84 protein-coding genes, 1 tRNA gene and 1 pseudogene are annotated in these 104,261 nt (G+C 61.4%); 49 read left to right on the forward strand and 37 right to left on the reverse strand.

Annotated elements, in window-relative coordinates; translation table 11 throughout:
• Positions 1 to 278: 278 nt before the first annotated feature.
• Positions 279 to 1,898 carry a DUF2334 domain-containing protein gene (locus GX444_02120; protein ID NLH47378.1) on the forward strand — a complete coding sequence of 540 codons (1,620 nt, stop codon included), beginning with the start codon at positions 279 to 281 and terminating at the stop codon, positions 1,896 to 1,898.
• A gap of 21 nt (positions 1,899 to 1,919) precedes the next feature.
• On the opposite strand, the gene carB is transcribed toward GX444_02120, so the two are convergent.
• The 8 genes and pseudogenes from carB to GX444_02160 form a co-directional block, all read right to left on the reverse strand.
• Entirely contained in the window at positions 1,920 to 5,168 is a 3,249-nt protein-coding gene (gene carB / locus GX444_02125) for a carbamoyl-phosphate synthase large subunit (protein NLH47379.1), read from the reverse strand.
• A gap of 40 nt (positions 5,169 to 5,208) precedes the next feature.
• Positions 5,209 to 6,354, reverse strand: coding sequence for a glutamine-hydrolyzing carbamoyl-phosphate synthase small subunit (gene carA, locus GX444_02130; GenBank protein ID NLH47380.1), 1,146 nt, complete (start codon positions 6,352 to 6,354; stop codon positions 5,209 to 5,211).
• Positions 6,355 to 6,363: 9 nt separating this feature from the next.
• Entirely contained in the window at positions 6,364 to 8,052 is a 1,689-nt protein-coding gene (pyrG, locus tag GX444_02135) for a CTP synthase (glutamine hydrolyzing) (protein NLH47381.1), read from the reverse strand.
• 39 nt (positions 8,053 to 8,091) lie between these two features.
• A pseudogene (locus tag GX444_02140) lies at positions 8,092 to 8,259 on the reverse strand (helix-turn-helix domain-containing protein).
• A gap of 156 nt (positions 8,260 to 8,415) precedes the next feature.
• Complete coding sequence (gene murA, locus GX444_02145) at positions 8,416 to 9,681, reverse strand: UDP-N-acetylglucosamine 1-carboxyvinyltransferase (GenBank protein NLH47382.1); 1,266 nt, start codon at positions 9,679 to 9,681, stop codon at positions 8,416 to 8,418.
• Entirely contained in the window at positions 9,682 to 10,542 is an 861-nt protein-coding gene (gene prmC, locus GX444_02150) for a peptide chain release factor N(5)-glutamine methyltransferase (GenBank protein ID NLH47383.1), read from the reverse strand.
• A gap of 30 nt (positions 10,543 to 10,572) precedes the next feature.
• Positions 10,573 to 10,645: transfer RNA gene (locus GX444_02155), tRNA-Pro, on the reverse strand.
• A gap of 186 nt (positions 10,646 to 10,831) precedes the next feature.
• Positions 10,832 to 12,613, reverse strand: a complete 1,782-nt coding sequence (locus GX444_02160) for a hypothetical protein (protein NLH47384.1) — start codon at positions 12,611 to 12,613, stop codon at positions 10,832 to 10,834.
• A 282-nt stretch (positions 12,614 to 12,895) separates the two neighbouring features.
• Here GX444_02160 and asnB point away from each other — a divergent pair, with 282 nt between their 5' ends.
• From asnB to GX444_02175, 3 genes are all read left to right on the forward strand, one after another.
• On the forward strand, positions 12,896 to 14,869 hold the full coding sequence (gene asnB, locus GX444_02165; GenBank protein NLH47385.1) for an asparagine synthase (glutamine-hydrolyzing): 1,974 nt from the start codon (positions 12,896 to 12,898) through the stop codon (positions 14,867 to 14,869).
• A gap of 9 nt (positions 14,870 to 14,878) precedes the next feature.
• Positions 14,879 to 16,498, forward strand: a complete 1,620-nt coding sequence (locus GX444_02170; protein NLH47386.1) for a hypothetical protein — start codon at positions 14,879 to 14,881, stop codon at positions 16,496 to 16,498.
• 78 nt (positions 16,499 to 16,576) lie between these two features.
• Positions 16,577 to 18,220, forward strand: a complete 1,644-nt coding sequence (locus GX444_02175; protein NLH47387.1) for a DUF2339 domain-containing protein — start codon at positions 16,577 to 16,579, stop codon at positions 18,218 to 18,220.
• A gap of 18 nt (positions 18,221 to 18,238) precedes the next feature.
• On the opposite strand, the gene GX444_02180 is transcribed toward GX444_02175, so the two are convergent.
• From GX444_02180 to ltaE, 4 genes are all read right to left on the reverse strand, one after another.
• Positions 18,239 to 19,123, reverse strand: coding sequence for a hypothetical protein (locus tag GX444_02180; GenBank protein ID NLH47388.1), 885 nt, complete (start codon positions 19,121 to 19,123; stop codon positions 18,239 to 18,241).
• Positions 19,124 to 19,181: 58 nt separating this feature from the next.
• Positions 19,182 to 20,513: a hypothetical protein gene (locus GX444_02185; protein ID NLH47389.1), complete on the reverse strand. Its 1,332-nt coding sequence runs from the start codon at positions 20,511 to 20,513 to the stop codon at positions 19,182 to 19,184.
• Between the two features lie 72 nt (positions 20,514 to 20,585).
• The gene (locus GX444_02190) at positions 20,586 to 21,452 is read right to left on the reverse strand and encodes an alpha/beta hydrolase (protein ID NLH47390.1); all 867 of its coding nucleotides are present in this window, start codon (positions 21,450 to 21,452) and stop codon (positions 20,586 to 20,588) included.
• Between the two features lie 276 nt (positions 21,453 to 21,728).
• On the reverse strand, positions 21,729 to 22,766 hold the full coding sequence (gene ltaE / locus GX444_02195) for a low-specificity L-threonine aldolase (GenBank protein NLH47391.1): 1,038 nt from the start codon (positions 22,764 to 22,766) through the stop codon (positions 21,729 to 21,731).
• Positions 22,767 to 22,886: 120 nt separating this feature from the next.
• Between ltaE and GX444_02200 the strand changes: the two genes are divergently transcribed.
• Positions 22,887 to 23,435, forward strand: coding sequence for a hypothetical protein (locus tag GX444_02200; protein NLH47392.1), 549 nt, complete (start codon positions 22,887 to 22,889; stop codon positions 23,433 to 23,435).
• 23 nt (positions 23,436 to 23,458) lie between these two features.
• On the opposite strand, the gene GX444_02205 is transcribed toward GX444_02200, so the two are convergent.
• From GX444_02205 to GX444_02240, 8 genes are all read right to left on the reverse strand, one after another.
• Complete coding sequence (locus GX444_02205; GenBank protein NLH47393.1) at positions 23,459 to 25,786, reverse strand: hypothetical protein; 2,328 nt, start codon at positions 25,784 to 25,786, stop codon at positions 23,459 to 23,461.
• A gap of 235 nt (positions 25,787 to 26,021) precedes the next feature.
• Entirely contained in the window at positions 26,022 to 27,590 is a 1,569-nt protein-coding gene (locus GX444_02210) for a sigma 54-dependent Fis family transcriptional regulator (protein NLH47394.1), read from the reverse strand.
• A gap of 78 nt (positions 27,591 to 27,668) precedes the next feature.
• Positions 27,669 to 28,421 carry a CPBP family intramembrane metalloprotease gene (locus GX444_02215; protein NLH47395.1) on the reverse strand — a complete coding sequence of 251 codons (753 nt, stop codon included), beginning with the start codon at positions 28,419 to 28,421 and terminating at the stop codon, positions 27,669 to 27,671.
• Positions 28,408 to 29,703: a hypothetical protein gene (locus GX444_02220; GenBank protein ID NLH47396.1), complete on the reverse strand. Its 1,296-nt coding sequence runs from the start codon at positions 29,701 to 29,703 to the stop codon at positions 28,408 to 28,410. Before GX444_02220 ends, GX444_02215 begins: the two co-directional genes overlap by 14 nt.
• 256 nt (positions 29,704 to 29,959) lie before the next feature.
• Positions 29,960 to 30,376 carry a DUF2184 domain-containing protein gene (locus tag GX444_02225; GenBank protein NLH47397.1) on the reverse strand — a complete coding sequence of 139 codons (417 nt, stop codon included), beginning with the start codon at positions 30,374 to 30,376 and terminating at the stop codon, positions 29,960 to 29,962.
• Between the two features lie 193 nt (positions 30,377 to 30,569).
• Positions 30,570 to 33,299 (reverse strand): hypothetical protein, encoded by a 2,730-nt coding sequence (locus tag GX444_02230; GenBank protein ID NLH47398.1) that lies wholly within the window; start codon positions 33,297 to 33,299, stop codon positions 30,570 to 30,572.
• The gene (locus tag GX444_02235) at positions 33,296 to 33,967 is read right to left on the reverse strand and encodes a hypothetical protein (GenBank protein NLH47399.1); all 672 of its coding nucleotides are present in this window, start codon (positions 33,965 to 33,967) and stop codon (positions 33,296 to 33,298) included. The genes GX444_02230 and GX444_02235 overlap by 4 nt, the downstream gene beginning before the upstream one ends.
• Positions 33,960 to 35,273 (reverse strand): hypothetical protein, encoded by a 1,314-nt coding sequence (locus tag GX444_02240; GenBank protein ID NLH47400.1) that lies wholly within the window; start codon positions 35,271 to 35,273, stop codon positions 33,960 to 33,962. The genes GX444_02235 and GX444_02240 overlap by 8 nt, the downstream gene beginning before the upstream one ends.
• 241 nt (positions 35,274 to 35,514) lie before the next feature.
• Here GX444_02240 and GX444_02245 point away from each other — a divergent pair, with 241 nt between their 5' ends.
• The 8 genes from GX444_02245 to GX444_02280 are packed head-to-tail and all read left to right on the forward strand — an operon-like array spanning position 35,515 to position 41,556.
• The gene (locus GX444_02245) at positions 35,515 to 36,000 is read left to right on the forward strand and encodes a DUF177 domain-containing protein (protein ID NLH47401.1); all 486 of its coding nucleotides are present in this window, start codon (positions 35,515 to 35,517) and stop codon (positions 35,998 to 36,000) included.
• Positions 35,997 to 36,188, forward strand: a complete 192-nt coding sequence (gene rpmF / locus GX444_02250) for a 50S ribosomal protein L32 (protein ID NLH47402.1) — start codon at positions 35,997 to 35,999, stop codon at positions 36,186 to 36,188. Before GX444_02245 ends, rpmF begins: the two co-directional genes overlap by 4 nt.
• 27 nt (positions 36,189 to 36,215) lie before the next feature.
• Positions 36,216 to 37,139 carry an ACP S-malonyltransferase gene (fabD, locus tag GX444_02255; protein NLH47403.1) on the forward strand — a complete coding sequence of 308 codons (924 nt, stop codon included), beginning with the start codon at positions 36,216 to 36,218 and terminating at the stop codon, positions 37,137 to 37,139.
• Positions 37,136 to 37,876, forward strand: a complete 741-nt coding sequence (locus GX444_02260; protein NLH47404.1) for an SDR family oxidoreductase — start codon at positions 37,136 to 37,138, stop codon at positions 37,874 to 37,876. Before fabD ends, GX444_02260 begins: the two co-directional genes overlap by 4 nt.
• A gap of 34 nt (positions 37,877 to 37,910) precedes the next feature.
• The gene (acpP, locus tag GX444_02265; protein NLH47405.1) at positions 37,911 to 38,156 is read left to right on the forward strand and encodes an acyl carrier protein; all 246 of its coding nucleotides are present in this window, start codon (positions 37,911 to 37,913) and stop codon (positions 38,154 to 38,156) included.
• A gap of 9 nt (positions 38,157 to 38,165) precedes the next feature.
• On the forward strand, positions 38,166 to 38,405 hold the full coding sequence (locus GX444_02270) for an acyl carrier protein (GenBank protein ID NLH47406.1): 240 nt from the start codon (positions 38,166 to 38,168) through the stop codon (positions 38,403 to 38,405).
• Positions 38,398 to 40,032, forward strand: a complete 1,635-nt coding sequence (locus tag GX444_02275; protein NLH47407.1) for a hypothetical protein — start codon at positions 38,398 to 38,400, stop codon at positions 40,030 to 40,032. Before GX444_02270 ends, GX444_02275 begins: the two co-directional genes overlap by 8 nt.
• 42 nt (positions 40,033 to 40,074) lie before the next feature.
• Positions 40,075 to 41,556: a tetratricopeptide repeat protein gene (locus GX444_02280; protein ID NLH47408.1), complete on the forward strand. Its 1,482-nt coding sequence runs from the start codon at positions 40,075 to 40,077 to the stop codon at positions 41,554 to 41,556.
• A gap of 126 nt (positions 41,557 to 41,682) precedes the next feature.
• Here GX444_02280 and GX444_02285 read toward each other — a convergent pair whose 3' ends face one another.
• Complete coding sequence (locus GX444_02285; GenBank protein ID NLH47409.1) at positions 41,683 to 44,082, reverse strand: VWA domain-containing protein; 2,400 nt, start codon at positions 44,080 to 44,082, stop codon at positions 41,683 to 41,685.
• Positions 44,083 to 44,362: 280 nt separating this feature from the next.
• On the opposite strand from GX444_02285, the gene GX444_02290 reads away from it, so the two are divergent.
• Both GX444_02290 and GX444_02295 read left to right on the forward strand, forming a co-directional pair.
• Positions 44,363 to 45,544 carry a Fic family protein gene (locus GX444_02290; protein NLH47410.1) on the forward strand — a complete coding sequence of 394 codons (1,182 nt, stop codon included), beginning with the start codon at positions 44,363 to 44,365 and terminating at the stop codon, positions 45,542 to 45,544.
• Positions 45,545 to 45,703: 159 nt separating this feature from the next.
• Positions 45,704 to 47,329 carry a hypothetical protein gene (locus GX444_02295; GenBank protein ID NLH47411.1) on the forward strand — a complete coding sequence of 542 codons (1,626 nt, stop codon included), beginning with the start codon at positions 45,704 to 45,706 and terminating at the stop codon, positions 47,327 to 47,329.
• A 63-nt stretch (positions 47,330 to 47,392) separates the two neighbouring features.
• Here the strand turns inward: GX444_02295 and GX444_02300 are convergent, their stop codons facing one another.
• Both GX444_02300 and GX444_02305 read right to left on the reverse strand, forming a co-directional pair.
• Positions 47,393 to 48,010, reverse strand: a complete 618-nt coding sequence (locus tag GX444_02300) for a hypothetical protein (GenBank protein ID NLH47412.1) — start codon at positions 48,008 to 48,010, stop codon at positions 47,393 to 47,395.
• The gene (locus GX444_02305) at positions 48,007 to 49,008 is read right to left on the reverse strand and encodes a hypothetical protein (protein NLH47413.1); all 1,002 of its coding nucleotides are present in this window, start codon (positions 49,006 to 49,008) and stop codon (positions 48,007 to 48,009) included. Before GX444_02305 ends, GX444_02300 begins: the two co-directional genes overlap by 4 nt.
• Before the next feature lie 282 nt (positions 49,009 to 49,290).
• Between GX444_02305 and GX444_02310 the strand changes: the two genes are divergently transcribed.
• The 6 genes from GX444_02310 (at position 49,291) to GX444_02335 (ending at position 54,781) form a co-directional block, all read left to right on the forward strand.
• Positions 49,291 to 50,565 carry a hypothetical protein gene (locus GX444_02310; GenBank protein NLH47414.1) on the forward strand — a complete coding sequence of 425 codons (1,275 nt, stop codon included), beginning with the start codon at positions 49,291 to 49,293 and terminating at the stop codon, positions 50,563 to 50,565.
• 323 nt (positions 50,566 to 50,888) lie between these two features.
• Positions 50,889 to 51,587, forward strand: a complete 699-nt coding sequence (locus tag GX444_02315) for a hypothetical protein (protein ID NLH47415.1) — start codon at positions 50,889 to 50,891, stop codon at positions 51,585 to 51,587.
• Positions 51,588 to 51,622: 35 nt separating this feature from the next.
• On the forward strand, positions 51,623 to 52,825 hold the full coding sequence (locus GX444_02320) for a hypothetical protein (GenBank protein NLH47416.1): 1,203 nt from the start codon (positions 51,623 to 51,625) through the stop codon (positions 52,823 to 52,825).
• 27 nt (positions 52,826 to 52,852) lie between these two features.
• Positions 52,853 to 53,488, forward strand: a complete 636-nt coding sequence (locus GX444_02325) for a DUF1566 domain-containing protein (GenBank protein NLH47417.1) — start codon at positions 52,853 to 52,855, stop codon at positions 53,486 to 53,488.
• Positions 53,488 to 54,138 (forward strand): DUF1566 domain-containing protein, encoded by a 651-nt coding sequence (locus tag GX444_02330; protein ID NLH47418.1) that lies wholly within the window; start codon positions 53,488 to 53,490, stop codon positions 54,136 to 54,138. Before GX444_02325 ends, GX444_02330 begins: the two co-directional genes overlap by 1 nt.
• Before the next feature lie 22 nt (positions 54,139 to 54,160).
• Complete coding sequence (locus GX444_02335) at positions 54,161 to 54,781, forward strand: DUF1566 domain-containing protein (protein ID NLH47419.1); 621 nt, start codon at positions 54,161 to 54,163, stop codon at positions 54,779 to 54,781.
• Positions 54,782 to 54,814: 33 nt separating this feature from the next.
• Here GX444_02335 and GX444_02340 read toward each other — a convergent pair whose 3' ends face one another.
• Positions 54,815 to 56,581 (reverse strand): sulfatase-like hydrolase/transferase, encoded by a 1,767-nt coding sequence (locus tag GX444_02340; GenBank protein ID NLH47420.1) that lies wholly within the window; start codon positions 56,579 to 56,581, stop codon positions 54,815 to 54,817.
• Positions 56,582 to 56,771: 190 nt separating this feature from the next.
• Here GX444_02340 and GX444_02345 point away from each other — a divergent pair, with 190 nt between their 5' ends.
• The 3 genes from GX444_02345 to GX444_02355 all read left to right on the forward strand — a co-directional run bounded on the left by GX444_02345 (position 56,772) and on the right by GX444_02355 (position 60,656).
• On the forward strand, positions 56,772 to 57,902 hold the full coding sequence (locus GX444_02345; GenBank protein NLH47421.1) for an aspartate--ammonia ligase: 1,131 nt from the start codon (positions 56,772 to 56,774) through the stop codon (positions 57,900 to 57,902).
• 80 nt (positions 57,903 to 57,982) lie between these two features.
• Positions 57,983 to 59,578, forward strand: a complete 1,596-nt coding sequence (locus tag GX444_02350; GenBank protein NLH47422.1) for a hypothetical protein — start codon at positions 57,983 to 57,985, stop codon at positions 59,576 to 59,578.
• 25 nt (positions 59,579 to 59,603) lie between these two features.
• Entirely contained in the window at positions 59,604 to 60,656 is a 1,053-nt protein-coding gene (locus GX444_02355; protein NLH47423.1) for a hypothetical protein, read from the forward strand.
• 1 nt (position 60,657) lies between these two features.
• On the opposite strand, the gene GX444_02360 is transcribed toward GX444_02355, so the two are convergent.
• The 6 genes from GX444_02360 to GX444_02385 form a co-directional block, all read right to left on the reverse strand.
• On the reverse strand, positions 60,658 to 62,436 hold the full coding sequence (locus tag GX444_02360) for a sulfatase (GenBank protein NLH47424.1): 1,779 nt from the start codon (positions 62,434 to 62,436) through the stop codon (positions 60,658 to 60,660).
• 92 nt (positions 62,437 to 62,528) lie between these two features.
• Positions 62,529 to 63,218, reverse strand: a complete 690-nt coding sequence (locus tag GX444_02365; protein NLH47425.1) for an S-adenosylmethionine-binding protein — start codon at positions 63,216 to 63,218, stop codon at positions 62,529 to 62,531.
• 17 nt (positions 63,219 to 63,235) lie between these two features.
• On the reverse strand, positions 63,236 to 63,961 hold the full coding sequence (locus tag GX444_02370) for a restriction endonuclease (GenBank protein ID NLH47426.1): 726 nt from the start codon (positions 63,959 to 63,961) through the stop codon (positions 63,236 to 63,238).
• A gap of 117 nt (positions 63,962 to 64,078) precedes the next feature.
• A complete protein-coding gene (locus GX444_02375; protein NLH47427.1) occupies positions 64,079 to 65,836 on the reverse strand; it encodes a glycosyltransferase family 39 protein in 1,758 nt (585 codons plus the stop codon).
• A 25-nt stretch (positions 65,837 to 65,861) separates the two neighbouring features.
• Complete coding sequence (locus GX444_02380; protein NLH47428.1) at positions 65,862 to 66,992, reverse strand: hypothetical protein; 1,131 nt, start codon at positions 66,990 to 66,992, stop codon at positions 65,862 to 65,864.
• Entirely contained in the window at positions 66,961 to 67,350 is a 390-nt protein-coding gene (locus GX444_02385; protein ID NLH47429.1) for a hypothetical protein, read from the reverse strand. The genes GX444_02380 and GX444_02385 overlap by 32 nt, the downstream gene beginning before the upstream one ends.
• Before the next feature lie 96 nt (positions 67,351 to 67,446).
• Here GX444_02385 and GX444_02390 point away from each other — a divergent pair, with 96 nt between their 5' ends.
• Positions 67,447 to 69,204, forward strand: coding sequence for a hypothetical protein (locus tag GX444_02390; protein NLH47430.1), 1,758 nt, complete (start codon positions 67,447 to 67,449; stop codon positions 69,202 to 69,204).
• Between the two features lie 33 nt (positions 69,205 to 69,237).
• Here GX444_02390 and GX444_02395 read toward each other — a convergent pair whose 3' ends face one another.
• A complete protein-coding gene (locus tag GX444_02395; protein NLH47431.1) occupies positions 69,238 to 69,933 on the reverse strand; it encodes a protein-L-isoaspartate(D-aspartate) O-methyltransferase in 696 nt (231 codons plus the stop codon).
• Positions 69,934 to 70,081: 148 nt separating this feature from the next.
• On the opposite strand from GX444_02395, the gene pckA reads away from it, so the two are divergent.
• Positions 70,082 to 71,653, forward strand: coding sequence for a phosphoenolpyruvate carboxykinase (ATP) (gene pckA, locus GX444_02400; protein NLH47432.1), 1,572 nt, complete (start codon positions 70,082 to 70,084; stop codon positions 71,651 to 71,653).
• A 111-nt stretch (positions 71,654 to 71,764) separates the two neighbouring features.
• On the opposite strand, the gene GX444_02405 is transcribed toward pckA, so the two are convergent.
• Entirely contained in the window at positions 71,765 to 72,616 is an 852-nt protein-coding gene (locus GX444_02405) for a hypothetical protein (protein ID NLH47433.1), read from the reverse strand.
• Positions 72,617 to 72,755: 139 nt separating this feature from the next.
• Here GX444_02405 and GX444_02410 point away from each other — a divergent pair, with 139 nt between their 5' ends.
• The 4 genes from GX444_02410 (at position 72,756) to GX444_02425 (ending at position 77,625) form a co-directional block, all read left to right on the forward strand.
• Positions 72,756 to 73,847 carry a Gfo/Idh/MocA family oxidoreductase gene (locus tag GX444_02410; GenBank protein ID NLH47434.1) on the forward strand — a complete coding sequence of 364 codons (1,092 nt, stop codon included), beginning with the start codon at positions 72,756 to 72,758 and terminating at the stop codon, positions 73,845 to 73,847.
• Entirely contained in the window at positions 73,840 to 75,138 is a 1,299-nt protein-coding gene (locus GX444_02415; GenBank protein ID NLH47435.1) for a hypothetical protein, read from the forward strand. Before GX444_02410 ends, GX444_02415 begins: the two co-directional genes overlap by 8 nt.
• 168 nt (positions 75,139 to 75,306) lie before the next feature.
• The gene (locus GX444_02420) at positions 75,307 to 75,717 is read left to right on the forward strand and encodes a gamma-glutamylcyclotransferase (GenBank protein ID NLH47436.1); all 411 of its coding nucleotides are present in this window, start codon (positions 75,307 to 75,309) and stop codon (positions 75,715 to 75,717) included.
• A gap of 87 nt (positions 75,718 to 75,804) precedes the next feature.
• Positions 75,805 to 77,625, forward strand: a complete 1,821-nt coding sequence (locus GX444_02425) for a formylglycine-generating enzyme family protein (protein NLH47437.1) — start codon at positions 75,805 to 75,807, stop codon at positions 77,623 to 77,625.
• A gap of 58 nt (positions 77,626 to 77,683) precedes the next feature.
• Here GX444_02425 and fusA read toward each other — a convergent pair whose 3' ends face one another.
• Entirely contained in the window at positions 77,684 to 79,747 is a 2,064-nt protein-coding gene (gene fusA, locus GX444_02430; GenBank protein NLH47438.1) for an elongation factor G, read from the reverse strand.
• 226 nt (positions 79,748 to 79,973) lie between these two features.
• On the opposite strand from fusA, the gene GX444_02435 reads away from it, so the two are divergent.
• The 16 genes from GX444_02435 to GX444_02510 all read left to right on the forward strand — a co-directional run bounded on the left by GX444_02435 (position 79,974) and on the right by GX444_02510 (position 96,511).
• Positions 79,974 to 80,504 (forward strand): methylated-DNA--[protein]-cysteine S-methyltransferase, encoded by a 531-nt coding sequence (locus GX444_02435; protein NLH47439.1) that lies wholly within the window; start codon positions 79,974 to 79,976, stop codon positions 80,502 to 80,504.
• 47 nt (positions 80,505 to 80,551) lie between these two features.
• Entirely contained in the window at positions 80,552 to 81,394 is an 843-nt protein-coding gene (locus GX444_02440; protein NLH47440.1) for a sugar phosphate isomerase/epimerase, read from the forward strand.
• Positions 81,391 to 82,455, forward strand: coding sequence for a phosphotransferase (locus GX444_02445; protein ID NLH47441.1), 1,065 nt, complete (start codon positions 81,391 to 81,393; stop codon positions 82,453 to 82,455). The genes GX444_02440 and GX444_02445 overlap by 4 nt, the downstream gene beginning before the upstream one ends.
• Positions 82,452 to 83,417, forward strand: a complete 966-nt coding sequence (locus GX444_02450) for an NDP-sugar synthase (GenBank protein ID NLH47442.1) — start codon at positions 82,452 to 82,454, stop codon at positions 83,415 to 83,417. Before GX444_02445 ends, GX444_02450 begins: the two co-directional genes overlap by 4 nt.
• Before the next feature lie 108 nt (positions 83,418 to 83,525).
• Entirely contained in the window at positions 83,526 to 84,089 is a 564-nt protein-coding gene (locus GX444_02455) for a hypothetical protein (GenBank protein ID NLH47443.1), read from the forward strand.
• Between the two features lie 3 nt (positions 84,090 to 84,092).
• Entirely contained in the window at positions 84,093 to 84,878 is a 786-nt protein-coding gene (locus GX444_02460; GenBank protein ID NLH47444.1) for an ABC transporter permease, read from the forward strand.
• A gap of 8 nt (positions 84,879 to 84,886) precedes the next feature.
• Positions 84,887 to 85,639 (forward strand): ATP-binding cassette domain-containing protein, encoded by a 753-nt coding sequence (locus GX444_02465; GenBank protein ID NLH47445.1) that lies wholly within the window; start codon positions 84,887 to 84,889, stop codon positions 85,637 to 85,639.
• A 9-nt stretch (positions 85,640 to 85,648) separates the two neighbouring features.
• Complete coding sequence (locus GX444_02470; GenBank protein ID NLH47446.1) at positions 85,649 to 86,782, forward strand: MCE family protein; 1,134 nt, start codon at positions 85,649 to 85,651, stop codon at positions 86,780 to 86,782.
• A 1-nt stretch (position 86,783) separates the two neighbouring features.
• Positions 86,784 to 88,499, forward strand: a complete 1,716-nt coding sequence (locus tag GX444_02475) for a hypothetical protein (GenBank protein NLH47447.1) — start codon at positions 86,784 to 86,786, stop codon at positions 88,497 to 88,499.
• Positions 88,500 to 88,545: 46 nt separating this feature from the next.
• A complete protein-coding gene (locus tag GX444_02480) occupies positions 88,546 to 89,724 on the forward strand; it encodes a hypothetical protein (GenBank protein ID NLH47448.1) in 1,179 nt (392 codons plus the stop codon).
• A gap of 151 nt (positions 89,725 to 89,875) precedes the next feature.
• A complete protein-coding gene (locus tag GX444_02485) occupies positions 89,876 to 90,415 on the forward strand; it encodes a hypothetical protein (protein ID NLH47449.1) in 540 nt (179 codons plus the stop codon).
• Positions 90,412 to 91,188, forward strand: coding sequence for an alpha/beta fold hydrolase (locus GX444_02490; protein ID NLH47450.1), 777 nt, complete (start codon positions 90,412 to 90,414; stop codon positions 91,186 to 91,188). The genes GX444_02485 and GX444_02490 overlap by 4 nt, the downstream gene beginning before the upstream one ends.
• Positions 91,188 to 91,643: a dTDP-4-dehydrorhamnose 3,5-epimerase gene (locus tag GX444_02495; protein NLH47451.1), complete on the forward strand. Its 456-nt coding sequence runs from the start codon at positions 91,188 to 91,190 to the stop codon at positions 91,641 to 91,643. The genes GX444_02490 and GX444_02495 overlap by 1 nt, the downstream gene beginning before the upstream one ends.
• A 39-nt stretch (positions 91,644 to 91,682) precedes the next feature.
• Positions 91,683 to 92,723 carry a hypothetical protein gene (locus GX444_02500; protein ID NLH47452.1) on the forward strand — a complete coding sequence of 347 codons (1,041 nt, stop codon included), beginning with the start codon at positions 91,683 to 91,685 and terminating at the stop codon, positions 92,721 to 92,723.
• Positions 92,724 to 94,889, forward strand: a complete 2,166-nt coding sequence (locus GX444_02505; protein NLH47453.1) for a hypothetical protein — start codon at positions 92,724 to 92,726, stop codon at positions 94,887 to 94,889.
• 2 nt (positions 94,890 to 94,891) lie between these two features.
• Positions 94,892 to 96,511 (forward strand): GAF domain-containing protein, encoded by a 1,620-nt coding sequence (locus GX444_02510; GenBank protein ID NLH47454.1) that lies wholly within the window; start codon positions 94,892 to 94,894, stop codon positions 96,509 to 96,511.
• Positions 96,512 to 96,523: 12 nt separating this feature from the next.
• On the opposite strand, the gene GX444_02515 is transcribed toward GX444_02510, so the two are convergent.
• Positions 96,524 to 96,931: a DUF2752 domain-containing protein gene (locus tag GX444_02515; protein ID NLH47455.1), complete on the reverse strand. Its 408-nt coding sequence runs from the start codon at positions 96,929 to 96,931 to the stop codon at positions 96,524 to 96,526.
• A 10-nt stretch (positions 96,932 to 96,941) separates the two neighbouring features.
• The gene (locus tag GX444_02520; GenBank protein NLH47456.1) at positions 96,942 to 97,256 is read right to left on the reverse strand and encodes a CD225/dispanin family protein; all 315 of its coding nucleotides are present in this window, start codon (positions 97,254 to 97,256) and stop codon (positions 96,942 to 96,944) included.
• Positions 97,257 to 97,557: 301 nt separating this feature from the next.
• On the opposite strand from GX444_02520, the gene GX444_02525 reads away from it, so the two are divergent.
• Complete coding sequence (locus GX444_02525; GenBank protein ID NLH47457.1) at positions 97,558 to 98,205, forward strand: adenylate kinase; 648 nt, start codon at positions 97,558 to 97,560, stop codon at positions 98,203 to 98,205.
• Positions 98,206 to 98,767: 562 nt separating this feature from the next.
• The gene (locus GX444_02530; protein ID NLH47458.1) at positions 98,768 to 100,261 is read left to right on the forward strand and encodes an ABC-F family ATP-binding cassette domain-containing protein; all 1,494 of its coding nucleotides are present in this window, start codon (positions 98,768 to 98,770) and stop codon (positions 100,259 to 100,261) included.
• A 13-nt stretch (positions 100,262 to 100,274) separates the two neighbouring features.
• Here the strand turns inward: GX444_02530 and GX444_02535 are convergent, their stop codons facing one another.
• Positions 100,275 to 101,234, reverse strand: coding sequence for a hypothetical protein (locus GX444_02535; protein ID NLH47459.1), 960 nt, complete (start codon positions 101,232 to 101,234; stop codon positions 100,275 to 100,277).
• Positions 101,235 to 101,334: 100 nt separating this feature from the next.
• Complete coding sequence (locus GX444_02540) at positions 101,335 to 102,816, reverse strand: DegQ family serine endoprotease (GenBank protein NLH47460.1); 1,482 nt, start codon at positions 102,814 to 102,816, stop codon at positions 101,335 to 101,337.
• Between the two features lie 298 nt (positions 102,817 to 103,114).
• Here GX444_02540 and GX444_02545 point away from each other — a divergent pair, with 298 nt between their 5' ends.
• Positions 103,115 to 103,939 (forward strand): class I SAM-dependent methyltransferase, encoded by an 825-nt coding sequence (locus GX444_02545; protein NLH47461.1) that lies wholly within the window; start codon positions 103,115 to 103,117, stop codon positions 103,937 to 103,939.
• Positions 103,940 to 104,261: the final 322 nt, after the last annotated feature.

Here is a 104,261-nt window from a genome sequence, read left to right on the forward strand (position 1 = left end):
CAAAGCCCGATGCAAAACGGAAAATCGAAAGGGAACAACCAACTGGACGTGGGTCTATCAGGCCTCGGCTCCGAACTCTACGTAACCAAGGGGACATTTTTGCTGCACAGTTGAGGGGACATATTGCCTAAGTATAAACATGGCCGCCGGGCGACGGGGGGCAAGGCGTCGTTCGCGAGCGGTTGCTTTTCGTTTCGGGAGGAATATCATTGGACCCAGGGTTTGTAAAAATAATTATCTGCTGAACGCTGGCGGTCGTTTCTTGTGGGGAGACGGGAATGAAGGCCAAGCGGGTTTCGCTTCTTTTTCCCATCCTGCTCGGGATACTCGCTTTTTCTGCAACCAGCCGGGCGGCGACGGTCATTTACTACGATCGGCAAACCAACGGCATGGGCGTCACCCTGGCCAACATGATCTACAACCTGGCCGGGCATTTCGACACGGATTTGACCGAGCGCGACGTGGCCGGTTATCAAGCGGGCGATCTGTCGGCGTTCGACCGGGCGATCTACCTCGGCACCGTTTATCGGCCGTTGCCGCCGGCGTTTCTGGCCGCCGTGGCCCAGGGCGAGCGGCCGGTTTTCTGGATCGGCGGCAGCATCGATCAACTAACCGATTTGCCCGGCGTGGCCGATCAACTGGGTTTTCGCTACCGGGATTACACGCTGGGCGCCGGCTTCGACCGCATCCGATACAAGGATCGCTGGCTGATCCGCCGGCAGCTTTTCGATTTCTATCAACTGGAGTTCACGGACGACGCGGAAGTGTACGCGGTGGTGGCCGACGACGGCGTGCCGCCGGCGACTTACCCGTATTTCCTGCGCGGCGCGAACGTCTGGTATTGGGCCGACATCCCGTTTTTCTCGCAACTGGCCGACGACCGCTATTTCGTCTTCGCCGACGCGCTGCACGAGTTTTTCGGTCCCGGCGTTCCGGTCCGGCGGACCGCGCTGCTGCGCCTGGAGGACCTGGCGCCCGGAGCGACGCACTGCGACGAGTTGTACTCGCTGATCGAATCCCTCGCCGCCGAGGGGATTCCATTCGCGTTCGATCTGACGCCCTTTTTCGTGGACCCGATCGGTGTGTTGTATCCGCCGGGCACCGTGAAGCGCTTTCCGGACGATCCGGAGTTGGTCGATCTGGTCAACGCCATGCTGAAGAACGGCGGCACGATGGTCATGCACGGCGTTACGCACCAGCACGACAACGGCGTGTCGTTGAACGATTGGGAATTCGTGCAGGGCGCCGGCAACGAGCCGTTGCCCGGCGATTCGGCGGCGTGGGCGCGGGGGCGGGTCGAAAGCGGGCTGGCCGAGTTCGCCGCACAGGGTTGGCGGCCGCTGATCTGGGAAACGCCGCATTACGGCGCCTCGCACGGCGATTACCGCGTTTTCGCCGAATACTTCGCCTGGGATTTCGAGCAGCCGCTGATCTTTCCGCTGTCGGTCGATGCGCCCGCGAGTTTCGGCGTCGCCTACTCGCCGCCGAGCCAGGTGTTTCCCTACGTTTCCCCGGTCGGTTCCAACGGCATGGGCTTCATTCCCGAGAATCTGGGCTACATCAATCCGGCCGTGCCGGGCCAGCGCCCCGCCGACCTGCTGGAAAGAGCGCGCCGGCTGACGATCGTGCGCGACGCCACGGCGTGCTTTTACGCGCACAACGGCCTGGTGAATCCGGACGACGTCTGGGAGGTCATCGACGGGCTGCGCGAGCAGGGCTACGAATTTGTGAGCATCGCGGAATTGATCGGCGACGATGACGACGACGACAATAACGACAATGACAACGACGATAACGACAATAACGACAACGACAATGATGACAACGATGATGTCAGCCCGACGCCGGCGCCCGGTGACGATGACGACGACGGCGGCGGTTCGGGCGGGTGCTTTTAATTAATTCACGGCGCTTCCGGCCTACTTCATGTCCCCGTGATATTCCTGGAGGCTGCGCACCCCGAGGGTCTTGCTCTTCACCGCCATGATGCCGCGCACGGCGGCCGACGCGCCGGAGAGAGTGGTGATGTACGGCACGTTGTGCTGGATGGCGACGCGGCCGATCTCGTACTCGTGGCTGCGCGATTCCTTGCCCAGCGGCGTGTTGATCACCATGACGATCTGCTTCTTGATGATCAGGCTCAGCGAGTTGGGCTCGCCGCGGCCGACCTTGTGCACGCTCTCGGCGCGGATGCCGCAGGCCAGCAGCGCCCGGTAGGTGCCCTCGGTGGCGTAAATGCCGAAGCCCAGTTCGAGCAGATCGCGGGCGATCGGGATGACGCGCAGCTTGTCGTAGTCGTTGACGCTGATGAAGACGTTGCCCTCGGTCGGCAGGCTGCCGCCGGCGGCGATCTGCGACTTGGCGAAGGCGTTGCCGAAACTGTGTGAAATGCCCATCACCTCGCCGGTCGAGCGCATCTCCGGCCCGAGGAACACGCTGGCGTTGGCGAATTTGTTGAACGGCAGCACCGCTTCCTTCACCGAAATGTGTTTCGGCGCGCGGGTCTTGGTCAGGCCCAGCTCGGCCAGGGTGCGGCCGATCATCACCTTGGCGGCCACCTTCGCCAGGGGCACGCCGGTGGCCTTGGAGACGAAGGGCACGGTGCGGCTGGCCCGCGGGTTGACCTCGAGCACGTAGACGATGCCGTCCTTCATCGCGAACTGGATGTTGAGCAATCCCTTGACCTTCAGCTCGCGGGCGAGGGTGCGCGTGTAGTCCTCGATGCGTTCGAGGTGGTCGGGGGCGATCAGGTAGGGCGGCAGCACGCAGGCGCTGTCGCCGGAATGGATGCCCGCTTCCTCGATGTGCTGCATGACCGCGCCGATGTAGAGCTGGCGGCCGTCGTAGATCGCGTCGACGTCGAACTCGAAAGCGTCCTCGAGAAACTTGTCGATCAGCACCGGGTGGTCGGGCGAAACCTCGACCGCCTTGCGCATGTACTCGGCCAGGCCGCGGTCGTCGTAGACGATCTGCATCGCCCGCCCGCCCAGCACGTAGGACGGCCGCACCAACACCGGGTAGCCGATGCCGCGCGCGACCTCGCGGGCCTCGGCGATCGACACCGCCGTGCCGTACGCCGGGTGGACGATGCCCAGGCGGCGCAGCAGCGCGCCGAAGCGCTTGCGGTCCTCGGCCAGGTCGATGCAGTCGGGCGAGGTGCCCAGGACGCGCACGCCGGCCCGTTCGAGCGGCAGCGCCAGCTTGAGCGGCGTCTGGCCGCCGAACTGCACGATCACGCCCAGCGGTTTTTCGTTTTCGACGATCCGGATGACGTCCTCGAAGGTCAGCGGCTCGAAAAACAGCCGGTCGGTGATGTCGTAGTCGGTGCTGACAGTCTCGGGGTTGCAGTTGATCATCTGCACTTCGTAGCCCTCTTCCTTGAGGGCGAAGACGCCGTGCACGCAGCAGTAGTCGAACTCGATGCCCTGGCCGATGCGGTTGGGCCCGCCGCCGAGGATGATCACTTTTTTGTTGCGGCTGGGAACGGCCTCGTTTTCCGGCTCGTAGGTCGAGTAGTAGTACGGCGTCTCGGCCGCGAATTCCGCCGCGCAGGTGTCGACCGTTTTAAAGGCGGCCTGCACCTTGAACTGTTTGCGCAGGCGGCGCACCGCGGCCTCGTCGGTTTTGCACAGGTGGGCGAGCTGGCGGTCGGAGAAGCCCAGGCGCTTGGCCGCGAGCAATTCGTCGCGGTCGAAGGTCGCCAGGTCGCGGCCCTTCAGGGCCTGTTCGGCGCGCGCGATCTTCTCGATCTCGCGGATGAACCACGGATCGATGCCGGTCAGGCGCGACAGTTCCGCCGCGGGCAGGCCGAGCTGCAGGCCGTATTTCACGTAATAGAGGGTGTCGCGGTGCGGCTTGGCCAGCTTGGCCTTGACGGTCTTTTTCAGCGCGGCGACGTCGGCCTGCGGATCGTACACGTCCAGCGGATCCTTGCCGTCGCCGCCCAGGCCGTAGCGGCCGATTTCCAGGCTGCGCAGGGCCTTCTGGAACGACTCGGGGAAGGTGCGCCCGATGGCCATCGCCTCGCCGACCGATTTCATCTGGACGCCGAGCGTGTCCTCGGCGCCGGGAAATTTTTCGAAGTCCCAGCGCGGGATCTTGGTCACGATATAGTCGATCGACGGTTCGAAGCAGGCCGGCGTTTTCTTGGTGATGTCGTTGGGGATCTCGTCGAGGGTGAAGCCGACGGCCAGCATCGCGGCGATCTTGGCGATCGGGAAGCCGGTGGCCTTCGAAGCCAAAGCCGACGAACGCGAGACGCGCGGGTTCATCTCGATGACCACCAACCGCCCGTCCTTCGGGTTGACGGCGAATTGCACGTTCGAGCCGCCCGTTTCAACGCCGATCTCGGTCATCACGCGGCGCGCGGCGTCGCGCATGATCTGGTATTCCTTGTCGGTCAGGGTCTGGGCGGGGGCGACGGTGATCGAGTCGCCGGTGTGCACGCCCATCGGGTCGAGGTTTTCGATCGAGCAGACGACGACGAAGTTGTCCTTGAAGTCGCGCATCACCTCGAGCTCGAATTCCTTCCAGCCGATGACCGATTCCTCGACCAGCACCTCGTGCACCGGGCTGAGCGTCAGGGCGTTTTCGATCATCGCCTTGTACTGGCTCTTGCGGAACGCGGTGCCGGCGCCGGTGCCGCCCAGGGTGAAGGCGGGGCGCAAGATGACCGGAAAGTCGATCTCCTCGACCAGTTTCAGCGCCTCGTCGAGGCTGCGCACGAACCGGCCGCGCGGCACTTCCAGGCCGATGCGCCGCATCGCCGCGGCGAACAGCTCACGGCTCTCGGCCTTCTGGATCGCCTCGAACTTGGCGCCGATCAGCTCGACGTTGTTCTGCCGCAACACGCCGCGCTGGTGCAGCTCGAAGGCCAGGTTCAGCGCGGTCTGGCCGCCCATCGTCGGCAACAGCGCGTCGGGCTTTTCGCGTTCGATGATGCGGGCCACGACGCCCGGCGTCAGCGGCTCGACGTACGTCCGGTCGGCCAGTTCCGGGTCGGTCATGATCGTCGCCGGGTTCGAGTTGATCAGCACGATCCGGTAGCCCAGTTTTTTCAGCACCCGGCACGATTGGGTGCCGGAGTAATCGAATTCGCACGCCTGGCCGATGACGATCGGCCCGCTGCCCAGGATCAGGATGCTCTTGAGGTCGGTGCGTTGCGGCACGCTTTCGCTCCTTTCGGTCGCCGGCGCCGGGGCGGCGCGGTTACGACCGCTTCCGTTGGTGTTGCTTCATCAGATCGACGAAACGCCCGAACAGGTAGCGCGCGTCGTGCGGTCCCGGCGACGCTTCCGGGTGGTACTGCACGGCGAAAACCGGCAGCTTCCGGTGGGCCATGCCCTCCACGGTCCGGTCGTTCAGATTCAGGTGGGTGCAGGCCACGTGACCGCCCAGCGAATCGATGTCCACCGCGAAACCGTGGTTCTGCGCCGTGATTTCCACCTTGCCGGTCGTCAGATCCATCACCGGCTGGTTGCCGCCGTGGTGGCCGTACTTGAGCTTGTAGGTGCGCCCGCCGAGCGCCAGGCAGAGAATCTGGTGACCGAGGCAAATGCCGAAAATCGGCTTTTTGCCCAGCAGGCCTTTCGCCGCCTCGACGGCGTAAGTCACCGCCGCCGGGTCGCCCGGCCCGTTGGAGAGGAAAACGCCGTCGGGATGATAGGCCAGCACTTCCGCCGCCGTGGTGGTCGCGGGTACAATTTCCACCCGGCAGCCGGCCGCGATCAGGTTGCGCAGGATGTTGCGCTTGATGCCGAAGTCGAAGGCGACGACGTGAAACGCGCCTTCCTGGGCCAGCGCGTTGGTGTAGCCGCGCCGCGGCGACCAGATGCTTTCGTTCCACTGATAAGGCCGCGCGCAGGTCACCTCGCGCACCAGGTCGCGCCCTTCCAGCGGCGGCGCCGCGGCGGCGATCGCGGCCAGCGCCTTGGGCTGCAGACGTTCGGTGGAGATGACGCCCATTTGCGCGCCCGCCTCGCGCAGGTGCCGGGTCAGCGCGCGCGTGTCGACTCCGGCGATGCCGACGATGTGGTGTTTCGCCAGGTACTCGTGCAGCGTCAGCTCGCTGCGCCAGTTGCTGGGATGCTCGGCGGCCTCGCGCACGACGAACCCCTGCAGATAGGGCCGGCCGGCCTCGACGTCCTCGGCGTTGACGCCGTAGTTGCCGATGAGCGGATAGGTCATCGTGACGATCTGGCCGGCGTAGGACGGGTCGGTGAGGATTTCCTGGTACCCCATCATCGAGGTATTGAAAACGACCTCGCCGATCGCTTCGCCGCGCGCGCCGACCGACCAGCCGGGAAAGGCCCGGCCGTCGGCCAGCACCAGCATTGCTTTTTGTTTTTCGTTCATCCGGTTCCCCTAGCAGCCGCCGTTGGCGGACGGATTCTTACGCTGGAAAGCGGTGCGGATCAAGTCGCGGAACAGCGGCGCCGGCGCCTCGAGCTTGGAGGTCAGTTCGGGGTGGAACTGGCACCCCATAAAATACGGGTGGTCCGGCAGTTCCATGATCTGTTTGATGCGGCCGTCCTTGTTGTGGCCGGAGAACACCAGGCCGGCCGCCTCGAGCCGCGGCACGTATTCCGGATTGACCTCGAAGCGGTGGCGGAAACGTTCGCGGATCAGGGCCTTGCCGTCGTAGATCTGCTGGGCGCGGCTGCCGGGAACGACGATCACGTCGTGGCCGCCCAGGCGCATGGTGCCGCCCTTCTGGGTCACGTTGATCTGCTCGGGCAGGATGCAGACCACCGGGTGCTCGACCGTGTAGCCCTCGGCGGCGGCCTCCATGGTGTGGGCGCCATTCAGGCCGAGCATGTGGCGCGAGTATTCGACCACGGCGAGTTGCATCCCGTAGCAGATGCCGAGGAACGGAATGCCGTTTTCGCGGCAGCACTGGATGACCTTGATCTTGCCCTCGATGCCGCGCGTGCCGAAGCCGCCGGGCACGATCACCGCGTCGATGCCCTGCAGCAGCGGCAACGGGTCGGCGCCGGAGCGCTCCAGCTCGGAGGTTTCCAGCCAGTCGATCCGCACCCGCCCGTCGATGTGCGCGCCGCTGTGGCGAATCGCCTCGATGATGCTGGCGTAGGAATCGTGCAGGTCGGTGTACTTGCCGCAGATCGCCACGCGCACCAGCGGGCCGTCGGCGCGGGTCAGCGCGCCGACCAGCGACCGCCATTGGGCCAGGTCGGGCGGCGAATAGATTTTCAGTTTCTTGTGCAGGATTTCGGTCAGCCCTTCCTCCTCGAACCCCAGCGGAATGCGGTAGACCGTGTCGACGTCGACGCCGGAGATCACGGCGCGCTGGTCGATGTTGCAGAACAGGGCGATCTTCTTTTTGATCTTGTCGGTGAGGCGCCGCGGGCTGCGGCCGATGATCACGTCGGGTTGCAGGCCGCGCTCGTTGAGCAGCTTCACCGCCTGCTGCGTCGGCTTCGATTTCTGTTCCTCGATGCCCGCCGGAATGGGAACGTAGGTCAACAGGACGATCAGCGTGTTGTCCTCGCCGACTTCCTGGCGCAGTTGGCGCACCGCCTCGATGTACAGTTCGTTCTCCATGTCGCCGATGGTGCCGCCGATCTCGATCAGGCCGATGTCGGCCTTGGTGCGGCCGGGGATGTTGTAGAACCAATCCTTGATGCAGTCGGTGACGTGGGGAATGAGCTGCACGGTCTGCCCCAGGTAGTCGCCCCGGCGCTCGCGCTCCATGATCATCTTGTAGACCTTGCCCATCGTCAGATTCCATTCGAACTGGCAGGTGACGCCGAGGTAGCGCTCGTAGTGGCCGAAATCCATGTCCACTTCGCCGCCGTCGTCCAGAACGAAAACCTCGCCGTGCTCGATCGGGTTCATCGTGCCGGGGTCGGTGTTGAGGTAGCCGTCGCATTTGATCGGCACGATTGACAGGCGCGAGGCCAGCAGTTTGCCGATCGAGGCCGCCGCGATGCCCTTGCCTAGGCCCGACAGCACGCCGCCGATAACGATGATGTATTTGGTGTTGCGCCGGCCGTATTCGACCGATTTGTCCCAATCGGCGTCATGGACGAGCATCCCGCGCTCGTGAACCTCGGGCGCTTTGCCGGTTTCTTCGGCCAGAAATGCGTCTAAATCATCGGGATTGATGCGGTATTGGCCACGATTGCCGACCTTGATCGCCTTTAATTCATCGGATTTTACCCAGCGCCTGACAGTGCTGATTGAAATCTTCAGTCGTTCGGCCACGTCTTCAAGGCTCAGAAAATTACTGAGGTCTTTCATTGATAACTAGTCTCCAGTGATTGTCAGTGGTGGTCATTTAGGCCGGGAGATATGTATAACAGATTTCAACCGAATGGTCAAGAAAAGGCTGACAAAGCGCTGATTTTTTCTTGGTCGAATTGCTTAGTAGATTCTAACTATTCGATATAAATAAAATTACGGCTTATCCTGGTCGACGCGGGTGATCTTCGCGCCCAGCGAGTTGAGCTTGACGTCCAGGCCTTCGTAGCCGCGATCCAGGTGGTAGATGCGTTGCACCTCGGTGGTCCCTTCGGCGGCCAGGCCGGCGAGCACCAGGCTGGCCGACGCCCGCAGATCGGTGGCCATGACCGGCGCGCCGGTCAGCAGCGGGATGCCGCGCACCAGGGCGCTGTGCCCCTCGATGGTGATCCGGGCGCCCATGCGTTGCAGTTCCAGCACGTGCATGAAGCGATTTTCGAAAATGGTTTCGGAGATGACCGAAAGCCCGTCGGCGAGGCACATCAGCGCCATCACCTGGGCCTGCATGTCGGTCGGGAAGCCGGGATAGGGCGAGGTCTTCACATCGGTCGGCGTCGGGCGGTGCGGGCCGATGACGCGCACGCCGCCGTTTTCCGGCTCGATGGTCAGGCTGGCCTGACGCAGTTTTTCAACCACCCGGTTCAGGTGATCCAGGCGCGCCCCGCGCAGGAGCACGTTGCCCTTGGTGATGCCGGCCGCCACGATCAGGGTGCCGGTTTCGATGCGGTCGGGAATGAGCCGCTGATCGACGCCGCCCAGTTCCTTGACGCCGCGAATGCGGATCGTTTCGGTGCCGTCGCCGTCGATTTTCGCGCCCATGCCGCGCAGCCACTCGGCCAGGGCGACGATTTCCGGCTCGCGGGCGGCGTTCTGCAAAACCGTTTCACCCTCGGCCAGCGCCGCGGCCATCATCAGATTTTCGGTGCCGCCGACGGTCACGGTGTCGAAAGCGATGGCCTCTCCCCGCAGGCCGTGCGGGGCTTCGGCCTCGATGTAGCCGTGTTCGATCTGAATCGTCGCGCCCATTTTTTCAAGGCCCTTGAGGTGTTGATCCACGGGGCGGGCGCCGATGGCGCAGCCGCCGGGCAGAGAGACGCGGGCGCGGCCGAGGCGGGCCAGCAGCGGGCCGAGCGCCAAAACGCCGGCGCGCATCGTCTTGACGATTTCGTAAGGCGCTTCGTGGCTGATCACCTGGCGCGGATCGAGGCGGACGTCGCCGTTTTCGTGGGCGATCTTGAGCCCCAGGCCGGTCAGCAGTTGATTGATCGTGCGAATGTCGCGCAGCGCCGGCACACCGCGCAGGACGCACGGCGCCTCGGTCAGCAAGGTCGCGCACAGCATCGGCAGCGCGGCGTTCTTGGCCCCGCTGATGTTCACTTCACCCAACAGGCGTTGCCCGCCTTGAATCACCATTTTCTGCATCTAATTTTCCCTTCGCCGGGCGGTCAACACCCGTTCGGTTCCCGCCAGGTCGCGCCACGCGGCCATCGTCGTAAAGGCGCCGGATTCCCGCAACAGCGCCAGCACCGCCGGCGACTGCCCGGCACCGCATTCCAGCGCCAGCAACCCCCCGGGCCGCAGCCGTTCCGGCGCCGCGGCGATGAGCCGCCGAATCACCGCCAGACCGTCGTCGCCGCCGTCCAGGGCCGTCGCCGGTTCGTATTGCGCCACTTCCGGCATGGCGGCGCCGCATTCGGCGGTGGTCAGGTACGGCGGATTGCTGAGGACCGCGTCATACGGCTCCGGGTCCGCGGCGAACAAGTCGGCCTCGTAAAGCGTCACTCGATCCGCCACGCCGTGCCGCCGCAAATTTTCCGCCGCCACGCCGAGCGCCGCCGCCGAAATGTCGGTGGCCGTGAATCGCCAGAGCGGCCGTTGGGTCGCCAGGGCGATCGTCACGCAACCGCTGCCGACACCGATCTCGCACAGGCGTTGTGGCGCGTCGGCGGCGAGAGCTTCCAGGGTTTTGTCCACGAGCAATTCGGTTTCCGGCCGCGGCGTCAGCACGCGACCGTCCGACAGAAACGACAAGCTGTAGAATTCTTTTGTTCCCAACAAATGCGCCAGGGGTTCGCGCCGGCCGCGCCGGGCCACCAGTTCGTGCAGGGTTTGCAATTCGGCGGCTTCGAGCGGCTGATCGTAACGCAGATAAAGGCCCAGGCGGTCGGTGCCCAGCACGTGGGCGAGCAGCAGTTCGGCGTCGAGGCGGGCGGTGGCGATGCCTTTGCCGGCGAAAAAATCCCGGCACCAATTCAGCAGGCTGAGGACCGTCCACCGTTCCATCTTGACCCATTGTTCGGCCGGAGAATCAAATCGGGGCGGCCGGATTTGAACCGGCGACCCCCGGCTCCCAAAACCGGTGCGCTACCAGCTGCGCCACGCCCCGACGAGCGGCCCGCAAAATAGCATGACGACCCGCCGAGCGGCAAGGCGGAAAACGGCGTTGAAAAAAAAGCGGACCGGACCCTCGAAAGCCGCTCGTCGAGGTCGCCCAACGCTTAAATGCGAGGCGGCCCCGGAAAGGGGCCGCCTCCGATCAACCATTGTCTGCGGCTAGCAGTCTAAAGCCAGATCAACATCCGCAAGAACCGCTGTCGTCGTCATCGTCGTCGTTGTCGTCGTCGCCGTTGTCGTCGTCGGCATTGTCGTCGTCGGCCGCGTCGTCGTCGACCACGTCGTCGTCGGCCGCGTCATCGTCGCCCGCGCCGGTGACGGTGATCAGAACATCGTCGCTGGTCGCGTCCGTGCCGTCGCTGACGGTCAGGGTGAAGGTCAATTCGCCGACCGCGTCGGCCAGGAACGTCGGCTTCACCGCCGCGGCGTCGGAAAGCGTCGCGCCCGGCCCGCCGGTCAACGCCCAGTCGTAAGTGATCGGGTCGTCATCCGGGTCGTAGGAGCCGCTGCCGTCCAGGGTGACGGTCGTGCCGACCGGCACGGTCTGGTCGGGACCGGCGTCGGCCACGGGGGCCGAGTTGTTTTGGGTGTAACGATAGGTGCTCAGGTCAAACCCGGCTTGCCAGCCGAGTTTGTTGCTCTGCCAATCGAAGGCGATGATCGGGTGCCCCCAGTCGATGACGGAGGAGTCGACCTGCCACGTTTCGCCGCGGTCGTCGGAGTAATACAACAGCGATTTGTAGGCGCCCAACATGGACTGGCCGGCGCCGCCCAGGAGACCGACCACGCCGCTGGGTTGGAAGGACATCGCGCCGATGGCGAAAGCGGCGATGCTGGGGATGTTCGGCAGCGGCACGCGCGAGGTGACGTCTTCCCAGGTGGTGCCGCCGTCGGCGGTCTTCCAGAGGCTGAACACGTTGGTCGTCATGATGTGCGGTTCGCCGAGCACCCAAAGTTCGTCATCGTTCACTTGTTGAATGATGTAGAAGGTTTGCAGCGGTTCGCTGAGCACCAGTTCCCAGGTCATGCCGCCGTCGGTCGTGCGCCAGATGCGGCCGTTGGTGCCCTTCGCGGCGCCGGGATTTTCGTTGCGGGATTCCATCCGGTAGATGGGATCGTGCGCGAGGCGCGCTTGATGGGCCAGCTTGTTGTAAACCTCGCGCATGGTGTTGTAATCGGGCGCCGGCGCGCTGGTATCCCAGGAATCGACGCTCTTGTCCTCGGCCCAGGTGTCGTCGTCATCGTCGTCGCCTTCCATGTCGCCGGCGATGACGAAGCCGTATTCGGCCGTGGAGAAAGCCACGTCGTTGAAGTAGGTCTGGGTGTCGCCGGGGGCGTTGATCTTGTTCCAGTTCTTGCCGCCGTCCTGCGTCCGCGCGATGAAGTTCGGGCCGCCGACCACGTAGCCGACCGTTTCGTCGGCGTAGTCGACGTTATTGATTGTCGTCAGGAAGGTGGTCGGATTGACGACGCCCTGTTCCCAGGTCGCGCCGCCGTCGTCCGAGTATTGGATCATGGGGATCAGTTGCATCATGCAGACGAACATGCAGGCCGGGAAGGGTACGGTATCCAGGCATTCCTGGTTGACGCCGAAGCCGAACATCTGGACATTGTCGCCGCCTGAGGAAGCCACGGCCAGCATCATGTTCATGATCTGCCACATGTAGCATTCGTTGGGCATGCTGGAGAAATCCAGCCCGCTGATCGGCGTATAGTAGTAACCGCCGTCGTCGCTGCGCCAGCCGTTCTGCATGCCGAGCGATGAACTTTGATAAAGGCCGACGGTGTACAGGCGCGTTTCGTTGGCGGAGGCGATCCCCAGGTAACTGGCGTTGGAGAGTCCGGGCGGGAGTCCGGCCAATTCGGAGGCCAGTTCCCAAGTGCCGTATTCCGCCGCCGCGGTGGTCGCCAGGCCGCAAACCAGCAGCCCGAGAGTCGCCAACCAGACGAGTTTCTTCATCTCTGTCCCCCTATTCGCGAAGAGAAATGATCATTTCGGTTGGTTATATCCCAATCGTCAAAAGTATGCCGAGAAACGGGGCATTTTGTCAATGGAGGATACAGAAAAGAGGAGCCAAGCCTGATCGATCGGGTAAGGGAAAGATGATTAATTCGGTTTGTTTTTGATCGGTGCGGGATATTGCTCGCATTTTTACCGGGTGCCGATTGATGGCTCGATACAATAATAGACTTGACTATTCGGAGTAACTGAGCAAAAAGAAACACGGGAGGGCACGCGTTCGTGTGTGGCATCGCAGGTCTATTCAACCTGCGTGGGCCTGTCGACGAAACGGATATCCTTGAAATTAAGCGGATGACTTCCGTTCTCCGGCATCGGGGTCCCGATGACTGGGGATTGGCAATCGGTTCTCATTTCGTCCTCGGCAACACGCGGCTGATCATTACCGATCTGTCGGCAAACGGGCATATGCCTTTTGCTTCGGCGGATCGGTCCGTCTGGATCACCTACAACGGATTTATTTCCAATTATCGCCAATTGATCGAGCCAAACGGGTTGGCTCGCGAGGCGCCGTTGCTTTCCCAAACCGATACGGAAGTACTGGTGCGGATGTACCAACGGTTCGGCATCGAGTTCGTCCAAAAACTCACCGGTCAGTTCGCTTTTTGTCTGGTGGATCGGCGGGCGCAAAAGGCGTTCATTGTCCGGGATTTTTTCGGCATCCGCCCGCTCTTTTATCTCCGGCACGGCGAAAAACTTTATTTTTCCTCCGAGATCAAAGCGTTCCTCGAGTTGTCCTGTTTTTCCGATGAAATCGATCTCGAGGCAATCTATCATTATCTGTCGCTGGCCTATATTCCCGATACCATGACGCCGTTCAAGCAGGTCAAGGAACTGTACGGCGGTCGGTTGATCGAAATCGATCTGGCCAAAGGCGAATTCCGCGAAAACGAGTATTACCCGATCCGTTACGACCCCGATTATTCGCTGACCGAGGAAAGGGCGACGACGGAGCTGCGCGAAATCATGCGCGATAGTGTCAAGCGTAATTTGGTCGCCGATGTGCCGGTCGGCCTGACGCTTTCCGGAGGAATCGATTCAAGTTCCATGCTGGCGCTGGCTCGCGATCTCGGCCAGTCCCGGCAGATCCACACCTACAGCATCGGCATGGCGGAAAAAAGTTTCGACGAAACGCGCTATCAGAACATCATGGTCGATTTCGCCAGGCCCATTCACCATTACGTTCGCGTCGGGCCGCAAGAGGTCGCCGACAATCTGGTCCGGCAGTTGGCCTACATGGACGAGCCGACCGGGGACGGGGCCGCGGTGCCTTCGTTCTTGTTGGCGGAAGCCGCGCGGCGCGACGGTATCGCGGTCATGCTTTCCGGCGAGGGCGGCGACGAGACGTTCAACGCCTACGAGACTCATGTCGCCTTCAAGGCCAGGAAACTTTACCGCGCCTGGGTTCCCTCGCCGTTGCGGCGATTGATTCGGTCGGCGGTTTCCCGGCTGCCGGTGCGTCTGGAAAAGCTGACTTTCGATTTTGTCGCCCGGCGATTTGCCGAGGGCGCCGAATTGGACACCGCCGCGGCGCACTATTATTGGCGGCATGCGCTGAACGGCGAGGAAAAACGGCGGTTGATGCCGTCGTTTGCGCCGGCGAAACCGACGGAACGGTTTTTCACCGATCTGTTCGCGGCGTCCGATTTCAACGAGGACTTGAACAAAATTTCGCTGATCGACCTGAAGTACTATTTCATCGGCGATTTGATGGTCAAAAACGACCGGACCTTTATGGCCCATTCCATCAGCGGACGATTCCCCTGGATGGATCGATTGCTGCTGGAATACGTCGCGCGGATTCCGCCGAATCTGCGAATCAAGGGCCTGCGCCGCCGCTATCTCGAAAAACAAGCGATGAAACCGTTGCTGCCGCGCGAGATCTATCGGCGGAAAAACATGGGTTTGGAAATGCCGCATGCCCTGTGGTTTTTTCACGGGCTGAAACCGCTGGTGAACGAATATTTGACGCCGGCGGCGATCCGGCGATCGGGCGTCTTCGATCCGCGCGCCGTTGAGGAACTGCTGACCGATCATTTTCAGCAACGCAAGGATCAAGGGCGCTCCCTGTGGTGCGTTTTGAACTTTTTGATTTGGCACGATTTGTTCGTTCACCGGAAGAATTACAAGGACTATTTGCAGGCGTGGGGAGGAGAACCGCGAATCGATTTCGTTGAAGAGCCGAATTTCAATTAGCGAGAGGCGATGCGGCGAAGTTGCGGGGAGGCAGCGATGTGGGAGGCAGGAAAACCGCTTTTCTACGATGATCTGATTGTACGCCGGAAGGACGGTCAAGAAATCGTTTTCATGCGTAAAATGCGGATCATCCTTCCGCTTGCCTTGTCGGTTTATCTTTTTACTATTCCCAGTCGGTATTTGAGTCAATCACGGATATTAAGTAATTCGCTGTTGTTTACCATTGTTTTTTTATTGATATCATTGGGGATCGGATGTCTTGGTTATAAGAGGTGGAATAGCCGCAATTTTTCACGATATTTCATTTATTTATTTCTGGCTGCGTTGGCGGTGATAACCGCGTTCCGCCTGATGTTGGCCATTTTCACCACCCAGTCCATGTATTTCCCCATCTCGGCGCTGGTCACTATTCTGATGCTCGCCGGTCATTATTGCCGAAACAAAACACTTTATTTTCTGGTTCTCGCCGTCTGGGTTATCTCAATGTGGTGTTTACAAATGTCTCGGATTGAAGCGAAAGAAATCCACGCCTTGATCGTCTATTTGGGATTGTTGGTGTGGTTGGCGACCGAATGGTTTGCCGGTGAGCAGAAAAAGCCGCCACTTTTTTTCAAAGGTGCGATGGCGTTTGTTCTGATTGCCTTGCCGATTCAGGAAGGCAAATACCTGCACATGTCGGACCGGGAACAAAAACGGATTTTCTCGCAGCCGGGGGTGGAGGCGATTTTTATCGGTAATGATGACGAAAAGATTCCATTTTCGCGCATGGAAATGAAATGCGATCTGGCATCAGGAAATCAGATCGTTTCGCCACATGCTATTTCGAATAACATGTCGATCGTCGATCATGGGGCGGTCACCAACCTGGCGCTAGGAGGTGAATCACCGGATCAATCGACTTTCATTGGGCCGTTCTGGTTAACCACTTCCAAGGGAAATTTTTTATTGGTCGATGTGGAAAGAAAAGAAATCAAGCGCCGCGTCGCCGCTCCCTTGGGAGATGTTTATTATCTTAATTATAATCCGGAGTGGAACCTGTTGGTTGTTTCGCAGAGAAATAGAGAGATGTTCGGCACGCGGGAATGCCTGTTTTTCAACGCGGATGAACAGGGAAATATCCATCACATTAGCGATCGTTACGTAAAGGGGGAACAATGCATCGCCATTGATAAAAAAACAATTCTCATCAGCCGATACAACCAGAAGGACATTATTGCCTTGTATGATCTGGAAACGAACACTATCTTGAAGAAAATGCCTCGGTTGCCCATCAAGGAATATTATATTCCATTTCACCAATTCGCGGTCGATTACCGGCACCGGGTTTTCTATGCGGCGATTATGTATCCGGGAGTCATCGTGGTCAGAAATATGGATACCCTGGAATATATTTCGCAGTTTAAAACCAATCCGGGAGTGCGAAATGTCTTGGTGGATAATAAAGATCCGCGCCATATATATTCTTGGAATTATGCCACGGGTGAAGTGATCGAACATCGAATTCCCGGTGGGGAAAAAGTGCGTTCCTGGACGCTTGGTCCATTGTTGCGCACCTTGAACTGGGACTGCAATGATAAGGATTTGTTGGCGACAACCGTTTTAGGTGGTTTTCGTATTCACTTGGACTGAATAAATCGCCATAAAAATATTTTCAATCGGCTTGCGACTTCGTCTTGGAAGTCCTTGTTCACCTGGGAGATAAACCCGATGCAACCCGTTGAATTTATGCGAGAGACTACGGTGAAGAAGTTAGGGGAACCACCTTTCGGCACAATGGTTGCCGCCGGCCAAGAGGCCGGTCAGGAAATCGCTTTCATGCGGAAAATGCGGATCGTATTTCCGCTTGCCCTTTCGGTTTATCTTTTTATTTCTCCATCCCGCTTTTGGAACCATGACTGGTTCCTTAAATATCCGCCGTTGTTGGAGATTGGTATTTTGTTGATATCAATGGGAGTCGGTTACCTCGGTTATAAAAGATGGACCAGCCATAATATATCCCGGTATTTCGTTCCTTTGTTGCTTGCCGCAATGGTGGGGGTGACCGCCCCAAGTCTGGCCAATGCTATTTTTACCACTCATTCCTGGTATTTTCCAGCTGCGGCCATGGTCTCCCTCCTGATGCTTGCCGGTCATTATTCCAAGAAAAATATCCTTTCGTGCCTCCTGTTGGCGACATGGGTAGTCACGATGTGGTGCCTGCAAATGCCCAGGGCCGACAACAAAGAAATAACCGTTTTCATTGCATATTTTTGTTTGTTGGTGTGGTTGGCGGTTACCTGGTATGCCGGTGGACCAAAGAAACCGCCGCTGTTTTTCAAGGGAGCGATGGTTTTTTTGCTGATTGCCTTGCCGATCCAAGAAGGCAAATACCTGAATTTGACCATCGAGGAACAGGAGAGGATATTTTCACAGTTTGGCGTCGAAGCGATATTCGTGGGAAATTACAACAAAAGGATCCCGCGCTCGCGGATGGAAATGCGGTGCAACAAAGCGACGGGGAATACAATCGTCACTCCACATGCGATTTCGCAAAGCGCCGCAATCATCGACGACGGGATCGTCACCAAACTGAATCTCGACGATGAATCACCGGATAAATCGATCTCCATCGGTCCGCTTTGGGTGACCTGTTCTAAAGGTAAATTTTTGCTGGTCAATCTCGATACAAAGCAAATTGTCGGATATCGCGACGCACCCTTGGGCGATGTCTATTATCTCAATTATTATCCCGATTGGGAGCTGTTGATTGTTTCGCAGAGAAAAGAGGAATTATCTTCGCTGAGCGAATGTCTGTTTTTTAGGGCGAATCGCGAGGGAGACATCAGCCAAATCAATCGGCGGGTATACGGCGAACAATGCGTCGCCGTCAGTCCGAAAATGGTGGTGGTCAATCAATACAACCACCGCCATGAAATCGCGCTTTATAACCTGGAAACAAACACGATCGTGAAAAAACAACCTCTTCTGCCGCTGAAGTTGTATTATTTATCGCCGTTCAATCAATTCGCGGTCGACGAGCAATTGCGAACCATTTATCTGGCAAACATGATCGCCGGGATTATAACGGTGAGAAATCTGGACACGCTCGAGTACATTTCACAATTCAAAGCCAATCCGGGAGTGCGAAATGTTCTCGTGGACAAAAACGACCAGCGACACGTCTTTTCCTGGAATTACGCGACCGGCGAGGTGATCGAACACCGGCTACCCGGCGGTGAAAAAATCCGTTCCTGGACCCTCGGCCCGTTGCTGCGCACCTTGAATTGGGATTGCGATCAACAAAACCTGCTGGCGACCACCGCCGTCGGCGGCTTTCGCATTCATTTGAACGAAACCACCGCGCCGCAATAAAACCCCAATCCGCGCCGCTTAATATTCGACGCCCGTCGCCAGCATCAGGGTCGTGCCCTGGGCGGCGTTGCGGCCCCAGATGGTATGGCTGGCGGTCAGGTCGAGGCGCCAGTGATTGCTCGGCTTGATGCCGAAAGTGATCGCGGTGGTACCCAGGGCGTAATCCGGCCCGTGGAGGAAATCGCGCAGCTCGGCGTCGTCCGCGGCGTTGCCCGCCGATGACGCGCCCTCAACGCGCAGTTTGCCGTAAACGATGCTGTAAGCGAAACCGAACTCGCCGCCGTACACCCACAGGTCGGCCGGATCCTCGTCCCGATAGCGGTAACCGAAATCGAGGCCGGCGTTGAACAGCGAAAATCGCGTCGCGGCCAGCAGCCGGCCTTCGGCGTCAAGTTGCCCGTCGCCCGGCGGCAATTCGGCGTCCTCATCGTAGAAATAGGGCAGTTTCACCAGGCCGTCGACGGCGATCGCCACCCATTGGTTGCCGAAAATCCGCCATTGCGCGTCCAGGTCGAGGTCGCCCATTTCGGTGCTTGTGACCTCCTGGAATTCGGAGTCGGGCTCCGGGGTTTCGTACGTCCAGTATTGATAGCGGAACCGGGGGTGCAAACCCAGTTCGAGCGAATCGAGCACCGCCCAGCGTAGCCAGAGATGGCCGCTGACGTCGCGGTAGTGCAGCTTGTCGACGTTCTTTTCGACGTCGCCGTGGTTGTCGAAGTAGTTGCTGGTCAGAAAGTAGCTGACGCCCAACCGGCCGAGCAATTGGTTTTCGGCCATGGTGAAGGCATTGGCACGCGCCGGAACGGCCGAGCCAAAAACCGCGGCCGTCCCGCACAGGATGAACAGACCGGCGACGATGAAAAATCGGCCGCGATCGCTCAATTGCCGAGTCGTTGCTTTCACGTTTCCTCCCCGACGAGTGTTTTTCTTGACGGAAATCAAAGGGACCGGTTCGGACATTTCACCCGATGAGGCCGATGATGATTTCCGCGATGCGCAAGATGCTCAACAGCAATTGTTTCAAGCCGTCCGAACCCGGATCGGCGTAAAACGCGCCGAAGTCGATTTGCAGAAACGACCAATCCGGAATCAACGCCGGCAGGCCGAAAGCCTGCAACAACGGGTTGAGATAGGACAGGTGGAACGGATTGGGGTTGTCGGGATCGACGTCGTATTCGGTGTAATCCCAGAAACTGTCGCGCAGTTTGGTAGCGACGTACCGCAAGGCATAGACGATTTCCATCTGGTCCGCGTCGAGCGAGCCGTAGCCGTTGATGCGATAAGGTTCGCCCGCGTCGTACTTCTGGTTGCCGTTCTGATCGTCATAGCCGAACACGTCGGTGGCCTGATCCTCGCCCGCCTCGCCCTCGACCGCCGGGAAAACCAGGCGGAACTGTTCCATCGCCTCGGCCAGGCGCAATCCCGCGTCCTGGATCTGCGGAATGTTTTCCGCCGGGAAGGTAAAGAAATCGGGATAGGCCGGGTCTTCGAACAGGTTGATCAGGATCGGGATCGCTTCCTTGAGCGCGTTGAGAATGTCGTCCCAATCCAGTTCGGCCAGCAGATAGGCCTGGGTGTAGTCGCAATCGAGCGAGACGGCGTCGACGTGCTCCAACAATCCCCACAGGATCAAGGTCGGCACGACCGCCGCGTGCAATTCCGCCTCGTCGAACTGACCGAAAATGTCGGCCAGGCGTTCGAAGTGGATGATGATCGGAATCGCGAGGTCTTCGTCCTGCTGGAAGACGTAGCCTTCCTCCAGGCAAATCTGGGCGTATTCGAGCTGTTCCTTGCCGCTCGCGTATTGCAGGCCGTCGAGCGCCTGGGCGAGGAAGTTGTCGAGCAGGTTGTCGGGATCGTCCTTGACCGGGCCGCCGTTGTCGATCACCGAGTAAACGTAATCGAGGATGATGCCGAACAGATCGAGGTTGTGCATCGCGTTGCCGATGACCAGGCCGTAATTCGCCTCCGGATGCAGGGGCAGGATGTCGAGCGCCTGGCGGAAGTACAGATCGGCGCGGTCGCCGTCGCCGCGATGCAGCCAGAGTTTGCCTTCGTCGACCAGCTCGTTGGGCGGCCAGGGCGTGGTGTCGTCGTCGTTGTCGTCATCGTCGTCGTCGTCATCGTCGTCGCCGTTGTCGTCGTCGAGGTTGTCGTCGTCGCCGTTGTCGTTGTCGTCATCGACGGCGGCGTTGTCGTCGTCATCGTCGTCGCCGCAGTCGCAACCGGCCAGGGCGAACACCAGGCATAGCAAACACCACCAACCCCACGGCGACAAACGTTTGGCCGACATGTGAACCTCCCGCCCGGATAGCAAATGTATCGGCCCGGATTATACATGAAAAACCGGGCCGGCAAATACGGATTATTTGACTCTGGAACGCAATCTTTCGTTGATAAATCCCAGGAGGCGGTTCCAGGACGGGCTGGCGGGCAGACGGCCGATCTGCTGCTCGATGCCGTTGTGGCCGCAATGCGGGATTTCGGCGATCTGCACCTCGACCCCGGCGTTTTTCAGCGCGTCGTAAAACAGGCGGCTTTGCGCGGCCACCGGAATGAACCAGCGCAGGTCGTGCTCGGCGTAGAGAATCAGCGTGGGCGGCAGATCGGCGGTGACGTGCCGGATCGGCGAGGCCTCGCGCCAGGTTGCGACCCGGTTGGTGAAGACCAGCCGCAACGGCTGCCGGATGACCGCGGCGTCGTAGGCGCCCGACATCAGCACCGCGCCCAACAAGTCGCCGGGCTTGTCGCCCCGCGCGGCCAGGTAGCGCGGGTCGGTGATCGCCAGCGCCGCCAGATAGGCTCCGGCGCTGTAGCCGATCAGGAACCGGCGATCCGGATCGGCGCCGTAAGCCCGCGTTTCACGCCTGGCCCACGACAGGCCGGCCGCCACGTCCTCGACCAGCGCCGGATGCCGCGCGCCGGGAAACAGCCGGTAGTTGATGCAGACCGCGGCGATCCCGGCGTCGGCCAGGGCATACCCCAGGTTGTCCACGATGTGCTTGTCGTTGACGACGAACGCGCCGCCGTGCACGACCACCGCCACCGGCCAATCCTTGCCCGCGGCGGGCAGGTACAGATCGAGCCGATGGCGAAAGGCGTTGTCGGGCAAGTACGAAAGGTCGCGCACGACCTGCACCTGATCCCGACCTGGCAACGGCAGTTCGGCGTACGACGAGCAGGCCGTCACCAGCGCGAACGATAGAAACGGCAACAGCCAAAGAAAAGGCAAAGGCGATTTTTTCCGCCACGGATTCGGTCGACGGGAAGGCGAGGGTTTCATCGGTTCGTTTCGGATCGATTCCGGTCAGGGAACGGCTAAAAAAGTTCAGGATGGGGATGACTATGAAAAGTCTAAAACCTTACTAAGGGATAGCGGTAATCCTTTTCGCAGCACGGTCCAACCCGAAGGTTGTTTCAGCATCCCCATCCTGAAACCGGTGTTTCCAATTCCTTTTATAATACGATTTTTATTCTATTGACAAGCGGATTCGGTTGCTCGCGCCGTTCATTGCAACAAGGTCGTGAATACCTCGATCGCCCGTTCGATGTCATCACGGTCGACGTCCAGGTGCGTCACGCCGCGCATGGTGTTGTCGCCGAACGGCACCAGAAACACGTTGTATTCGGCAAGCAGCGCCAGCAGTTCGCCGGAATTGTAGCGGCACTTGTCGGTGCAGCGGACGACCACGATGTTTGTTTCGGTTTCCGCCGGGCGCACGTCGAGCCCGTGCAGTTCGGTCAGACCCTCGGCCAGCCGCCGCGCGTTCGCATGATCCTCGGCCAACCGCAGGATATTGTTTTCCAGCGCGAACAGCGCCGCCGCCGCCAGGATGCCGACCTGCCGCATTCCGCCGCCCAGCTTTTTGCGGACCCAGCGCGCCTTGGCGATGGTCTCGGCGTCACCGGCCAGCAGCGAGCCGATCGGCGCGCCCAGGCCCTTGGACATGCAGACGTTCACCGTGTCGGCGTAGCGGGTCCATTCGGTCGCCGGAATGCCCCGCGCGACCGCCGCGTTGAAAAGCCGCGCGCCGTCCAGGTGGATCCGCCAGCCGCCGTTGGCCGCCAGTTCGGCGACCTGCTTCATGGTTTCCACGGGGAACACCCGGCCGCCGGCGCGGTTGTGGGTGTTTTCCAGGCAGAACAGCCGCGTCTGCGGCGCGTGAATGTTGTCGGGCCGGATGCGCTTTTTGATCATCGGCGCGGTGATCACGCCGTTGTGGCCGTCGATGGTGGCCACCGAGACGTGCGAGATGAACGCCGGTCCGCCCGATTCGTAGAAAAACAGGTGGGCCGACGATTCGCAAATGATCTCGTCGCCCGGCTGGGTCTGCACTTTAATGGCCGTCTGGTTGGACATCGTGCCGCTGGGAAAGAACAGCGCGGCCTGCTTGCCCAGCATCGCGGCCACTTTCGCCTCGAGCCGTTGGACGGTCGGGTCGTCGCCGAGCACGTCGTCGCCGACCTCGGCGTTGGCCATCGCCTGGCGCATCGCCGGGCTGGGTTTGGTCACGGTATCGGAACGCAAATCGATTCGCTGGTGCATGGTCCGGGTCCTTTGTGGCTGACGATTTTCCGGCGGGATTATAACACTGAATTTTTTCTACGGCATTGCCCGGCGTATTCTTCCGGCGTACGCTCCGTTGACTTTCAACGAGGTTTTTCCGTGCGCCTTTTCTGGCTGATCGCCATCCTGCCGGCGGCCGTGGGCTTGGCTTGGTTGCTGCTCGCGTCCGCCAAACGTAACGCTCGGCCCAAGCCGACGCCGTTCGCGTCGGCCGAGGCGAAAGCCCGATTTCTCCAGTACGCGGCGGCGAACAATTACCGGATCGACCATTTGACCGCCGACCAGGCGCTTGCGTTGATGGCCGGGTTTTACCGCGACGAAAAAGCCGCCAACCTGAACCAATTCTCCAGCGACATGTTGTTTTTCAGTTGGGGTACCGATGATGGCACCGAGTACGGCGAGAACTTCGATTACGAAATCGCGCGTCAATGGATGGAAGAGGACAGCACCGACGTCTGGTACCTCAGCCTTAACTTGCGCTTCAAATCGACGGCGACGATGGCCCATTTGGCGTCGGGCAATCACTGGTGCGAATCGCTCGACGAACTCGATTCGTTTTTGACTTATGTCCGGGCCGCCGATGCGACGCAATTGGCACAGATGAAAACCCCGGCCGCGGTCATCGTCGATTCCGGCGTCGTCCGGTAACACGGACTCCGAGCGCGCTGTTTTTACCGCGCCGGCACGGCGGCGGCAATGCGCCAGAGACCGCCGGCGCAAGCCGCCGAAAATTGAACCTGTCCGTCGGTCGGCGACAAGGCCAGCGCGCCGTAGATCGGGTAAGCGTATTGCGGCGTCAATGTCCAGGTTCGCCATTCCCCCGAGGTATTTTCCAGATAGCGATAGTTCGAAAACTTGTCGAAACTCGGACCGCCCGCGATGGTGGGGAGGTCATTTTCAGATTGCCGGAAAGTGAAGCCGAGGTGGGCGTACCCGGCGTCGTCGATCGCCAAGGAGATACCGTTGTCGACGTAAACCGAAGAGCCGCTCGAGATCGTTCCGGGCAGGCTCGTGACGACCCATGCGCCGGCTGATCGGATCACGTACTGCACCACACTGGTGGTCGGTTCCAGGCGGACTCCCGCGGCAAGGCACGGTTCTCCCGACCCGTCCAGCGCAATGTCCACATCGTTGTAGAACCCATCGTCCGGCGACGCCGCGACTTCCTCCACCTCCCAATCGGTGGCCGTCCGATGCCCGTACCACAAACCCTGCTGTTTGTCCGCTTCGGGTTTGAGATAGGCCAGATGAACATTGCCGGCTGCGTCGATTTCGAGCGCCGCGCACACGCCGGCGTCCACTTTCTCCGTGCTCCAGCCGCCGTCGTGGACGAGGTAGTGGATTTTTCCGTCGGCGGCGTCGGCGTAGACGAGGTGCGGCGTGCCGGCGCCGTCGAGCGCCAGGTCCAGGTCGAGCGTGTCCACGTCCGCGACCGGTTCGTTCATCCAGGCGCCGGAAGCGTCGGTCGCGTACCGAACCGCGGCCGAGCCGTCTTCGTAGGCCAGGTGCGAGGAGCCCGCCGCGTCAAGTCGCAAAGCGACCAGCGAGACCGTCGGCGCCGCGGGCAGCGCTTCCACCGTCTCGATCGCCCAGCCCTTGCTCCCTTCGCGCGCCACCCGGATTTCCGCGGCCGTCCGATCGTAGTAGGCGATGATGGCACGACCGGCCTGAGTGACCGCGATGGCGTTCGTCTTCCCGACCTGCGACTCTTCGACGAGCGTCGTGAATTCGACCCCGTCCTCGGTTCGTTCCGCGTGCGTCAACCATTCGCCCTGGCGGAAGACGCCGTGCGCGTGATGCTCCCGATCCATCGCCAGGCGCACTCCGGCGCCGGCGCCGTTCGCCAGCAATTCGGTCTGCCACGAGCCGTCTTCCCGTTCGAGGTAATACAGGTTGCTGTTGTAGGCTAGCGCCGCCGGTTCGTCTTCCGCGGTAAAACCGAGGTCCGCCACGGCAACGTAGCCGAAATTGCCGATGGTCGAAACGGCCGGCAGCAACGGCCCCATCGTGCCGTAACGGAATTCGTAGGACGTGCCGAATTCTCCGACTATTTTTTTATTGAACAGAAAGTGCGGGGTCGCGGACGCGTCAATGCCGATGGCGGGCGCACTGAGGGTGCAGTAGGAGATCATCATGTTCATGCACAGATCGAGAATATGCGCCACCCAGTCGCCGCTCGCGTTGGTGGCGTAAGTCGCAGCGTAAATGGTATCGCTCATGTCCTCCAGAAACAGCAAATGAGCCGCGCCGTCGGCATCCGTCGTCAGCGCAAAATCCATGGGCTCCCGATTGGGGAAAGGTTCCGTCGCTTCCCAGGCGCCCGTGCGGTTCGTGAAATACCACAGCCGCCGGCTCGGCCAATCGCCGGTGTTGGTCGCCCCGGCTGCGAGATGGGCCGCGCCTTGCGCGTCGATCGCCAGCCGGATTCTATTGAGCCAGTCCTCCGGCAGCCACACCTCGACCGTCTCCCAACCTTTTGCTGTCTGCGTCGAATAATTAAGCCGGCCGCTGACGTCCTGCCACGCCACGCGCCTGGCGCCATCAGGGCCGAGCGCCATCGCCGATAGGGCTACCGGGTAGGGAAAAACCTCCCCATCCGTCCCCGTCTCGTCGAAATCGTAGAAGATCAAAGCCATGCCACGTTGCGCCCCGACGCGTTTCACGTCGGTCGGCGAAATGCCCAGAAAAAACGAGGAGAAATCGCCGCCGTCGATATAGTCGTACGCGGCGCCATCGAGCGGCGAAATGGAATCGTTGTCGTCATCGTTGTCGTCGTCATTGTCGTCGTCGTTATCGTCGTTGTCGTTATCGTTGTCGTCATCATCGTCGTCGGTCGAATCGTTATCGTTGTCGTCATCGATATCATTGTCGTCGTTGTCGTCATTGTCATCGTCGTCCGACGTCACATCGCTGCCGGATCCGCCGTCATCTTCGGGCGAACAGGCGATTAAAAAAAGGACAGCAAGCAGAAAGGCAATCGGAAATGACCGGTGGCGCATGGTTTGACCCTCCATGTTCTCCTGCTTTTGCTTGATTCGGCGATGAGGCACGCCAATCGTCCACCTGATGAATGGAACTTGATGAGATACGACATGATAAATGTAGCAATTCAGCCGGCGTTGCTCAAGGGATGAGAGCCATCACCAATCGGAGAGCGACGAAACGTGGACGGAACGTCTTATCATTCCGATTCGAGTGGATCGGTTGAAAAAAGATTTTCCGACTCCGCCGCGGCTACTCCAGGTCGTATTTCTTCATTTTTTCGTAAAGGGTCGAAAGAGCGATGTCGAGCTTCGCGGCGGCCTCCTTGCGCGTGGCGCACTCGGCCAGGGCGCGCCGGATCATCGTCTTTTCCGTTTCTTCGAGGGTCCAAACGCCCTGGGCCGGCCAGGCAGGCGCGGCGACGCCGGGCAGGGTCAGATCGCCGGCGGCGATCGTCGCCCGTTCCCCGCACAGGATCATGCCGCGGGCGAGCACGTTGGCGAGTTCGCGCACGTTGCCCGGCCAGTCGTAAGCCTGTAGTGCAGCCAGCGCCTCGGGCGACAACCCCGGCGCGGCGCGACGCAGGCGACCGGCTTCGCGCTCCAGCAAATGCGCGGCGAGCGGCGGGATGTCCTCGCGGCGTTCGCGCAGCGGCGGCAGGGTAAGCGGGATCATCTCCAGCCGGTAGAACAAATCCTCGCGGAAGCGGCCGGCGGCAACGTCGGCCCGCAGGTCGCGGTGGGTGGCCGCCAGCACGCGCACGTTGACGGTGATGTTCCGGTTCGCGCCGACGCGGCGGACCTCGCGTTCCTCCAGCACCCGCAGCAGGTGCGGCTGCAATTCGAGGGGCAGTTCGCCGATCTCGTCGAGAAACACCGTGCCGCCGTGGGCCAGCTCGAAGACGCCGGCGCGGTCGGCGGTCGCGCCGGTGAACGCGCCGCGCGCGTGGCCGAACAATTCGCTCGCCACCAGTTCGCGCACCATCGAGCCGCAATTGACGGCGATGAACGGGCCGTTGGCGCGCGGGCCGCGGTTGTGCAGGGCGCGGGCGACCAGTTCCTTGCCGCTGCCGGTCGGCCCCTGGATCAGCACCGTGGCGTCGGTCGGCGCGAGGCGTTCGATCAGGCCGTACAACCGGCGCATGGCGGGGCTGCCGCCGACGAGGCCGGCGTAGGATTGCGTTGCGACGGGCGCGATCGCTTCGCGGTTTTCCGCTTCCCGCAGTTCCAGTTCGGTCTTGCCCATCCGCAGGCGTTTGCCGAAGGGCCAGACGGCCTGCGACACGCGAACGCCGTCGAGGAACAGGCCGTTGCGGCTGTCGAGATCGGTGACGATCCAGCCGCCCGGGGTCCACTGCAGGCGCGCGTGGCCGCCGGAGACGTAACTGTCGGTCAGCACGATGTCGCAACCGCCGCCGGAGCCGAGGCGGATTTCCATTTGTTCCAGGTCGATTTCACGGGGCGCGTCCGGTCCGGCGACGACGGCCAGGACGGCGGAGGTGACATTCAGCGTCTGGGTTTCGCCGTCGTACCGCAACCACTTGGTGCGTTCGGCGGCGGCGGGCGGGGCGGCCTGGTCGGCCGGCGTGGGGCGCAGGGTGAAGCGGCCGAAAGGAACGACGGCCGGCGGCTCGATTTCCTCGGTTTTACCGTCCGCGGAAGTAAAGAAAGCGGTGCGCCGCGCCGGTTCGATCCGGACGGTTTCGGTCACGCCGGGCAGTTGCAGATCGGCCTGGGGACCGCCGCCGAGCCGCAAACCCGCGGCTGGCAGTTTCAGACGCAGCAAGGTCTGACCATTTTCCAGAATTTCCAAAAACCACACGGCGAACTCTCCACCCCGATTTCGGTCGTTGAAAGGAATGAATCGACGAGCGAGGTTTTGCCCGCCGGTATTTTCGTTCTACGGCCGCCCGTTCGACGCGAGCCGCGGCAATTTCGCGCCCAGCGGCGCCCACGCCAGGGCCAGGACCAACCAGGCGGCCTGCACCGGCCAGAAGCCCAGCGGATCCGCCTGCCAGACCGGCTTGAGCAGACCCGGCCACGACACCCCGTCGAGGCTCAGGCCGAACGCCGGACCGATCAGCAGGTTGAAGATGCAATGAAACGCGATGCAGGAGCCCAGGCCGCTGCGCAAATACAACCCGCCCATGGCCAGGCCGGCGAAAAAGGCGGCCACGCCCTGGGCGGTTCCGGCGTCGAGGCTCAGCGCGCCCGAAAGCCCCGCCGAGATCACCAGCGCCACGCCGAAACCGAAACGCTTGCCCAACGCCGGCAACAGCGAGCCGCGGAACAGCAACTCTTCGCCCAGCGCCATCGCGGCGGCCGCGACAATCGCCGCCGGCAGATGGGCGAACGTGCCGGCGATGGCCGGTTTGGAGCCGCCCAGGGCCAGCAGCGCGATCAGCGCCGCGAAGGCCATTGCCGTGCCCTCGGTGACCGGCCGGGCGTCGGAGCGGACCGCCAGCGCGCCGTAGCGCGTCGCAAAAAAGGCGACCGGCAGCACGAGCAGGTAGGTCAGGGCGTAGGACCAATCGCCCGGCAAGCCGCCGAAGATGCGGTCGGCCGCGATCAGCACCAGCAGATAGGCGGCCAGCGCCAGGAAGGCGTTGGCAAGATCGGAGCGGGGACGGTTCAGGAAATCAAGGTTTGTCATGCCAGTACGTCATCGCGGGGTCGCCCATCAGGGTGAATCCGTAGAAGTTCATCCAGTACATGCCGATATCGTAAAAGCCGGCCGGGTTGAAGTACAGGTCCATGTATTTGCCCCGGGTTTTCGCCAGGGCGATGCCGAGCGGCCGGTTTTTGTTGAGGGTGTTTTCGACCATCATCGGAAAGATCAGGCTGCCCTCGCCGAAGTAGCCCGGGTTGGTGTAGGTCGTCGAGCCCAGAAACGCCGCCGCGCCCGAGCGCAACATGGCGGCTCCCAGGCTGTCGAGTTCTTCCAGGTCGCCGTTGCTGCAGCCCGAGCTGAGCATCACCGTTTGCGTCTCGCCGTCGAAATACTGCTCGTCGGTGTTGCACAGCACCGGGTCGCCCGCGTAGGCGCAGCCGGCGTTGCCGTGCACCGTCATCAGCAGAAAACCGGGCGTGTGCTGGACCAGCCGGTTGAGCAGGGTCTCGCGGGTCAGGTACTCGTCGGGCTCGAAGAACGGATTGCAGCACTGGTAGAGGCGGTAGGCGTCGTAGCCGCCCGGATCGAGCACCCACTGGTCGATGGCTTCCTCCACCAGGGCGCCGTCGCCGTTGACCGCGATGTTCGCCGCCGCGAGCAGCGCCGTCTGTTTGTACGGCGCATCTTCACGCGCGAAGGCGACGATCTTTTCCGCCACGAACGCCACCGTTTCGGGGTCGTCATAGGGCAGGCGGCCGACGTACATTTCCTCGGTCCAGTTGATGTCGTCGCCATCCCATTCGCCGTAGCGGCCGTCGCCGTCTTTGTCGAATTCGCTGTCCAGGTCGCTGTAGTAGGCGTCGGTCAGGCAGGTGTATTCGGTCAGGTAATTGGGATCGGGGCTGACCCAGCGGGCCGGCAATTGATCGTTGGCGCCGACGAGCTGCACGAACTGCAGCCGCTCGGGATCGTACGCCTGTTGCAGATAGGCGCGGATTTTTGCCGGCAGGTCCTCGCCGGACAAGTCGTCGGCGATGGTTTCGGTATCGGCGTACCAGACGTTCTGGCCGAGCCCCGCGTGGTAGTCCAGCAAGGGGGCGACGGCATCGCGCAAGGCCGCGCGGCCGACGGCGATGTAGTCGACCGGCATCGCGGTGGAGTCGTTGTCGTCGTCGTCGCCGGGCGAGGCGTCGTCGTTGTCGTCATCTTGAGCCTGCCCCGGACTTGATCCGGGGTCGTCGCCGGTATTGGCGGCGCTGCACGCCGTCAGCCAGGCGGCTAAGGCCAATCCGAGGATGAGCAACCAGAATTTCACTTGAGCCATGGTCCGAGATCCTCAAATGAATGTCGAAAGATCAATCGGCGCAAAATCCAGACCCTGAAACAAGTTCAGGGTGACAGTTAATCATGCGCCAAACAACCTGTCATGCCGACGCCAGCCTGTCATACCGACGCCAGCCTGTCATACCGACGCCAGCCTGTCATGCCGACGCCAGCCTGTCATGCCGAACTTGTTTCGGCATCTCGAATCCAGACCCTGAAACGAATTCAGGGTGACGAAACAAGTTCAGGATGACGAATCAATCGGGCGCGATCGTTCCCTTTTCCTCGAGCTTTTCGAGGGTCTTACTAAACCGTTCGTCTATTTTCTGGTTGGACTTGATCAATTCTTTCACCCGCGCCAGGCGGCTTTGCACCTGCGGATCGGCCAGCGCCGGATTCAACGCCCGGATGTATTCCAGATAGGTCATGCCGTGCCGGGCGGCCACCATTTCCTGCAGCGAAAGCGCGTACTGCAACTGATCGTAGGGCTTGGCGAAGGTCTTCATGGCGACCGCGAAACCCGGCTTTTCGTACTCGGCGATCACCTCCTGCAGAATGACGCCGACCTTGGCCTGATCCGCGGCGGACGAGGGAATCGTGCAGCCCGCGACGCCGCCGCAAAGCAGCACCGTTTGGCACGCCAACACCAGCCAGAATAAGGATATTCGCCGCACCCGTGTCTCCCGTTGACTGGATGATATCACAAAATTCGACGAGGAAAACGGTGGTTTTTCAATGCCATGGGGAAGTGTCCTTTTTAGTTTTCATTAGTCTTCTTACATATTTGATCCTCGGATGTATGGAAAGAGAAATGGCAACTTGTTTTTTACAAGTTGCCCAAGGTGTGATCTTGACAATGCTAATGTATTAATAATTGCAATTCGCCGAGCTTTGACATACTAGTATTAGTACGACGCTATGTGCAGGCATGCCATTGATTGACAGATATTTTACCGATCCGGGATTGAAAGTACCGGAGTAAGACACACTCACCGCTGTAGGATCCTCGTCCTCCGGCGATATCACCTTTACTTTGAAGTATGCCGGATTGGAAAAATTCGTCATGGGGTCCAGGACAAAGATGAAATTCAGCGGATTGCCGTTATATAGATTGGCGCCGATATGAAGGATTTTCGTCGGCGTACCGCTTGCTTGGTAATCTTGCCAGGATGCGGTTACCACTTTTTCGGCGACAAATGGATCACGGTCATTCACGCAGTGTGTTGCCGTTGGATCCAAAGGATCATACTGACCTAGTAATGGATTGGAACAATGCTCCCAGAGGTTATCGTTTTGGCATAACTTATGCCCGAGCGAGGTATAGAAATAATACGAATATTCGCCTTGTTGGGTTGAATACGGCTTTATTCCGGTAGTGCGCATATCGCCGGATACTAGAAAATCCGGTATAACGTAGGAGCGTAAAGCGGCCATTAATCTCAAGAACGCTTCTTTCTTAGGATCGCCGACCGCTCGTTCGATCGAGTCATAGCCATGTTTTCCCGGTTGAGTATCGGAAGCGGTTAGGGTTTCCGTGGATTCTTGCGTTCTGACCCAATCCAATCGATAACTAGGGGTTTGTGGGTCCATCGATGGTAAAAAATCGTAATTGGTGTTGTCCGACAATACATCCATCTCCGCGTCCGTGAACCACATGGAGATCGTCGCGCCATACTCGAGGTACTCCCGAGCAAGTACCCAATAATAAATATCGCCGCTATTGTATGTTGAACCTTCTCCCCCCGAAAACCAGGCGCCGTCATTGCGGATCGGCATCATCGGATGATAAACGTATTGCAACATGGGTATTTCTTTTGCATCTCCTTCCATAATCCACCGATCCTGTTGAAAGAAGTTGCGCTGCTGGCAATATTGGCCGAGACTGGAATAACGTCTTAAAGGCCCCAGACTGTTTTCCCCCGCACCATAATAATCGAACAGATCGATAAAAATCTCGGTCATCTGTTCCGTTCCTAACAGCATATCCTGTTGATTGGACCATGGGTTGTGTCTGGTGGCATCAATCATGTCTCGTTGTACTTCCCAAACGAATCCGCCCGAGCCGACTTGGTTTAATCCGAGGTCGGGACGATGAGCTTTAATAATGTCGTCTGATGGATGTGATCTAAATACCATTGGAACCACGTAACTGACGCCGATATCGTGATAAAGGCCGTCGATACGGTTCTCGGCAGCCGGAGAATCCGGATTGGGCGGATCGACATCGAACGGATCAAGAACCAAGTGCCGACTGCGCTCGATGAAATGGGTGTAGAAGTCAATCTGCGTCGGGTCCATGATACAGGAACCTTCCACTGTTTCAGTGCAATTTAGGTTGAGTGGGTAATTTGTATGTCCCATCCAAGGCGTCCGGGAAGTTTCGCCCACGGCATTTGTCCATTCGGCCCAGTCGTAAGGCGCAGGATCGCTATCCGAATAATACATATTAAGACTGAATAGGTATGGATTGATGTATCCCAATACCGGTGTCCCGTCGCCGGACATGATGACATCGCGGTTCATCCGCGGATCGTCCGAATAATTCTGCTCGTTGGTAGGCCCAAACGTCGCTTCCCAATCAGCCCATGGATCGGTGCAATTGCCCGCGATGCCACACTTGCCGTTCTGCCGGCCGACAAAACGTACATCCTCTCCACCACTAGCCTCGATTCCATGATGAAAATCCCAGCCCAAGACATAGTTGACCATGGCCGGTTTGGTCGGATTGTCCGGGTCGGAAAAGAGGATGTCATGGTATTGGCGGAGAAAATTGTCGTCATCCTGGCTTGGAATATCCGGATCGTAACCATCGGCTTTTGGATCGGCCAACGCGTATTCGGCGCCGATCTGACCGAAGTTGAAACCGGTATAACGATAGAAATCGGCATACCTTCCCGATCGTTGCTTGATGGGCGTGTTGTCAGATAGCCAAGGAATATTGGCGGCTTCGGATCGCACCCAATTACGGTACCATTTCGCGGCTTCCATCCAATTGCCTTTGATCCGATTGATGGTGCTTTGTCCAGGAGGAATGTAGCTGAAATGTTCCTGCCTGATCTCGTATTCGATAGGTCCAAAGTCTTTTTTATTGCATACGCGGTAAAATCTCACACCCTGGCCACGGTATTCATCTGGATAATATTCATCACAGACGTCATCGTTGTAGTGGATGAACGAAACCGAGTAATCGGTTGCCGAGTTTGCCTTGAAGACAAATTGCTTGGCTTTCATATTGGGGTCGGTAGTGTACCAGAGAAACCCACTATAATAATTAGGTCGATAATAGGTGAAAAACTGCATCGACATGTCGTATCCCAATGGATAGAACATGGTAATAGTAGAAGCGTCGATTTTTTCGATGGAAACTGGATCAAGATCTCCCAAATGCATTTCGGCTTCGGTGGATCCTTTATTCAATAAGGTCGTGAGGGGATTGTTCAACAACAAACCATTTCGCATCGGCCAGGCGAGAGCATCCGAATTGAGTTTTTGTAAACCCGTTAAAATCGGCCATTCAACCGCGAAGATACCGAATTGCTCATCTGTTAAATCAACAGCGTCGGAAAAAGTAACGGAAAAATCCGACCATCTATTCAAACCGGCAAAGGGCGCATAGGTTCTTGCTTCAATGGTAAAATAGGTTGAGGGTCTTCACCCAATCCAACCAAATCCTCAAAGACACATTCGTTTCCCACCGCGCTCGTGCGATTCCCGATTCCCACCATTCTGGGATCTGTGTATTTGTGGATGCCAATCATTTTTTGTACAATCCAAGTTTGGCGCCACCAATTATCAATCTCCAGTTTTGTGGAATAACTTTTTATTATAAGGTTTGCTTCGTTGTTTGGAATTACACATATTGTCATTTCTTGTTTACTAAAAGGCATATCATCGGCGCTATCGACAATACGTTTAAATAAATAGAGTCGAAAAGGCAGCGGTATATCATCGGAAGCGACCATGAATGGGGATTTTTCGTCCGGCGTAACCGATTCATCGGCCGTGTCCGGACGGTCGCCTTGATTGTAAAGAAGGATGTCGCCATTTGAATCGTACCATTCCATCAATTGGCCCGTGATGGCTGAATACACCATTTCGTAGCCGCCACTTTCGATACTGACGGTATCGCCATCGTCGTGAATGACCGGTGAGGATTCGTTTTTATCCGCGAAAACAAAATTGGGAATAAAAATAATCGAAATAATGACCAGGAATAATCCGAGTATTGAAAACCGAGAAAACAACTTGATATTATTCTTACTCATGGCTTTCCCCTTCCAATTTGTAGCGAATAGCTACATTAAGGATTTCCGGATCGATATACCAACCGGGTCCAAGCACAGCGACGGCGCCGGTTTCCGACGCGGCAACTTGACTTACCCAAACGTCGTTATTTCCACCGCCGCTAAAATATTCGGTGCGAACTCCCTCGGCTTCGTAGCGAAAAAAACAGTTGCTGAAAGGAGCGTCACCAAACAAGGACACTGCCCCATAGGGTCGGCCTAACGGATCTACATCCATGGCCGAAAAATCCCAATTGTCCCAAACATCAAGACCGGGCCAACGTACGGATACAATTTTATGGCCTTGGTAGGAAATCAACCACAGATGCAGATCGATAAACCATGTCGAAAAGGTGACTCGACCGTTTGCATTGATTCCGGCTTGGCCACCGGTTTTGTCAGAGATGCCGCTCAAGTGATTGGGAACCCGACCGACGAATTTTCTTTGAAATCCGACCAGCGGATTGCCGTAGTCCTCGAAAAGCCAACCATTATCAATAATTACCGGATGGTGAAAAATTCCCTCACTATCCGGTGTGTAGGTTCCTAGATTAGGATATGCTTTTACAAATTGACCATCCGTCGTCTCCATGATCATCGAGTATTGGTAACCGGAATCATCGAAGGTGAAAGCAAATCGGCCATCCGGAAGAATAAACAAATGTGTGAAATCGACAAACCAATCGTCAGATACCGGAATCACCTCGACGATCTCGTTTTTTTGCCAGCGCACAAGGCTGCAATCAGTGCTGAAAAGCTCATTGTATGGATCCCAAAGAACGGTCCATAAGCGACCCTCCGCGTCGGTCGCCGCGCCAAGGGTATAGGCGTTCGCATCGCCCGGGCCAAAGACTTCCCACTGCTGCCACTCATTGTTTTCCCATTTGCCGATCGAACTGTAGCCCCGGCCCCAATCGTCGCGCCCGATGGTCCACACGACAAAAAGCGTGTCACCCGCGAAAGCCATGAATATGTTGTAATAGGTATCCATCGAATAGGTGCCTAAAGTGATGTTTTTCCATCGCCAACCGGCTTCCGGCGGCAACTGACCCATGTTCAAGCACCACGACGGGGCGTTGATCTCTAAATGAATGCCGACCGGCGCAATCGGCTCTTCCGGCGCCAGGTCGAATGTCGGAACCATCTCTTCGGCGCGTGTCAATTCTTTTGATTCGTTTTCGGGAATGGGTGTTGTTTTGGATGTTACGAAGTAAGGCTTTATTCTGTCGCAACAAGGGAAAAGAAAGAGTGCGACACCCAATAAAAGAACCGAAGAAAACCTCCGCATCGCCCGCCTTTCCAAAAATGCGGCAACCGTATTGTTACTATTGTTTTCTTAGTAATGAGTGAAAAAACGCCGCAAAATCCCCACAAATTGAATATTTCACCATTCATTTGATTTGTCAAGGTTTATTGTTGTACGAAAAACAATTAATTTCGATTGAGCATTTCAGGTCGCTTAACGGCTGCTTGACAGTCGAGGCGGCATTCGTATACTGCCTGCTTCACCGCCGGTTCTGGGGGTAGCCATGAAATTATTAATTCGTCGGATCCCCGAAACCGAGAGTGTCTTTGAATTCGTGCTGTCGCGGGATCAGATCCGCCCCCGGATGGCGGGGCGGCCGGACATCACCGGTTTCACCGAGGCGCGCGTCAACGTGCGCTGCGCGCGGGTCGGCCTGACGGTCAACCTGCGCGGCGAAGCGACGCTGAAGCTACAGTACCTTTGTTCGCGCTGCGGCAACGACAGCGAAGCCGTCTGGTCGCTGCCGATCCGTCACGTCCTGTCGCCGCGCGGCGGCGATCGGCGGGCGTTTGACGAGGACGAAGGCGTGGGTTACCACAATGGCCAGGACATCGACCTGGACGAAGTGGCCCTCGAGCAGATCGCGGTGGCGATCCCGGAACAATTGTTGTGCCGGCCGGAATGCAAGGGGATTTGCCCCGTCTGCCTGGCGAACTTGAACGAAGAACCCTGCCGTTGCGGGGTGGAAAAGAACGGAGAGAAGTCATGACCGTACCCAAGAGAAAGAATTGCCATGCGCGTTCGGCCGTGCGCAAGGCGGGCTATCGCAAGCTGGCGGTGCCGACGTTGGTTACTTGCCCGAATTGCCAGGAAATGATGCAGCCGCATCGCATTTGCACTTCCTGTGGCTACTACAACGGCCGGGAAGTCGTGAAACCCGAGGAAAAGGAAGAATAGCCCATCGCCACGAGCCTGCCGATCGCGTTGCTGTTTCCGGGTCAGGGCTCCCAGGTTGTCGGCATGGGAGTCGCCCTGGCGCAGCGGTTCGCCGCGGTCAATTCATGGTTCGAGCAGGCGGAAGAGGCGAGCGGTCTGCCGTTGCGGCGCATTCTGCGCGAAGGCCCCGAGGAAAAACTCCGCCTGACCGAAATCCTGCAACCGGCCCTCCTGACCGTCGAAATCGGCGTCTGGCTGGCTTTACGCGAGCTGGCCGAGGTTCGCGTCGTCGCGTCCCTGGGCCATTCGCTGGGCGAGTATGCCGCCCTGGTCGCCGCCGGCGCGCTGGCGCCCGAGGCGGCGGTGCACCTGGTGCGCCGGCGCGGTTTTTACATGCAGGAAGCGGTGCCCGCCGGCCTGGGCGGCATGAGCGCCGTGCTGGGGCTGGACGCGCCGATCGTCGAACACCACTGCCGGAACGCTTCCGATGATAGCGCCCGGGTCTGGATCAGCAACGACAACTGCCCCGGGCAGGTCGTGATCAGCGGTCATCTGGCCGCCATCGAGCGGGTGACGACGCCGCTGCAGCAAGCCGGCGCCCGCCGCGTTTCCCCGTTGAAGGTCAGCGCTCCCTTCCATTGTCCGCTGATGAAGCCGGTCGCCGATCGGCTGGCGGCCGACCTGGAGGGAGTCCGTTTCGCCGCGCCGGCCTGGCCGGTGATCGCGAATTTCAACGCCGCGCCGTATCCGTCCGCCGGCGACATCCGCGACGGCCTGCTGCAACAGGTGGTCGCGCCGGTGCGCTTCCGCGAATCGCTGGCGCTGCTGCCAAGCCTCGGCGCCGTCAAACTGCTGGAACTGGGTCCGGGCACGGTGTTGACGGGCCTGGCCAAACGGACCGTTCCCGACCGGCCGATTTTCGCGGCCGACAATCCCGAAAAACTGAACGACCTCGTGAGGGAGATCGCATGAGCGACCGGCGTGTCGCCCTCGTCACCGGAGGTTCCGGCGGCATCGGCGGCGCCGGCGCGGTGGAACTGGCCCGCCGGGGCTACGACGTCGGTGTGCATTGCCATGCCCATCCCGAGGCGGGCGAGCGCGTGGCCGCGGCGGTGCGCGCGGCCGGCGGGCAGGCCTGGGTGGTGAACTTCGACGCCGCCGACGGCGCGGCGGTCGAGCGCGGCGTCGCCGCCTTCGCCCGCGAGCGGGGCCGGTTGGACGCGCTGGTCGCGGCGGCGGGCGTGGTCGCCAACCAGATGCTCGGCTTGACGAGCGCGGACGATTTGGAGAAGTTGTGGGCGGTGAACCTGCGCGGCGCCTACCTGGCGGCCAAGGCGGCTTCCAAGGCGATGCTGCGCGGGCGTTGGGGGCGCATCGTGCTGCTGGGCAGCGTCGTCGGCCAGCGCGGCAACGCGGGCCAGACGGCGTACGCCGCCACCAAGGCGGGGCTGGTCGGGCTGGGCAAGAGCCTGGCGCGCGAACTGGCGCCGCGGGCGATCACGGTCAACGTCGTGGCGCCGGGGCTGGTGGAAACGGCGATGATCCAAGGCTTGACGAACGAGCAACGGCAAGCCATCTTGCAGACGATACCGTTACGCCGGCTGGCCGCACCGGAGGAAATCGCGGCCGTGATCGGCTTTTTATGCGGCGAGGCCGCCGGCTATATCACCGGAGCGGTAATCCAGGTCGATGGGGGCTTGGGTATCTGAAGTTCACGTGACCCATTCTGAAACGGAGCGATTGATGAGCGAGGAAATCTTTGTCAAGTTGCGGCGGCTGATTGCCGAAAAATTGAACATTGCGGAAGATCAGATCGCCAAGGAAACGGAGTTCATCAAGGATTTGGGAGCCGACAGCCTGGATTTGGTGGAGTTGATCGCCGATATCGAAATGTCGTTCAATCTGGATTCGATTCCGGATGACATGGCTCAGAAAATTAAAACCGTGGGGGATGCCTACGACCGGCTCATGGAAGCCTTGAAGCGATAGGGAGGTTTTATGGAGCCCGAAGGGAAAGTACGCCAGATCATCTGTGATCAGCTTTCCTGCGACGTCGAGGAAATCAGCGACGATGCCTTCTTGTCCGACGATTTGGGAATGACCCCCGACGACCTGGAGGAAATGGTCGCCTTATTGGCCGAGGAATTCGAGATCGACATCCCGGATGTCGACGCCGAGGACTGGGAAACCGTCGCCGACGTCATCAACTACGTGGTCGACAGACTGGCCAATGACTAACCGCAGGCGTAAATATTTCCAACGCCTGAAAAACAACCTGATTTTCCATGCCGCGCGCGGCGCGGTAGCCGCCGCCCGGGTCATCCCGCTTTCCACCGGGCTTAAAATCGGCGCCGCGATCGGCGCCGCCGCGTGGCGGCTGGCCGGCCACGAACGCCGCCTGACGCTGCTGCACTTGAAAGTCGCCTTTCCCGAGTGGACCGACGCCGAGCGCCTGGCCGTCGGCCGCGAATCGTTCCGCAACCTGGGCCGCAGCTTTTTCGAGATGTTTCACTTCGAGGACATTTTCGCCACGCTCGAGACCCCCCATCCCTACGTGACCTTCAGCGGCAAGGAACATCTCGACGCCGCGCGGGCGCGCGGGAACGGCGGCGTGTTCGTCACCGGGCACCTGGGCAACTGGGAATTAATGGCCGCTACCTACGTGCGGTGCGGCGCCCCCGGCTACGAGATCGTCCGTAAGCTATACGACGAACGCCTCGACCAAATGCTCAACGACCACCGCCGCCGTTACGGGTACATCCCGCTGACGCGCGGCGGGCATGAGTTGGTCGCCGATATCATGGCGCTGATCTCGCGCAACGAGTTTCTCGGCATTCTGATCGACCAGGACACCAAGGTGCGCGGCGTGTTCGCCGACTGGTTCGGCCACCCGGCCTGGACGCCGTCCGGCGCCGCCTACATCTGCTACCAACTCGGCACCGACGCCTTTTTACTGACCACCCATCGCCGGCCCGAGGGCGGTCACGCCGTCGCGGTCAGCGCGCCGCTGCCGCGGCCGCAAACCGGCGACACCAAGGCCGACATTCAGGCCTATACCCAGATTCTCAACGACCACCTGACCGCGCACATCCGCCAGTACCCGACGGAATGGGTCTGGATGCACCGGCGCTGGAAGACCCGGCCGCCTGGCGAACCGCCCGAGAAGCATCCCGCGCCCCTGCCGCCCAAACCCGCGCGGTTCTGGCGGGCCGCCGAAAAAATCGCCGGCCGCCTGCTGCGGCCGCTGTCGTGGGAAACGGCGGACCGCGCGGGCGCCGCGCTGGGCCGGGCGCTTTACTGGTTCATGCCCAAGCGCCGCCGCGCCGGCCGGCCGTTGTTCGCCGCGCTCGGCCGCGCGCTGGTCGATTACCTTCGCCACCCGCTGATGAACGCCGGCTTTTTCCACGACCGCGTGACCGTTGAAGGCCTGGAGACGCTCGAAACGGCCTACCGCCAAGGCCGGGGCGTGCTGCTCGTCGCGGATCGCTTCGGCGGCCTGGAAGTCGCCCTGTGGAAATTGGCGACCCTCGGTTTTCCGTTGCACCTGGCCGCCCGCCGGCTGAAAAACCGTTTTCTCAACGATCGCCTGGTCTGGCTGCGGCGCGCGCACGGGGTCGAATCGCTGCCGGAAAAGGACGCGGCCGCCGCGGCGAATCGCGCCCTGGCGCAGGGACGGATCGTGGCGACGGTCGCCGGCGAAGCGCCGGAAATCGAAAACGAAATGTTCGGGCAGGCGCTCGAAAGCGCGAGTCTGGCCGCCGCGAGCGGCAGCCCGGTCGTGACCGTCCGGCCGCGGCGCGAAGGCCCGGGGCGTTTTCGCGTGCGGCTCGAGGAAAATCCGGAACGACGTCCGGCACCCGTTTGACGCCGGCGATCGCCTGGTGAAACGCCGGAATGGCCTGAACCGATGAACCGCCCGCAAACCATCCTGGCGCTGGAAATCCTCTCCCTGGTCGCCGTGACGTTGCTCATTTACGCGCGCGGCGCGGCCGGGCCGTTCCTGTATGACGACATCGCCTTCGTCGTGGACAACCCGGCGGCGGCCGATTTCTCGCTGGCCCTGCAAACCTTCGGTAGCCCGGCGGCGACTTCCACCCGCGATTTTCCCAAGCAGGTCTATCGCCCGCTCATCCCGCCCCTCTATGCGCTCGTGCACGCGATCGGGGGAATGAGGCCGTTTTTCTTTCATTGGCTCAATTATCTCGTTCATGCCGGCGGCGCGATTTTGCTGTTTCTGCTGCTGCTCAAGCTGACCGCCGCGCGCGACGCTTCCTTCGCCGCCGCCGTCTGGTGGGCGGTTCATCCGGCGCACGTCGAGGCGGTGCAATGGATCAGCGGGCTGGACGACGTGCTTTGCCCGCTGCTGCTCTTGCTGACCTTTTTGCTTTTCCTGTCGGGGAGACGGCTCGGCGCCGGGCTGGCGTACCTCGCGGCGCTGTTGACCAAGGAAGTCGCGGTGATGGCGCCGCCCCTGTTGTTCGTTCTGGCGTTCCGGGAGGCCGCGGGCGACGGCCGGCCGCGGGCGCGCGCGGCGGCGCTCCGCACGGTTTTCTATTTTCTGGCCGCCGGTGCTTACGTGCTGCTGCGCCAGTCGTTGATCGGCCTGCAACAGGACTCTCAATATTGGGGCCACTCGCTGGCCGCCACGCTGCTGACGATGTCCCATTCCTTTTTGATTTACCTGCGCCTGATTTTCTTTCCGCTGTCACTGCGCATCAATTACCTGTTCGACATCGTGCGCGGGTTTTCCCCCCTGGTCCTGGCCGCGGCGGTCGTGCTGGCGCTGCTGGCGATCGTGATGATCGCCTGCGCCCGGCGCCGGTTTCCGGTTTCTTTCGGCATCGGGTGGTTTTTCGTTTTCATGTTCCCCGCCAGCAACGTGCTGCCGATTCTGGCCCTGGTCGGCGAGCGATTCCTCTACTTGCCCCTGGCGGGCGTGGCCATGCTCATTGCCGCCGTGGGCGCCGGCCTCAAAACCCGCCGGCGCTGGTTCGCCCTGGCCTGGTGCTTGTTGATTTTCTGGCTGGCGGTCGGTTCCTATCAGCGGGTCGGGGTGTGGCTCGACGAGGAAGTTTTCTGGCGGGACATCCTGCGAAAAGAGCCGGAAATCCTGGGTTACCGCAATAGTCTGGGTTCCTATTACGCGCGGCAGGGACGGTTTGCCGAGGCCGAGGCGCTTTTTATGGAAGTGCTGCAAAAACGGCCGGCGGATTTCCTGGCGGCGGAAAATCTGGCGCTGTTGTACCTGGACACCGGCCGCCCGGCGCAATCGCTGTCGATGTACCGGCAGCTTCAGGCGTTCCGGCCGAACGAGCCGCGCTACCGGCAAGGCCTGGAAAAGGCCGAAAAGGCGCTTGCCGCCGCCGCGCCGCAAAACGCGGAGCCCTGAATTTTATCTGCGCGGATGAAAAAAACGGTTGGCTGATTCCGGCCGGCGCACGCAATGAAAGCGGTGACCGATCATTAAACGGCGAAAGGGCGCCGGAGCGCCCTTTCGCCTCGATGGTTTTTGTTTTCAGAACCGGATGTAGAAGACCAGCATCGCCTCGTGGCCGGGCGCCGCGAACTTTTCTTTCTCCAGCACTACGCGGAGCTTGCTCGCCAGGTCGGTGTTGCCGGTGTTGTCTTTCAGCATTTCCACTTTTTTCACCTTGCCGTCGGCCCCCAGCGTCAGGCGAACCATCATTTCCTTGCCCGCCGGTTTGGCCAGGCTTTTGACGGCTTCGTAGAGCCGCTTGGCGACCTCGCCACCCAGCGCGTTGCGGTAGGGCGCTTCGTTGGCGATGCCGAGGAACGCCACCGGATCGACGACCAGGCCCTGGACGCCGCCGACCGCCATTTCGTCGGCCGCGATGTTTTTACCGGGTCCGGGCGACGGCTTGTAGGAACGCATCGCCACGGAAGGCGAAGGGGGCGGTGGGGGCGCCATCGGGCCGTTGCTGGAGCCGGTCATCGCGCCGCTGCCGGCGCCGTACCCCTGGGCTTCCTCCAATTTGCCGAAGACGCCGTCATAGGAAACGCCCTCGGGCATTTCGACCGGCACTTGCACGGTCTGCGGCTGGCCGTTGACGTTGCGCACCTGCTCCTCGACCGCGACGAAGGAGGTGAACTGGGTCATCAGCCGGTAGTTCAAGCCCAGATCGGTGATGTCCTTTTCGAGCTGGTCTTTCGATCCGGCGTTGACCTCGAGCTGGTTCATCAACCGCTCGATGCGCATCCGCGCCCACAGCGAGGCGAGCTGGTCCGAGCCGCCCTTGGCGTTGGGCAGGTTGACGGCGTAGGAAAAGCTCTTGGCGCCCGCCGCGTCCTTGCCGGTCAAACGGATCGTCGCCGCGCCCGGCTTGGTGTAACGGCCCAGCACAACCAGCGGCTGGTCGGCGTACAGGTCGGGGATCTGTTCCGGGTACAGGTCGGTCGTCTGCAGGCCGCCCCATTCGAGGGCCAGATCGCGCAGGACCGGCGCGTCGAGCCGCTGATGGAATTTCTCGACCACCTGTTCGGCCGGTTCGTCCTGCCGCAGGTACGAGGCGAAGCCCCGGCCTTCCTCGGCCATGCGGTCGATGAGGTAGCGGTTGACCGAACTGCCGACGCCGAAGAGGAACAGCCGCGCGTCGCCCAGGTTCTGGTGGATCTCGGCGAGGATTTCCGTTTCGTTGCCGATGTAGCCGTCGGTGGTCATCACCACGAGGCGCAGGCGCTTGGGATCGGCCGGCCAGTTGAGCGCGGCCTGGATCGCCGGCAACATGCGCGTCCCGCTGGTCGATTCGATCTGGTCGATGAACCGCTTGGCCTGGTTGATGTTCTCGGCGGTGGCCGGCACCGGCCCGGCGGCCATCGAGGTGATGATGTCGTTGAAGTTGAACACCTGGAAGGTGTCGTCGGCGCGCAGGCCCTTGAGGGCCCGCTTCACCACGTCTTTCGATTTGGCGAGCGGATCGCCCTGCTGGCTGCCGGACGAATCGACGACGAAGAGGATCTCGCGCGGCAGAATCTCCTGCTTCGCATATTGGCCCTTGGGGGCCAGCAGCAGCAGGAAGAAGCCCTTGCCGCCCTCGCTGTAGGTCAGCGCGCCGAACGCCGGCGCTTTGCCGCGCACGTTGTAGCGCAGGATGAAATCCTTGTTGGGAATCGCGTCGCGCGGATCGAGCTTCACCACGGCCTTGGCCGGACCCTGGTTGGCGGTGGTGATCCAGTGCGAGGTCGAACGCACGTCGGTCACCGGCACGCCGGCGTCGAGGTTGACGGTCACGCTGATGTCGTGGCCCGAGCGTTCGCCGGGTTTGAGCACCGGCGGGGTGATGCGCGAGGCGTCGGGCACCTTGTCGGTATCCGGCGCCCAGCCGCCGCCCTGCTTGCCGACGATTTTTTCTCCGGGTATGTAACGCGGCCCGACGACCATCGGAAAGACGAATTCGTACTCGCCTTTTTCGTACTTCAGGACGGCCACGTAGCTGATGCGGATTTCGATGTTGTCGCCGGGCAGGATGTTGGCCACCGACTGCGTGAAGATGTTCGGCCGCTCCTGCTCGAGCAGCGACGCCGTCTTGCCGGCCGCCTTGGCCGCTTCGTAAATCTGCTTCGCCTCCTCGCGCTTTTTAATGACGCCCTTGATGACCCGCTGGCCGATCGTCATCGTCATGTCGTCCACCGCCGCCTTGTGGGGCAGCGGAAAAACGTAGACGGCCTCGATCGGCTGCTTGAACGGGTTGACGAACGTTTGCGTGACGGTGACGCGCGACACGAAGCCCGCGATGTCCGCCTGCACGTCGGTGTGCTTCAGGGGCACCTCGACGACCTTCTGATCGGCCGACACCACCCGCAACTGGCCGGTGCCGATTTCTTCCTGCTCCGCCCGTGCCGCCAGCGGCAGGGCGAGAACCAACAACATCATCAGAATGACGATACGCTCCCACATGATCGTGCTCCCCAGCGGATTTTCAGTTGTTTCCTTGATACCACACGGCGGCCGGCCGGTCGAACAACCCGCCCCGCCGTATATTTTCCTTTGACCTTCGCGGCAGCGATTGGTTCCCCGGGCGGCGGAATGAGCGAATATCGAGGCGGACAATATTATGGACAACAAAATGGACAATATGCAGGATATTTTGGCAAATTATCTGAAATGATCATCGGCTTGTATTTCATTCAATTGTTTTATAAAACAATGAATTACAATAGTATATGAGGTTCCTGAAATGAGGAAATACGAGCGGACACATCAATGGCTTAAATTTCAAGTCAATCTTCAGGATGCCAGCCCTCGTTTGTGGCTGATGCTTGGCGAGGCGCAGTCGAAATGCGCGCATATCGCGGGCGTGCCGCTCGACCGCCCAACGGCCGAGAAAATTCATTATCTTTATTTGGCGAAAGGCGTTTTGGCGACGACCGCCATCGAGGGAAATACCCTTTCGGAGGAGGAAGTCCGGCGGCGGATCGAGGGATCGTTGAAATTGCCGCCGTCGAAGGAATACCTCGGGCAGGAGATCGACAACATCGTCGCGACCTGCAACCGGATTCTCGGCGAGATGCTTTCGGGAAAGGCGACGGAACTGACGGTCGACCTTCTTTGCGATTTAAATCGTTCCGTGCTGGCGAATTTGCCCTTGGAGTCGCACGTGGTTCCGGGCCGGATTCGCCAGGTCGGCGAGGAAGTGGTCGTCGGCGCTTATCGAGGCGCGCCGGGTGAAGATTGCCGGTATCTCCTGGAGCGATTGTGCGGTTTGCTCAACGACGGCAAAAAAACGGCCCCGGCCGACGAAGGCTTGGCAGCGGCGATCGTTCGCGCGATCGTGGCGCACCTTTATCTGGCCTGGATTCATCCGTTCGCCGACGGCAACGGCCGCACGGCTCGGTTGGTCGAATTCCTGATTTTGCTGGACGCCGGCATGCCGACCCCGGCGGCGCATCTCCTCAGCAATCACTACAATCAGACGCGACAGATTTATTACCGGCAATTGCACGGTGCGAGTGCCTCGGGCGGCGATATCCTGCCCTTTATCGAATACGCGGTCCGGGGTTTGGTGGACAGCCTCCAGGAACAACTCGCGACGATCCGTGACTACCAGTGGCGGGTGATCTGGCGCGATTACGTTTATCGAATTTTTCGCGACTCGGCGCACCGGGTTTCCGGCGCCGTTCGGGGGAGGGAACGCGATCTGGTTTTGGCTCTTTCCGATCAATTGGGCTTCGTTCCCTTGTCGAAAATTCCGCATCTGACGCCGGAATTGGCCGCGACTTACGCCACGAAAACGCGTAAAACCGTCAGCCGCGACGTGAATACCGCGGTGGAACTCGGACTTTTGGAAAAAACCGCCGACGGTGTCCGCGCCCGGACGGAAACGATTCTGGCGTTTTTGCCCGCGCGAAAAATGAAGTGATCGCCGCACCCGCGCACCCGTGCGATAACTTGACACTTTCGCGAGGCGCGTGCTAGTTTGCCGCTTTGATTTTGCCCTGATTTTACTTTGAGTTATCAGGCTCCCGCGAGGGAGCGGCGCGCCCGGGACGCCACGCGCGGCCCGGCGGCGGAGGAACGCATGAAAAAAACCCTGCTTTGGTTGGTGCTCGCGGCGCTGGTCGCGGCGGCTTTTCCGCCGGCGGCGACCGCCGAGGAAAGCCAGCTCGCCGCGGTGGGTTTTAATGTACACGGCTATTACCGCGTCCGTTACGACAACTACTTCGATCTTTCCTGGGCCGCCACCCAAAAGGGCGACGATTCCGACTGGTGGAGCTGGGTCGACCAGCGGATGCTGTTGCAGCCGACGCTGATCATCAGCGACCCGATCGAGATCAATTCGGAACTCGACATCCTGCATAACGTGATGTGGGGCGACAACGCGCTGATCGAGGAGCCGGCGGTGGTCACCGAACGGCAGCCGAACGATCCGGCGTCGATCGGCCGCGTCCGCTACGGCACGATGACCTTCCGCTCCGGCAACCTGCTGACCCACTCGACCAGCGACACCGACCGCGATCTGAACGAGGTCGATCCGATCGCGGTGCGCCAGTTATACATGCGCGTCACGCTGCCGATCGGCTATTTGAAAATCGGCCGCCAGGCCGACCAATGGGGCATGGGTGTCTACGCCAACTCCGGCTCGCCGTTCCTGCGTTTCCTGGAAACGCCGGGCGATGTCAACGACCGCAACCACGGCTACGACGCGGACAGCGGCGACGTTTACGACCGGTTCCAGTTCGGCACGCGGGTGGCGGGCTTCTACTTCCCGTCGATCATGTACGACCGCATCGCCGAAGACAGCTTCAAGACCGGCGACAACGACGTGCACGCCTTCACCCTGGCCAACCAGTTCCGCGACATCCGGTTCGCGGATTCGGGCGTTTTCGACGCCGGCTTCTTCATTCAGGGCCGCACCCAGCAGGCCACCTCGGCCTCGCTCTGGCTGTACGACCTGTGGCTGCGCCTGGGCTACGCCGGCTTCAAGTGGGAACTCGAAGGCCTGGGCGTGCAGGGCAAGGCGACGTTCGTCGATCGCCAGACCGTGCGCAACCTCGAGGACGAGGGCCTGCCGACCGGCGAACGCGGCGGTGAGGTCAGCATCGGCGCCTACCTCGGCGCGGCGCGCTTTTTGTACGACTCCGGCCGCTGGAGCGCGGGGCTCGAATGGGGCTTCTCCTCGCCCGAGGCCGCCAATCCGGACAACGAATTCGACGCCACGGCCGCCGACAATCTGATCGCGGCGCGGCAGGAATTGAAAAACGATCCGCAAAACGCCAACGCCCGGATCGACTTCACCAACGCGGTGATCGACAACCAGGCCGCGTTCGGCCGCCGGATCAACACCTACGCCTTCGACCCCGACTACAAGATCGACCTGATCACCTGGGATCGCCTGATGGGCGGCGCGCTGAAAAACGGCATGTACCTCAAGGCGGGCGGCTACCTGCGGCCGCTCGACGGCATGCACATCGGACTCAACGTCCTCAACAGCTACCTCAACGAATCGGGCAAGAAGCTCAACGGCAAGGACGCTTCGCACGACCTGGGTTGGGAAACCGACCTCAACTTCGCCTACACGTTCCACAAGCAATTCACGGCGGACACCTCGATGGGCTACATGATTCCGGGCATGTATTTCCGGGACATGTACGACGACGTCAGCAACGTCTACACCTTCCAGATCCGCACGATCGTGAATTTTTAGGCGGGAAATGACGACTGCGGGCAACCGGGGGCGCGGCCGCAGCGGCGGCCGCCCGCCGCGCGCCTATTCCTTCGGCTTCGCGGCGCTGCCGTCCCAGTTGACGGTCACCCACGCGTTGCCCTTCTTTTCCCAGTCGACGCGGCCCTTCCAGGTTTGCGGCGCGCCGCCCTTGTCCAGCGAGATTTCCACGTAGACCGAGCCCTTCGTGCGGCTGATGCGCGGGTAGGCGACGATCGATTTCAAGGTCATCGACTTGACCTGTTTGAGCTTGTCGGTCGAGGGGACGCTCGGATCGGCGCGCATGGCCCGCGCCTGGTCGATGTCGCCCTGGTTGATGTAATTGACGTAGTCGCTCATCGCGGCCAGCAGATCCTCGCTGGCGGGCTTGGCCGCCGCCGCGGTTTCGGGCGTCGGCGCGACCGGATCGAAGGGTGCCGGCGTCGGCGACGAACCGCCGACCACCACCGGCTCGGGAGTCGGCGAGGCGGCGGCGACGATCACCGGCGTAGGCGAGGCCGCAGGCGGCGGCGTGGGCGTGTCGCGGTCGCCGGTGAACAGGACGTAGGTCAGGACGCCGCAGGCGATGTAACCGGCGACCAACAGCAGATCGAACAGCCGCGTCAGCGTGGTCGTGCGGAACTGGTGCGGCGATTCGGCTTCGAACATGCTCTTGCGGCTCATGATGCGGCCTCGTCATCCGGCGGCGGCGCGCCGCGCTCGAGCCGGCCGGCGATCGCCGCCCCCGCCGTCGCGAGCGGGCCCGCCGGCGCGGCCAGGGCCAGGCCGCCCCAGCCGAAACCCCACCACAGAATCAGCAAAACGATGAACCACGCCGCCAGCACGCCGAGCGCCGCCAGCCGCACCTTCCACCAGAATCCGAGATCCCGCCAGGGGATCGGCGTCCAGGGGATGCGGCCGTGGGCGTGCTCGATCGTCGGCGTCGGGGTGACGGCGGCGCTGAGCTTCTGCCCTTGCGGTTGGGTGAACTTGATCATCGCCAGCGAAACGCTGGCCGGGCCGGAACGGGCGATCGCCTGGCGGACCAGGGTCTCGCCGGCTGCTTCCGGTTCGCCGTTCATCGCCTGGCGGCCGATTTCGATGTCGCTCAGGCTGCGGTAGAGGCCGTCGGTGCACAGCAGGTACGTTTCGCCCGGTTGAATGAAATGGGCGTCGGACACGTCGACCTCGATGATCGGGTACAGGCCGACCGCGCGGGTGGGGAATCCGTCATCCGGCTGATCGGGCGCGACGTGATCCTCGGTGAGCTGGTCGATGACGTAATTCCGCTGGCGGTAGGCGCGGCACCGGCCGGCGTGGGCGATGCGGACCATGCCTTCCTGATAATGCAGCAGCACGAGGCTGACGGCGGGCGTGCCGAGTTGTTGCTCGGCGGCCGCCTGGCGCAGCGCCGCGTTGGCCAGTCCGAACGCGTCGACCAACATCTTGCGCGGGCCCTGGCCGTTCCAGGCATGATAGTGTTTGTCGACCGCGTCGACGACCAGCCGCGCCGTCCGGCCGCCCTGGCCCGAGAGGTCGTGACCGTCGGCGGCGACGAGCAGAATGCCGTGCGTGGTTTTGATCACCACGGCGCAATCCTGCCGCCGGGCCTCGCCGCCCGCTCCGGGCGCCGAGCTGACCGCGGGCTGAATCTTCAGCGTCTGGTGATCGTACAAACTCATGATTCCCCGATAAAATCCGCCGCCGGCATGAAAAAATCTCAATTCCGCGCCGGCGGATCGCTAAAAATAATTCGGAAACGCCGTTTTCCGACTGATGGGCCATTATAATCCAATTTCGACCGATCGGCAAATTGTTTGGCGGACTTGGCGCGGCGCGCCGTCGCGGCCGGAACCCGGCGCTATACCGCGCCCCGCGACGGGCTTGCCCCTCGCCGCCGAATGGTGGCAAATGAATTAAATGCCGTTCGCCCCGCTTACCCGATCGGCGCAAGGAGGGCCGCCATGGCGCGCAATAAAAAAGCCAACCACCGCAACTTACTCGTCGGTTTCGCCAAGCGGGACCTCACCCCGCCCCTGCCGTTTCCGCTGGCCGGAATGGCCACCAAGCAGGAACGGCTGGCCGAGCGCGTCCGCGACCCGCTTTACGCCCGCGCCATGGCCTTCGGCAACGGCCGCCGCACCGTGCTGGTCATCGCCGGCGACCTGTTGATGATCACCGCGCCGCTGCGCGAGGCGGTCGAGCGGCGGCTGGCCGAACGGCAGGTTCAATACGCCGGCCTGATGCTGTCGGCCACCCATTCGCACTCATCGACCGGCGGTTATTGGGATGCGCCCTCGGCCCGGTTGTTCATGGGCGCGTACCGGCCCGAAATCTTCACCCGGCTGGCCGAGGGCATCGCCGCGGCGGCCGAGGCGGCGGTGGACGATCTGCGGCCGGCCTCGCTCGATTACGGCGAGACGCAGACCAGCTACCTCAATTACAACCGCCGCTTCAAGGAAGGCGCCATCGACCGCACCCTGGGCGTGCTGACGGTGCGGCGCGAGGACGACACTTTGCGCGTGTTGACCTTCGGCGCGCATCCGGTGGTCGTGGGCTTTCGCGATTACCACGCGGCGTCGGCCGATTACCCCGGCGAACTGCTCAAGACCTTCGCGGGCGAGGACGGGCTGTTTCTCGTCGGGCCGGTCGGTGGCGTCAACGTGCTGTACCCGGAAGGGCCGCTGGACGGCGACGTGCACCTGCATTTGCTCGCCCGCCTGCTGCGCGAGGAGGCCGACAAGGCGATCGCCGTCGCCCAACCGGTCCACGGCGACGCGGTGGCCTTCGCCGCCGGCGAGATGACCGTGCGGATCGTCGCCCCGCCGCTGCTGCCCGACCGCCTGCGCTGGCTGGACGCGGCGCTTTACCCCGTGCGGCTGTACGTGCGGCACTTCGGCCGCGGCGGCCTGCGCGACGGCATGCCCGCGCGCGTGCCGGTGGTGCGGGTCGGCGACCTGGTGTTCACCGGATTTCCGGCCGACCTGGGCGCGAGCGTGGGCCTCGCGGCGCGGGTGAAGATCGCGGCGCGCGGCCTGCGCCCGGCGGCGGTGGCGTCGCACACCGACGATTACGTCGGCTACGTGCATCTGCCGGAGGACTATCAGCAATTCGCGTCCGCCGACAAGGGCGAGATGTGGATGAATATCTACGAAAACGCGATGGGCTTCGGCGGCCGCCACGTCGGCATTGAATTGCTGGACGCTTTCGAGGGCGCGCTGGCCGAGGTGTGCCGGTAACCGCGGCGGGAAAAATCGATTCATCCGTTTTACGAGCGACAAATCCGCGCGGCCATCCTTCATCCGTGTGAAGTAATTATCCATCAAGCTTTTCTCGCTTGTTCAATGAAGCATCGCTTATCAAATGAGACACTTAGTGTCAGGATATCTAACATTAGCCGATTATTTTTATTGACAAATCGACTGCATGGGGAGAAGATATATCCAGTTGTTGGATAACCATGAACTTCATGGCGGCGCCGAAAGGCTTGGAAATTGCGAATTCTCGTCGGTAAATTTTCCCTTTCTCGTTATCTTTTTGCGATATCCGCGATACTGAAAACTTGTTCCCCGATCAGGAGATCCTAATGATCAGGAAAATTGGCCTGTTTCTTTTGATTTCAGTCTTTTTGGCAGGGATCTTTGTTGCGTTATCCAAGCAAGATCGTTCGGAAGCCCGGGAACCCATGAGCGACAGTTCCGATTTGCTGGATGAGGATCCTTACCTGGGCGACGGCGCTTATGCCGAATGGGCCGCCGACGGATCGGAAGCGATCGGTCCCGATGGCGGCGCTTCCCTGGCGACGCTGATCGTCCACGGACGCGAAACCGAGGACATCGTGGTTCGGTTGACGTTGGTCGCCAATATCGGTGCGCTGCGTACGACCATTTTGGACGACGAGGTCGCGGTAGGCCAAAACGCCGAAACGGCAATCTCTTTGGATGTGCGGCCGGCGTTTTCCTTGCACTCGAAACAACAAATGTACCCGACGAAGATCTCCGGAACCGTACAAGTCGTTTCATCGCCGCACCGCTATTTCAAGGGGCAGACGGTGCCCTATCGATACTTCGCGCTCAAAGGCGAACAAGCATCGATCTACGATGCTCAAACGTTTTTCGAAACCTATCCCCGTGGCGTGACCGACGAGTCCGAACTGGCGCGGGTGCAAAAACTCATCGAATCCAACGAGGATCGCGGCGAGTTCGCACAAGGCGGCATCATTCCAGCGGGCGTGTATGAATCCGAGCCGTTGGAGAAGTAAGTAAAAACGAGTAATGGTGGAAGGGGAAAGCGAAGATGCCGCACAAGAAACTGGTGCCGATAGGTGCTTTGGTCATTTTAATGCTGATGACTTCATCCGCCTATGCGTTGAGCGTGAAAATCTGTTTTAAAATAGATTTGAATCTATATGATGCAATGGATGAGGCAGGTGATTACATCAATAGCAACATCCCAATCACTGGATATGGGATAAAAGCGAAGGTTGGCGAGAATGGTAACGGGCCGGTTCTTTTCGAGACGTGGACCGATAGTGATACGGGTTGTACGCCTTACCTGACCATGTCCTCCGCGAAATCCTATTATATTCGAGCTTACAGCATGTCGAAATCGGTCGATACCAATTATGTCAAGGTGTATACGAGCAGTACGGAAGAGTATTATTTTACGAATACGCTCGACGCCGATTTTACTCCGGCTGCTTCCGGCACGTATACGTTCAATTATGATAATTTCCCGGATATCCTGGATGGTTTCAACGAAGGTAATGTCCTGGCGGTCGCCAGCTATGCCATTCGCCGTAAACCGGCGGGTTTGACTGCCGAATGGTTCAAGTTCTATCGCGAAACCTGCAGTGGTGACGGGCTCGGCAACGCCTGTTTTAAAAACGGCGCGATTTATATCGACGATGAAAATAATATCGCACAGAATAACAAAACCGGCATCACCCATGAAATGGGTCATGCGGTCGGGTATAAATCCAATAATTACCAGAATGCGCTGCATGATTACACAGACACGGGTGATGATGACATATATGAAGGTGATGATGACAGTTCACCAACCCCAACTCCATGGCCATGCTATTCAACCTCCGAAGGCCATCACGAGAATAGTCGTGAATTACAAAGGGGGGCTGCCGTGGAGGGTATTGCTCACTTTTATGCCGCTTCTATTTGGAATATCAAAAATGATGGAGATTGTTGGTTTAGGGGTTTAGATTGCCAGGATGACGAAGACTATATGCATGATATATGCGATCCACCTTTCACAAATCGAGCGGTCGAATCTGACTGGTTGCGGTTCTGGTGGGACGTGTACGAGGATATGGATCTGACGGTGGCCGAAATATTTGAATTGTGGGACTTGGCTAATCCGAACAATTGGACAAATGCATCTGTATTCGAACGGCTTCGCAATGCCGCCGATGCGATGAATCTGTCATTAACCCTTTGGGATAATCTGGCGGATGCCAATGGCGTTGACCAGGGCGTATGGTAAATATCCATTTGACAGAAGGGGTGTAAAATGAATAAGACTATGACTAATAATCTTGTAATTGGAGTTATTTTATCTTTTCTTGTCCTTTTACTGCTTTCTTTCGTTTCATGCCAAAACGAAAACAATGATTCCGATGATGATAACGATTCGGAAGATACAACCCCCGAGCCGCCCGCCGGCACTTGGATCGACTACGACACCGATTTGATGTGGCAGAAAGAGATCGTCGATAATTGCTATGGCCTTTATTACACCTGGGATCTGGCGGTTGGATATTGCGATTCGCTGGAGTTGGCCGGTTTTTCGGATTGGCGGTTGCCAACGATTTCCGAGTTGCGCTCGCTCGTGCGCGGGTGCGAAGTGACGATGACCGGCGGCGCTTGCGATATAACAGTTGATTGTACAAATTTGGGTTGTTTAAACAAAGCGTGTGACGGATGCCAATTGAAAACAAAGGCCGATGACCGATATTATTGGCCCGATAAATTGGAAGGAGAAGATAATACGGATAATATTTATTGGTCGGTCACCGAACAAGAGGAAAACAATTCGCTTGTTTGGACATTGGGTTTTAAAACAGCTCATATTGGAATAGAGGATAAGGAAAATATACTGGGATATGCGCTGACGACCCGTTGCGTGCGAACCATGACCGCGGAGTAGTGGATAATCGAAAGCAAGGGAAAAACGGGAAAGAAATGGGAAAGCGGCGCTTCCAGTTATTGCTGATATTGCTGTTCATTCTTTTTACAGTGATTTCGTGCAAGAATGATGATGACGACGATTCCGGCTCCGATGAAGACCCAACCCCCGAACCTCCCGTCGGCACCTGGATCGACTACGACACCGGCCTGATGTGGCAGAAAGAGATCGTCGATAATTGTTATGGCCTTTATTACACCTGGGATCTGGCGGTTGGATATTGCGATTCGTTGGAGTTGGCCGGTTTTTCGGATTGGCGGTTGCCGACGATTTCCGAGTTGCGCTCGCTGGTGCGCGGTTGCGAAGTGACGATGACCGGCGGCGCGTGTGGCGTGATGGACGAGTGCGCCGACTATGATTGCCGAGATGATGCATGTAGTGGTTGCAATTTAAAAAACGATACAGAGAATAAATATTATTGGCCAAATGATTTAAAAGGGGAGTCATTCACTGATAATGTATATTGGTCAATCACCGAGGAAATCAATAATGCATCGTTTGTTTGGACGCTAGGTTTTATCATCGCTAATATTGAATCGGAAGAAAAAGAAAATACTCTGGGATATGCGCTGACGACGCGTTGTGTACGAACCACAACTGACGAAATATAGATAGATAGATGGAATAGGTATAATGATCATATTTCTTAAAAAGTATTCTCCATTATTAACGATGGGGGTTTTATTTCTTCTGCTCTTCTTTTCGTGCCACGATGATGGCGACGATTCCTCCAACTCCGACAATGATCCAACCCCCGAACCTCCCGCCGGCACCTGGATCGACTATAACACAAACCTGATGTGGGAAAAGGAAATTGCCGAGAATTCGTCGATTCTTTATTACCAATGGGAAAAAGCTATTGGATATTGCGATTCGTTGGAGTTGGCCGGCTTTTCGGATTGGCGATTGCCGACGATTTCCGAACTGCGTTCACTGGTGCGCGGGTGCGAAGCGACAATGACCGGCGGCGCTTGCGGCGTGACGGACGAATGCACCGTCACCGATTGTCAAAACGAAGCATGTGTCGGTTGCGATTTATTAACCGATGCTGATAACGAATTCTTTTGGCCGAAGGAACTCGAGCGGGAATCTTCAACCGGCAATGAATATTGGTCATTTACTGAATTGGAAGATCACAAGGCCATGGTTTGGACATTGGGATTCATGATTGCCAACATCGAGAAACGAGATAAGGAAAATATTTTGGATTCGGCGACAACAACTCGTTGCGTGCGCACGATGGCCGCCGAGTAAGAAAGTCGATCGAGGGCCAGCCGCCAACCGTTTTTAAAAATACCCCAGCGTCCGCAACTTTTTCAGCATGTCGGGTTGAATGACGTCCTGCATCTGCTTGCTGGCCAGCGGCGGCGGGTCGGCGAAGGTCAGGATCGGCTCGGTGTAGACGCGGAAGGCGCCGTTTTCGAAGAGCCGGGGCTTGGCCGGATCGATTTCGCCGGACAACTCCGTTTCGCGCTCGTCTTCCGGATGCGCCTCGTTTTGCAGGCAGTCGCGGCAGGCGAAGGCGACGGTGACCGGCGCGTCGTCGGGATCGACCACGGCCAGCACGCCGTTCTCGCGCCCATGATCCTTCGCGTCGAACGACAGTTTGTTCGGCGAGCGTTGCAGCTCGTAGTCGGCCAGGTCGTGCATGCCGCCCTTGAACGGCAGTTCCTGCACCACGTCGGCGAACGAGCTGTAGCCGAGGTACTTGAAGGCGTAGATGAACCGCGCCCCGGTCGACAGCGAGCCGCGCCGCGTCTCCTCGCTGCCGGCGCCGCCCCACAGCAGCTTCCAACTCTTGCGCCACTTGTAGCCGGTTTCGGCGATCAGCGCCGCCTGCAGTTTTTTCGCCAGCTCGGGCTTTTCGGCCAGCAGGTTCGTCTTTTCCTGCGGGTCGGCGGCCAGGTCGAACAGCTTTTCCTCCATCGGCTGCATGAAAATGTGGGCGCGCGGCGAGTAGATGTACTTGTAATGGCCGGAAATGATCGACATGCGGTTGGGCCCGACGTCGCAGGTTTCGGCGATGGCGTCGCGGTCGGCCGTTTCGCGGCCGTCGAAGAACGGCGTCAGGCTGGCGGCCTGCAGCGCGATCTTCGGCGTCAGGTGCTCCAGTTCCAGGACGGTCGGCAAGACGTCCTGCAGCCGGACCTGCGCGGCGATCCGTTTGCCGCGCGGAATGCCGGCGCCCAGCAGGATCAGCGGCACGTGCAACTGCTCCTGGTAAAGCGTGATGCCGTGCAGCACGCCCTGGTGTTCCAGAAATTCCTCGCCGTGGTCGGCCACGATGATCACCACGGTTTTGTCGAGCAGTTTTTCGGTTTCGAGGTAACGGACCAGGCGGCCGACCTGCCGGTCGGTGTAGCGGATTTCGTCGTCGTAGCGGCGCAGCAGGCAGGTCAGGGCCCGCTGGCTGACGGCCTTGTCGTCCGACATCAGAAAGTTGAGCGTGCCGCGGTCGCCGCCGGTCTGCCGGCAGAATTCGTCGTACTCGTCGACGTATTCCTTCGGCGGCTGGTAGGGCATGTGCGGGTCGAAGAGGTGCACGAAGGCGAAGAACGGCTTTTTGCCGTTCGCGCCGAGCCACTGGATGGCCTCGTCGACCGGCTTGTCGGCCGGCGCGTCCTCCTCCATCCAGAACGAATCGAATTTGCGGGCGAAGCCGAGGCTCTTGCCGACGTATTGGTGGGTGACGAACGCCGCGGACGCGAGGCCGGCTTCCTTCAGGTATTCGGGCAGGGTCGGCGTTTCGGGATGGATCGGCACGCCGACCAGCGCGGCGCCGTGCTGCGAACTGAGCAGGCCCGTGAACAGCGAGGCGTGCGACGGCGTCGTCCACGAGGACGGCGCCATGGCGTGCTCGAACAGCACGCCGCGGGCGGCCAGGGCGTCGATTTCGGGCGTCGTTTTCTTGGCGTAGCCGTAGCAGCTCAGGTGATCGGCCCGCAGGGTGTCGATCGAGATCAGCAGCACGTTCTTGGGCTTCGCCGACCCGGAACAATGCCAGCCGGCGAGGGCGGCGGCGAGGACGAGCAGCGGGAGCAGCAGCTTTTTCATGTCGGTCCATCCTTCGGAACCAAGGGAGGCGCCATGTTAACGGTGGCCCGCCCCGGCGGCAAGGTCGGTCGGGGGCGCGACAATCCGAGCCGAACCGGCCGGTTTTTGCCACGTTTTTGACTAGTTGCGGGGCCTTTGAAAATCGGTAATCTAGAGGGCAAACGTGCCAACAATCCATGAGGTAACGGTCATGACGGACAAACGAGCGGATTTAGCGGGACCTGGTATCGGTACGTATGAAGAAATCGAACGCGTTTTACCCACCGATTATCGTTCACTGTTGTCTCCGAAGGATACGCAGAAGGCGATTTACGCCGTCAAGCAGTACATCGAACGGAACCTCTGCAAGAAACTCGGCCTGATGATGGTGGAAGTGCCGCTGATCGTCGACGCCGAGAGCGGCGTCAACGATTACCTGGACCGCGACGGTTCGCGCGGGCCGGTGCAGTTCCACATCAACAACGACTACAACAAGAACCCGATCGAGGCGCAGGTCGTCCAGGCGGCGACCAAGTGGAAGCGCGTCGCGCTCAAACAATTCGACTGCAAGGTCGGCGAGGGCATCAACACCGATATGCGCGCCGTGCGCAAGGATTATTTCCTCGATCACGATCACAGCGCCTACGTCGATCAGTGGGACTGGGAGCGGGTCGTCACCGCCAAGCAGCGGAACCTCAAGTTCCTTAAGGAAATCGTTGGCAAGATCTGGAAGGTGATCGTCGGCGCCGAACGGTACGCGCAGCGGCTGTATCCGCAGTTGAAGGACCCGCGCTATCCGAACCTGCCCAAGGAACTGACGTTCCTGCACGCCGAGGAAATTCTGGCGATGTATCCCGACCTGCCGCGCAAGCAGCGCGAGACGGCGATCCTGCAGAAATACCCGGCGGTGTTCATCATCGGCATCGGCTGGACGCTGGAGGACGGCTATCCGCATGAGATGCGGGCCGCCGATTACGACGATTGGGTCACGCCGACGGCGAAGATCAAAGGCAAACAGATGCACGGCCTCAACGGCGACATCCTGGTCTGGAACCCGGTGACCAAGCGGCGGCACGAGCTGTCGTCGATGGGCATCCGCGTCACGGCGGATACGCTGCGGCAGCAGTTGGAAATCACCAACCAGCTCGACTTTCTCAAGCTGCCGTACCACCAGGCGATCGTGAACGGCGAAATCCCGCTGTCGATCGGCGGCGGCATCGGCCAGTCGCGCACGCTGATGTACCTCCTGCGCAAAGCCCATCTGGGCGAAGTCAGCGTGACCGTGTGGCCGAAAATCCTGAAGAAGATCTGCGCCGAGAAGAAGATCTTCGTGCTCGAATAAACAAACCGCGTTCCGGCCGGCGAGGGGCGACGCGCCCGTGCCGCCGTCCGGCCGCGATCGGTTCGGGACAGCGCACGAACATGACCGAAACCGCAACGACCGGACGGCCGCCGAGCCGCCCGGTTTCCTTCGCCGGCCGACTCGCCGGGCCCGCCCTGGTCGCCGCCCTCTGGCTGGTGCAGGGCAGTATTCTGTGGGGCAATTTCTACCTCGACGACTATTTTTATCTGCACCTGGCGCGCGCCGGCGCCGGCCCGTTCGCGCTGTTCGCCAAGGATTTGTGGTTCGGTATTTATTTCCGCCCTGGGTTTTTCCCGCTCTTCTGGCTGATTCACGCCTTTTTCGAGTGGAACGCCGCCGCCTATCTGGCGGTCAACCTGGCGCTGGTCACCGGCACCGTTCTGGCGTTTTTTGCGCTGGTCCGCCGCTGGTTCGACTCGACCGGTGTCGCCTTCTGGGCCGCGCTGCTGTTCGCGATTTCGCCGACCACGGCCGTCGGCGCGCACTTCGTCTGGAACATGACCGAGGTGCTCGGCCTGTTTCTGGCGATGCTCTCGCTGTTGCTGTTCTGGCATTGGTTGGAGAACAAGCGGCCCGGCTGGTTCGCCGCCGCGCTGGCGACGGCGCTCTGGGCGATGCTCTGCAAGGAAAATCTCGCGATCCTGCCGGCGGTCGCCTGGCTGGCGGCCCGGACGTTCCAGCGCCGCCGCGATCCGGCGGGCCGGGCCGGCCGCATGGCGTGGCGCTCGACCTGGCCGCTGTGGGCGGTGCTGGCGGTGTATCTCGTCTGGCGCACGGTCATGCTCAAAGGCTTCGGCGGCTACCTGCCGCTCGGCGACAAACTGATCGAACCGCGCGTGTTCGGCCCGCTCGCCCGGTTGCTGGCCCCCAATTTCCCGCTCGTGCCTTGGCTGCCGGCGTTGTGCCTGCTCGCGCTGATCGTTCTGCTCGGCGCGGCGCGTGAAAAACATCCATGGCGGATCTTCGGGCTGGGAGTGCTGGTCGCCGCGCTGGCCGCGGCCCCGATGGCGATCAACCTGCGCAACCCCGTCATGGCCTTGTTTCTGCCGCTGCGCTTCTTCTACGCGGTGATGCCCGGCTTGGCGATCGCGCTGGGTGCGGCGGCGGCGGTTTCGGGCCGGAAGAAGGTCGCGGCGGTCGTCCTGCTGGCGGCGCTCTGCGGCGGGCTGGCGGCGAACGCGGGCAAGCTCGCCTGGGATTTTTCGGCTTGGCAGAATCGGCGCGTCGCGGCGCTGCGCCTGCTGGGCTGGGTGGTCCGCAGCCAATACGGCGACGCTCCGGACGGCACCCTGTTCTATTATTGCCGCCCGCCCAACGATCATGCCCTGGATGCCGGGATCAAGTATTATTTCCCCGAGTACCGGGATCGCTACCTGTTCCTGTACTGCGCCGACCGCACGGAGGTGGTGGCGACGCCCGAGACCCTGGAAGCGACCGGCGTGCCGACCTATTTCGACCGGATGCTGCGCCGCAACCCGATCGAATACCGCGAGTGGCAATACGGCGTGGCGGGCGCCGACGAGAAAAAAGTCGCGCGCGACCAGGAGCGGGGCGAGAACGTCGTGCTGATCCAGTCGCCGTTTCCGGATGACGATCCGCTGAACCGGCAGTTTTTCCTGCAGGGCCGCCAGTTGCCTTTTGCGGCGCGGCGTTAGGACGCGCGGAGGAAAAATGAGGTCGATGCCGAAACGATTCGCCGCGATCGGGCTGCTGCTGATCGCGCTCGGCCTGGCCGGCGCGTGCGCGCCGAAAATCGCGCCGGTCGACGCCGCTGACGATCTGGCGGCCTACGCCGAAATCCTGCCGGAACAGGCGCCGGAGTCGGATCCGGCGGCGGTTTCGGCCGAGGCGCTGGCGGCGTTCGATTTTTCGCGTTCGCCGTTTCCGGGGGGCCAGGGCTGGTATTATTTCAACGGCCACCTGCTCGACCAGGAAAGCCGGCGGTGGACGATCATGTTCGCCATCCTGCCCGATTGGCAGGTGTTCGGCATCGTCGAACTGCCCGACCGACAGATCACCCTGCCGATCTACCGGCGGCAGCCCACGGTGACGCTGCTGGATGACCGTTCGCTGTCGGCCCGCGACCTGGCGACGTTGCGGCAACCGGAGGCGGGGCGGCTGCGGTACGAGTTCAAATTCGAGGACGCGCGCCTGCAACTCAACCTGACGCTGAGCGCGCTCAAGGCTCCGATCCGCGTCAACGGTCACGGCGAAATCACCATGGGCCACACGGGCACGAGCAGCTATTACCTGATCCCGTCGATGCGGATCGCGGGCGACGCCTTCTTCGGGAACCAGACCTACGAATTATCCGGCTTGGGCTGGATGGACCACCAGTGGGGTAAGTGGGATCTGCCGCAAATCCGGCGCTGGCACTGGCACGCCATCCATCTGTCCAACGGCGGCGAACTGATGGTATTCGAAATCCTCAACCGGGATCCGGCGAAAAACGAAATGCTGTGCGATTACATCAAACCCGACGGCGGGTTGCTCGCGCGTGAGCCCTGCAAAACCAAAATCCTGCAAACCTGGGCGAGCCCACGCACCGGCAAGACCTGGGCGGCGGCCTGGCGGATCGAAATGCCGATGGAAAAAGCCGAACTGACGCTGATCCCCGATTCGCTCGATCGCGAAATCAACCCGGTGATTTACGAGGGCGGCTGCCACGTCCGCGGCACGTTCCGGGGCGAGCCGGTCGTCGGCCGCTCGTTCTACGAGGAATACCAGAAATAGCTTACATCGACAGGTAACCGAGGCTGCGCAGCACCCGCTGCTGCTCCGGCGTCATCACCGCCGCTTCGGTCGACAGGCCCGCGCCGGGCCGGTTCAGGTGCAGCACCGGATAGGCGCGAATCCAGACGTAATCGCCCGCCGGCGGCTCGGCCGGCTGCCAGCGATCCTCGAACGCCTCGAATTCGAACGGCGAATCGGACCAGGCCTCGCGGTCGGGACCGGCCAGCAGCTTGACCGCGCCGCGGTTCTCGTTTCCTTCCACGTCGAAGCGCAGCGCCGGGTCGGGCTTTTCCACGATGATCAGAAAACCCTCGCCCTTTTTCGTCGGATCCAGGCGGATGTCGATGCCGTCCGCCTGCTGCTTGAACGCCTCGGGAACCTGGACCAGGCGGCCGCCGGAAAGCTCGAACTGCCGGTTGATCGGCCGCACCTGGACCACCTTGGCGCCCGGCGGCAACTCGGCGTGCAGAAACAGCGGCCGGGCGCTTTTTGTCAGGGAATAGTCGATTTCGTAGGCCGTGCCGCGGCCGTACCAGCCGCTCTTTTCCGCCAGCGCCAGCAGGTCCGCGACCACCTCCGGGTTTTTCGTCCAGAGATCGATGGTTTCGCCTTTTTTGATGTTGACCAGCTTCGGCGTCATTTTCATATCGATGATGCGGTACGGCGGCGGCAGGATCAGCTTGTCGTCGCCGCGGATGATCGCGATTTCCTGGTAACCCATGTTGCCGGTTTCGCAGCCCACCCAAGACACGCCCGGTTTGCCGGCCAGCAGCGGTTGCAGGCTCGGCAGATCGGTGGGGAAGGAATTCAGGCCGACCGCTTCCAGGATCGTCGCCGGCAGCTGAATCGTGTTGACCACCTGGGCGACCGTGGTGTTCCGGCCGGCGCTTCGCGGCCATTTCAGCAGCAGCGGCACGCGGATTTCCGCCTCCTGCATCGAGATGCCGTGCGTGGCGCCTTCGCCCTTGCCCAGCAGTTCGCCGTGATCGGCGGTCACCACGATCAACGTGTCGTCGTAGCGCCCGCTTTGCTTCATGGCGTCGAAGAGGCGGCCCAATTCGCGGTCGACCAGCGCGATGCCGCTGTCGTAAAGGTCCTTGTAGCACTCGAACTTTTTCCAATCCTGTTGCAGGCCGGCGGTGAGCAGTTGGCCGACGTTGACCGGACCGCGGCAATCGGGTTTGGCGAATTGTTCGACGGGCGCGTCGGGGCGGCCGTAGGGATAGTGCACGTCGAAGTAGTGCAGGAACAGGAACGTCGGCTTTTCGGCCGGTTGCCGGTTCAGCCAGTCGATCGCCTTGCCGGTGACCTTGGGCGCGGGGCTTTCCTGCTCGTAGTCAAAGGTGTCGAAGCCGCGGCTCATGCCGTGGGTCTGGCTCAGGAAGGAATGGGTGGTGAAGGCGGCGGTGGCGAAGCCGTTGGCCTGCAGGGATTCGGAGACGAAGGGCATTTCGGCGCGCACGACGCTGCCCAGCAGGATCGCGCCGTGGGCCGAGGACATGCGGCCGGTCAGCAGGCCGGCGTGGGCGGGGAGGGTCCAGTTGGCCGAGCTGTAAACGCGGTCGAAACGGATGGCGTCCTGCGCGAAGGCGTCCAGGCGCGGCGAGGTCGGGCGCGGATAGCCGTAAACGCCGAGGTGATCCGGCCGCAGCGAGTCGATGCTGATCAGCACGACGTGGCGCACCGGCGGCAACGGCACCGGCCGGTAGGCCTGCTGTTTGGCGCAGGCCGGGCCGAGCAGGGAAAGCAGCAGGACGATCCAGAGTCGATTCAGGCGCATGTCGATATCCCGGTACGTCGTTGAACCAAGGGCCCTATACTAGACTAATCATTTCCCGGTGAAAAACGCCCCGGCGTGAATATTCGCGAGTGTCAGGTTTTGGAACCGCGACCACGAGGGATTTCTAGTAAACGCAATTGTGGGTCAGCATGGCCATTGCGTTTGGCCACACCATAATAGGAATTTTCCTCCACATCTTCATTGCCCCATTGGCTCCATCCTTGGCGACGAAAACGTGCGAATAGCTCCAAATACGGACCGGGAGAACAAGATTCGATTAGATCGTAGATTTCATCCGGCTTGCGGGAGTGTTCCCGCTTTTTGGTGCAAAAAAGATTGACTTGAGTCCGGCCTGGGGGAAGGGTTCGCATTCTACCACGGACGCCAAAAAGTACCAATTCGGTGACATTCCTGAAATAAAATCCGACCCCACGCCCGTCAGGTCCACCATCCTTGCGAATTTTATACCAAACCAAATTGGATTTATATGTAAAACCCCAGGCTTCCATAACTTTCAAACCCTCTTGAAGTAGCGCGTTGGGTACCCATAAATATAAATGTGATTTTGCCGCCGCCAATTTGGCGACAGGCAATTCCAGAATTTCTTTCAACTCCATTGTCGGATATCTTAATAATCTTCTGTGTTCGGGCGCCATTTTCCCGGTTCGATTTTGAAACTGCCATGGCGGATCGGCTAAAATTGTCGAATATTGTCCAGTTCTTTTTGCAAGAAGATCTTCCGAGGGATTTGGGGTGGTGAGATTATAAATTTTCGGTGCCATTTATCTCTCCCTAGCGTCTAAGCAATAATGACATTTCTTGGAATGCCTATTAACAGCAAGGGGCATGGATTGCCAACACCGCGTTGAACCCGATCCTCTAGTTTTCGCCAATGTGTTGTTGCTTCCCCGAATTTGTCCGAAACAAATGCATGTGCCCATCCAGCTTCGAAAGAACCTTCTGCCTGTTCTTTCTGTTTGATAATCTTTTTTTGACGATCGGTGGGAGTGTAATATTGAGAAAGATCATTTATTTTAGAAATTTTTTTCTGTATAGCGAATCTTTTGACAACTTCACGTAGAGAATCCTGAAGTGTAGAACCTCTTGTGATAATGGCTCCAATTGATATGGCACCATCGGCATGAAGACGTTTGAAATTTTCTAAATCGCGGTCGAAAAATGGATCTTTATTATTCCACTCAATCTCCAGAGCAAAGGTGCCAGTCTCAAAATGTTTGACATGATCAATTTGATGCGAAATCGACTCCCTTTCTTTTCCGTCAATAATTTTCTTAATCTCGAAATTATGTTTCATCCAGCCAGATGCGGCCAATTCATGTCTCATTCGTTGTGTTAATTCACCCTCACCGCCTCCTCCCCGGATTAACTCCTCTGGTGGTATTTTTATTCCAAGAAGCACTTTTTCTATTTCTGTCACAGCAGCGGCCATATCATGCATCAGAATCGCTTCTGCATGGTGAAGTGTTACAATTTGAAAACCTTTGCTTCTTGCCTTTTCAAACATTTCCATTTTCCCAAAAGGGTTTAATGACTTTTTACCTCAACTATTTAGAAGACACCCAACATTGAAATAAAAATAGCATAGACGATTTGAAGTGCAAGGTGAAAAGGTCATTGTTTTCTAATCGGGCAGATCGCGGTCGCGGGCCGCCTGCCGCAGGCTTTCCTCGCCGGTGTAGTCGACCAGCGGCAGCAGCGCGACCCGGCCGTCGATCTGGCGCAGGAAATAGATTTCGCGGCCCGGAAAGGCCTTCGCGGCCAGGTCCACGTCGACGGGCACGCCTTGCGTTTGCAAAAACAGCACCTCGTCGGAAAGGTCGGGTTCGGGCAGCGGCAACCCGTAAACCGAGCAGCGTTCGTGGCCGATCCACGGGAGCTTGGCGGCGAAGACGACGGCGTTTTTCAACTCCATTTCCCTGGCCAGTCGCGGCAATTCGCCGCCCGCCAGGGCGGCGCGGTACAGGGCGCCCAACTGCGACGGCCAGAACGTGGTCGCGGCCAGCAGCGGCAGGCAGAGCCAGGCCCACGACGGCAGCCGGAAACGCGCGGTCAGTCGTCGCCAACCGGCCGCCAGAAAGACGATCAGCACGGCCCCGGAGGTGTGATGAAGCAGCGGGCCGGTATCGGATAGCCCCGGCCAGAAATAGAAAAAGAGGACGGCGAAGTTGAGCACCACTCCCGACAACACGGCCAGCCTGGCGATCGAGTCGCGCCGCAACCGCGCGCCGTAAATCGCCAGCGCCAGGCCGCCGGGCAGGCCGAGCAGAAACCAGTCCAGCCGCACCAGGTTGTAGAGCGTGAACCGCAACCCGAGCCACGGCGTGTGGCGCGTTTCGATCGCCGCGCCGAAACTGAACGGCGAGGCGACCTGTACGCCCAGGTAGCCCCACCAATAAGCCTGGTAGTTCGTCCAGAACGGATGCCCCCAGAGCTTCCATTGCAGCAACAGCAACGGCCCCAGAGTCAGCGCCGCGCCGAGCGCCGCCGCGCCGATCAGCGCCAGCCGGTTCGGCCGCCGCCACCAGGTGGCCACGAGGTAGGCCAGCGGCCCGAGGCCCATGATTCCCGGTTCGTACTGGCGGATCCACAGCGCCGCGCCGAAAACCAGGCTCGTTAAAAAAACGTGGACGAAGCGCCCGGAATCGGCGGCGACCAGCGCGAGGTAAATTCCCAGGAGAGTGAGTGCCGTGGCCGTGTTCTGCGACAGCAGCGTGGCGCCGGTGGAAAGCAGCAGCGGACTGCAGGCCGCGAAAAACGCCGCGTAGCGCGCGGTGTCCTCGTCGAACAACCGGCGCGCCAGCAAAAAGATCAGCAGGACGATCAGCGCGGTGAAGAGCGGCCCGGTCAGGCCCATCGATCCCAGGTGCTCGGCGGCGGCCAGGATCGCCGGGTGGCCGTAGCTGTATTGGCTGAACCAATGCCCGCGGTAACTGCCGAGGAAGATGTAGTCGAAGGCTTTGCGGTTGGGCGGCGGCGGCGCGGTGAGCCGGCCCGCGGCGAGGGTCCGGGCCTCGAAACGATAGGCCGCCTCGTCATCGACGATCGGCTGGCTTTGCAGCACGAACAAGCGGATGGCCCCGGCCAACAAGGCGGCCGCGACGACCGGCAACAGCCAGACGAGGCGACGGGGCTGCGGCGCGGCGGTTTGGCGATCGCGCAACAGGAACAGCAGGCCGAACGCGGCCAGCGTGACCAGCGCGGCGAACAGAACCCAAAGCCATTCGCCGGCGGGCATCGCGAAGCGCCAGTCGACGTTGCCGGAGCGGCCGTAACGCCGCGCGGCGGCGAACGGCCCGCACCAACGGTTGCCGAGCCAATAAGCGGCGACACCGCCGAGGGCGACGAGCGGCGAGGCGAGGACGGCCAGGTTTTTTTTCATCGGTGCGACCCCGCCATGGGGAGAATCATTCGCCGATGCGCAGCCACGCGAGGTGCGCGATCCGGCCGTCCGGCAGCCGGATTTCACCGCTCAGGGTGTTGGGGTCCGTCAGCTTCAGGCGGTAGACGATGGTGTTCTGGTCGTAGGTCAGTTCAAACGACAACTCGCCGGCGGCCCATTGCGCGCCGGCCAGCGATTGGCGGCCCGCGTTGGTGACCGGGCTGATGCTCGCCCGTTTTTCGTCGAGCAGTTTGATTTGATACAAGTCGTTGTCGCCGCGGCCCGGCCAGTATTCCTTCCAGGTGCCGTTCAACTGTTTCGCCGCGATCCGGCGCCCTTTCGGCGCGGGGCCGACGCGATTCCAGGCGATCCGCCGATTGACGCCGTCGGGCATGGTGACGATGCCGATCAGCCGGTTGGCGCTGTCCTGAAACAATTCGTAGCCGAGCGTGCTCTGGCTGAAACGCAACACGAAAGCCAGCCGGCGGCCGTTCCACTCGATCAGTTCGAACCCTTGTTTTTCGATGTTCGACAGGGTTTCCAGCGTGAGGCGGTCGCCGTCGAGGCGAATCCGGTAGGCGTCGCGCTCCTGCCGGTCGGGCCACTCCTCTTCCCAGTTGCCCGCCCAGTCGGCGAGGTCCACCGCCTTGCCGGCGAGATCCGTTTCCACCGTCTGGCGCGATTCCGCGGGCGTGTAGGCAGAACCTTCCTTGATCCACTGGATTTGATTGACGCGGCCCTCGGCGGAGCGGACGGTGCCGTTAAGCACCTCGCCGGTGTCGTCGATCCGCAGGATGTAGTAGATCGGCCGGCTGTCGATGTAGTTGGTGAATTGCAGGGTTTTACCGTCCCAGCGCAAATCCGCCAGCACTTGCTGGCCCGCGTTGGTCAACGGGTCGATTTGAATGGTGTAGCCGTCGTTGAGCAGGTTGATGCGGAACTTGTCCTGTTCCTCGGCCTCGGGCCATTGCTCGGTCCAAACCCCGGCCCAAGCCGCCACCTTGGTCTCGTTGTCGAGCCCTTCCTCGGCGACCCGGCGCGGCCCGACGGAGCCGCAGCCGACCGCCAGCAACAGCACGAGCAACGCCGGCAGCGGCCACCACCGTCCGAACGAACGGGAAGGGCTATTCCACCTTGTACCAGCGAACCGTTTCATCGAAATTCCTCTTGCCGCCGGTGACCTTGCCCGAGAGCACGCCGTCACTGATCAGCACCAGGTCGTAATAAATCGCGCTGCCGTCCAGGTCCACGAAAAACGAGAGCCTTTTGTATTGGAACGCGACGTTGCGGATTTGTTGCTTTTCCGGATTGGTGACGGCCGTCACCGCGACGTTTTCGCCGGTCACCGTGATCCGGTAGCGATCCTTGGTCGGCATGCCGGGCCATTCCTCTTCCCAGACGCCGGGCAGTTTGGCCAGATCCTTGGCGGGCGTCGCCAGCGGGCTGGTCGTGGCGCAGGCGGCGCCGAGCGTCAACAAGGCGATCAACACGAACGCGAGTCCGAAGCGTTTCATTTTCCCTTACCCCGTGGACAAACTGCCTTCTTTTACCACATGGACAGGCGATGACAAGGACAACTATAATTCAACCCACTTAAAACGGGTGTGACGATGCGAAAAACGGTGCTGCTTTTTCTGTTCTTCCTGCTGATTTTGGGGATTTTCCGCGCGTTGACCCCCCAACTGGGCATCGTCGACGATGCCTGGATCACCTACACCTACGCCCGCAATCTGGCCGCCGGTCACGGCATCGTCTTCAATCCCGGCGAGCGCGTCGAGGGTTGCACCGCGTTTCTGCACATGGTGCTTTTGGCCCCGTTTTCCCTGGTGACGGAGCGCCTGGATCAGGTCGCCACGACGTTCAATATTCTTGCCTGGGCCCTGGTGGCGTTGCTGACGTGGTTCTTCATCCGGCGGCGTGACGGCGGACCGACCGGAGTGCTGGGCTTGTTCGCCGTCGCGTTCGTGCTGATCGGTTTTTCCGGTCTGGCCTGGGCGTATTCGGGCATGGAAATGTCGCTGGTGGCGCTGGCCTGGATCGGCGCGGTGCGCTTGCATTTGTGGGAGCGCGAAACCGGCCGCCTGCCGTGGCTGACCGCGCTGGTGACGGTCATGGCCGGCTTGTTGCGCCCCGACGGTATTTTGCTGGCGATTCCGCTGGCTTTGAGCATCTGGTGGGAGCAGCCGAAAAAATTCGCCTGGGGCAAGGCGATCGTCTATAGCGCGATCGTGCTGGGGCTCTTCGGCGGCTACTGGCTGTGGCGCTGGCATTATTTCGGCTACCCGCTGCCCAACACCTTTTACGCCAAGGTGACGAAAGTCAGCGCGTCCCTCACCTGGACCGGTGTCCTGTACCTGATGCGCTGGTTCTTCGGCATGGTGGTGCCGCTGCTGGGGCTGGTCGCGCTGTTGTACGCGCGCCGCGAGCGCCCGGCGCCGCGCTGGGTGAAGGTGATGCTGGGGCTGGTGACGACATCGATTGTCTATTGCCTGCTGGTCGGCGCGGACTTTTTCTCCTATCACCGGTTCTTACTGCCGTCCTACGCGCCGATGGTGCTGGTCGCCTGGTGGTACGGCGTGGCGGCGTTGGCCAAGCGGCGGCGCTTGCACGGTCCGAGCGGCTATTCGCGGCGGATCAAACTGGTGACGGCGTTTTTCCTGCTCGGGTTGTTCAACCTGATCTACTTCATCGGCCGCTATCCGCCACAGGGTCTGGTGCACGGGTTCGTCGTGCTCAACACGAAAGACTGGGCCTACGTGGCCGCGCTGCTCGGCCGCCATACGCCGCCCGACGCGAAAATCGCCACCGTGCCGATCGGCGCGATGGGTTACTTCTCGCACCGTTACATTCTCGACCTGGTCGGGCTGACCGACGTGCACATCGCCCACGCCCAGGTGCCGACCGGCAAGGCGATCACCGGCCATGAAAAATACGACATCGACTACGTCATGGAACGCCGGCCGGAATTGATCTTTTCCTGGCCCGGCTTGATGCCGGAAGGCGACGCCGGGCTGATCAAATGGGTGATGTCGAACATCGGGGCCGAGGCGCAGAAAAAGCTGATGATCGACCCGCGTACGGCGCGGGAATATCAGTTCGTGTGGCTGCTCACCGACGACGACCGGCCGATCCGGCGCGGTTCGGTCGAACGCTGGCAGGGCCTGAAAGCCGGGTACTGGACGGCGCAAGAGCCCGCTCATGGGGTCATCGGCCTGATCCGCCGTGACCTGCTCGGCCAACCGGGCTATGAATCCTTCCTGCCGCTGGAAAAAGCCGACGCCGATTGGCTCTGGGGAACTTTTACCCTCACCACCCTCGAGGAATTCCATCGCCGGATTTTCGCGTTGCAGCACGGGAAGGGCAAATAAAATCAAGCACGAAAAATCAGCGACGATGCCGGGTCACTTCCCCGCCGCCCCCGGCCCGGTCATCGGCACGAACAGGACGGGCAGGATGCTGTGGCGCTCGACGCCCCGGTCGGTCTTGGTCAGCAGAAGCAGTTCCTGCGAATTCTTGCCGACGGGGATGACCATCCGGCCGCCGACCTTGAGTTGATCCACCAGCGGCTGCGGCACGTGATCCGGCGCGGCGGTGACGATCACCGCGTCGAACGGCGCCTCGGCCGGCCAACCTTGATAGCCGTCGCCGCATTTGACGTGAATATTTTTATAGCCCTGGCCGCGCAGTCGTTCGTCGGCCTGGGTCGCCAGGTCGCAGATAATCTCGATGGAAAAGACGTCATGGGCGATCTCGGCGAGCACCGCCGCCTGGTAACCCGAGCCGGTGCCGATTTCCAGCACTTTTTCGCCGCCTTTCAAAGCCAGCGCCTGGGTCATGAAGCCGACGATGAACGGTTGGCTGATGGTCTGTTCGTGGCCGATCGGCAGGGGCTCGTCGCGATAGGCCAGCGACCGCATGGCTTCGGGCACGAAAAGGTGGCGCGGTACCTTGCCGAGCGCCGCGAGCACCTTGGCGTCGGTGACTCCCTGGGCTTTGACGGCCGCGACCAGCTTGGCGCGCTGAACGTCCCAATCGGCGGCCACGCAGGCAACGGCGAAGGCGAGCAGAACGGCGAATGCCAGGCGAATGGAGCGCATGATTCTCCCTCCCGTGGTGAGATTTTTCTTCGCTTCGCCCGTTTTACAAAAAATCGTCCGGCGAGTGAAATTAATAATTGACATCGATGAAAAAGGCGGCATTCTGGTTCAGCTTAAACACAAAAAAGCGCCACGGGAGAACGCTGGCATGACCCACGGAATCGAGCTGATCAACGTATTGAAATGCAACCGAAATCTCTCTACCGGGACCCTGGTCGGGGAAGTCATTCGCCGAGGGGAAGGGCTGCTGACCAATTCCGGCGCTATCGTCGTGCGCACCGGCCAATACACCGGCCGCTCGCCGCGCGACAAGTTCATCGTCGAGGATCGTTCCACCAAGGACAAGGTTTGGTGGAGCCCCGACAACCAGCCGTTGAACCCGGATGCCTTTGCCCGGCTCGAATCGAAGGTGCGCGCCTATTATCAGGGCCGCGAGCTTTACGCGCAGGATTGCTACGTCGGCGCCGATCCGTACTACCGCCTGCCGATCCGCATCATCACCGAAACCGCCTGGGCCAGCCTGTTCGCGCGCAGCCTGTTCATCCGCGAAACCGATCCGGAAAAACTGGCGGCCTTCGTTCCGGAGTTCACGCTGTTGCACGCGCCGAATTTCCAGGCCGTGCCCGAACAGGACGGCACGCGTTCCGAGGCCTTCGTCGTGGCGAATTTCGCCGCGAAAAAAATCCTCATCGGCGGTACTTCCTACGCGGGCGAGATCAAAAAATCGATTTTCACGCTGATGAATTACCTCTTGCCGCAGAAAAAGATCCTCAGCATGCACTGCTCGGCGAACATCGGCGAAGGCGGCGACGTCGCGCTGTTCTTCGGCCTGTCGGGCACGGGCAAGACCTCGTTGTCGGCCGATCCGAAGCGGCGGCTGATCGGCGATGACGAACACGGCTGGGGCCCGCATGGCGTCTTCAATTTCGAGGGCGGCTGTTATGCGAAGGTGATCAACCTGTCGCCGACCGCCGAACCGGTCATCTGGGATTGCGTCCACAGCTTCGGCACCGTCCTGGAAAACGTCGTGATCGATCCGGAAACGCGGGCGATCAACCTGGATGACGGCTCCCTGACGCTCAACACCCGCGCCGGCTACCCGATCACGCTGATTTCCAACGCCGCCCCGGACGGCTGCGGCGACCACCCGACCAACATCGTCATGCTGACGGCCGACGCGTTCGGCGTGATGCCGCCCATCGCCAAAATGACCTCGGCTCAGGCCATGTACCATTTCATTTCCGGTTACACCGCCAAGGTCGCCGGCACCGAACGCGGCGTTTCCGAACCGAAAGCCACGTTCTCGGCCTGTTTCGGTGCGCCGTTCATGGCGCTGCGGCCGACCGTCTACGCCGATCTGCTCGGCCGGAAGATCGCCCGGCACAAGGTGAATTGCTGGTTGATCAACACCGGCTGGACGGGCGGTCCGTACGGGCAGGGCCACCGGATGCCCATCGGCCACACCCGCGCCATGGTACACGCGGCGCTGTCCGGCGCGCTGAACACGGTGCCGATGCGCCCCGACCCGATTTTCCAGGTGCTCGTGCCGGAATCCTGTCCCGAGGTGCCCGGCGAATTGCTCACCGCGCGCCAGACCTGGAAGAACAAAAAGGCCTACGACGCCCAGGCGGTGAAACTGGCCGGCTTGTTCGCCGAGAATTTCAAGAAATTCGACTCGTACGCGAGCAAGGAGATCAAAGCCGCCGCGCCGCGCGTTTAGAAAAATCCCTCACCCCCGCTGCGCGACCCCTCTCCCATGCAAGGGCGAGGTGCGAAACTGCTTTCCCTTCCCCCTTCGTGGGAGAAGGGTTGGGGATGAGGGGCTTCTTACCTAATCTTCCTTCGGCCAGACGAAGTAATCGACCTTCTTGCCGGTGCGCACGTCGATTTTTTTCACTTTCCAACGGCGCTCGTCGGGGTAGATCGTCACAAGCAGGTAGTGGTGCTGGCCGGTCAGCAGCGTGCCGCCGCCGCCTCCGGCGATGTAAAAGACCGCGCCGTCCTGGCGGCGCTTGGCGTACAGGTGTTCGTGGCCGCTGAACACCGCGTCGGCTCCCAGCGAGGTCAGCAGGCGGCCGATTTCCGGCTTTTCGGGTTCGTACTTTTGGCCCGGATCGCGTTGGCGGTAGTAGTCGGAACGATAGGGCGGCCGGTGAACGAAGAAAAACAAGAGCGGTTTGGTGCCGTCGGGTTTTTGCCAGGGTTTGGATTGGAGCCAGGCGGTCTGTTCATCGCCCAGCGACCAGTCGACGACCTGATTGAGCGGTTCGCTGTCGAGCAGCACCAGCGACACTCCTGCTTCCTGCACCACGCGGTGGCGATCGCCGAAGCGCGCGGCGAAGCCGGCGGCCATTTCGGGCGATTCGCCGTCGTGATTGCCGGGAATGGCGTACAACGTCTGGCCGGCGTCGCGCAAGGGTTTGACCAGCCGGTCGAACTGCTCCCACTTTTGCGGGCCGACGCCGTAGATCAGATCGCCGATCAGCACCACGAAGCGCGCCCGGCTCGCCGCGATCTGCCGCACGATCAGCGACGACACCGCGCGGTAATCGGCGTCGCCCGGCTGCTGCAAATCGCCGACGACGGCGAACGAGTAGTGCGGCCCGTCGGCGCAGGCCGCCGTCAGGCCGGCGACCGACGCCAACAGCAAAAACAGCCAACGAGACGGGCGGCGGCGAATCATTCGCGGCGAATCCTTTCGGCGCTGGTTCGGTCGCAGTATAACCATTTTTCGTTTTCCGGCCCATCGGCGAGGCGAAATATCGTTTGACCCCGCGGCCGCGCGGCCCTTAACATTGTCGTTGCCTTCACCGGAGCACAACATGCCCGAACGGAAGTTGCGCGCGGCGATGATCGGAGTCGGCGACATCACCCTGCTGCATTACCCGGCCTATCGCGATTGCCCGGACGTCGAACTGGCACTGCTTTGCGACGTCGACGAAAACCTGCTGGCGCGGCGGCGCGCCGAATGGGGCGTCACGCGCACCACGACCGATTACCGGGCGGTGCTGCAAGACCCGACGATCGATCTGGTCGAGGTGAACACGCCGCATCACCTGCACAAAAAATTCGTGCTCGAGGCGCTGGCGGCGGGCAAGCACGTCGCCTGCCAGAAGCCGCTGGCGACCAGCCTCGCCGAGGCCGAGGAGATGGCGGCGGCGGCGCGGCGCGGCCCGGGGCGCTTTCGCGTGCTGGAAAATTTCGTTTTTTATCCGCCCTACGTCAAAGCCAAGGAACTGCTCGAAGCCGGCGAGATCGGCGAGGTGCTGACGATCCGTTTCAAGCTGGGCACGGGGTTGTTCGGCTCGCGCTGGGTGCCGCTCAAGTCGGAGTTGTGGCATCTGCTCGAGTACGAACAGGGCCGCGGCCAGGCTATCTTCGACGACGGTTACCACAAGCTGTCGACCGCCATCCATTTCCTCGGCGCGATCGAGGCGGTCAAGGCGTTCGTCGATTGTTCCTTCGCCTACGTGGACGAGCCGGCGCAGATCCTCTGGTGCTACCGGGATAAAAGGGCGCTGGGCAGCTTCGACATCGCGTTTCAGCCCAACCTGTACACCCGCTCCAAGTACTTTCCCGCCGACGAACGCATCGACATCGTCGGCACGAAGGGCCTGATCCAGTTGACCCGCTGCACCGCGCAGATCCTGGACGAGCCGGCGTTGATCCTCTACCGCGACGGCCGCCGGACGCTGTTCGACGAACTGGAAACCGATTGGCAGGCGAGTTTCACGGCGGGCATCCGCGACTTCCCGCGCGCCATCCGCGAAAACCGCGATACCCTGCTGACCGGCGAACGCGCCGTCGAGATCCTGCGCTTCGCCTTCGCGATCATCGTCGCCGGCCGCCTGGGGCGCGAGGTCCGGCCCGCGGAAGTCACCGACGACCTGGTGCGGGAGGCGGTTCATGGCTAGGCGGCTAACGTGGCGGGAGCGCGGTTTGCGGGCGATGTTCCGAGTCGTCCTGGCGTTGCTGCGGCTCGTCGTGCGGTTGCCGCGCGGCGCCTTACTGGCGCTGCTGGACGCCGCCGAACGGCTCGTCCGGATAACGACCGCAAACCCCGAGGCGGTGCGGCAGATCGACGATTTGCGCGGCGTGATTCGCGACCTCCCGCCAGGCGGTGAAGCCCTGCGCCGGATTCTCGTCGAGGGCCGCGACGCGCAAATCCTTTCCGTTATGATGGGCGCCTGGCGCCATCACCGCGGCGGCGTCCCCGATCCGGTCGCTTCGTACGCCGAAAGCAAGGTCGTTGAAAGTCACCGGCGCGAGGCGCCCGCCCGCATCGCCCTGGTCGGCGAGGCGCCGGAATTCGAGTTCCTGCGCGAGGCTTATCGGGGCCGTCCGGATTGCCGTCTGGTGGACTCGCCGGCCTCGGCCGACGGCCTGGAAATCGTGTTGGACGGGCCGGAAGCCCTGGCCCTGGCGGCGGCCTCCCTGGCGCGCGGCGCGGCGGTTTCGCTGCACCTTGGCGCGGCGACAACCGCGACGGCCTGGCGGCAGTTGACCGACGCGGCGGCGCGGGGCGGCGGGCTGCCGCGCATCTACGATTCGTATTTTTATTATCCGCCGCTGCAAAAGCTCAAGGAACTGGTGACAGCGGGAGCGATCGGCGAACCGACGATGCTGCGGATCCGGGCGACCCTGGGCGGCCCGGGAGCGGCGAAACAACTCGATCCGCCGTTCGGCGAGCAACCCTTGCGGCACCCGGCGTTCGACCGTTTTCTGCTGCTGACCTTCTTGGGCGGCCCGGCGGCGAGCCTGACCGCTTATCTGCAGCCGATGGACGCCGCGCGCGGCGGGCAGGGGTTGATCGCCTGCCGGTTCGCGGCGCCGGGAAGATTGGGTTTGCTGGAATGCGCCTATGCGCCCGAATTGTACGTCCGGTCCGATTATTTTCCCCACGATCTGGAAATCGAATACACCGGCACCGACGGTTTTCTGCGGTTGCGGCGCGGCATGGCCGAACGAACCCAGGAGCCGCCGCTCATTGCCCGGATCGGTAAAACCATGCAGGTATACGGGATGGAAACCGGAATGCGGGATGATTGGGCGGTCGTCTACAAGAACGCCGCGGCGGAAATGGTCGGCCTGACCGGCGGACGGTCGGTCGTTCATCTGCCGTCCGCCGCCGTGGTCTCCGCCTTGAATCTGCGCGAACGGGTTTACGATGCGGCGCGCGCCGCGCGACCGATCGAAATATTTTAATGGGGAATGCGAGAGGGCGAATGGGAAATGAAGAAAAGGGATCGCCAACCAACCCGTCATGCCGAACTTGTTTCGGCATTCATGGATGAGACCCTGAAACAAGTTCAGGGTGACAGTCAGATTGGCGTTCAGGGTGATGGGTAAAACGGAATTCGAGGTGACGACGCCGTGTATACGCCGCGCTACGACGAAAAAGCCAATGTCCTTTTTTTCGCCGAATCCACCGATGGATCGAGTGAAATTCCCTTGGACGGGCAAGGTGTTTTCGTCTGCGGTTCGCTGCAAAATCCGCGGAAAATGACGAAATTACTGGGGCGCGAAGCGACGTTCGCGCCGGCGATCGTGTTCGGCTTCCGTCATGAAATTCTGGAGATCGATGGCTGTTCCATTCCCTTCATGCTGTCGTCTCCCGAAACGCCCGGTTGCGTGTTGACCGGGATTGCCTGGTTGGCGTTGTCCGGCGAGGAACTGGGCCGCATCGCGGAAATCGAACTGGCGGGCAACTTCCGCCGGAAGATATTATTGACATCCCATCTCGGCAATAAAGAGTTACAAATAACCAGTTTTACTCGCCGATAGAAATGTGATATACCCACTTTTTTTTCGGGGTAGAGCGCCTCCCGCTCTAGGGGTTATCTTGTATTATTTTCCGTAGGGGTTTTGGTCATGAAAATCCGGAACCTGGTTATCATACTATTGTTGTGTCTGGTGCTGTCCGTTCTTGCCGACGCTTGCGAGAACGGCAAGAACGACCAGGACAATGATGACGACGATGATTCCAACTCCGGCGACGATTCGGGTGACGGTACGAACGGCGATGACGGCGGCGCGTTCGAACTGGACGGCGTCTCGATCATCGGCCGGACGACGGACGCCGAAGGCTTTGTCGAGTTCACGGTGGACGGCCAGGGCACGCTTGGCTTGTACGTCCTGGACGAAGGCCAGACCGACCGGCTGTTGCCGGGAATCAAAGTGTATTTGATCACCAAGGACGGGCAGGCCGCGATCCTGGCGCTGGACGAGACGGGCGTCTACCTGCCGTTTCTGGCCGACGTGGCGACGTTGGCGAACGTCGAGACGAAACGCGCTTCGACGATGATGGCCGGGGTGTTCAATCAGGAATACCTGTTGGGGTTGCCGCGCAATTTCGCCGCTTCGGTCAACGAGCCGATGGTGATCAGCGCGCGGATCGCGCCCGATCTGTTGCGCGTCCTGCTGATTTTCTTTTTCGAATCGGCGGGCACCGAAACCCTGGCGGGATTGGAAACCAAGGTCGGTTCCCTGGCGAATCAGGCGACGACCGCGAAAATCATTCAGCTCGCCCTGTTCACCGACCCGGAGACGGCCACCGCGGCGGTGCCGGTGACCTTGGCGGTTTACGATCGTTCGCATCCGGATTTCGCCAAGTTCCTGCCGACCCTCTACCAGGGGAATTGCTATCCGACCGACAGCTCGTTCGAACTGTATACGAGCAACGATCCCCTGGCGAACAGTTCGCCGGCTTCCTTTTTCTTTGTGCTGGCCAAACCCAAGCAATTGCCAGACGTGTCCGGTAACGTCGATTTGCTCGTCGAGGTGCTCGATGCCGTGTCCGACGCGCCGATCGGCGGCGCCCGTTTGACGTTGTCGCCGGTCGGGCTGGTCGCCTACACCAATTCGGCGGGCCAGCACCCCTTCGCCGATCTGCCGCTTTGCGCCGGGCGGGAAGGGAGCGGCTTTTATCTGCGCATTTCGAAATTCGGTTACTACCCGGCGCAATTCGTGCTCGACGCCCTGACGCCGGAAGTTCTGAACACGGTGACTTTCCGCCTCAGCCCGATTACGGCGGGCGAGGTCGAGCCGACCTGGATCAATATCCCGGCCGGCAGCTACTCGATGGGCTGCTCGCCGAACGACGAGTTGTGCGACGCCGACGAGTTTCCGGCGCACACCGTGCAACTGGCCGGATTTCAACTGACCGAAACCGAGATCACCCAGCAGCAGTACTCACAGGTCGTCGGCGCCAATCCTTCCTGGTACGCCGATTGTCCCGACTGCCCCGTCGAATTCCTCACCTGGTCCGAGGCCAAGGCGTTTTGCGAAGCGGTGGGCGGCCGGCTGCCCACCGAGGCCGAGTGGGAATACGCGGCGCGCGCCGGCGCTACGACCCGCTATTACTGCGGCGACGCCGCCGCCTGCCTGGATCAGGTCGCCTGGGATATCTTCAACGCCGGCAGCCGCACGCACCCGGCGAAACAAAAAGACGCCAATGCCTTCGGCCTGTTCGACATCCTGGGCAACGTCTGGGAATTCACCGCCGATTATTACGCGGCCGACTATTACCAGGGCAGCCCGGCGCAGAATCCGACCGGCCCGGCGAGCGGCCAGTATCGCGCCATGCGCGGCGGCAGTTGGTATTCCGGCGAGTCCAACGCGCGGGTCAGCAACCGCTTCGAGGGCGACACCGTCGGCCGGTACGCGAATTTCGGGTTCCGCTGCGCGAAATGAAAAGGGCGACCCCGTCGGGTCGCCCTGAAAATAAACCGGAAACGAATCCGGGAAACAATCAGGCCTTTTGGTCGGCTTTTTGCGCCTCACGCACCTTCTTTTCGACGGCCGCCGGCACGGGCGCGTACTTGAGCAGTTCCATCGAATAGTTGGCGCGGCCGCTCGACAGCGAGCGCAACGTCGTGGCGTAGCCGAACATTTCGGCCAGCGGCACGGTGCCGATCAGTTTTTGCGAGCCCTTGCGGTAGCGGCGCATGTTGGTGATGCGGCCGCGGCGCTGGCCCAGGTCGCCGGTCAGATCGCCGATGAAATCGTCGGGCGTGGCGATTTCGATTTTCATGATCGGCTCGAGCAGCACCGGCCCGCCGTTGGCGAACGCTTCCTTGAAGCCCATGATGCCCGCCATCTTGAAGGCCATGTCCGACGAATCCACCGGGTGAAACGAGCCTTCCTCGAGCACGACCCGCACGTCCACGACCGGCCAGCCGAGGCTTTTTTCCATCGCTTCCTGAATGCCGCGATCGACCGACGGAATGTATTCCTGCGGGATGACGCCGCCCTTGGTGTGATCCTCGAACACATAGCCGCCGTCGGGGTTGGGCTCGGCGCGGAAGATGATGTGCGCGAACTGGCCGCGGCCGCCGCTCTGCTTGACGTGCCGGTAGTTGACGCGCGATTCGCGGGTGATCGTCTGCCGGTAGGCGACCTTGGGCGCGCCGACCTGCGCCTCGACGTTGAAATCGGTCTTCAGGCGGTCGACGATGATCTGCAGGTGCAGTTCGCCCATGCCCGAAATGACCGTTTCCTTGGTCTCGTCGTCGTAACTGACCTTGAAGGACGGGTCCTCGAGCGCCAACTTGGCGAGCGACGCCGCCAGCTTTTCCATTTCCTTGACGCTCTTGGCGGAAGCGCTGACGGAAATGACCGTCGGCGGCACCTGGATCGACTCGTAAACCAGCGGGTTGTCAGGGTCGCAGAGGGTGTCGCCGGTGATCGTCTGCTTCATGCCGACCAGGGCGACGATGTCGCCGGCCGAGGCCTCGTCGATTTCCAGGCGTTCGCGGGCGTGAATGCGCAACAAGCGGCCGACGCGCTCGGTGTGGCGGCGGCGGTGGTTGTATACCTTGTCGCCCGAGCGCAGGACGCCGGAATAAAGCCGGATAAAGGTTTGCTGTCCAACGAAGGGATCGTGGATGATCTTGAACGCCAGGGCCGAGAACGGGTCGGTCACCGTGGGCAGGCGCTTGTGCGTCTTGGCGGGGTCGCTGATGTCCGAACCGACCACCGCGCCCTTGTCCAGCGGCGAGGGCAGCAGTTTCACGACCGCGTCGAGCATCGGGGTGATCCCCTTGTTCTTGTAGGCCGAACCGCAGAACACCGGCGTCAGCAAATCGCCCAGGACGCAACGGCGCGCGACGCGCCAGATCAGCTCGTTCGGGATTTCCTGGTCGTCGAGGTACAAACCCGCCAGCTCGTCGTCGAATTCGGCCAGCCGTTCGAGCAGTTTGATCCGTTCTTTCGCGGCGGCCTCGCGCAGATTTTCCGGAACGTCGGTGACGAGCTTTTTGTCTTCCTCGTACAGTACCGCCTTCATCTCGACCAGGTCGACGATGCCCTCGAATTCGGCGCCGGCGCCGATCGGCAGTTGAAAGGCGACGGCCTTGGCGTCGAGCATTTCGTCCATCATCGTCAGCACATTGGGAAAATCGGCGCCCTCGCGGTCCATTTTGTTGACGAAGGCGATGCGCGGCACCTTGTGGTGCTCGGCCTGGTTCCAGACGGTTTCCGATTGCGGTTCGACGCCCGAAACGGCGCAGAAAACGATGACCATGCCGTCCAGGACGCGCAGGGAACGCTCGACTTCCAGCGTGAAATCCACGTGGCCGGGGGTGTCGATCAGGTTGATCGTGTGGCCCTGCCACTTGCAGGTGATGGCTGCGGAGGCGATGGTGATGCCGCGTTCCTGCTCCTGCTTCATGAAGTCCATGGTGGCGCGGCCGTCGTGAACCTCGCCCATGCGTTTGGTCACGCCGGTGTAGAACAACACCCGCTCGGTGACGGTGGTTTTACCGGCATCGATGTGCGCGACGATGCCGATGTTGCGAACTTTGGTCAATGGCATAACAACCTCCAAACCTCTTTTTTTTCTCCCCCGCCCGGGGCAAAGGAGCGCGGTTTATACACCAATGCGCCCCGGGTAGCAAGGCGGGTGTATTCCGTTTGGGGCGAGGTTGCCATACATCTGGCGCTCGAACGCAAAAACGTTGTCATCCTCGATTCATCGCGGTTGACCATCCGCCCGCCGGCTGGTTTAGTAGGAGACAAATTCAGGCGGAAAGGAACCCGCGATGAAAAAACCGGTTGCCGGCGGCAGGCTTTGCCATCACCTCATTCCCTGGGGAAAGCTGGCCCTGACCCTGATTTGGGACCCCGAGCAATTTCCTTTGGCACGGGCGATTCTGCTGCCCGGCCCCGCGCAGAAGAAAGCCGCCCGTCAAACGGTCGCGGGCGATCCGCCGCCGGTGGCCGCGAAGATTCGTGCCTATCTGGCGGGCGAGCGGCCGGATTTCACGCTGGACGATCTGGAACTGCGGCTGCTGGCGCCGTTCGAACTGGCGGTGACCCGCGCGACGTTCCGCATCCCGTACGGCGAGGTGCTTTCCTACGGCGAGTTGGCGCGAAAGGCGCGCCATCCGCAAGCCGCCCGCGCCGTCGGCCAGGTCATGGCCAACAACCGGTTTCCGCTGGTGGTGCCCTGCCACCGGGTGGTGCGTTCCGACGGCCACCTGGGCGGTTTCGGCGGCGGGCTGCCGATGAAACGGGAATTGCTGACCCTGGAAGGGTTGACCGTCGACCGCGACTATTTCATCCGGCGCTGAGCACGGCGCCCTTGCTTCCCGCGATTCAGGTTGTTACAAAACCTCGCATGATTTCCGCGCTGAGCACCCATCTGTTCGTCTACAACCGCCTGCGGCGGCAACACCTCGCGTGGATCGCCGCGGCCGGCTTTCGTCGCCTCGAATTGTGGTGCGCCGAACATCACTTCGACTTCACCGACCCGGCCGCCGTCGCCGATCTGCGCGCCGGACTGCGCGAGCACGGCCTGCGCGTCCAGACGATGCACCTGCCGTTCTATCACGGCTTCGGAACGCCGGAATTCCGCTACATCGGGTTCACCCACCCGGAGATCGAAAATCGCGCCCTGATGGGCGAGAAAATGCGGGCGATCCTCGCGCTGTGCGAACCGCTCGACTGCCGATGCCTCGTGTTGCACCCCGTCAGCACGCCCCGGCCGGACGGCAGCCACATCCGCCGGCTCCGCGCGGCCCTCGATTGGTTCGTGCCGCAATGTCGCCGCCAGGGCGTGACGATCGCGCTGGAAAACATCATGCAACCCGAATCGCGCACCGAGATCCTAGCCGGGGTCTGCGACGATTACAGCGGCCAGGTCGGCATCTGCCTGGATACCGGCCACGCGCACATCGACGGCGGCCTGATCTGGCAGATCCACAACGCCGGGCGGCACCTGATCGCGCTGCACGTCCACGGCAATCACGGCGCCACCGACGAGCATTTACTTCCGGGAAATGGTACAATCGACTGGCCGGCGGCCTTGTCCGCCCTGCGGATGCTGGCGCCGAACGCCCACTACTTCACCTATGAGTTGCTCGGTCCGAAAACCGAGACCGAAGAGACGGACGCGCATTTTCGCGCGTTGCTGGCCGCGGCCGCCGGGTTCGACGGGCGGTTACCGGGAGGACGTACATGACTTTGTCCGCGACCGAAAAGGCAACCCAGGCCGTCGCGCAGATGGAGAAAGCGCAGCCCTACGACCTGCTCGTCCATCGCATGGGCGGCGACGCCTCCGATCGCCGGTACTATCGCGTGACCTACGGCGCCTTCGGCATCCAAAAGACCGCGGTGATGATGGAACTGGCGGATGCGGGACCGTTCATCAAGTCCGAGGAAGTCACGCTGTACCACGACGAAAGCGGCGAGCTGCCGTTTCTCAATATTTATCGGTTTCTGACCGGCCTCGGCACGCCGGTGCCCAAGGTGCTTTTTCAGGACCGCGGCCTGGGTGTGCTGTTGCTGGAGGATCTGGGCGACACGCTGCTGGTGGAAATCGCCAAGGGCAACGACCGCGACCAGATCAAGTCGCTGTACCATCGCGCCATCGATCAACTCGTCTACCTGCAAATCCTGGGCACCAAGCGCCTCAACGAGGAATGCGTGGCTTGCCGGCAGGTTTATACCGCCGACCTGTTCATGTGGGAGTTCCACCACTTCGTCGAATACGGTATCGAAGCCCGCTTCGGCCCGCTGCCGGAAAAGGAAAAAAAGGATCTCGACCGCTTCTTCAAGCCGTTGACCGAACACCTGGCGCTGCTGCCCAACGTCTTCGTCCACCGCGATTATCACAGCCGCAACCTGATGGTCGCGGGCAAGCGGCTGGTGATCATCGATTTCCAGGACGCCTTGCTGGGGCCGCAGACCTACGACCTGGCCTCGCTGTTGCGCGACAGCTACGTCGATCTCGGCTGGAAGCTGGCCGACGATCTGGTGGAGTACTACCTGCACTCGTGGCGCGAGCGCGGCGGCTGGTCGCTGGACAAGCGGGTCTTTCTGGCCGATCTGTGGGCGACGGCGCTGCAGCGCAACCTCAAGGCGGCCGGCCGCTTCGTGTTCATCGAACGGGTCAAGCAAAAACCCGGTTACGAGGACTTGATTCCGCTGACGCTTTCGTATCTGCCGGGCTACGCCGAACGCGTGCCCGCCCTGGCCCCGCTGATCGACCGGTTGCGGCAACACGCTCCGGAAATCAAATGACCGTGTTGTCGGCGATGGTGCTGGCCGCCGGCTACGGCACGCGGCTGCGGCCCCTCACCGAGGAAATCGCCAAACCCGTCTGCCCCGTCGTCAACCGGCCGCTGCTCCACTTTCCGCTTTGGCGGCTGGCGCGGCTCGGCGTGACCGAGGTGGTGATCAACCGGCATCACCGGCCGGAATCGCTGGACCCTTTGCTGGCCGAGCCGCCGTTCGGCCTGCGCCTGCGGCCGGTCTTCGAGCCGGCGATCCTGGGCACCGGCGGCGGGCTGAAAAACGCGCGGCCGCTGCTCGAAAACGCCGAGACGATCGTGCTGCTCAACGGCGACACGATCGGCGAGGCAGACCTGGCGCCCGCGTTGGAGCAACACCGGCGAAGCGGCGCGCTGGCCACCTTGTTGCTGCTCGACGACGACCGCATCGCCATGTACGGCGCGGTCGAAACCGATGCGGCCGGAACCGTGCTCGACCTCGCCGATTTCACCCATCGCCGCGGCGAGCGACGCGGATTTTTCACCGGCGCCCATCTCCTGTCGCCGGAAATTTTCAACTATCTGCCGTCCGCCGAGGTTTTTTGCATCGTGCGCCAGGTGTATCAGCCGTTGTTGGTTGCGAAACCGGGAAGTATCCGCGCCGTTTACGGCACGGGCCGGTTTTTCGACCTGGGCCGTCTGGAAGACTACCTGGCCGCCAACTGGTCGCTGCTGGACAACCCGGGGTCGTTCGATTTTCTGCCCCGGCCGTCCGCCGCGGAAAATTTTCGGCCACCGGTGCTGAGGGGCGAGGGGGCACTTGTCGCCAGCGGCGCATCCCTGGGGCCCTACGTCGTGCTCGGCGACGGGGCCCGGGTGGAAAGCGGTGTTTGCCTCGAGCGGACCGTCGTCTGGCCGGACGCCGTGGCGCGCGAATCCGCCGCCGACGCGGTGATTACCCCGCGCCGCGTCGTTTCATTGCCGAAAGAATGAAGCGGCGTCCTTTTCCCGTCGTGTCGATTGACGAAAATTCAACCGATTCGCTATGATCGGTTTCACGAACCAAAAAGAAATTCCGGACTCGCCCTCGGGAGGACATTCATGCGGTCCATCTTGCGCCTGGTCGGAGTGCTTTTGTTCGCGTCGTGGCTGGTCGGCTGCAGCGCCAATCCGCCGCCCGCCGCCGGGACAGTCGATCAACCGGTCGGCGTGCCGGCGATCGAGACGGCGGCGGAAGGCACGCGTTTTGTCACGCCGACGTTGCCCTTCGGTTGGAACCGCCTCGACAAGGGCGACGCCAAGATCGCCTTCATCAACCAGATCCACGATCAGGTGATCCTGGTGAACGTGGTTTACGCGCCCAACCGCAAGGCCAATCTGAAAACCCTGCGCAACCACTTGATTTTCGACATCACCGATCGCCGCTTCGTGGAACACAAGAACATCGAGGTGGACGATCGCAAGGCGCTGTGGACGGTGGTCGAAGGGCGGCTCGACGGCGCCGCGGTCAAACTCGCCACGGCCGTGGTGCGCATCGACGATTGGGTTTACGACCTGGCCTACATCGCCGTGCCGGACACCTTTGACGTCTGCCTGCCGGACTTCCAGAAATTCGTCGCCGCTTTCCATCAAAAACGCTACTACCAGGAAGAGAAGCAGGAGTGAGCCTTGAAAATCACTGACCTGTTCGAAAAAACCGGTCACGGGCTCACCCAATTTCTCGAGGACTTCGGGAGCCTCATATCCCTATTGGGGCAGACGGTCGTCCAGTGTTTCAAGCGGCCGTTCGAATTCGGCGAGATCATCCGGCAGGTCAACCTGCTGGGCGTCAATTCCATTTCCATCGGCCTTTTGACCTCCTTCTTCACCGGCATGGTTTTCGCCCTGCAGTTCGCGGTCGGCCTGGACCGTTTCGGCGGCAAGGAATACGTGTCGGTCGTCACCGGCATCGCCTTTCTGCGCGAGTTGGGCCCGGTGCTGACCAGCGTCGTGGTGTGCAGCCGCGTCGGCTCGGGCATCGCCGCGGAACTCGGCTCGATGGCGGTCACCGAACAGATCGACGCCATCCGCGCCCTGGGCAGCAACCCGGTGAAAAAGCTCGTCGTCCCGCGCATGGTGGCGATGCTGATCGCCTTGCCCTCGATGGCCATGCTCGCCGACATCATCGGCATCCTGGGCGGCATGGTGATCGGCATCACCGAGGTCGGCTTGCGGCCGATGTCCTACCTGAGCGACACGATCGACGGCGTCGGCGTGGCGGATTTGCTCAGCGGCCTGGTCAAGACCTTCTTCTTCGCGGTCGGCGTGGTCTTGATCGCATGCCACAACGGGATGACGACTTACGGCGGCACCGAGGGCGTCGGCAATTCCACGACCAAGACGGTAGTGACCGGGTTGATCTTCATCTTCTTGTCCGACTTTTTCCTCACCCGGTTGCTCCTGGTGTTCGGGTAGGGGTGGCCATGGCCAGCGGGAAGAAAATCATCGCCTTCGAGAAAATTCAGAAGCGTTTCGGTCCGAAGATCATCTACGCCGACCTGACGCTCGACATTTTCGAGGGGGAGAACCTGGTGATCATCGGCGGTTCCGGCTCGGGCAAATCGGTCATGCTGAAATTGCTGGTCGGGCTGCTCAAGCCCGAGGCCGGGCGCATCGTGTTCGACGAGCGCGAAATCACGGCGATGGACGAGAACGAACTGATCGGCGTGCGGGCGCAGATCGCCTACGTGTTCCAGCAGGCGGCGCTGTTCGACTCGATGACGGTGCACGACAACATCGCCTATCCGCTGCACGCCCACCTCAAGCTGACCGACGCCGAGATCGACGCCCGGGTCGCGCTCAACCTCGAACGCGTCGGCCTGCCGGGTTCGGGCAACCTGATGCCCTCGCAGTTGTCCGGCGGCATGCGCAAGCGCATCGGCCTGGCCCGGGCCATCGCGCTGGAGCCGCGGGTCATTTTGTGGGACGAGCCGACGACCGGCCTGGACCCGTCCAACACCCGGCGCATCAGCGAACTGATTCTCAAGATGCAACGCGAATTGCACGTGACGAGCCTGGTCGTCACGCACGATATGACCAGCGCGATGATGGTCGCCGACCGCATCGCCATGCTGCACGAAAAGCGCATTCACCAGGTGATCGCCAAAAGCGAAATCGCCCGGGAGCCGCAAGGCTCGCTGATCCGGGATTTCATCGAGGGCAACCTCGATCTGTAGGAGGCCGCCATGCCGCTGCCGCGTTCCAGTGAAATCAAGGTCGGGCTTTTCGCCCTGGTGGTGCTGGTCGCGTTTCTGGCGTCGATCGTCGTGCTGACCAGTAAAACCAGCCTGTTCCGCGAATCGATCGACTTGCGCACGAGCTTCAAGGACATCGCCGGGCTGATCGAGGGCTCCGAGGTGCGCCTTTCCGGCGTCACCGTGGGCTTCGTCAACCAAATCCAGTTCAGCCCCGAGAAGGGCGACCCGACCGTGTTCGTCAGCTTCAACCTCGACGACCGCGGCATCGACCGCGTCATGAAGGACAGCAAGGTCACCATCTCCAGCCTCGGCCTGCTGGGGAAAAAATACCTCGAAATCATGCCCGGCACGCTGGCCGCCGGCCGGGTCGAAAACGACGACTTCCTCGAAGGGATCAACCCGGCCTCGATGGCCGAGGCCCTCGACAAGGCGGGCGTAGTGCTCGACAACATCCGCGACACCACCTTCGACCTGAAAAAGCTGTTCGCCTCGATCGCCGGCGAGGAGGGCGCCGAAACCGATCTGTCGCGCAGCATCACCAGCGTCCGCAACATCATGGCGGAAGTGGAAGGCGGCCGGGGCGTGCTGCACGATTTGATTTACGAGCCGACCAAGGCCGAAATCCTCACCAACATCGCCGCCACCACCCGCCGCATCAACACCGTCGTGGCGCGCATCGAGGAAGGCCCCGGCAACATCCACGAAATCGTCTACGGCCAGCAGGTCAAGGCGCTGATGGACAACCTCTCCACGACCAGCGAGGCGCTGCGCCAGGTGATGGTCGATCTCAAAGAGGAAAAGGGCCTGATCCACGGCCTGATCTACGATCCCGAAAAATACCAGATGCTCGAGGACCTGAAGATGTCGGCCGCCAATCTGGCGCGGATCACCGAACGCATGGACCAGGGCGAGGGCACCATCGGCGGCCTGCTGATCGACCCCACCATCTACGAGGATCTGAAAAAATTAACCGGCGAGGTCGAGCGCAACCGGGTGCTCAAGACTTATATTCGTTACGTGGTCCGCAAACGCGAAATGGATCTGGAGAAGAGCATGGAGCCGCCGCCCAATCCGCCGGCCGATTCGACCCCGGTGCCCGACGGCGGCGCCACCGCGCCGTGAGATGACGACGAAGATTCCGCAACCTGGTTACGAGCTGCTATTCCGGCCGCGGCTGGTGTCGATCCGCAACGCCTTTCAGCGCGGCGCCAAATGGGACCGCCTGAAAATCTATTTTTTCGGCGGGCTGACGCTGCTGTTCTGGATCGGGCTGCTGATCGCCGGCATCCTGCTGCTCGGGCGGCTGGCCGCCGAACAGCCCTTCGGCCCCCTGCTCATCCATAAGCTGCTCGGCTTTCTGTTCATGCTTTTTTTCGCCGTCCTGACGTTTTCCAATATCGTGGCCAGCCTGAGCAACCTCTACCTGGCCGACGACCTGTACCTTTACGTCAGCGCGCCGATCCGGGTCGACCGGCTGTTTCTGTCGCGCTCGCTCGCGGCCGGGGCGCAGTCGGGTTGGATGGTGATGCTCTTCGCCCTCCCGATCTGGATGGCGGCGGGAATCGTTTTCGACAGCCCCCTTTGGTATTACCCCTGGATGATCCTGGTCATGGCGGTGTTCCTGCTGCTGCCGGCGGCGCTCGGCTCGCTGGTTACGACGCTGCTGGTCCGGGCGTTTCCGGCCCGCAAGGCGCAGGACGTGCTGGTGATCCTGTCGATCGGCCTGGTGGTGGTGTTTTACTTTCTCGTCCGCTTTTTGCAGCCCGAGCAACTGTTCAACCCCGATCTGTTCCACGGCTTCACCGAATATTTCGCCACGCTGCGCGCCCCGAATTCGCCGCTGATTCCGTCGGTCTGGGCCGCGGAAGCGCTGTGGGGCGGGTTGAACGGCAAGCTGGACGCCAACGTGTGGCTGCTGACGGCCTACGGCCTGTTTTCGGGCCTTGCCGGCCTGGCCGTCACCGCCTGGGCCGCCGAGCGCTGGTATCCGGACGCCTTCAGCAAGGCGCAGGAAGGCCGGCAGGCGCGGTTCACCAAAGCGGTCGGCGCCAACCGGTTTTTCGAGGCGCTGGTTTTCACCGCGCGGCCGCTGCGCCGGATGATCATGGTCAAGGATCTGAAAACCTTTTTCCGCGAAACCACCCAGTGGACGCAATTGCTGTTGCTGCTGGCGCTGGTGGTCGTGTACCTGTTCAACTTCAAGGTGCTGCCGCTCGATCGCTTTGGCCTGAATTTCTACCAGCGCAGCCTGATCGTTTTCGTCAACCTCGTGCTGGCCGGCTTCGTGCTGTCGGCGGTCAGCGTGCGTTTCGTGCTGCCCGCCATTTCCACCGAGGGCCGCGCCTTCTGGATTCTGCGCGCGGCGCCGATCCGCCTGCGCGACGTGGTGCTGGCCAAGTTCGCCCTGCTGACGCTGCCAATTCTGGCCATCGGCCAGGCCCTGGTGGTCATCAGCAACTACTACCTGGGGACGCACTGGTTTCTGATGGTTTACAGCGCCGGCCTGATGGCCTGCCTGTCGCTCGCCATCACTGCGCTGGCGATCGGCGTCGGGGCCGTCATGCCTTCCTTCAACGAACGCAACGTCGCCAAGATGGCCACCGGCGCCAGTTCGATCGTCTACATGGTCGCCGCGATGTTTTACATCATTCTGGTGGTGGCACTGTCGTTCGTGCCGGGCAAGGATGGCCTGCTGGCCGTGCTGTCGCACCAATCGCTCACCGGCCGGCAATGGCTGACGGCGGGCGTCGCCGGCGCGATTTTCCTCGCCTCGCTGATCGCCGTCATCGTGCTGCCCCTGCGCCTGGGCATCCGTGCGCTGGAAAAACGGGAAATCTGATCCGCCGCCGGTGGAAACCGGGGCGGCGATGGGTTATAAGGTTCGGATGAAGCGCTGGCGCCTTTTCCTCACCATGGCCTTTCTGGCGTTCGCCGCGACGTGGGTCCGGGCGGCGGAAGGCCCGGTGTCGCTGCCGAAAAAAACCGTTTCCAGTCTGCTGGCTTTCGATTTTCGACCCGAACGCAACGTCGTTTTCCACACCCCGGACGCGCCGGAAGCGGCGTACCGACTGGCGCAGACGCTGCTGCTCGAACTCGATTACCTGCCCACGGCCGAAACGGTGGCGCGCGGCGATTTGATCGGCCCGTTGGTTTCGAAACACACGTTCGGTCAAGGGCAGTTGCTCGAGGCGGCGGCCGTTCGGCTGCGGCCGGTCGACGGCGGCACGGAACTGACGATCCGCGGTTTGTTCGTGGTGCCGGCCAGTAAATACCTGTTTGATCAAAGCGAGCGGCCGACTTCGCGATTTATCCGTGATTTCCCCCAACTGTTCGCGGCCAAGAAAAAACTGGTCGAGGCGACCGGCGAGACGAGCATCCATACCCTGATCGCCCAGGCCAAGGACAATCTGGCCGCCCGGCGCGACCTGGAAAAAACCCTGGACCTGCTGAACTTGATCGAAGCGGCGACCCGCTCTCGTTGCCTGGCCGGCCGGCAGGCGCGCGAACTCAAGCACGCGGCCGAGGCGGAGTCGCTTCGCAAGCAAAAGTTGAGCGACGCGGTGGAGGAGCAAAAAGCGCAGATCGACGCGGCGATGCGGGCGAACGATTGGCTGGCGGCCCATACGGCGGCGGATCGGCTGCGGCATATTCTGCTCGAAAATCAGGTGCCGGCCGACGATCCGTTGGCTCTCGAAGCCGCAAAAACCCTGGAAAAATGCCGGGGGCGGCTGGCCGGCCGCGGCACCCTGATCGCCTTTCAACCGCAAACCGCGCCGGCCGACGGCAACGACATCGCCGTCGGCTTCACCGTTCTGAACGTCGGCAACCGGCCGATCGCCTCGTTCAAGGTCCTGGTGGCCACCAAGGACGCCAACGGCGCGGTCAGCGCGGGGCGGATCGGGCCGTCCTACCCGTATTCCGTGCAGATCGAGCCGCCGTTGCAGCCCAACGAATACTACGCCGCGACGGTCGTCGTCCGCTTCGAGCATCCGTCGGAGGTCGCCGCGGTGGACGTGCGCATCGTCCAGATCGGCTACAGCTACGGGAAAAAGCCGAAAAAGTAGGCCGTTTCAGCGGCCGTCGGCTTTGATCGCCTCGCTCACTGTTCACCGGTTTTCGAGTTCGGCAATCCGGCTCATTGAAGGACCGGACGGTTTGCAGGCCTTGCCGACCTGTGCCAAGATAAACCCTCACCCGTGCAATCAGGAGGCGACGATGGCCGGCGGCTATCCGAAAACAGTCGATCAATTCCGTAAAGTCATGTTGATCATGGGCATCATTTCGGTCGTATTGGCGCTGCTGATCGTATTCGCGCCGGGCGGTTTCATCAAAGCGCTCAACTGGATCGGCGGGGTTTTCGTGAAAAGCAGCGTCGCCCCCAACGTCTGGACCATGCCGGCTCAGGATATCTTCTACAAGGTGTACGACAACAGCGTGCCGATGCCGCCGGACATCCTGCGGTTGCCCGACCATTCGCTGTTCACCTCGATGGCCCTGGGAATGACCGTCCTGATGGCGATCTTTGCGTTCCTGGCCTTCTACGCGCCCGAAAAATACGACCTGCTGGTCATTCTCTGGCTGGTCGGCAAGGGCGTCGCCGGCTTGTTCGGGCTGGGCCAGTACCTCTGGGTGCATCACTATTTCATCAACCTCCTGGTGGCCATTTTCGATCTGCCTTTGGCCCTGGTGGTGCTGTTCTTCTGGCTGCGCTCCCGCGCCGCCTTGCGGGCCCCGGCCACCACGCCGATTCCGTGAAACCATTTCGCTGCCCGACCGCGGACGGAGTGACGATCGACGGCGCCTTGTTTCCCGCCGTTGCTCCGGAGCGGGGGGTGGTCGTCCTGGCGCACGGTTTGCCGACGGCCGGGCCGTCGCCCGAGGCGGCGGCGGACGAAGGCTATCCGGGATTGGCGCGCCGGTTGACCGCGCTCGGCTATACCACGGTCCTGTTCAACTTCCGCGGCACCGGCGCCAGCGGCGGTCATCTGGAGATCGACCGGTGGCCCGATGACCTGGGCGCGGTGCTGGATCATCTCGACCGTTCCCCCGAACGCCGATCACGTTATGGCGTCGTCGGATTTTCCGCCGGCGGGGCGGCGGCGATCCTGCGGAGCGCCGCGGACGAACGCCTCGATCCGTTGATCACCATGGCGGCGCCGGCGGATTACGGTTTTTTGCCGCTGAACACCAACGTCGCCCAGTGGTTCCAATTGTATCGGGAACTGGGTATGATCCGCGAAGGTTATTCGGGCACCCCGGAGAGCTGGGCGGCGGGATTCGAGCGGGTCAGGCCGGACCGGGCGATCGGCTCGTCGCGGGCGCGCCGGCTGGCGATCGTACACGGAACGGCCGACGATCTGGTGCCGGTGGCACACGCCGAACGGCTGGCCGCGGCGGCCGGGGGCCGGGCGGAAAAAATATTGATTTCCGGCGGCATTCATCAAATGCGCCGCGACGAACGCGCCGTGGCCGTGCTGGTGGATTTGCTGAAGCGGCTGGTTCCGGCCGGTGGCGACGGAGGAGCATGATGATCGATGGCGTGATGGTGAAGAAATTGCGGGTGATTCCCGACGAACGTGGCCGACTGATGGAGATTTTGCGGTCCGACGACGAGATTTTCGAGGGATTCGGCCAGACGTACGTCACGACCGCGTTGCCGGGCGTCGTCAAGGCCTGGCATTACCACAAATTGCAGGACGATCATTTCTGCGTCCTGGTCGGCATGATGAAGGTCGCCCTGTACGACGCTCGGGAGGGAAGCCCGACGCGCGGCGAGGTCAATGAATTCTTCCTGGGAGTGCACAATCCGCTGGTCTTACGCATCCCGGCGGGGGTATACCACGGCTTCAAATGCATCAGCGAAACCGAGGCGATGTGCCTGAACACGCCGACCCGCACCTACAACTACCAGGAACCGGACGAATACCGCCTGCCGGCGCACACCGACCAGATTCCGTACAATTGGAATCGCCGGGATTACTGAGCGCGGCGGACGAACCGGATCGAGGAATAGACAAAAAGCATGGGCCTGTTCACCAAGATATTCGGCACGCAGAACGAACGCGAACTCAAACGCATCGCGCGCACGGTCGCCGAGGTCAACGAGTGGGAACCCAAGGTCAAGCCGCTCACCGACGACCAGTTGACCGCCCGCGCCAAGGAAATCGCCGCGCAAATCCGCCAGGCGGCCGAAAGCCTCGACGACGAAAAGGAAATCGTCGCCGCCTTGTTCGAGGCCGAGCGCGCGGCGCTGCCCGAGGTGTTCGCCCTGGCCCGCGAGGCCAGCGTCCGCACCCTCGGCATGCGGCCGTTCGACGTGCAGGTCATCGGCGGCATCGTGCTCTGGGAAGGCCGGATCTCGGAAATGAAGACCGGCGAAGGCAAGACCCTCGCGGCGACCATGCCGCTGGCCTTGCACGCGATGGCCGGGCGCGGCGCGCACCTGGTCACCGTCAACGATTACCTCGCCAAGCGCGACGCCGAATGGATGGGCCCGATCTACAAAATGCTCGGCCTGACCGTCGGCCTGGTGGTGCACGAGATCGACCCCGACAACCGGGTGGCCAGCTACAAGGCCGACATCACCTACGGCACCAACAACGAGTTCGGCTTCGACTACTTGCGCGACAACATGAAGATTCACGCCAGCCAGCTCGTGCAGCGCGTGCACCACTACGCCATCGTCGACGAGGTCGACTCGATCCTCATCGACGAGGCCCGCACTCCGTTGATCATCTCCGGCCCGGTGCGCGAAGACCCCAACACCCTGCTGCGCGTGCGCGACGTCGTGCGCCGGCTGAAGAAGGACGACCACTACGAGCTGGACGAAAAACACCGCAACGTCATGCTCAACGACGACGGCGTGACGGCCGTCGAGCAGGGCCTCGGTCTGAGCAACCTCTTCGACGACGAAAACGCCGACACCCTGCACAAGGTTGAAAACATGCTGCGGGCCTATGCCCTGTACCATCGCGACCGCCATTACATCGTCAAGGGGCGCGAGGTCATCCTCATCGACGAGCACACCGGCCGCACCATGGAGGGCCGTCGCCTGTCCGAGTGATTGCACCAGGCGATCGAGGCCAAGGAAAACGTGCAGGTCCGCGCCGAAAGCCAGACCTACGCCACCATCTCGCTGCAAAACTACTTTCGCATGTACGCCCGCCTCGCCGGCATGACCGGCACCGCCGACACCGAGGCGGCCGAGTTCAAGAAAATCTACAACCTCGACGTCAATGTCATCCCGACCAACCAGCGGATGATCCGCTACGATGAGCCCGACAAGGTCTACCTGACGGCCAACGAAAAATTCGCCGGCGCGTATCTCGACATCCTCGATTGCTACCTGCGCGGCCAGCCGGTGCTGGTCGGCACGACCTCGATCGACATGAACGAGCTGATGAGCGACCTGCTCAACAACGTGCGCAAGGACAAGCGGGTCCGCGACATCCTCGACCGGCCGATCGTCGAGCGGACCTTCACCGAGATTTCCGAGCAGCTCGGCCAGGAACTCGACTACAAGACCTTCAAAATTCCCCACACCGTCCTGAACGCCAAGCAGCACGACGCCGAGGCGCTCGTCGTCGCCCAGGGCGGCCGCATCCGCTCGGTGACCATCGCCACCAACATGGCCGGCCGCGGCACCGACATCAAACTCGGCGGCGACCCCGAGATGCTCGTCTACCTCGAGGACAAGCTTTCGAAAAACGCCAGCCACGCCCAGTACGAACGCGTTCTCGCCGAGCGGGTCAAGCAGTGCAAGGAAGAACACGTCAAGGTGGTGGAACTCGGCGGCCTGCGGGTGATCGGCACCGAACGCCACGAATCGCGGCGCATCGACAACCAGTTGCGCGGCCGCAGCGGCCGCCAGGGCGACCCCGGCTCCTCGTCCTTCTACCTGTCGCTCGAGGACGACCTGTTGCGGATCTTCGGCGGGCGCATGGAAGGCATCCTGGCGCGCCTGCAAGTCGAAAAGGACATGCCGATCGTCAGCCACCGGCTGATGGACCGAGCCATCGAGCGCGCCCAGAAATCCGTCGAGGCGCACAACTTCGATATCCGCAAACGGTTGCTGGAATACGACGACGTCATGAACCAGCAACGCACCGTCATCTACCAGATCCGCCGCCACATCCTGATGGAAGGCGAGGTCCACGACCAGATCCTCGCCATGGCCGAGGAAGTCGGCGGCAGCCTGGCCATCGGCTACACCGCCGACCTGGGCAAGCCCGACGCCTGGGATCTGCCCACCCTGTCCCGGATCCTGAAACACCGCTACGGCATCGAGCGCGAGTGGGGCGAGGAAGACGCTTTCAGCCTGAAGCCGCAGGACCTGGCCGATGAACTGGCCGCCGAGGTTCGCGGGCAATTGGAAAAAACGCTGGCCAAAATCCTCGAGTTCGACTCGCTCCGCTACAAGCACATCGAGGAAACGGCCGCCGACCGCGAAAAACTCCTGCTGGCGTTGATCGAGCAGGTCGCCTACTACCTCACCGAGCAGGCCGCCCCCGAGGGCTTGCCGCCCGCCAAGTGGCGCGTCGGCGGGCTGCTCGAAAAGGTGCGCGAACGCTACGGCCGGGCGCCGGAAATCCCGGAAACCGAGCGCCGACACCTGGCTTTCGACCGGCTGATGACGCTGACCCGGCTGGCCATCGAGGGCGCTTTCGCCGCCGACCGCGCCGCGATCGAGCCGCTCATCCTGGCCGACTGGGAAATCGCCAAGACCGAAAAGCAGCGCCGGCTGATCGGTTCGGCCGAGCAGCGGCTCTACCTCTGGGCGCTCGATCATCACTGGATGCGCCACCTGTGGCGGATGGACCACCTGCGCGAGGCGGTGAGCTTCAGCGGTTACGCGCAGCGCGATCCGCTCATCGAGTACAAGCGCGAAGGGTTCGCGATGTTCGAAGAGATGATGTGGGAAATCAAAAAGACCACGGTCAACGGCCTGTTCCGGCTCGGCTACGAGCCGCGCACCGGCCGCATCCACATCCCGAACCTGCAGGATCTTTCCGACGAAGCCAAGCTGGTGAAAGAGGAATCGTCCAGCCGCGCCTACGAGCAGGCCAAGCAGGACGCCGCGCAAGCCGCCGAGGCGGCGGGCGACCGCGTCAAGCAGGCGCCGGTCAAACGCGACCGGCCGAAGCTGGGCCGCAACGACCCCTGCCATTGCGGCAGCGGCAAGAAATACAAACATTGCTGTTGGGACAAGGATCACCGGGCCGCCGAGTAACGATGGAAGAAACCACGCGCCGGATTCGCATTGCCCTGCTCACGTCGGATGAGGAATTCCGGCGCGCGCTGACGGCGGCCTTGCCCGATTACCGGTTCAGCGACGACTTGCCGGAAGCCCGGCTGGCGATCGTCGATGTCCGCGCGGACGAAGCCGCGCTGATCGCCGGGCTGCCGCCGGACGTGCCGGTGCTGGCCCTGGTGGGGGCGCGAAATTTCGACGACGCCCGGGCGATGATGCGGGCGCGGGCGGACGACGTGCTGGACCGCGCCGCCCCGGCCGACCAACTCCGGCAGGCGATCGAGCGCCTGCTCTTTCATCCGACCGTGCCGCGTTCGGTCTCGGCGGCGCTGTCGAGCGAACTGTTCTACCTGCGCGACGTCTCCCAGGCGGCCAGCGAGGGCATGGCACTGCTCTGGCTGTTCAACCGCATCGTCGACATCGTCGCCCAGGCGCTGGGCGTCGACAACGTCAGCCTGATGCTGATCGAGTTCGATCCGGAGACGAAAAAAGAGTTGTTGCACATCAAGGCGGCACGCGGGCTGACCGAGGAAATCATCCGCGCCACGCGGATCGAGCTTGGGCAGCCGATCAGCGGCCTGGTGGCGGAACGGGGCGAGGCGATGCTGATCGCCGATGTCGAAACGGCCGGCCTGGGCATCGCCGCCAACCGGCCGCGGTACCACGGCAAAGGCCTGCTTTCGGTGCCGATCAAAACGCGGCGGCAGACGCTGGGCGTGCTTAACGTCAACAACAAGACCAGCGGCGGTTCCTTCGACGACTACGATCTGGCGTTGCTGGTCACGCTGTGCAACCAGGCGGCCCTGGCGATCGACAACGCCTGGATGTACGACCGCCTGAACCAACACGCCGGCCAGCTCGCCGAACTGAACAAGCGCCTGCGCGCCATCAGCCAGGCGAAAAGCGAACTCATCGTCAACCTCTCGCACGAACTTAAAACGCCGTTGACCGCGATCCAGGGCTATGTCGACCTGCTCCGCTCCGGCGTGGTCGCGGCCGATCGCATCCCTGAAATCCTCGCCAAGGTGCACGACCGCACCCGGAACCTGGGCCGCCTCGCCGGGCGTCTGATCACCTTCTTCGCCCTCGATTCCGGCCTGGCGAAATACTACTTCCAGTCGTTTCCTTTCGATGTCCTGGTCCAGAAGTGCCTGGACGATCAGCGGCCGGCGATCGAAGCCCAGGCGCTCGCCGTGCAATTCGACCGCGACAGCCTGCACCGCTTCGTGCACGCCGATCAGGCGCAATATCAGGAGCTGCTCGGGGCGCTGCTCGAAAACGCCGTCAAGTTCAACCGCCCGGAAGGTACCGTTCGGCTGCGCGGCGAAACGGCGGACGTCGACGGGCGCGCTTATCTCGAGGTGTTCGTCGAGGACACCGGCCACGGCGTGCCCGACAACCTGCGCGCGACGATTTTCGAGGAATTCCGTCAGACCGACGACCTGCTTACCGCCAAGCCCGCCGGCCTCGGCCTCGGCCTCGCCATTGCCCGCGCCATCAGCCAGGGCCACGGCTGCCGCATCCGACTGGTGAAAAGCGACGACGCCGGCTCGGTTTTCGCGTTCACCGTGCCGCTGGAAAAGGGCGCGGCCGAGTCCTGATCGTGTTTGCTTTCAGTGTGGCGCGAGCAGCGTGAACGGAGACCACGGCAGGTTGCGGATCACCCAATAAACCAGAATCACCGCCACCAGAAACCAGCTCAGGCGATTGGAGATTTCCAGCGGCTTCCACGCCGGCCGGAAAAGGTCGCGCCAGCCTTGATAGACGATCGCCGCCAGCACGAACGGGCCCAATAAAAACAAAAGGGGATTGAGCCGGAGCGCGGCGAGCGGGTGGCCGTGCAACAACTCGTGCATGGCGCGCATCGAGCCGCATCCCGGGCAGTACAGGCCGGTCAGAAAATAAAACGGGCAGGGCGGATAAAGCCCCTTTTGATGCGGATCGCGGAAATACAGCGCCACCAGCAGCACACCGACGGCCAGAACGATCAGCGCGACGGTAAGGCGGGGGTACTTTTTCATGGCCGGCCGGTTAGTTGGCGGCGAAGCCCAACAGCGAAAGGACGACGGCGGCCAGCACGGTCAGGACGGTGACGGCCAGACCCGCGCCGAAAGCCAGCCAGGTCCAGAGTTTCGCTTTTTTCGACTGGGCGAGCGCGCCCGCCAGGTCCCCGGCGGATTTGAGCGGCCCCACTTTCGCGGCGTAGACGATGGCGACGATGCCGAACGGCAGACAGCAGAATAGGGTCGTCAGAATGGCGAACGCCAGGTAATCCTGGATCGGCTCCGCCGGCGCGGCGGGCGGCGGAGTGGCGGGAGTTTGCGGCTGGATGTTTTCCGAGGCCATGCGAGTCTCCTGTCGCGAGGTGAATGAGTGACCCTGATCAAGCGACGCGTTTTCGCGACGGGCTCCATCATAGCAAGATTCGCGCGGCGATACCAAGCGGAAACCGGCGAGGTTTTCCGGCTGGGTGCCACGGTCTTCGATCCCCCTGGATCGATGGCCGTGACCGGCGCGATTCACTGCCGCCGCCAAACCACTACTCCGGTTGCGCGGCCCGGTGTTTTGCCTTATGGTTGCGGCGCTCCCGGCAGCGGCGAGCGATCCCCCGGCGAGACAACCGGAAGCAACCGAGCGGAGGTGAAAGATGTATTTGATTTTGTTGGGTGCCCCCGGCTCCGGCAAAGGCACGGTGGCGAAGAAATTGTTGACGGCGGTGAAAGCCGCGCACATCAGCACGGGCGACATTCTGCGCGGCGCGGTGGCCGCCGGAACCGAGCTGGGCAAGAAAGCCAAGGCGTTCATGGACGCGGGCCAGCTCGTCACCGACGAGTTGATCCTGGGCATCATGAAAGAGCGGCTGGCCGAACCCGACGCGAAGGCCGGGTTCATTCTCGACGGCTTCCCGCGGACGATCCCGCAGGCCAACGGCCTCGGCAAAATCCTGGACGAGCTTCAGATCAAGCTGACCGGCGTCATCGACATCGAGGTGCCGGAACAGGTGATCCTCGACCGCATCCTGTCGCGCCGCACCTGCGCGAATCCCCAGTGCCAGGCGATCTACAACGTGAAGTTCATGCCGCCGAAGGTCGAAGGCGTCTGCGACAAGTGCGGCGGCAAGCTGATCGTGCGCGCCGACGAAACCGAGGAAGTGGTGCGCAACCGCCTGAAGGTCTACGACAGCCAGACCGCGCCGCTGATTTCCTACTACGAGAAAAAAGGGCAACTGCACAAGTTCCCGGGCGAATCGAGCCAGGTGATTTTCGACGGCGTGATGAAGCTGCTGGGCAAGTAGGATCCCGCTTTGAAAACCGAAACCCCGCTCCTCCACCGGAGGCGCGGGGTTTTTTCGTTTCACCCTCGCCCCGGGTTCGCCGACCCGCTCACACGCGGAGCGCGTGAGTGAGGGGTTAGAAGAGTCGCTGGCGACGAAAATCCTCGCCGTCTTTCGGTGCGCCGGCCGGATACCACGAAGAATCGCACCCTTCGAGACGGCCAAGAGCCTCCTCAGAAGGGCTGCGGTAAAAGTGAGGTGGCCGAGAGCGTCGGCGGATCACTCCGCTTGACGCTTCGGCGGCGCGCGATTAGGTTTGAATCGCCGGGCGTCGACACGGCCGTCGGTGGCGCCTGAAGCGTTCGTTCCTCCAACCAGGAGCCGAGGCATGGTCCGCTAGGGAAACGCGTCCGCATCGTCAAAATCCCTCCCGCGAAACGCGGCGAGGCAAGGGAAGATGGTGCGAGCCCGGTTCCCGGCGCGGTCTGTACGCCCGCGGGGCGTCACCCTTTCAACGACGCCCGATTTTCGATTCGCGACCCCTCACCGGAACCGTCGCTCGCCGCAGCAATGGAGTGGATTCATGACGGCAACGATGTTGCATCTGTCGGCGATCGATTTTTCCTACGGCACCGCGCCGGGTTTGTTGTTCGCGAACCTGACGCTCGCGTTCGGCCGCGGTTGGACCGGAATCGTCGGCGCCAACGGCACCGGCAAGACCACCCTGGTGCGCCTCGCCTGCGGCGAACTGGAACCGCTGGCCGGGCGGATCTCGGCTCCCCAACCCGCCGTCTACTGCCCGCAACGCACGGACGATCCGCCCGAGCATTTCGCCGCTTTTCTGGCCGCTGACGGACCGGCCGCGTACTGGCGGAGCCGCCTGGGGATGGAAGCGGACTGGCTGCGGCGCTGGGACACGCTGAGCCACGGCGAACGCAAGCGGGCCCAACTGGGCGCCGCCCTGTGGCGCGAGCCGGCGGTGCTCGGCATCGACGAACCCACCAACCACCTGGATCGCTCGGCGTTGGAATGGATCGCCCAAGCCTTGGCAAGCTTCACCGGTATCGGCCTGCTGGTGAGCCACGACCGCGAGTTGCTGGACCGCCTCTGCGCCCGCTGCGTTTTCATCGATCCGCCGCTGACGCGCGTGTTTCCCGGATCGTACAGCGCGGCCGTAGAGCAGCGGGACCGAGCCGATCTTCACGCCGCGCGCGAACGCGAACGGGCCGAGGAAAACGTCCGCCGGCTCGAACGCCTCGTCTCGCGTCGCCGGCACGAGGCGGCGCAGTCCGATCATCGCCTTTCGGGGCGTCACCTGGATCGCCACGATCACGACGGGCGCGGCAAGCTGGGCCTGGTGCGCGTGAGCGGCAAGGACGGGCAGGCGGGGCGGTCGCAGCGCCAGGCGGACAGCCGCTTGCGCCAGGCCAGGGATTCGCTCGGCCGGTTGCCGGTGCGCCAGGCGTACGAACTGGGCATCTGGTTTCGCGGCGAGCGGTCGTTGCGGGACAGTGTCGTTTCCCTGCCGGCGGGCCGCCTGCCGATCGATCCGGCGCGGGTGTTGGAATTTCCGGATTTGCGCATCGGCCCCGAGGATCGGATCGCGCTGACCGGGCCGAACGGCGCGGGCAAGACCACGCTGCTGCGCCACCTGCTGCCCCGGGTCGCGCTGCCGCCGGAGCGGGTGGTGCACCTGCCGCAAGAAATGGATGTAGCCCTATCGCGCGAGGTGCTGGACCAAGTGCGTGGGCTCGACAGCGAGCGGCTCGGGCTGGTGATGACGATCGTCAGCCGCCTCGGTTCGCGACCGGCGCGGTTGCTGGAAAGCCGGGAACCGAGCCCAGGCGAACTGCGCAAGCTCTTGCTCGCCCTGGGCATCGCCCGGCGGCCGCACCTGATCGTGATGGACGAGCCGACGAACCACCTCGACCTGCCGGCCATCACCTGCCTGGAAGACGCGCTTGCCGACTGTCCCTGCGCGCTGCTGCTGGTCAGTCACGACGAGCGGTTTTTGCGCCGCCTGATCCGCCTGCGCTGGGACATTCGCGACGGAACGGTCGTGGTGGGAATCGAGTGAACGGCGCCGCGTCTTACCGCGCTTCTTTTCGCTGCGGCCTGACCTCGAAGGTCAGCACCTGCGAATCGTCGCTGATCACTTCTTCGGGGCCGTTGACGAAGCGCTGGGTCGCCCATTTGAGTTCCAGCCGGCTTTCGATCGGCAACCCGTAATCGAGGTTGAAGCGCCCCTCGTAGGCCGCCGAGGTGAAATTCAGGCCCAGGGTCACGTCGCCCAGTTGAATCATCCCGAAGGGCGATTTGACCTCCGCCTTGCCGTCGGCGACGCCGCTGCCCTCAAGCCGCAGCAGCGAGCCCTCGCGCTGGACGAGGCGGCTGCTCATGACGACGGGGATATACCCCGTCATCGGCGGATGCGGGGCGAATGCTTCGGTCCGTTTCCATTCCCGCCGGACGCGCCAATCGACCGGCAGGTACGTTGCAAACAGAACCGGTTGCAGGTGCTTGTTTTCGGGGTACGGAAAAACCGTCAGCCCGGCGGGCGGCTTGCGCCATTTATCGTTGGCGAAGAAATCCGGCGGCACGGTTTCGCCCCGGAAATCGCGTTGCCAGAGACCTGTGGCGTCGACCACCAGATGCAAGCCGTGATCGCCGACGTTGCGCAGATAATGGGCGCCGGGCGACCGGTCGAACGGGTCGCGGCCGCGGTCGAGCCAGCCGTCGTGGACGATCGCCGGGCGATCGCCCTCGCGGATGGTGACCTGCGAATAGGTCGGCGTCAGCAGCAGATGGGCGCGCCCCGCCGCGTCGGTTTCCAGGACGTCCAGGTTGAAGTGGACCAGCGTCACGCGGGTGCTGGGTTCCTCGGCGCTCTGCCGCGGCTGGTGTTCGAGGCGTTCGGAAAAAACCACCCGGAACGAATCGCCGACCCGCCAGTGGTAGGCCGGATCGGGGGCCGGATTCGAGACCGGCCGCGTTCCGGCGCAAGCGAAAAACACGAAAACCGCCAGGGAAATAAGGATGAGGTTGCGCATGGGGATTGGCTTACCATCACTTCGGATGGGCGGCAAGCCGCCGCCGGGTAATGAAAAGGGCGCGAACGAATCGCGCCCTGAGTTGGTAAAGGAGATGCTTTTACTTGATCCGCAGCACGACGAACGAGGTCGCGCCGTTGCGGTAGACCAGCAACAGGGCCTTTTTCGCCTGAACGGATTCGATGGCGCGTTTGAATTCGGCGACGTTGTTCACCGGCGAGCGGTTCACTTCCAGGATGACGTCGCCGGCCTGCAAGCCTGCGTCGGCGGCGATGCTGCCCTCGCGGACCTGGGCGATCACCACGCCGCGCAACTCGCCGGGCAGGTCGAAGTATTCCTGGATCCGCGGCGTGATGTTGGCCACCGTCATGCCGACCGAAACGTCGCTTTGCTCTTCCGGCGCGTTGGCGCTGACCTTCGTGGCCGACTCGTCCTGGTCGGGGTTGGCCTTGATCGTGACGTCGACGGACTTGGTCGCCTTGCCGCGGATGATCTCCAGCGTGACCGTGGTGTCCAGCGGCGTCTGCGAAACCATGTTGCGCAGGTGCGCCGAGTCGATCACATCCTTGCCGTTGTATTTGACGATCACGTCGCCGCGCTGCAAGCCGGCCTCGGCCGCCGGGCTGTTTTTCACCACGTCCGACACCAGCGCGCCGCCGGTTTTCTCCAGCCCGAACTGATCGGCCATCTCGGCCTTCACGTCCTGCACCATGGTGCCCAGGTAGCCGCGCTGCACCTTGCCGTATTTGATCAAGCTGTCCATGATCACCCGGGCCATGTCGACCGGAATGGCAAAGCCGATGCCCTGGTAGCCGCCGCTGCGCGAGAAGATGGCGGTGTTGATGCCCACCAGCTCGCCGCGCGTGTTGACCAGCGCGCCGCCCGAGTTGCCCGGGTTGATCGCCGCGTCGGTCTGAATGAAATCCTCGTAATCGAGAATGCCCACGTTGGCCCGGCCGAGCGCCGAGACGATGCCCATTGTGACCGTCTGCGACAACCCGAAGGGATTGCCGATCGCCAGCACGACCTCGCCCAGGCGCAGGGTCGAGGATTGGCCGAAGCTCAGCGGTTCGAGGTCGTCGGCCTCCACCTTGAGCACCGCCAGGTCGGCCTTGCTGTCGCTGCCGATGACCTTGGCGGTGAGTTCGCGCCCGTCGCCCAGCACGACCAGAATGTCCTCGGCGTCGGAAACGACGTGGTTGTTGGTCAGGATGTAGCCGTCCTTGGTGACGATCACGCCCGAGCCGAGCGCGCGTTCGCGCCGTTCGCGCGGCACCTGGTTGAAGAAACGCTCGCCGAAAAAGTGCCGGAAAAACGGATCGGCGTGAAAGGGCGTCTCGTTCTGCGGCATGCGGATCACCTTGGTGGTGGAGACGTTGACCACGCTTTTCACCGCTTTTTCGGCGACGGCCGAATAGCCTTCCGTCGCCGACGTTTGCGGCGCGACGGGCAGGGGAGTAACGGTGGTGGTCGCCGACCCGGTCGGCTTTTTCGGTCCCTTGAACTGACAAGCCGCCAGCCCGACGGCTAAAATCAGGACCAAGAAAACGACTAACGACCGAAAGAAAACGCGGTTTTTCATGTTTTTTCTCCACCTCGCCGCGATTGGCAAAATCAACCGGATTCTTTCATCCGATTGGTCAATTAGACCCGAAACGCCCCGAAAAGGTTTGCAATCAATATAACCACGATCCAAATTTGTTGACCCAGGTCGGCGATTGATTTTATACCTTAATGACAAAAGCCTCAAAATGGTGGCAAATTGGACGGATTCCGGCCCCTGTTTCAGCGGGAATAGTTCTCGCCGGATGTCGTAAAAACGCTTGTTATTTTTGCGGACGCCGCGCTATTTTCAAGCCGGATCATTCGGGACCAGGATTATGAAAAGCGTCTCTTGCTACCACTGCGGCTCGGGTCGGCATTCCTTCTATGCCGCCGAAAACGGTTTTACCCTCGTGCGCTGCGACGGCTGCGGCCTGTTGTACGTGACGCCGCGGCCGGACGAGCGGGAAATCGCCGCCGGCCATGAGTTGGGCGTGCATCAGGGCGAACAAAAGTTGGAAGTCACCGGCCGCTTCGCTGAGGTGAAGGTCGGCCGCTACCTGAATATCCTGCGCGATTTTTTCGGCGACGAGTTGCGTGAAAAACCCGTGAGCTGGCTCGACATCGGCTGCGGCCACGGCGAGTTTCTGGTGGCGCTGAGGGAATTTTCCGGCGGAAAAATCGTCGCCAGGGGAGTGGAGCCGAACCTGGCCAAGCAGGAATCGGCGCGGTCGCGCGGCTTGGACGTCGGCTTCGCTGACCTGCGGACCGAAGCCCGGCGTTACGATTTCGTTTCCGCGCTCAACGTCTACGGCCACTTGCCCGAACCGCCGGCGACCCTGAGCGATTGGCGGCGCCTGCTCAATCCGGGGGGAGAATTGTTTCTGGAGACCGGCGACACGGCCGAATTGCCGGCGAATAAGCACCCCAAGCCGTTTTACCTACCCGATCATTTGTCCTTCGCCTCGCGGCGGATCGTCACGGACCTCTTGCGGCGGATCGGTTTCGACGTGCTGGATTCCCGGGTTTATTACTGGATCAAGCCGGGGCCCGTGACGGTGACCAAGGAAACCGTCAAAATTTTCTGGCCGGGAAAGAAGTCGAGCCTCCGCTACATGTTCCGGCCGACCGATCTGTACATCCGCGCGCGGCGGAAGGAGTAGTTTGATTCGGCAAGGTGATCTCTGTGGCGCTTTGCCGAAGGGCGAGCTTGGGCCTTTGCGAACGCTTTGGCCCACGGGCCCGGTCACGATTTCACCTCTCCGCCAAACCCTCCGCCGGATTTGCCGGAACTGATAATTTTCGTTTATTTTTCCGCGACTTCCGATTTAACTATGATCGCCAATGGGAGTCCACTCGTAAGTATTAAAAATGATTCATATTTTTCCCTTGTTTTTTTTTCAAAGATGTATCTTTCTATTCGCCTTCCGGGTGGAGCAGCGTGGTTGGATGAGGTGAGGGTGGCAGTGAAGGCGCTTGGAGAGC

Source organism: Myxococcales bacterium, assembly GCA_012517325.1.
GTDB lineage: Bacteria > Lernaellota > Lernaellaia > Lernaellales > Lernaellaceae > JAAYVF01.

Excerpts from the sequence above, each read along its gene's own strand:
- GX444_02360 (NLH47424.1), bottom strand. The coding sequence starts at position 62,436 with ATGCGCCTGAATCGACTCTGGATCGTCCTGCTGCTTTCCCTGCTCGGC.
- murA (NLH47382.1), bottom strand. The coding sequence starts at position 9,681 with ATGCAGAAAATGGTGATTCAAGGCGGGCAACGCCTGTTGGGTGAAGTG.
- rpmF (NLH47402.1), top strand. The coding sequence starts at position 35,997 with ATGACCGTACCCAAGAGAAAGAATTGCCATGCGCGTTCGGCCGTGCGC.
- GX444_02355 (NLH47423.1), top strand. The coding sequence starts at position 59,604 with ATGCCGAAACGATTCGCCGCGATCGGGCTGCTGCTGATCGCGCTCGGC.
- GX444_02380 (NLH47428.1), bottom strand. The coding sequence starts at position 66,992 with ATGAAACGGTTCGCTGGTACAAGGTGGAATAGCCCTTCCCGTTCGTTC.
- GX444_02175 (NLH47387.1), top strand. The coding sequence starts at position 16,577 with ATGCAACCCGTTGAATTTATGCGAGAGACTACGGTGAAGAAGTTAGGG.
- GX444_02280 (NLH47408.1), top strand. The coding sequence starts at position 40,075 with ATGAACCGCCCGCAAACCATCCTGGCGCTGGAAATCCTCTCCCTGGTC.
- GX444_02340 (NLH47420.1), bottom strand. The coding sequence starts at position 56,581 with ATGAAAAAGCTGCTGCTCCCGCTGCTCGTCCTCGCCGCCGCCCTCGCC.
- GX444_02510 (NLH47454.1), top strand. The coding sequence starts at position 94,892 with ATGGAAGAAACCACGCGCCGGATTCGCATTGCCCTGCTCACGTCGGAT.
- GX444_02450 (NLH47442.1), top strand. The coding sequence starts at position 82,452 with ATGACCGTGTTGTCGGCGATGGTGCTGGCCGCCGGCTACGGCACGCGG.
- pyrG (NLH47381.1), bottom strand. The coding sequence starts at position 8,052 with ATGCTCGTCCATGACGCCGATTGGGACAAATCGGTCGAATACGGCCGG.
- carA (NLH47380.1), bottom strand. The coding sequence starts at position 6,354 with ATGAACGAAAAACAAAAAGCAATGCTGGTGCTGGCCGACGGCCGGGCC.
- GX444_02290 (NLH47410.1), top strand. The coding sequence starts at position 44,363 with ATGAGGAAATACGAGCGGACACATCAATGGCTTAAATTTCAAGTCAAT.
- GX444_02235 (NLH47399.1), bottom strand. The coding sequence starts at position 33,967 with ATGAGTAAGAATAATATCAAGTTGTTTTCTCGGTTTTCAATACTCGGA.
- GX444_02160 (NLH47384.1), bottom strand. The coding sequence starts at position 12,613 with ATGAAGAAACTCGTCTGGTTGGCGACTCTCGGGCTGCTGGTTTGCGGC.
- GX444_02375 (NLH47427.1), bottom strand. The coding sequence starts at position 65,836 with ATGAAAAAAAACCTGGCCGTCCTCGCCTCGCCGCTCGTCGCCCTCGGC.
- GX444_02270 (NLH47406.1), top strand. The coding sequence starts at position 38,166 with ATGGAGCCCGAAGGGAAAGTACGCCAGATCATCTGTGATCAGCTTTCC.
- GX444_02365 (NLH47425.1), bottom strand. The coding sequence starts at position 63,218 with ATGGCACCGAAAATTTATAATCTCACCACCCCAAATCCCTCGGAAGAT.
- GX444_02515 (NLH47455.1), bottom strand. The coding sequence starts at position 96,931 with ATGAAAAAGTACCCCCGCCTTACCGTCGCGCTGATCGTTCTGGCCGTC.
- GX444_02535 (NLH47459.1), bottom strand. The coding sequence starts at position 101,234 with ATGCGCAACCTCATCCTTATTTCCCTGGCGGTTTTCGTGTTTTTCGCT.
- GX444_02305 (NLH47413.1), bottom strand. The coding sequence starts at position 49,008 with ATGAGTTTGTACGATCACCAGACGCTGAAGATTCAGCCCGCGGTCAGC.
- ltaE (NLH47391.1), bottom strand. The coding sequence starts at position 22,766 with ATGCACCAGCGAATCGATTTGCGTTCCGATACCGTGACCAAACCCAGC.
- GX444_02390 (NLH47430.1), top strand. The coding sequence starts at position 67,447 with ATGCGAAAAACGGTGCTGCTTTTTCTGTTCTTCCTGCTGATTTTGGGG.
- GX444_02475 (NLH47447.1), top strand. The coding sequence starts at position 86,784 with ATGACGACGAAGATTCCGCAACCTGGTTACGAGCTGCTATTCCGGCCG.
- GX444_02540 (NLH47460.1), bottom strand. The coding sequence starts at position 102,816 with ATGAAAAACCGCGTTTTCTTTCGGTCGTTAGTCGTTTTCTTGGTCCTG.
- GX444_02485 (NLH47449.1), top strand. The coding sequence starts at position 89,876 with ATGGCCGGCGGCTATCCGAAAACAGTCGATCAATTCCGTAAAGTCATG.
- GX444_02470 (NLH47446.1), top strand. The coding sequence starts at position 85,649 with ATGCCGCTGCCGCGTTCCAGTGAAATCAAGGTCGGGCTTTTCGCCCTG.
- GX444_02440 (NLH47440.1), top strand. The coding sequence starts at position 80,552 with ATGATTTCCGCGCTGAGCACCCATCTGTTCGTCTACAACCGCCTGCGG.
- GX444_02520 (NLH47456.1), bottom strand. The coding sequence starts at position 97,256 with ATGGCCTCGGAAAACATCCAGCCGCAAACTCCCGCCACTCCGCCGCCC.
- GX444_02295 (NLH47411.1), top strand. The coding sequence starts at position 45,704 with ATGAAAAAAACCCTGCTTTGGTTGGTGCTCGCGGCGCTGGTCGCGGCG.
- GX444_02415 (NLH47435.1), top strand. The coding sequence starts at position 73,840 with ATGGCTAGGCGGCTAACGTGGCGGGAGCGCGGTTTGCGGGCGATGTTC.
- GX444_02245 (NLH47401.1), top strand. The coding sequence starts at position 35,515 with ATGAAATTATTAATTCGTCGGATCCCCGAAACCGAGAGTGTCTTTGAA.
- GX444_02220 (NLH47396.1), bottom strand. The coding sequence starts at position 29,703 with ATGGCTCAAGTGAAATTCTGGTTGCTCATCCTCGGATTGGCCTTAGCC.
- GX444_02335 (NLH47419.1), top strand. The coding sequence starts at position 54,161 with ATGATCATATTTCTTAAAAAGTATTCTCCATTATTAACGATGGGGGTT.
- GX444_02325 (NLH47417.1), top strand. The coding sequence starts at position 52,853 with ATGAATAAGACTATGACTAATAATCTTGTAATTGGAGTTATTTTATCT.
- GX444_02500 (NLH47452.1), top strand. The coding sequence starts at position 91,683 with ATGGGCCTGTTCACCAAGATATTCGGCACGCAGAACGAACGCGAACTC.
- GX444_02495 (NLH47451.1), top strand. The coding sequence starts at position 91,188 with ATGATCGATGGCGTGATGGTGAAGAAATTGCGGGTGATTCCCGACGAA.
- GX444_02425 (NLH47437.1), top strand. The coding sequence starts at position 75,805 with ATGAAAATCCGGAACCTGGTTATCATACTATTGTTGTGTCTGGTGCTG.
- GX444_02345 (NLH47421.1), top strand. The coding sequence starts at position 56,772 with ATGACGGACAAACGAGCGGATTTAGCGGGACCTGGTATCGGTACGTAT.
- acpP (NLH47405.1), top strand. The coding sequence starts at position 37,911 with ATGAGCGAGGAAATCTTTGTCAAGTTGCGGCGGCTGATTGCCGAAAAA.
- GX444_02385 (NLH47429.1), bottom strand. The coding sequence starts at position 67,350 with ATGAAACGCTTCGGACTCGCGTTCGTGTTGATCGCCTTGTTGACGCTC.
- fusA (NLH47438.1), bottom strand. The coding sequence starts at position 79,747 with ATGCCATTGACCAAAGTTCGCAACATCGGCATCGTCGCGCACATCGAT.
- GX444_02215 (NLH47395.1), bottom strand. The coding sequence starts at position 28,421 with ATGACAAACCTTGATTTCCTGAACCGTCCCCGCTCCGATCTTGCCAAC.
- GX444_02480 (NLH47448.1), top strand. The coding sequence starts at position 88,546 with ATGAAGCGCTGGCGCCTTTTCCTCACCATGGCCTTTCTGGCGTTCGCC.
- GX444_02310 (NLH47414.1), top strand. The coding sequence starts at position 49,291 with ATGGCGCGCAATAAAAAAGCCAACCACCGCAACTTACTCGTCGGTTTC.
- GX444_02120 (NLH47378.1), top strand. The coding sequence starts at position 279 with ATGAAGGCCAAGCGGGTTTCGCTTCTTTTTCCCATCCTGCTCGGGATA.
- GX444_02275 (NLH47407.1), top strand. The coding sequence starts at position 38,398 with ATGACTAACCGCAGGCGTAAATATTTCCAACGCCTGAAAAACAACCTG.
- GX444_02445 (NLH47441.1), top strand. The coding sequence starts at position 81,391 with ATGACTTTGTCCGCGACCGAAAAGGCAACCCAGGCCGTCGCGCAGATG.
- GX444_02435 (NLH47439.1), top strand. The coding sequence starts at position 79,974 with ATGAAAAAACCGGTTGCCGGCGGCAGGCTTTGCCATCACCTCATTCCC.
- GX444_02350 (NLH47422.1), top strand. The coding sequence starts at position 57,983 with ATGACCGAAACCGCAACGACCGGACGGCCGCCGAGCCGCCCGGTTTCC.
- GX444_02285 (NLH47409.1), bottom strand. The coding sequence starts at position 44,082 with ATGTGGGAGCGTATCGTCATTCTGATGATGTTGTTGGTTCTCGCCCTG.
- GX444_02260 (NLH47404.1), top strand. The coding sequence starts at position 37,136 with ATGAGCGACCGGCGTGTCGCCCTCGTCACCGGAGGTTCCGGCGGCATC.
- GX444_02185 (NLH47389.1), bottom strand. The coding sequence starts at position 20,513 with ATGTCGGCCAAACGTTTGTCGCCGTGGGGTTGGTGGTGTTTGCTATGC.
- GX444_02240 (NLH47400.1), bottom strand. The coding sequence starts at position 35,273 with ATGCGGAGGTTTTCTTCGGTTCTTTTATTGGGTGTCGCACTCTTTCTT.
- GX444_02525 (NLH47457.1), top strand. The coding sequence starts at position 97,558 with ATGTATTTGATTTTGTTGGGTGCCCCCGGCTCCGGCAAAGGCACGGTG.
- GX444_02370 (NLH47426.1), bottom strand. The coding sequence starts at position 63,961 with ATGTTTGAAAAGGCAAGAAGCAAAGGTTTTCAAATTGTAACACTTCAC.
- GX444_02205 (NLH47393.1), bottom strand. The coding sequence starts at position 25,786 with ATGCGCCACCGGTCATTTCCGATTGCCTTTCTGCTTGCTGTCCTTTTT.
- GX444_02170 (NLH47386.1), top strand. The coding sequence starts at position 14,879 with ATGCGGCGAAGTTGCGGGGAGGCAGCGATGTGGGAGGCAGGAAAACCG.
- GX444_02530 (NLH47458.1), top strand. The coding sequence starts at position 98,768 with ATGACGGCAACGATGTTGCATCTGTCGGCGATCGATTTTTCCTACGGC.
- GX444_02455 (NLH47443.1), top strand. The coding sequence starts at position 83,526 with ATGCGGTCCATCTTGCGCCTGGTCGGAGTGCTTTTGTTCGCGTCGTGG.
- GX444_02465 (NLH47445.1), top strand. The coding sequence starts at position 84,887 with ATGGCCAGCGGGAAGAAAATCATCGCCTTCGAGAAAATTCAGAAGCGT.
- GX444_02300 (NLH47412.1), bottom strand. The coding sequence starts at position 48,010 with ATGAGCCGCAAGAGCATGTTCGAAGCCGAATCGCCGCACCAGTTCCGC.
- prmC (NLH47383.1), bottom strand. The coding sequence starts at position 10,542 with ATGGAACGGTGGACGGTCCTCAGCCTGCTGAATTGGTGCCGGGATTTT.
- GX444_02410 (NLH47434.1), top strand. The coding sequence starts at position 72,756 with ATGCCCGAACGGAAGTTGCGCGCGGCGATGATCGGAGTCGGCGACATC.
- GX444_02545 (NLH47461.1), top strand. The coding sequence starts at position 103,115 with ATGAAAAGCGTCTCTTGCTACCACTGCGGCTCGGGTCGGCATTCCTTC.
- GX444_02320 (NLH47416.1), top strand. The coding sequence starts at position 51,623 with ATGCCGCACAAGAAACTGGTGCCGATAGGTGCTTTGGTCATTTTAATG.
- pckA (NLH47432.1), top strand. The coding sequence starts at position 70,082 with ATGACCCACGGAATCGAGCTGATCAACGTATTGAAATGCAACCGAAAT.
- GX444_02405 (NLH47433.1), bottom strand. The coding sequence starts at position 72,616 with ATGATTCGCCGCCGCCCGTCTCGTTGGCTGTTTTTGCTGTTGGCGTCG.
- GX444_02395 (NLH47431.1), bottom strand. The coding sequence starts at position 69,933 with ATGCGCTCCATTCGCCTGGCATTCGCCGTTCTGCTCGCCTTCGCCGTT.